A 115,343-nucleotide genomic window follows, 5' to 3' on the forward strand; every position below is an offset into this window, starting at 1 on the left:
AGAGGATAAAAACCTGGACAAATTTAAAATGATTGAACAGGGCGCCGTCATTACCAAAGGGGATCTGTTTAAGTATTTTGATAAATTGATAAATTAGTCTGTCATTCCTGTGCGGGCAGAAATTTATTTTCAATATAAACTGTTATTTTTGTCATTCCGCACACGATGCGGAATCTATTTTTATAATTTTTAAAGAGATACCTGCGTTCGCAGGTAATTGAATATGGCTCAAAAACCAGGCATACCAAAAGGTACAAGAGATTTTAACCCGGAACAGGTAGCAAAACGAAACTATATTTTTAACACCATTCGCGGTGCTTTTGAAACTTTCGGATTTCAGCCTATTGAAACCCCCAGTTTTGAAAACTCCGGTACTTTAATGGGGAAGTATGGTGAAGAAGGGGACCGCTTGATTTTTAAAATTCTGAATTCCGGGGATTATTTGACTAAAGCCAATAGCGAGGCTTATGAGGCTAAAGACTCTAATAAGTTAACAGGCAGTATCTCTGAAAAAGCGCTTAGGTATGATCTTACAGTGCCATTTGCACGTTATGTGGTGCAGCATAGAAATGATATTGAACTGCCATTTAAACGTTATCAGATACAACCGGTTTGGAGGGCAGACAGGCCTCAAAAAGGCCGTTTTAGAGAGTTTTACCAATGTGATGCCGATGTGGTAGGTAGTAAAAGCTTATGGCAGGAGGTAGAGTTTATTCAGTTGTATGACACCGTTTTTAGGGCTTTAAAACTGGAAGGTGTTACCATTAAGATCAATAATCGTAAAATACTATCAGGCATTGCCGAAGTTATTGGAGCAGGAGATAAACTGATTGATTTTACGGTGGCCCTTGATAAACTTGATAAAATAGGCGAGGAGAAGGTAAAAGAAGAGATGCTAGGCAAAGGGATTTCTCAGGAAGGCATAGATAAACTACAACCTTTATTTTCTTTGTCGGGTGATTTTGAGTCTCAAATCGAAAGCTTAAGCAATATTTTATCCAGCTCTGATTACGGGCAAAAAGGTATTGAAGAACTAACGTTTATTAACAATGCCATTTCCGAATTAGGTCTGACTACAGCAGCATTACAATTGGATGTCACTTTAGCCCGTGGTTTAAATTATTACACCGGTGCTATTTTTGAAGTATCCGCCCCAAAAGAAGTGAAGATCGGTTCTATTGGCGGCGGCGGACGCTATGATGACTTAACAGGTATCTTCGGGATGCCTAATGTTAGTGGTGTAGGTATTAGTTTTGGCCTGGACCGCATTTATCTGGTCTTAGAAGAATTGAATTTGTTCCCGGAGACGGTAAATAAAAATGTGGAGGTACTTTTCATCAACTTTGGAGAGAAAGAGGCCCTGTTCAGCTTAAAAGCTATTAAAACGTTGAGGCAAGAGGGTGTTAATGCCGAATTATATCCGGATCCTGCCAAAATGAAAAAACAAATGACCCATGCCAACAGGCGTAACATTCCGTTTGTGGTTCTAGTGGGTGAGGAAGAGATCAATTCAAATACCTATACCTTAAAGCATATGGTTTCCGGTGAGCAACAAAAAGTGCCTTTGGAAGTTCTGATTGCATCGGTAAAATAAAAAAAAGAGCCCTGAAATTCAGGACTCTTAAGTCATAGTAAAGATTTTGGTAGATTTGGGATCTACACGACTAATTCAACTAACTAAACAAACTAAACAAAATATAAACTAAACTATTTCTTTACTAAAACTTTCTTTGATATTTTGGAAAACTCGGTTTCTATATTTATGACATAATAGCCGGTTACAAACTGGTTGGCCTTGTATTTTATATAACTCTGTGTTGTATTGGTGTCAAACTTAAATAAGGACTGCCCCAATAAGTTCAGTACCTCAATGGACTTTATTGATATGGATTCCGGATTAAGAATTACAATACAGTCTATTTCATTTGAAAAATATACTTGCATGGGGGTCTTGTCTGCGTCATTTGTGCTAAGGCTTTGCCCGTTTGTAAACGTAACTTCAAACCTGTTCAGGTGCTCTCCGGGAACTAAGAGAATTTTATAACTACCGGCTTTAAGGTCATGATAAATGTTTAACTCTTTATCATGCAGGTAAATATTTGTCTCATCTGGAATGTTCTCCAAGGCATCAATTTTAATAGTGGTCATACCATTTTTATCTGTTTTGATCCCTAAAGGAAAGGTCTCGCCCTGTCCAAGATTGTTTGCGCCCTGTATGACATAATTCTTATTGTCAATTATCCAAAACATATCTTCCTTATTGCTGGTATCAAATAATAAGGCGTCATATCCAATATCAAACCCATTGGAAGCAAGCGGGTCCTCTGTGATCAATAATTGACGGAAATATTTTTTAGGTGAATCGAATGATAACCGTATTTTTTTCCTTAGGTCCTGGTCGGGATTTTGGACGGTTTTCTCTGAACGGGTTTCTTCCTTTTTACTGTTTTTTAAGAATACCGATGATGCGGAGCCTTCTTTAGCAAATATGCGCTGGCTGTTTTTAAATAGTATAGGACTGCCATTAGGGTTATCAGCTACAACAAAAAAGCCCTGGGCTACCGGTATATATCTTCCCGGAATTTTTGTGCCTGCGGCACCGTTGTTGTTTATTCTGGCATCATTTGCAAAAGCTTTGACACCACCACTAAGATTGTAAGTGGCATACCCACCAATATATTCTTTTAAGTTATGGCTGCCACCTCCGAAATGTTCCCAAAAATACAGGGTCCCACTAATTAAATTGGTTGCTGCCCTACCGTTAACGTTTAGTGCACTGCTTATATGGTCATATATAAACTCGTTGGCATCAATGGCTGATGGATAGGGGTTTCCTATCAGGTAGTCGTTTCCGGCACTAATGGTTAAACTAATATCACCGTTATTAGGTTTTCCTTCCAGTGTATAGTCTTGTTCCGATGAAATGGGTCCGGTTCCCGGGCCTTTCATGGTAAAGCCTTCACCTACCTGGAGGGTGCCGTTGCTTCTTACATGTTGCCATGAAGCATAGTTGTTACTTGGTAAATTGTTGAACTTCCAAACCCAGTAATCAGCTATGGTAAGAGGAGAACTTTTACCATTATATCCTGAACTTGAAAAGGTAACATTAGAAAATACATCGGTTATAGTATAGGCATTATTGTTTGTTGAATTATTGGATAATCCAACCGGAGAGGACCAATAATTATAGGTATAGGTATCAGCTGTTCCCTGTTGGTCTTTTTCCAGGGTACCCGCACTGGTTGGTTCCAGGGTACTGTCTTCTCCCTGAACCAGTTGTGATTCCCCTACCAGGTCAATTTTACCATCAAGATCCAGGTACCAACTTACATTAAGTTCCGAATCGTTTTGAATATCAAGATTGCTTCCGCTATCCATTAGTAACCCCACTGTTGTAATATCAGCGTTTGCCTGTAAATTACCTTTAATTTGAACAATCGCACAGTCCGGAGGGTCATTATGAATATCCCAGACACTGCCATGTTCCCAGTTGCTGGAACTGGTCCAACTACCGTTACAGGATGCCGTTGTTACATAGGGTAGTGGTGCGGTATATTCCTGAAAGGTTCTCATGTTATTCAGATGTCCGTTTACATTACTGCCTGAACTGTCCGGAGTATACCCGGTGTCTATGATCCCCATTTTATAATATAGTTCCAGGTCACTCCATAGTAAGCCCTCTATGTCTTTGGGGATCACAGTACCTCTTACGTTTCCTCCATTATTTTCAATTTCCTGGTTTATTTGCCGGTGCAGTTGGTTTAATGTTAGTGCTTTGTTGTAAACCCTTGTTTCATAAATAGACCCTTCAAAATAATTATTGTCTGACGCTGAATTTCTGCCTATTTCAAAATCATGGTCTGAATTCCATGCACTTGTATTGTTTAAGGTGGTTCCTATTAAATTTGAGTTTGAATAACTCCAGACATTATTCCCATTTAAATACAGATCCACCGTACCATTGACCCCATCATATTTTACTGCGGTATGATACCACCTATTTTCACTTAGTAGTGTATTAGATGAGGCAACAGTATTAACATCTCTATTAGTATCTGTTCTTAAAAAGGCTTTAAGGTATTTATTGGAATCTACATAAAGCCTAAAGTTTCTTTGCCCCATGATTTCACCACCATCAAAGCCATTATCCAGTTTAATCCAGGACATCATGGTAGCTTCGGATTTTCCTCCCAGAAAAGCAGCCCGGTCTATATAGTCATTAACACCATCAAAATCCAGGGTTTGGGGTATACAAAAGCTAAAGTTTCCAAGTCCCGAGCCGTGAATGGCATTGGAGCAAACGGAACAATTTTGCCATAAAAAGCTAACGCTGGTTATATAATCCGGGTCAAGAAAGTTAACCCCCACTATGGCGTCTGTTCCACTGGTTGAAGATTTATTAGCATCTACCACGCCTGTGGCGTTATTTACCGTATATGACGGATTTGCTGAACTTGTGAATGTGGGGTAAATGGTACTTCCGTCTGTGGTTTGTGCCGTTATGGTATACATGTCTCCATTGGGCGGACTGGCGTTTACATGAGATAAATCAAATGACAACGCATATATTGGAGAACTAAATGTTATGGTGCATGTGATACCCGTTGCTGAAAATCCGGTGGTATAAAGGTCTATGCTTTCTACTGAAGAGCCTGTGGCTGAGGTGCCGACTTTTGGAGTTTGACTGCCCCAAACACCTAAGGTACCTGTATCTCCGGTAAAGGTTACTGTAAAATCAATACCGGAATTGTCAACATTATTAAAGGTATTGGTTAAAGCACCTGCGGGTGTCCAATTGAATTCATTTGAAGCCGTTGGAGAGGAAGACCAATCTAATGTGAAGTTTTCTCCACAAGCCGGAGGCGCATGTAACTGGGCGACTGCGGCGTTATTTATAAAAATAACAAAAAGTATAAAGACGTAGCATTTATAAATGCATTTGGTGTTTCTTTTCATAAATAGGTTATTTATTTAGTTTGGGGCTAAATAGTTATTCTTAATTTATTTGCTACTAAGCTTTTTTTATACGTCTAATGTTTTTGTTTATCAATGATTATTAAACTTACAGGTTATGGTTATTAAAATTGAAACTTATTTTTACGCTATTTTAGTTGAGCTAGGGATAAACTAAAATTTCAGTTTTCATTATATGATAGGGTACTAAGTAACGCCATCCGGACCGTTAGTAGCCCATGCTTGGAAAACCAACGGGAGGAGTACCAATGGTGTCAAAGTATCTGGTGTTTCTCTCATGATTAATAGATTTGGGTTCATAGTTTTTTGATTATTATGATAATAGCGCTCCAAATATATAAAAAATATTACAATAATCGTTGAAATGTTTAAAAAAATCGACAAAATGCATATTTTTTGACAGAAGTTTCTATGTTTGAGGGTGTTTTATTAAGATTTTTTCGTGCATATTTTACCTTCAGATGCCGTTTTAATACTGGCTTCCGTAAAATAAAAAGGAGCCCTAAAACTTAGGGCTCCCATCATAGTAAAGATTTTTGGCAGATTTTTGTCTACACTAATTCAACTAACTAAACAAACTAAAACTAAACTATTTCTTTACTAGAACTTTCTTTGATATTTTAGAAAACTCGGTTTCTATATTTAATACATAATAGCCGGTTACAAACTGGTTGGCCTTATATTTTATATAATTTTGTGTTGTATCGGTGTCAAACTTGAATAAGGACTGTCCCAATAAGTTTAGTACTTCAATGGACCTTATGGATAAGGATTCCGGGTTAAGGATCACTATACTGTCTATTTTATTTGAAAAATATACTTGCATAGGTATATTTTTAACGTCGTTTGTATGCAGGGATTGGGAACTGGCGAAGGTAATCTCAAACCTGTTCAAATATTCACCTGCGATTAAGAAGATCTCATAATCACCTGATTTCAGGTCATGATACACTTCCAGTTCCTTATCGTGTAGATACACTTCCAAGTCTGCCGGTGCATTTTCCAATGCATCCATGGTAATACTGTTAATACCGTCATTTTTAGTATGGATCCCTATGGGTAATACTGTATTTTCGGTGATTTCATTAATACCCTGAACGGCGTATTTTTTATCGGATATCATCCAGTACATGTCATCCATTTGGGTGTCATTGTACAGGGCATCGTACCCCCAATCGTATCCTATTGTGGTATTTTCGTCAACAGTTGTCAACAGTTGCCTGCGGATGGTATTCACGGAGTAAAAACCAAGTCTCAACTTTAACCTGGTATCTCCGCCTTGATTGGTTGTCTTGGCTGTACTGGTTGCCTGCCCTTTTTTCCCCGATTTCATAAAAACGGAGTTTGAACCGTCTTCAGCCTGGAAAATACGCTGGCTGTTTTTAAATTTGATAGTGCCACCGGTTTCGGCGGTAACAAAGAATCCCTGGCCCACCGGAATGTATCGTCCCGGAGTTTTAGTTGGTGTTCCACCGGTTCCCACGTCAGGGTCGTTTGTACCCATAGAGGCCGCAGGTACACCGCCCGAAAGCGAATAGGTAGCATAGCCTCCCTGGTAGTCGCCTAAATTATGCGAACCGCCACCCCAGTGCTCCCAGAAATACAAAGTACCTGTAGTAGAGCCCGGGCCGGCAATAGTATTACCGTTATCAAGAATGAACTCATGGGCATCAATGGCCGATGGGTACGGATTTCCAACCAGGTAGTCGTTACCGGCATTAATGGTCAAATTGATATCACCGTTATTTGGTTTTCCCTCCAAAATATAGTTTTGTTCTGATGAAATAGGGCCGGTTCCAGGACCTTTCATAGTAAAGCCTTCACCTATCTGAAGGGTACCGCTACTTCTTACATGTTGCCATGACGAATAATCATCACTTGGTAAATTATTGAATTTCCAGATCCAGTAATCAGCTATGGTAAGGGGAGAACCACTGCCATTATATCCTGAACTTGAGAACGTCACATTAGTAAATACATTGGTTACGTTATAGGCATTATTGTTTGTTGAATTATTAGATAATCCAACCGGAGAGGACCAATAGTTATAGGTGAAGGTATCCGCAGTTCCCTGCTGATCTTTTTCCAAAGTACCGGCACTGGTTGCTTCTAAGGTACTTTCTCCACCCTGAACCAATTGTGATTCCCCTTCAAGGTCAATTTTACCATCAAGCTCTAAATACCAACTCACATTAAGTTCGGAATCATTCAGAATATCAAGATTACTTCCACTTTCTAATAAGATGCCTACGGTTTTATGGTTTGTATTAGTATCTAAATCCCCTCGTATTTGTACAATGGCACAATCAGAATGGGTATTATCAATATCCCAAACATCTCCATGCACCCAGTTACTGGAAGTAGCCCAACTGCCACTGCTAGATGCCGTTGTAACAAAAGGCAGTGGCGTGGTCTGCGATTCAATAATTTTAGTATTGTAAATTTTTGCTCCGGTACCAACATCAACAGTAGCTGTGGTCAGATCATCAATAATATCATCTTTATAGGTGTCAAGTCTATAGTAGCGTTCTAAATTTGACCAGTTTAAAGGGGTTGATACTTCGGTGGCTGCATTAAAGTCTGTGATATCCTTAGGAAGTATACTGCCTCTAACCACCCCGCTATTGTCTTCTATTTCCTGGTAGATGATCTTGTGAAGTTCATTTTGCGTAAGCGCCTTGTTAAACACCCTGACTTCATCAATATAACCATGGAAGTATTTACTGTTGGTGTCCGGTTCTCTTCCTATGGTAAAGCTTGACGTATCGGCATTAAAACCACCGGTACTTGGGCTTGAGCTTGCTTCAAGGTTTCCGTTAATATACAGGTGGAAACCACCGGATAAGCAATCACATTCAAAAGTAGCGGCTACATGGATCCATTGACCGGTTGTTAAAGGTGTGCTGTAACTCAGGGTATTTCCATCGGCATAGGCCGTAATAGTTTTATCTGCATTCAACTGAATGTAAAACACATCCTGGCCCAAAATGATCTGGACCCCTGTTGCCGACGGATCAATTTTGATCCAGCCCATTAATGATGCTTCATTCCAGGTGTTATCTATAACTGTAGCTTCATCGGCATAATCGTTTCTACCGTCAAAGTATAATTGAAGCTTCTGGTTTAGATCTCTGGGTGACCCGAAGATACCGTCATTGGTGTCAAATAAGTCAACAATACCATCATTTTCCGCATCATTGGTGTCGTCAATGACACCATCGGAATTACCATCTAAACCGGCATAAAGGGTATGTGAAATATCATAGGTAGAACCATCCGAAGTGACATCTAAATAATCCGGGGTTCCGTCATTATCGGTATCGGCCACGTAATATTCCCAACCGGTTCCTGTAGAGCCCTGGTTAGAATTTCCGTATGCCGTAGCCATGGTGCCACCTTCAAAGAAGTCGTACAGATCTAAAATACCATCGGAGTAATATTCTAAGGTTCCGTCTGAGTTAATATCGGTTTCCCTGACGGTGTCAGTATCGGTACCATCACCAACACCATCGCCGGTTATATCGCCGTCACCATTTTGATAGTTCGGATCACCTGAATTAGTAGCTCCGGATTCATCTACATCAAAGACAGCATCATTATCACTATCCAGATCAAGATAATTAGGAACACCGTCGCTATCGGTATCAGGCACCGTATTGCTTTCCGTAGAGTCATGCATACCATTTGAATTGGCATCCACCCAGGATCCAACACCTGTCAACATAGCTTTTCCTTCACTGTGGCTTCCTAAACCGGCTTCAACCACATCAGGAATACCATCGTTATCTGAATCTAAGTCAAAAACATCGGCCACACCATCACCATCGGTATCACATAAGGTTTGAGAAATAACTATATCATCAATTGCCAAATCATTACCGGCACCGCCCACTTCATTGTTAATGAAGTAAACGTAAAATTCACTAACATTAAATGTTAAACTAGCGGTAAACTGATGCCAGCTGCCGGCGGCATCGCCATTTATAGAAGGCGGTATATCACCCGTGGTTATTGATGCCAGTACATTGTTATTAACATCTCTGAACTCAACTAAAATATCCGGTCTAAGCCTGGTAGCTATACCCGGAGCTGTTGTTGTATCCAGGTTTAATACCCAAAAACTATAAGTAATAGGTACGTTTGGCAAGGCACCTATAATAGTTGCTGTATAGAACGTACCCGGGTCATAGGAGGCATTGAACATGGCCATTCTTCCGTTAGTATCACCGGATGTATGGTCTTCTCCGGTATACCAGTAGGCATCTGCCCAGGAGGCTACCTCGGCATTCGGGGTGTCGTCTGTTCCGTCACCATCGCCGGCTTTATAATAAACAGTGTATTCACCGTCATTTAAATCGTCTCTGTGTAAATCCGGACATTCCGTTGTTGAGGTTCCTGTTGTACCATCTTCATAGCAGTATGTTGTTTCCGCATCGTAGGTCGTGTTAATAGTAGTTCTGTTGCCTTCACCAAAGGTTTCGTTTAAGAATTTATAGTTGGTTGTACCTGCTATTGAGGAAGCCTGGCAGGCAGTTTCTTCATCCGAATCCGGAATACCATCGTTATCGTCATCTATATCCACATTATCAAGTACACCATCATTATCACTGTCAAAGAAGTTTTGCTCTGCGCGGGCATCAATATCAAATTGATACGATCCTTCATCAGAATCATCATTAGTAACCGTAACAGTACATGTTTTTGTTCCCAGTGTTAACGAGTTGAATTGAATGCTGAATGTAGTAGTTCCTGTGGAAGGCACTACGGGAGACGTGTAAAAAGGAGCCACAATAGTAAAATCCACGGCATTAGATAATGCAATGTTTGAGATATTTAAGTTGACCCCGCCTTTATTGTAAATGGTATAGGTTCTGGTTATTTGTGTTCCGGCATTTGCAGTACCAAAGCTTGTATGGTCTGATATAGCAGGTGTTGTGTCCCCGTTAACAATGGAAATAGCGTTCCCTCGAATATCAATTTCTGGGGCAGAGACCTGTACTAAAACATCATCAAAGTAACAATATTCATTATTATCTCCTGCTGTACTTGTAAATCTGAACCTTGAATTGGAGGCTAGTCCACTACTGACGGTTAAGTAGAATTCGTAGGATACATTATTTGATGCAAAGTCTGTTCCTAATGCATAGGTTTTTAAGGTAGACCACGAAGACCCGTTATAGTATTGAACAGAGAACCCTTCACCGGTATCCAGCCTAAACCCTATGAAGCAGAACGAAAAATCTACCGAGCTATAAGACGAGAGGTTTAAAGTAGGGGAGGTGGTTAAATTATTGGAGGTGTCATCGTCCTTTGAATAAACGGACTGTGTACTATTACAGGCGTAAACCGAATTTGTATTTAACCCGGAATCTGAACCACCGTCAGTCCAACCTTGAAGTCCGGATTCAAAATCATAAGAAGCAATAGTTTGCGAAGCCGCTGTAAATGACAAAGCCACACTAATGCATAGCGTAACCAACCAATTTTGGGGCAAAAACGTTTTCATAAGCAGGTTTATTTAGTTTGGGGACTAAATAGTTATATTTCAATAACTTATTGAAAAGTAGTATAACTCCAATAAAAAACTAAAAATACTCGATTAAATACGTTAAAGTGTTGGTAAACAACACTATATCTCTTAATTTGTTATTGGATCACTAATTTTCCTGTTGCTATTTCTTTATTATTATTTTTTAGTTTAACAAAATACAAGCCGTTTGACAGGTTTGTTGTTTTCAAATCATAGTTACTATTAATATTTTTTATATGTTGAACGGTTCTTCCATGGATGTCATAAACAAACAAATCTAGTGATGTATACGCTCTAAAATTGAAACTTATATGGGTACTGTTTCTGGTTGGGTTCGGTACCATTGAAAATTCGTTTTTATCATGGAAATCATTACTTAATGTCACACCGCTATATTGAATTTTCATGACAACCCCCTGGTTATCCATACCACTTCTTATATCAGTAATGGCATAGATGGTTACCCCATCGGGATCAAAAGCAATATCTCTGTATCTATCGTTTGATGAATGGAATTCTTCATAGGTAGTACTATCTAATCCATCACCTGCGACGTTTAATTTGGTTCTTAAAATCATTCCGGCTTTTAATGTCGGAATAAGCAAAGACTCTCCCCAGCCGGGAATTTTTCCACCTTCATAAATATCAATGCTAGCCGGAGCCACTGTAGGCCATGTTAACCAGCCACCTGTTGGCTCAGATGCAATCGTACTGTTATAGGTGCCTATGGGTGGCATAAAGTCCGAAATGGAAGCTCCTGAAGTTGATTCATCAATATAAGAACCCGGGCAACTGTTGGAATCATAGTCGTCACAGGTGCCTGTTCCGGTTCCGGGATAGCTGGACCAATTGCAGTAAGCATAGCCACTGTCATCATTGTAACCGGCAATTAAAGGCCAGCCGTAATTTTTGCCTGATTCAATAATATTTATTTCATCATCGGTTTTATCGCCGTGTTCAGACGAGTATAGTTTTCCGTTTGAACCAAATACTAAACCTTGGGCGTTTCTGTGCCCGTAGGAGTACACATGACTCTTAACACTGTTTAATGTTGGGTTATCTGTAGGAATGGTTCCGTCCAGGTTTAATCTTAAAGTTTTGCCTTTGTAATCTGAATAATCGGAATTACTTGTTGGTAAATATTGTGCTCTAATTTCATTGCAGGCGTTGCCACCTCTATTGGATCCGTGATCTCCAATGGTCCAGTATAATTTAAGGTCCGGCCCAATAACAATTTTACCTGAATTATGATCGTTACCGGCTTCGATATTATCAATTACCGTGTAGGCACTGGCACTATCTAAATTACCTGTTCCGGAATTATAGGAATACCGGGCAATTCTTAACTTACGGTCTAATCCCGAACCAGGATCATCGTCATACGTGTAAACTAAATACACATAATTATTGGTTAGGGTATTGATATCTGCATATAAGTCCGGGTGGATAGCCATTCCCATTAACCCGTCTTGCGTGACTGATTGATGCACCACACCGGAAAGGTCCAGCATAGTGGTTTTAGAACCTCCGGCGGTGCTTACTTTAACCACTTTTTTACCAACGCGTTCCGTGATCCAAAGTGATCCGTCCGGGCCGTAAAGAATGGTGTTTGGGTAATCTAAATGACTGTCTGAAGTAAGATTGGTAACAGTCCAGTCAGGACCATCTGTGACAGGTGTTTGAGCAACTATTGGTATATAAGCCAACAGAGCCATGGTTAGTAGTTGTCTTCTCATAACTATTAGATTTGGGGTTAATAGTTTGATTTTAATAGTATTAGCTTTTCAAATATATGAAAAATATTGTAATTATCGATAAAATGCATAAAAAATCCGATAAAAAGTATGTTTTTAACAAAAAAGCCCTGAAAAATTTCCAGAGCTTTTTAACAAAGGTTTCTAAGTGAGGGGGTTATTTTATTAAGACTTTTTTAGAGATCATCTTATCTTCGGATAGCATCTTGATAATATAAGTCCCGGTTTTAATATTTTTGGTTTTTACCTCTAAATAGTTTTCATCTGTATTGGCATCTATGTTGATAATAGATTGCCCCAATATATTATACAGGCTAATAGTTTCAATATGCCTTATAGTAGGGTTAAGGACGATGATACTTTCTTTTTCATTAGAAAAATATACTTGTAAGTTTTCATTGGTTATGTCTTCATTTTCCAATAAGGAAGAAGATGAGGCAAAAGTCAATTCAAATCTGGTTAGGTGTTCACCAGCAGTTATGAATGTTTCGTAATGGCTCTCTCTTAAGTTGTGATAAACACTCAATTCTTTGTCATGTAAAAGAATATCTAAATTATCAGCAATGTTTTCTAATCCGTCAATACTGAAAGTAGCAAGTCCATCTTTACTTATTTTGGCTCCAAGGGGCAATACTTGCGTATCATTAAAGTTATCTACCGCCTGAATAATAAGTTTGGAGTTTCCTAGTGTCCAGAACAGGTCTTCCTTGTTATCTTCAATTAAAGGCCCGTCAAAACCAAGGTCAAAATTATTGGAAGCACGTTCATCCACACCCACAAGTAATTGACGGTGATAGCCATCAGGGGTGTTAAACATGATCCTTATTTTTTGCCTGTCATCTACCGGATTACCTGTTTTGGTTGTTTGACCTTTTTCTTTAGATTTTCCTTTTAAGAAAACGGATCCTGTATTAGAGCCTGACACATTTTCTTTTTGGAAAACACGTTGGCTGTTTTTAAATAGAATACTGCCTCCAACAATAGGTTGTGTAATTCCCGGGTCGTTTGGATCACTTACTAAATCGGTATCTAAAATTGCCGAAACAAAGAACCCTTGTCCAACAGGAATATAGCGTTCCGGTAATTTGGTCCCGGAAGATCCGTCATTGTCAATTCTGGTATCATTGTTTACCGCTAAGGCACCTCCCATTAAAGTATATGTAGCATAGCCTCCCTGATAATCTGATAATTGATGGGAATCTACAGCATAGTGTTCCCAAAAGTATAATGCACCATTGATGATATTACCGGCCGGATTATTACCACCATCCGTAGTACCTAAATTATCCTGTAAAAAGGCATTGGCATCAAGTGCAGAAGGGTAAGGATTACCAACTAGGTAATCGTTACCTGCCGCAATAGTTAAACTAATATCACCATTATTTGGTTGGCCACTAAAAACATAATTCTGATCTGAGCCGGCGGTTCCGGGTCCTTTCATGGTAAATCCTTCGCCCGGTAAAATAGAGCCTGTACTTCGTACATGCTGCCATTGAGAATAATCATTAGAGGCATTATTGGCATATTTCCAGATCCAATAATCGGCATTTTCAACCGGTGATGTGTTGCCATCATATCCCGATGTTGTAAAGCCAACATTTGATATGATGCCAGCAGCCGTATAGCTGGAATTACTGGTTGGGGAAACCGGAGACGACCAATAGTTATATCTATAGGTATTGGTGGTTCCTTGTTGATCTCTTTCTAATGAACCTGAACTGGACGAATCAAAATCACTATCTGTGGTTTGAATTAATTGTGATTCCCCTTCCAGGTCAATGGTCCCGTCTAATTTTAAATAATGTGATACAGTTAATGAATACCCGGCATTAGTAGCGGTATTACCGTCAATTTGCAGATCACCGCTGTTCACTATTAAGCCTAATACGGTTCTGTTACCATTTCTGTCTGCCGGAATTAATGCTGTATTTGAGTTATCCATTGTTACATTATGACTAATTTCTACAATGTTATAATCAATAGTTTCTAAAGCGTCTAAGTATGAATCTACCCCGGGAAGGTATTGAACATCACCATTTACCCAGGTGGTTTCATTATCCCAATCGCCATTTTGAGTGGTTTGATAGGGCAGCGGAGCCGTTTGCGCATCCAGGTGGGAATAATTGATCATAGAAGCATCATTGCCACTGTTAGATTCGTCTTTAACACTGCCAAATACCATACGGCTCATGGGGTAATAAGCTATTAAATTGTTCCAGGGAACAGATACTATTTCGTTCTTTGTGGTGGCAGACGGCAATACTTTACCATCGGCATTTAAAGAGGCATTCTGTTCAATTTCCTGGTTCATGATATAACGGATCTGGTCACCGGTAAGTGCTACGTTCCAAACACGGACTTCATCCACGGAACCATCATGTTTTTGTTGTCTTTTGATATGGTGGGCGGCACCGATCATAAAGTGAGCATCCGACGGAACATTCATGGGATCCAGAGTATCGTCCTGATCTTCCAGATAACCATCAATATAAAGGCTGGTCATATTGGTAGAAGAATCAAAAGTGGCAGCAATATGGTGCCATTCATCTTCCGGTATGGTAGCCGAGGTCTGCATAATGTTATTTGAGGCGTCTGCTGGGTCACGCCATACCATTCTAAATTGATTACTTGAGTTGATCCTGAAGGCATAACCATGGGTATAGTTACCGTCATTATCCGGCCCCGGATCTATATCCCTGTTTTCGTTAAAATAATTACGTTTAGATACTACATCAAACTTTCCTACCCCTGTATTTCGTTTTACCCAGGCACTGATCGTATAATCCGTATTGGCCAGGTCATTGACGTCACCGGCAGACAGGTAGGTATCCAAAGTTCTGTCAAAACTAACGGCTCTGGACATTTCAGCAGTGATAGCTGTTGAACCAAAAGTGATGTACTTGGTGCCTTCAAAGTAGAAGTCCACTTCCAGGTCACTTCCAACATCTTCCATGGTTGCCGAAGTCACATTAGTAGTAAAGGCAGCATCATCGGCGATGATCATAATATATTCTTCGCTTCCGGGATTGGTAACGGATACCATAGATTCCGGAATAGAAAGTTTAATGGTAGGTATGGTGTCTGTCACCACCATTTTCCATATTCTTTGTATAGGTGTGGCGCTTACACTGGTAGTAACACTTGTACTTGAACTAAAATCTTTGGTAATGTCAGTACCTGCCGTTGATGTAGAACCATTGTTATGTCCCCAGATTAAGAACGATTTGTCTTCGAAATAATTCGTTGAATTACTTGAGTTGGTAGTTGCTATCTGTTTAATACCAACGGTGATATCATCTGTAGTGTTTACTGTTTTTGATTGTTTTTGTTCTAAATTGGACGCATCATCCTTACCAATACCGGTAACATTATAGTTATAACCTACATTAGCCGATTGATCCCAGATCACTGTGCCATCAGAGTCTACATAATCCTGGGAGGTTCCGTTGGCACCTAAAGTAATACCGTATTTTATAGCGAAATAGGATTCTACTTTGTCTCTTTCACCTGAAGTCAGCGCCTGGTTATAAACAACCATTTCGGCGATGCCTCCGTTCCATCTTGTTGATGATGTTGAAGGATCAGCACCAATACCGGCCGTTAAGGATCCCGATAAGTTATCAGCGTTAGCGGAAGCAGTTCCCTGCGATACCCCCTGAAGGAATAACTCCGAATTTCCACCTGTTACATGATCATAGTTCACTAAGAATGGCGTTCCGGAAGTAATAGTTCCCGAAACAGAACCGGAAGTTGCGGAACCATCATGATAACTACCCTGAATGGTAGTACCTGCGGTTTGTTCTAAATCAACAGAACCGTTAGCACCGTTATCAAGATTTAATAAACTTTTAGTCGAACTAAAAGTCCCTTCCGCTACGGTAAAAACGGTCATGGTAGTATTTGGAGCTGTAGTTGCAGTCATTTCATGATTTGTACCATCAAAATCAACTGTTGGGTTAAAGTTGATAGCTGCTTCAGTAAAAACAGGTTGATTAGCTCCTGTAGCCTGTGTAGCATTGTTAGAGTTTACAGATTGGTCCAACCAGTTTAATACGGCGTCTCCATTTTCTGCAGCATCAGCGGCGGCTTCTTCAACCCCTGTATTGGCCTTTAGCCATAGTTGAATTTCAGCAGTGAATCCACCAGGTCCCTGTGTTGTGGTTACAGGAGCAGATACAAAATCCACAATTTGAATTTCGTGAGAAACACCACTGGAATGTCCGCTTCTATGCGCCCAGTGTGCCACCTGAGTTAATGAGTTTAAATAGTAGTTTCTCCAACCTTGTCCGTAACCACTACCATTACCTGCCGTATACATGGATCCCACAACCATGGATTGTGTTAAATCCGATAATCCTGCAGACGTGATATCTACAGTAGATTCGTTATCAGCAAAACTGGTGTCTGAAAACCTGGTAACAGTCATGGTTGGGTTATTGATGACATGTATAAAGTGCCTGTTTTGGTTACTACCGGTATCCCTGCTGGCGTCAAATGACCAGTCTACAGTTTGCGTATCGGCACCTGGTTTCATTACCGGCCACTGGCTACGAATTTTTTCCTTGTTACCTCCTGAGGCAGCTGTTTGCGCTTTGGATTGCGTAAAGATCAAGGCATTGGTCCAGGAACTTACACCGGTGGCTGTACCTGTGGCGTCATAACCATCATAAAGTGTAATGGAACCTGTGGCAGCAGAAGAGGAGGCATCACCATGCAATACGGTCCAATTGGAACCTGTAAACTCTACTAAAGTAATATAAATGGTAACATTATTATCACTTGTACCTTTCCTGACCACTAAGTTAGTACTGGAGGATAAATGCGCCATACCGGTTGCCGAATCCGCACCATTATTGGTGTCATCGTTCATGATTCCCGTGATGAATGGCACTACTTTATTAGGGGATACTATACCGGCACCTGAGACGTCAATATCTACATAAGTGTATCCTAAACCTGTACCTCCTGTAGGTAAGCTCGCCGTATAACGGCCTCTAACGATAAACTCGTTAGCCCCACCGGGTGTACCAATGTATTCCCAGATGTTGGTCTGGAAGTTCATATTATTACTTATGGATCCGGATTCCCGGTAATAGGTAAGTGTACCTGTTCCGGTAAGTACACGGGCACCTGCCATATCATCACCTTCCAGGGCAGTATCATTAGAATCTGACCTACCAGCATGTGTTTTACGGTTATTTGATGGTAAAGCAATGGCGTTGTTTAGAGAGGAAACGGCAGTAAAACTGGTATTGGTGCCTCCGGAATTACCTATGTCATCCTGAATCTGTTGTATTTTAAAGTCCTGTGCCGTTAGGAGCGAACAGAAGCATATAAATACCCCTAATAGGATATATTTTAAAAGAGTAGAAACCTTATTCATGAGAGACTAAGTTTAGTTTGGGGACTAATTATTTTGGACACAAACCTATGATTTATATCCATGAAACGCAAAAAAAATCGTTGAAATACACGTTTCGTTAACATTTAATCTATGAATTTTAAGTTAATATACTGGTTGTTAATTAGTTATGTTTTTTGATGTTTTTTAGTGTTTTGTAGTGCTTTATATACCCGGTTGTAGTATTTTATATATAGTCTTGATTTATCTGGTTTTTAAGGGGTTATCACGTTATTAAGAATTGTTAATTTCTTTTTGGCGAAAAGTTTTGTCCGTGCTAATTTTTTTAATCAGAATCGCCTACTTTAGTTGAATAACCAATCCCTAAACTTTATGAAAACAATAAAACAATTGTGTTTATTGCTATTTGCTTTATGCATGAATGCTCTCTTCTCTCAATCCCCAAATGTTGTCATTATTATTGCCGATGATATGGGATGGTCCCAGGTAAGTACGGGACTGACCAACTTAAACAATCCCAGTGATTTTTATGAGACCCCAACTTTAGAAACATTAGCCAGTGAAGGTATAGCCTTTCCACATGCCTATGTTAACGGTGCTAATTGTGCCCCCACTCGGGCTGCTTTATTAAGTGGTCAGTATGCGTCCAGGCCCCATAATAATATTTGGGCCGTGGACAATTTGAACCGAGGCGGTAGCGGCACTTTACTGGTTGGCCCGTCACAAGGCTTACCATCGGGCATCGATGAATTGCCGGTTAGTGCGGTTACCATTGCAGAAACGATGAAAACAGCTGGCTATGCCACGGTACACCTTGGTAAATTCCACGTTGGTGAAAATGAAAGTACTAATAGTACTAACAATGCAGCTACAGACCAGGGATTTGATGTAAATTACGGAGGCGGAACCAAAGGAAATCCCGGGAACTATTTTGCTTCCAGTAGTGCACCTTATACATTTCATGCCAATATAGGCCCCGAATTAGATGTTTATGCCGATCCGTATACGGAAGCGGAATCTCAGATGTTGGCAGGTAACAGTTCATTGACCGGAACAAAAAAGCATGTTACGGATGCTATGGCCGATGCTGCCATAGATTGGATGGAAGCTAATAAGAACTCGCCGTTCTTTGTGCATTTTAGCAATTTTGCGATCCATGGCCCTTTCGATACCGGTAACGCAAGGCCGGACCTTGTTGCCAAGTATCAGGCGAAACCACCCAGTCAAATGGGGCACAATAGTGTGGGGCAGGCAGCCATTGCCGAAGGTATGGACCAAACCATCGGGCGCTTGGTAGATTACTTAAAAACTACGGATGATCCGAGAAATCCCGGATTTAAATTATCGCAGAATACATTAGTATATTTTATCTCTGATAATGGTGGTGCCAGAGGCACTGATGATAACGGCCCGTTAAAAGGTATGAAGGGTGAATTGCACGAAGGTGGTATCAGATCGGTTACTTTAGCCTGGTCGGAAGCCTCCTGGTTAGCGAATAAAGGAACAGTGAACCATACGCCCATTGTAGCCTTTGATCTATACCCAACACTTGCTGAAATGGCCGGTGCTTCACTTCCCGGCGGAGGTTATGCTATAGATGGGGCAAGCCAATGGCAAATGCTGACCAATGGAACAGCTATGACCAGAGAAGCTATCTATTGGCATTTCCCCGGATATTTAGTTGATAGCAATCGGGATCAAAGACCTCAGACCGTTATTAGAAAAGGCGATTATAAGCTGATTCATAGTTATGAAACGGCTTCGTATCAAATGTACAACCTGATCACTGATATGAGTGAAACCACCAATTTATTAGCCGGTAATCCGGATCAGGCTACCTTAATCATTGCTAATGATTTGAGTACGGATATGCAAAACCATTTAATTAGTATTAATGCGCCACTTCCAACCTATAGGAGTAATGGACAAACCGTTCCGTTGCCCTATATTATCAGTACGGAACCCGGAGGGGGTGGTGGTGGCTTATGCGAAGCGCCTGCAGGTTATGAAGCCTACTGGAATTTTGATACGACCAATGGTGCTAATGATGCTTCCGGGAATAATCATAACCCGAATCCAATTAACGGCACTTTATCTTTTGATTCGACTGATTTTGCCGAAGGCGATCAGTCAGCTGTATTCAGTGGTTCTGTAGATATTCAATATAGCTCCGGGTCATTTTTAACCAATGCCCTGACAACAAGAAGTTATACAGTTTGGCTAAAACCTACGGCGCTATCAGGATTACAGGTCATTATGGATGAAGGAGGAGGAAACCAGGGATTAGGGGTTCGTTTAAATGGTACTAATCTGGAAGCCATTGTTAGAAGTGGTACGACTAATTTAACACAAATAAGTACGCCTTATCCAACAGATGGTGCATGGCATCATGTGGCGTTTGTATATGATGGCGGAGCGACCAGTATGAAACTATATATAGACGGTGTTGAAGTGGCTTCTGATAACAGTGCGTTGAGCTCAGTTGCTACCCATACCGGCATTGGTGGAATCGGTGGTGTTATTGGAGGAAAAGATCCGTTTGGGGAAGCTTCCGATAGTTACTTTACGGGAAAAATGGATGGATACGCTGTTTATAATGGTGCTTTAACGCTTGCACAGGTGGAAGAAGCGGCCTGTTTAAGTTCAGTGGTTGCCGATGCCGGACCGGATGTGTCTATTTGTGAAGGGGATTCCACAACTTTGACAGCCAGTGGTGGCGATACTTATTTATGGAGTACCGGTGCTACCACGGCTAGTATTACCGTGAGTCCGGGGTCAACAACAACCTATACGGTTACCGCTTTTGTAGGTGGAAATTCCGATGATGATGATGTGATTGTAACGGTTAATCCATTGCCAACAGCAGATGCCGGTGCCGATGTAACTATATGTGATGGTGATACCACCATCTTAACAGCATCCGGAGGTGATACCTATTTGTGGAGTACCGGAGCTACTACGGCAAGTATCAATGTAAACCCATCGTCAACTACCACGTATACAGTAACAGTGACAACCAATGGCTGTAGTGCTAATGATGATGTTATTGTCACTGTAAATCCAGCCCCAACAGCTGATGCCGGTGCCGATGTCACCATTTGTGAAGGCGATACTACGACTTTGACAGCTTCGGGCGGTGATACCTATTTATGGAGTACAGGAGCCACCACAGCTAGTATTGATGTAAGTCCAACGTCAACAACAACTTATACGGTAACAGTGACAACCAATGGCTGTAGTGCTAATGACGATGTCATTGTAACGGTTAATCCGTTACCGGCGGCAGATGCTGGTGCCGACGTTTCTATATGCGAGGGTGATACCACCACCTTAACAGCATCCGGTGGTGACACCTATTTATGGAGTACAGGAGCCACCACAGCTAGTATTGATGTGAGTCCAACGTCCACGACAACTTATACGGTAACAGTGACAACCAATGGCTGTAGTTCCAATGATGATGTCATTGTAACCGTAAACGCCATACCGGTTGCCAATGCCGGAGCCGATGTGACCATATGCGAAGGAGACACCACCACATTGACCGCTTCAGGGGGTGATACTTATTTGTGGAGCACGGGAGCTACCACGGCGAGTATTGACGTTAGTCCAACGTTAACAACAACTTATACGGTAACAGTGACAACCAATGGCTGTAGTGCTAATGACGATGTTGAGGTAACCGTGAATGCTGCACCAACGGCTGATGCCGGACCGGATGTTGCTATTTGCGAAGGCGATACTACCACCTTAACAGCTTCAGGAGGAGGCACTTATTTATGGAGTACCGGAGCAACAACGGCCAGTATTAATGTAAGTCCAGGTGTAACAACTACTTATACCGTAACTGTAACTAACAATGGCTGTAGCTCCAACGATGACGTTATTGTAACAGTTAATTCGGCACCAACAGCCGACGCCGGACCGGATGTTACCATTTGCGATGGTGATACCACTACACTAACGGCCTCAGGAGGTGATACCTATTTATGGAGTACCGGTGCTACTACGGCAAGTATTGACGTTAGTCCAACGTCAACCACAGTGTATACGGTAACCGTTAGTTATAGTGGTTGTGGTGTTAGTGATAATGATTCCGTAACCGTAACCGTTAATCCAGTACCAACAGCGGATGCCGGGGCCGATGTGACTATATGTGAAGGTGATACAACCACTTTGACTGCTTTAGGAGGCGATACTTATCTATGGAATACCGGGGCAACAACAGCTAGTATTAATGTTAGTCCAACAGCAACAACAACCTATACCGTAACAGTTACAACAAATGGTTGTAGCTCTAACGATGATGTGATTGTAACGGTTAATCCGTTGCCTGCAGCAGATGCAGGAGCCGATGTTTCTATATGTGAGGGTGATACCACTACCTTAACAGCCTCCGGTGGTGATACCTATTTATGGAGTACCGGAGCCACTACGGCCAGTATTGATGTAACACCGGGATCAACAACAACCTATACGGTCACTGCAACCTCAAATGGCTGTAGTGCTAATGATAATGTCATTGTAACCGTAAACGCTATACCGGTTGCCAATGCCGGAGCCGATGTGACCATTTGTGAGGGAGACTCCACAACGTTAACAGCGTCTGGAGGTGATACGTATTTATGGAGCACGGGAGATACTACTGCCAGCATTTCGGTGAGTCCGGGATCAACAACCACCTATACCGTAACCGCCATATCCGATGGTTGCAGTTCAAACGATGATGTTGTAGTAACGGTAAATCCAACGCCGACAGCTGATGCCGGTTCCGATGTCACTATTACTGAAGGAGACTCTATCACCTTAACTGCTTCGGGAGGCGGGACTTATTTATGGAGTACCGGAGCTACTACGGCTAGTATCACAGTGAGTCCGGGTACTACCACTACGTATTCCGTAACCGTTACTCAAAACGGTTGTAGCGATGTGGATGATGTGATCGTAACAGTAGAGTCTTCAGGATGTATATATACTTTAATTAATTCTGAAGGCTTTGAATCCGGATGGGGCATTTGGAACGATGGTGGCTCGGATGCCAGAAGAAGTTCCAATGATGCTATATATGCTACAACAGGAACGTATTGTATCCGATTAAGGGATGATACCTCTACATCGGTTATGACTACGGATAATCTGGATTTAAGCATCTATGAAGAACTTACCGTAGATTTTGGTTATTATGCAAGAAGTATGGATAATAGCAGTGAAGATTTCTGGTTGCAAATTTCTACTAACGGTGGTAGCAGTTATACTACTGTTGAAGAATGGAACAGGGATGATGAGTTTGTAAATAATGCATTTTATACAGATCAGGTTGTTATCCCGGGGCCATTTACTTCAAATACCAGATTACGATTTAGATGTGACGCTTCAGGAAATCAGGATTGGGTGTATATTGATGATGTTGTAATTAACGGATGTACCTCTTCCGGTGCTGCCAAAGTAATTGAAGCTAAAGAGACAGCCAAAGATGATATAGCTGATATTGATGATGAATCGGATATTATTTCAGCCGTTTTATATCCTAATCCGTTTAATAATAAGTTTACTATTAAGATAGAATCGGCATATAATAAAGCTGACGTAAGTATATTAAATGTTATAGGCCAATCCGTTTACTTTAAATCGTTCTCAAACAAAGAAACTATTGAAATTTCTACAGAAGATTTCCAGGTAGGGCAATATATCGTTAGAATGGATATAGATGGCGAGACTATTTATAAGCGCGTTATCAAGGATTAGTTAAACTTTTTAGTTAACCGTAATTTAAAAAAGAAGAGCCTGTTGGGCTCTTCTTTTTTTATGATTACCGGATATTATGAAAGTTTTCTCTGGCGTTCAATAGATTAAAAGACATAAATAATCGATGAAATGCGTAAAAAATTGTGATAAAATATCAAATAATCGACGAAATGCTTTTTTTTTCGATGAAAGGATATATATTTGATAAAATTTATTGAAAACAATTTTATACTCTCTCATCCATGAAACAAGTAACTACTTATTTTGTACTCCTGTTATTGTTTTTAAGTCCCAAGTTACATGCACAAGATCCCAATATTATTCTCATTATAGCAGATGATATGGGTTGGTCTCAAATAAGCACCGGGCTTACTAACCTTAATAACCAAAGTGATTTTTATGAAACGCCGGTTTTAGCTACGTTAGCCAGTGAAGGTATTGCCTTTCCGCATGGCTATGTTAACGGTGCCAATTGTGCCCCTACAAGAGCGGCCTTATTAAGTGGCCAGTATGCAGCGAGGCCTCATAACAATGTATTTAATGTTTATGACCTAAACAGAGGAAATACCAGTTCCAATTCTACACTAATCGGACCGGATATGGGAATTGCCTCTAATGGCAATGTTGATGAAATACCGGCTTCGGCAGTCACTATTGCAGAAACTTTGGGAACCGATGGTTATGCCACGGCCCATTTTGGAAAATTTCACGTAGGTGAAAACAGCTGGCAAACAGCCGTCTCAAATAATAATGCTTACCAACAGGGATTCGATTATAATTTTGGGGGAGGCACCAAAGGGACTCCGGGAGCTTATCATGCATCCGGTAGTGCGCCTTATGAGTTTCACAGTAATATAGGCCCGGAACTAGATACGTATGCCGCACCTTATACCGCAGCGGAATCTGCAGCGTTAGCAGTTGGTGGTTACGATATAGAAGGCGAGAAAAAGAATGTGAACGATGCTATGGTAGATGCCGCTATTGATTTTATGGATTATGCTAACAATTACGTCGATCCCTCACCGGATCTTTACAGTTCGGCAAAACCATTCTTTTTACATTTTAGCAATTTTGCCATTCATAGTCCAACAGGGCAAACACATGCAAGACCCGATCTATATGATAAATACAATACGAAACACTCAACCAGTCCCAGCTCCATGGGACATACAAACATTGGGTTAGCGGCTATTTTGGAAAATATGGATCAGGCCATTGGTCGTATTATAGATTATTTAAAAGTAACTGATGATCCAAGAAATCCAGGTAAAAAACTGTCTGAGAATACTTTAGTGTATTTTATTTCCGATAATGGAGGTGCCGTAAACACACAAGAAAATGGTCCGTTAAGAGGAATGAAAGGTGAGTACTATGAAGGCGGTATCAGATCCGTAACCATTGCGTGGTCGGAAGCCCCCTGGTTAGCCAATAAAGGAACTGTAGACAATACACCTGTAATAGGTTTTGATGTATATCCAACCTTTGCTGAAATGGCGGGAGCCAGTTTACCGGGAGGCGGATATAATATTGATGGCACCAGTTTATGGGGGTTATTAAATACCGGTACGGCACCAAGCAGAGATGCCTTGTTTTGGCATTTTCCGGGGTATTTAATTGATTCCAAAAGAGACCAAAGACCCGTTACAGTTATTAGAAAAGGGAACTATAAGTTACATCATTTTTACGAAGACGGTGATTATGAATTGTATGATATTATCAATGATATAAGCGAGACAACCAATTTATTGCCAAGTACAGACCAGGCGGTAATCGATATTGCCAATGATATGATTGATGATATGATAGTGCATTTAACTGATACATCGGCACCACTGCCAACCTACAGAAGCGGCGGGGGTACTGTACCTATGCCGGCTCATGTGTCTGTTTCAACCTCTAACTCTATGGCCGGTTGTCAGGCTGCAAGCGGATATGATGCCTACTGGGATTTTGACACGGCCAGTGATGCCAATGACGCTTCAGGAAATAATAATGACCCAAACCCCATGACAGGTGTTTTAACTTATGATAACTCCGATTATAAAGAAGGTGATCAATCGGCGGTTTTTGATGGTTCAACAGAAATTCAATACAGTAATGGCACATTTTTAAATGATGCCACTACAGCCAGAACTTTTACGGCATGGATCAAACCTACGGCATTAAGCGGGACACAGGAAATTTTTGAAGAAGGAGGTTCAGGTAACGGATTAGCATTGCGATTAAATGGCTCTAATTTAGAAGCCAGAATAACCAATAATACCGACCCGGATGTTACAGTAAGCGCCAGTTATCCTTCGGATGGTTTATGGCATCATATAGCGCTTGTATTTGATGGAAACAATACCACTATGGCACTATACATTGATGGTGTAGTGGCTAACTCAACAAGCAGTGCATTCAGTCTTTTAGACAGTCACAGTAGTCCCGGAGGGATCGGTGGAGTTATCACAGGAGATGCCTTTGGCAGTGGTGGTAGTGATAGTAATTTTACCGGTAAAATGGATGCTGTAGCAGTGTATAATACCGTATTGTCCACCAGTCAAATTAGAGATGCTGCCTGTTTGGTAATTTCTAATTCAACAGATGGATGTCAGGCGGATGCCGGTTATGAAGCCTATTGGGATTTTGATACGGCAAGCGGCACAGATGATGCTTCGGCAAATGGACATGATCCAACAGCCACACCATCCGGTGCCATTACGTTTGATACCGTAGATTTTAAAGAGGGTGATCAATCCGTTGTCTTTGATGGTACGGCAGCTATTCAATACGCCACCAATAATGCTTCGCCGGATTCATTCTTAAATAGTTCTACAGCAGCCAGAACCGTAGTAGCCTGGATTAAGCCAACCGGTTTATCCGGTATTCAGGATATTTATGATGAGGGCGGACAAAATGTTGGAATCGCTATCAGATTAAATGGTTCAAATTTAGAGTCAATTGTCAGAGAATCTTCTTCCTTAGCTACCACGTTGACCCATGCGTTTCCAAACGACGGGGATTGGCACCATATAGCCTTAGTGTTCAATGGCGCCAGTACAAGCCATAAACTGTATATAGATGGTGACGAAGTTGCCAGTTCCGGCAGTGCGGCTTCATCTATTGGAGATCACTTTAGTTATGGAGGTATTGGTGGTAAGTTAAGTGGGAACGATAGTTTTAAAAACTCTTCGGACGCTTATTTTACAGGAAAGATGGATGCAGTAGCAGTGTATAACGCTGCTTTGACCGGAACCGATATTGATAACGCCAGTTCAACATATTATTTGGATGCCGATGGCGATAATTACGCTATATCAAAAGTGGTAAGTTGTTCCAGCCCCGGAGCTGGATACACTACAACTGTGTTGCCATTGACTGACTGTAACGATTCTGATGACGATGAATACCCTGGTCAGACCTGGTATTTAGATTCAGACGGCGATGGTTATAGTGAAGGCACCTCCCAAGTGTCCTGTACCCGACCAATCGATTATTATCTAGCTTCAGAACTTACGGCGACCAGCGGGGATTGTGATGACGGGAAAGCGGGGGTCAACTCAGGAGCTACTGAAATTCCCGGAAACGGTATTGATGATGATTGTAATGCTACCACACTTGACGGTACATTAGGTACAGATGAAACTTCAGAGCTTACAAAAGTATCTATTTATCCAAATCCCTTTAAGGATAACCTGGTGATAAACCTGAATACGCATAATTCAAAAGTATCAGTTGAGTTATATGATGTGCTTGGTAAAAATATTTTTATTAAAACCTACTCTAATGTCAGCAAACTTAGAGTTCCTGCTCAAAATTTAAATAGCGGATTATATTTAATAAAAATAATTTTAGATAATAAAACAATTACAAGAAGGTTAATAAAGGACTAATTATTAGCCATGAAAAAGTAAAAGCCCTGGAATTTTCAGGGCTTTTTTTTGTTTAAAAAGACAAATTGTTTTGCTATTAATCTACATGAGCGGCGGTGTCACCACCTATATCATTCTCAGTATAACCTTCTAAAGTAATTTTATAGGCATGAGCATAATCAGACGGATAAGATTTAGGCGCTTTTATGATCAACCCTTTTTCGTTTCTTTCCCATGCAATGGTTTCATTACTTCCTAATAACTCTATGTTCTCAATTTTAGAATTTAGAACACCTATTTGCGTAGTGAATGATTTTATAACGGTTTCCGATTTCGGCTTATCCAGGACTATGGCATAAATGATTTTATCAGATTTTTTGGTAAACCTAATATCTTTATTGGTATATGCTATTTTTATTTTTTCAATTTTGTGCCCGCCTTCCGGTAAGCGTGTCGGTCCTTCACCAAAAATAGTATAAGGCCTGGTTCCGTAAATGGCTTCCCCGTTTACTTCCAGCCATTGTCCCATGTCTGTTAAAAGATTGACCATAACATCCGGAATGGTCCCATCAGGATTAGGCGGAACATTTAATAACATCAATCCGTTTTTTGATACAATATCAACTAAGATGTCAACTAACTCATTAGGCGTTTTAAATTTAGCTCCGGGACGGTAAAACCATGCGCCGGGCGATGTATCCGTTAACCAGGTGTTTTCCTTAGGTTGGTTGGGTCTGCCTCTTTCATAATCTTTGATGGCAGCATCTTCATTGAATGTACTTTCCTTATAACAAACAGCAACATCTTTGCCCCATTCCAGACCTTTGTTGTAGTAATAAGCTAAAAACTTAGTTCTACACGCCTCGGTCATATTTTCTAACCACCAGTCAAACCAGATTAAATCAGGCTGATAAATATCAATAAACTCTTTTAGTTTAGCCCACCAATCGTTATAAAAATCTTCATCTGGTGTGTCTGAATCAACAGAATGCGGATTGGTATAAAGATCGTAATCTTTAGGATCTATGCCCCCATGAGCATGTGATGGTGCAAAGTATTTCCAGGTAAAAGCATGGTGAAAGGACCCCATGAATTTCATGCCCCTGGCTTCAATTTCTTTTTTAAGTTCTGCCGATGGGTCTATACCACCATAGTTCATGGAGTTCCAACGGGTAGCTTTGGAATTCCACATAGCAAAATTATCATGGTGTATGGCCACAGGGCCTGCAAATTTGGCGCCTGACTTTGCAAACAATTCCGCCCAGGCCTTGGCATTAAAACCAGATGGATTGAATTCCTCTATAATATGTTTATAACCATATTTTTTAGGATGACCGTATTTCTTTTTATGATGTACATAATTGCTGGTTGGTTGTCCGTTTTTTGTTTTTACTATTTTACCGTCCTCGTACATTTTCATTCCGTGCCATCCTGCATAACGCGTATTTGGGTCTCCATCAACAAAAGCATTTGATACCGGTCCCCAATGGGCGTAAATACCAAATTTGGCATCTTTGAACCAGTCTGGAGCAGCGTTCACGGAGTTAACAGATTCCCAAGTTTCCATATAAGGTTCTTTTTTTGCGTTCTGAGCAAAAGAAGTAAATACTAAGCTTGATACTAGAACAATGGTCAAGAAGTGTATTTTGTTTTTTAAATGCATATGATTTATTTTTAGTAGTCTTTAAATTTCTCTCACGGTATTTCAAAAATCATCAAGAATGAATTATACCACATCTCTGCATGCAAATTTATGCCTTAAAAAAACGAAGGAATGGGACATATGGTTCAGATTAGGCGAATAATGAATCAGATTAAGTTACATATGGTTTTTTTGACTCAAATATGCTTTTAATAAAGTGATTTGATGAGGATTTTCATTTATATTTGATATAGAACCAAACTAAAAATGATACACGGCAAATGTTTTTGTAATTTATTTTTATTCGCATTTTTATGTGTGGCAGTTCACTTTTGTTATGCTCAGACCAATTTTAATTTTGAGCGTATTACGACGAGTGAAGGCTTGTCGCAAAACGATATTAACTGTATTTATCAGGATGACGAGGGGTTTATGTGGTTTGGTACTTTTGATGGTTTAAACAAATATGATGGTTATAAGTTTATTAATTATGTTCCAAACCCTAATAATCCTGAAAGTATTAGTAGTAATATAGTTTTTACAATTACCGGAGACAAGAAAGGAAATTTGTGGGTTGGAACTACCGGTGGCGGGCTTAACAGATATAATAAAGTAACAGACAAGTTTACTAGATTTAATCACGATCCTAACGATGGTTCTTCTATTGATAGTGACTTTATTCGGGGCGTTTTTGTTGACAATCTAGATAGACTCTGGGTTTCCACAGATAAAGGCTTAAATATGTGGACTAATAGTAGCACAGGTAAACCAACTTTTAAGCACTATCCTGCACCAGATGGAATGCCTTTAAAAAATATATACCAAGATTCTAAAGGAACTATCTGGACAGTAGGCTCCAACAAATTGTATCAGGTAAAAGAAACTAAAAACGGAAGTTTTAGGTTGCGCCGTGTCCTTTATAATAATGATGTACACAATTCTGGCATATCATATATTGGTGAAGACAATAAAGGAAATCTTCTAATAGGGACGTCTAATGGGCTATATGAAAAAAGCTTAAAGTATAAAAAGCGGAACGCCAAGCGTATATCTGGAACTCCGACCAAAAGATTGGTAATCGATGATGAGGGGCAATATTGGATTGGAGGAAACAATGGTTTGTTCCAATTTATTTACAATGAAAAAAATAGGACTTTAGTAAAGACAAATCATTTTACTTACAACCCCGTAGATCCTAATAGTATAAGTAAGGATGTTGTTAAGGCGCTTTATAAAGATAAAACGGGAATCATTTGGATTGGGTCTAACGGCGGGGGAGTGAATAAGGTGAACCCTAAGAAGAAACAGTTTCTTCATATTAAAAACACATTGAATCCGAATAGTTTAAGCTACGACAAAATCAGGTCTTTTTTTGAAGACAGTTATGGCAATTTATGGGTAGGTACAGAAGGTGGTGGCTTAAATGTTTTACTTCATTCCGAAAGCAATGACTTTAATAAATTTAAAAAATTTGAATCTGTTAATAAGGTTTTCGCCTTAGAGGAAATTAAGCATAAGAATAGAAAAAAACTTGTAATTGGAGATGGAAGCCGAAGAGGGTTGTTTATGCTGGATATTGAAAAAGCTCTTAAAAATATTGATACACCTGTTGAAAGACTTATGGAAACATCCAACAGCGTATTTTCCATTTTACATGATACGGATGGTAATTTGTGGATTGGAACTTATGGAGGAGGGATTTACAGATTAATTGCAAATGAGTCTGGAGATTTTGATATCACTATTTTTAAGCATGATGAGCAAAATCCTAATAGTGTTTCAGGTGATATTATCAGGGAAATATATCAGGACAGTAAAGGAAATATTTGGTTTGGTACAGGAGATGGGTTATCCAGGCTTGATTATGGAGAACTGCTGGAAGATGACCCCATGTTTGATGTTTTTAAAACGGTTCCGGAGGATGAAACGTCCATTAGTCATAATTATATCATGCCAATTTATGAGCATTCATCAGGAGATATCTATATTGGTACTTTTGGAGGAGGGCTTAATAAATTCGTGCCATCAAGAAATGGAATGGATGAGAAATTTGTTAGGTACATTCAAAAGGATGGGCTTCCTAATAATGTTGTTAAATCTATTTTAGAAGACCATTTGGGGAATATTTGGGTGTCAACAAACAAAGGACTATCTAAGTTTGACCCAGAAAGTGAAACTTTTAAGAATTATGATGTTAATGACGGGCTTCAGGATAATGAATTTCAGGAGCTGGCCGGGCTGAAAAGAAGAAATGGAGAACTATTATTTGGTGGAATAAACGGGTTTAATGTATTTACGCCAAGTGAAATAAATGATAACATTTTACCATCGGAAACGGTAATCTCAAGCTTTTCAATTTTTAATGAAAAGGTAGAAGTAGGTGAGGCCTATGGGAAAACTGTGTTACTGGATAGTGCTATCAGCTATACTAAAAATATCGACTTAAAACACCATCAAAATAGTTTTACAATTGAGTTTACAGGCTTGCATTACGAAGCTCCGTTAAAAAACAAATTCTCCTACATACTGGAAGGTTATGATAAAGACTGGATGCTGTCTACATCTAATAGCCGGTTTGCCAATTATACCAATATATCACCCGGAAATTATACCTTTAAAGTAAAATCGTCCAATAGTGATGGTATTTGGGATGCCACACCAAGTGAGCTTAATCTGTATATAGCACCACCTTTCTGGAAAACGAACGTTGCTTACTTTTTGTATACCCTGTTAGCTATCGGATTACTTTTGGCTTTCAGAAAGTACACTATTATTGGTACTACCAGGAAGCACCAATTGGAGTTAGAACATCTTGAAAAGGAGCAAAAAGAGGAGTTGCAACGTGTTAAACTGGAGTTTTTTACCAATATATCCCATGAGTTTAGGACGCCATTAACCCTGATTAAAGGGCCATTAGATTATTTGATGGGGGCCAAAAGCACGCAGGATAATGAAGAGGTCCGGGAGCAATGCCAGATCATGTTAAAGAATACCAATTATCTACTTAGGTTGGTAAATCAGTTATTGGATTTTAGAAAGATCAACCAGGGTAAAATGCGATTGGTTATTCGTCATACCAATATTGTTAATTTTATTAAAGATATAGGGGAACCGTTCCAGTTTATTGCGCACAAGCAGGATATTGATTTTAGTATCAAATCACCGCATCAGAGTATTAAAGCCTGGTTTGATCATGATGCTTTAGAAAAAGTTATTAAAAACTTACTATCCAATGCGTTTAAGTTTACGCCCCGAGGTGGCGAAGTAGAAATACATATTACTAAAGAGACCAAGCCAAACGTTGAGGTTTCAGATTATGTGGTTATTAAAGTTAAAAATACGGGCCGCGGTATTGATCAGGATGAAATTGAAAGCATTTTTAACAGGTTTTACACCAAAAAGGATAAACACAAGAATAGCAATTTTCAAAGTGGTGCAGGTATCGGACTTGCCTTTACCAAGAACCTTATAAATTTCCATAGAGGAACCATTGAAGTTGAAAGTGAACCCAATGAGTCAACTACTTTTATTGTAAATCTTCCACAGAAGAAGACTGCTTATGAAGCTATTCCGGAAATAAGCATTAAGGAAAAGACCGAAAGTGATTTCCATGTTAGAAGTTCAGAACAGGAATCCTATGCCATTCATTTAAACGATGAATTGGAAGATTCTGAAATATCAAATTCACGTTCAAAACTGCCTGTTTTATTGGTGGTTGACGATAATAAAGATATTAGAAACTTTATAAGAAAAGCACTTGGAGAATCATATAGAATTGTTGAAGCTAGTAATGGTGCGGAAGGATTAGAGTTGGCAAATGAAATTATTCCCAACATTGTTTTAACAGATGTTATTATGCCCGTTATGGATGGCATTGAGTTGTGTAATGAGTTAAAAAACAAAAATGAGACCAGTCATATCCCGGTCATTATGCTCACCGCTAAATCGTCTAGTGAAAGCGAAATTGAAGGTTTAAAAATAGGAGCCGACGGTTACATTAAAAAACCATTTGACATTAATATTCTTAAACTAAAGCTTAGCAATATTTTAAAGTATCGAGAAGGGCTTAAGAAAAAATTCAATAGAGAAATAACGCTTCAACCGGAAGAGGTGACTGTAACATCATTGGATGAAAAATTTTTAAAACGCGCCATTGAAATTGTTGAAAAACATATGATGAATACAGATTTCAATGTGGAGTTATTGGTCAAAGAAATGGGACTGAGCAGAAGCAACCTATATGTTAAGTTTAAAGAATTAACAGGGTTATCTTCAAGTGCGTTTATAAGAAATATTCGTCTTAAAAGAGCGGTTCAGCTTTTAGAGCAAAGCAACTTTTCTGTAAAAGAAATTATGTATATGACCGGTTTTAATACATCGTCCTATTTTTCACAATGTTTTAAAAAACAATTCGGTATGCTTCCAAGAGATTATGTGAAAAAAATTAAAGCTGAAAAAGCAAAATCCATAGAATCTGCAGAATAATTCCGCAGTAGTTTAATACTGTTTTATTATCACACAAAACCATTTGTTTGTTTTTTAAACCCAAAAGTTACATTTCTTCCAGGGTTAAAAATTGGCAAACCCATATCTGACAAAGTTAAAATCATATCTAAAGTTTATAAAGGCAATTTAGTTCAACCTTTGTTACCCTAACATTTAACGAACTAAATAATGAATTTAAAATTATTCAATTATTGCAAATCTAAACTGGCAATATCATTTCTGATCTGTGCTTTAAGTCTTGGTTTTGCAAATGCACAGAACATTAACATTAGCGGGAATGTGGTTGCTGAAGGCCTACCACTTCCTGGTGTAAGTATTCTAGTAAAAGGCACTAATCAGGGTGCTGTAACGGATTTTGACGGAAACTTTACAATTAATGCTGCTTCCAATGCGGTATTGGTGTTTAGTTATTTGGGTTATGAAACTCAGGAAGTTTCTGTAAACGGGCGTACAAGTGTCAATGTAACGCTCCAAACAGATTTATCTACTTTAGACGAAGTTGTAGTAGTTGGTTATGGGGTACAAAAGAAAAAAGTACTTACAGGGTCTGTAGGTCAGGTTAAAGCAGAAGTGCTAGAAAAAGTTACAACTGCTGATCTTGGTACTGCATTACAGGGGCAAATAGCAGGAGTTAATGTGTCCGCTAGTTCTGGTGAGCCAGGGGCGGCCTCAAATATTTTGATACGTGGTTTTAGTTCGCTACAAGATGGTCAGAACTCGCCGCTTTATGTAGTAGATGGGATTCCTTTTGATGATGACCCTCAATTAAGTATTAGTGAAATAGAAACTATTGATGTTTTAAAAGATGCGGCTTCAACAGCAATATATGGAGTACGTGGAGCTTCCGGGGTAATTCTTATTACAACAAAACAAGGTAAGGTTGGACAAATGAGCATCCGTGTAAACTCAGAATACGGTTTTCAGGATATATTATCAGATTTTGATCTTATGAGTCCGGAAGAATATTCATACTTTCATTTAAATGAAGCCTCTATTAGATCTAATAAAGTAGAAGGAGGCGTAGAAATAGATATTCATAGAAACCCTACTAACTTTACAAATAATAGTAGTTTAAAGAATGTATTGTTAAACGATTTGGCGCCTATCCAAAACCATTCTATTAATGTTTCAGGAGGTAATGAAGGGTTAACATATAATTTTAACGCCAATTATTTTGGTCAAGAAGGTATACTTTTCAATTCTGGCTTAGACAGGTTTAACATTCGTTCTAATGTTCAGTTTACAAAAGGTAAGTGGAAAGTTATTACTGGTTTAGCACTTAGAAGAGATCAAAGAAAGGTTGGCGTTAATCAAATAATGAATAGAATACTTGGGTTCCGTCCATTTAACCCAGAGGTAAACCTTGATACAAATTCTTTAACCAATGCTTCGGCAATTGATGTAGATGACCCAGACAATGATTGGAAACTAGGTGAAGCACGAAGAATTGCAAATACAGCACGTACTTTGAAAACCGAAGATAAAAGAAATCTAAACAATCATACTGCAAACATTCAGGTTGAGTTTGATGCTACTAAAAATTTAAAGTTAACAGGAAGGTTTGGTGCAACGTATGCAGATGAAAAACGTGTAAGAAAGGTGCCCAGGTTTGATGTTTTTAACAATGAAGGAAGGTTAATATCAAATCCAGATAATATCACATCACAACGTATTACAGATCTTGTATCATCTAAATTAACTTCAGAACAGTTTCTTACGTTCAATAAACAATTTGGAAAACATAACCTTACGTTGTTGGCTGGATTCTCTTATGAAAAATCTACTAGAGAGCAATATCAACTGGAGGTAAGAAACAACTTAAACCCTGCAGTTACGGTTTTAGATAACTATGAACTTATGTGGGAAATAGAATCTGGTGGTAACGATTTTGTTAGAACTTTAATTGGAAAATACGCAAGAGCTCAATATGATTTTGATGGTAAATATCTATTCACCGGTATTATAAGACGTGATGGTTCATCACAATTTAGTAAAGAGAATAGATGGGGAATCTTTCCTTCGGTATCTGCAGGGTGGAATATTTCTGATGAGCCATTTTGGGAGCCTCTCAAGAATACCATAAACCAAATGAAGATGAGAATTAGTTATGGTTCTAACGGTAATGACAGATTTGATGCTTATAGTAATCAAACTGTTGTAGAAACAGGAATTGATTATGTTTTTGGAAGTAGTACGGTTTCACCTGATATTATAGGTGCTCAAGGAGACCAAACTGCCTTAGGAACAACCCAGTTAAGATATGCTAATGCAACCTTAGGATGGGAAACAAATGTAGAGCAAAACCTTGGGTTTGATTTAGGTTTCTTTAAAAATAAATTAACCGTTACTACAGAATATTATAAAAGTGAAAAAAGAGATTTATTATATGAAGTAGTTAATCCGCCATCAACAGGAGTTTCTGGTAACCAGTTTAGAAGTACCGTTTTTAATGTTGGTAATATGGAGAACACAGGTGTAGAATATACTGCAAATTATAGACACAGAGGTAAAAAAGGCCTTAGATGGAACATAGGTGCAACTTACACCAGTAATAATAATAGAGTTACCCAAACCAGTTTAAACAATCCTATTATATATTTAGAAAATAGTTATATTTCTGATGCCGGTACTCGAGAATTAGTAAGTGTAATTACTGAAGGTTATGAAGCAGCTGCTTTCTTTTTAAGAGAAACAGACGGTGTAATTAAGACAGAAGAAGAACTTACAGCATATAGAGAGATAGACCCAAGTGCTCAATTAGGTGAATTTAGATATGTAGACCAAAATGGAGATGGTGCAATTGATGATAACGATCGTGTTTATTCAGGTAGTGGTACTCCAGATTGGGAAGCAGGTTTAAATTTTTCAGCTAATTACAAGGGATTTGATTTTACAATGCAATGGTATGGAGCTTTTGGGGCAGAGATTATGAATGGGTCAAAGGCATATTCTTATCAGGTAGGAACTCACAAGGATTTATTCTACACTTGGAGTAAAAATAATCCAACATCAGATTTACCATGGTGGAATGGTGCTAACTCTAGATCATATAGAGGTGCTTCAGCCTATTTCTTAGAAGATGGTGATTTTATTAGATTAAGGAATGTTTCTTTAGGATATTCTTTACCTAAAGATTTTCTTGAAAGCCTTGGCTTTAGCAAATTTAGAATTTATGTACAGGCGCAGAACCCACTTACAATAACAGACTACTCAGGTTTTGACCCAGAAGTAGGAGGTAACGGTTTAAGTACTCGTGGTATTGATAGAGGTACATACCCTTTATCATCACAGTATAAGGTTGGACTCCAGCTTCAGTTTTAATTTAAATAGAAATGAAGATGGAAAAAAATAAAAGAACTAAAAAAATAAACTTTAAAATGAAAAAGACATTATTAATCAGAATAGTTCCTTTAGTGCTGTTAGCTATTAGTTTTCAATCATGTTTTGATGAATTGGATCAGGTTAACCCCAATGCACTTACAAATGAAAGTTTTTGGACCAGTACTAATGACTTAAATGCGGGTTTAAATGCAGTGTATGCGGCACTAAGAGATGAAAACGTTTCGGGTGTTTTATTTGAATCTACTAGAACAGATTTAGCAGTGCCTAGATCACAACGATCTAATGATCTTGGAAACCCTATTTATGATCAAACCTTTGATTTAACCACAGATCAAGTTCAAGATAAGTGGGATGCTTGTTACAGAGGTGTTTTTAGAGCTAATCAAGTACTTGATGCTTATGAGATTTTAAAAACTAGCTTTGACTCCAATAGAGCAGAGGAAGAAGGCATCAGGATAGCTGCACAGGCAAGAGCTTTAAGAGGCTATTTTTATTATGTATTGCATAGCACGTATAACAATGGTAGCATACCATTATTTGAAACTGTACCAAAAGAATTTAGCGAATTTCAAAGATCCTTTTCCTCTTCTGAAGATGTAAAAGCACTTTATAGAGCTGATTTACAATTTGGGATGGAAAATTTGCCAATAAATTATAATGATTGGATACAAGAAGGTAGCGCTGGTGATTTAGGTAGAGTTACAGCTGGTGCTTGTGAAGCATTAATGGCTAAAAGTTACATGAACGATAATGATTTTGCTAACGGTGAAATATATTTAAAGAATGTAATTGATAATTACGGTTATAATTTGGTTGATGACTTAGAAAAATGCTTTACTGGTATTGAAGAGTTTAACAATGAATCTATATTTGAAATTAACTATTCTATAATAGCCAATCCATTAGGATTAGATGAGCAAGATTTATCACAGCCTATTTCAGAAAGGTTAAATAATGCCAATCCAATGCAACCATCAACTTGGTTTACTTTAATGTTCAAGGCGGAAAAGCCAGATCCGGCAGATCCTGCTAATAGGGTAACTAGAAATACATATGATTCAAACGGAATAGTTAACGGTTCTATAGAAACTACCAGATTGTTTAGTGCTCGTATGGGTAATTCAATATCTACAGTAGAAGATCCAGATTCTCCTATGTATGGAGTTACAGCGGCAGAATATGGTAATCACCCAAATGCAGGGCCTCATGCCAAAAACAACCCTAATTTTTGGAAAAAGTTTACTTCATGGAACGTACCAAATGGAGGGGCAGGAGAAGATGAATCGCAACAATTTGACAGAAGATCTGGTGTTAATATACCAGTAATAAGGTTGGCAGAAATTTATTTATTATATGCTGAATGTATGATTGAAAAAGGAGATTTGTCCGAGGCGTTAAAATATATAAATAGGATTAGAAAACGCTCCCATTTATATTTGCTTGGAGATGAAAGTGGTGGTGAGTTTGCGGGAGATACCTCTACTTATTTGAATGATATTGATTTAGACCCAAGTAACGGAGAAGAACCAGTGACCCTAACAAATTTAATGGATCATTTACGTTTGGTTGAAAAACCAATGGAATTAGTTTTAGAGGCCGAAAGAACTATAGATTTAAGACGTTGGGGGATTTGGAAAGAGCGTTTGGAATATATAGCTTCATTTGAATATGATACGTATGCTTTTAGAGGAGACCAGATAGGTGAGCATAGACATCGTTTTAGATGTTATATCGTGCCTGCTGGAACGCCTTTAGAAGATATTCCGGTGAGAGTGCAAGGAAACCCAAGGAGAAATGAACCGTTGGTAAGAGATCACTTTTTAGGTTCACAGAACTTTAATGAGGAATTACATTCTTATTTCCCTGTACCGCAAGATGAGATTAACGCCAACTTCAATTGGAATAATTAGGAGTAATTCAACCTCCAAGATTTTAATATAAATAATACTTAAATTATGAAAAATATAAAGAACTTATTTCAAACATGCTTTCTTTTGCTTGCCATAGCAACTGTTACTATTGCATGCCAAGACGACGAGTATGATCCACCTGGGTTTTTCGTGGATCTTAATCTAACCGTGAGCACTGGGTCTACGCCTATAAGAATTGGTGAGGTCAATAGGTTTACCTCTTTTTCCGATATATCGGCCGGGGCGGATTATTCAGAATGGATTATCCCTAGTACCGCATTTTTCCTGCAAGGACCAATTCCTAACAATCTTGAAAATTATGATGATTATATTATCAACCCAGGCGAAACCGTTTCATCAGATAAAACAGTACATGTTTTATTTACTAAAGGTGATTCTTTTACGCCTATTAAGTATCGCGGAATTTTCCCGGATTCTACATCACATACCTTAAATGTTTGGAATCCTGAAACAGGTGAAGGAGAAGTAGACACTATAAAAACGGAACGGGTTAATGGTAAATGGGTAGCAGAATTTACGTTTATATATGACGTTTATGATACCGTAGTAGCAAAACCGGAGGTGCGGTTTTTAGATGAAACCATTTTGGATTATGAAAATACGCCAGCGCTTACGCTATCGTTTGGAGACAAACTTATTGTTGAAGATTTAAGTGCATTTATTCTTGATAATAATGCAAGACCGGAGTATACAAGATTTAGAGTGCATACTACAGAAGAGGATGAAGATAATCAAACTAATATGTATAGCGAAACTTTTCAAAGAGATGGTGATTTTGAACGAAGAATAATCGACACCATTACTTTTGATGAGGTTGGTGAATTTAGAATAGAACATACGGCCCGTAGAGAGCGCGGGGAACGTGTAGGCCAAAGTGAAGATATTTTGGATATCCCTACACTTATCACAGTAATACCTTTGGATGAAGATTTAGAATTAGATACGTCTATTTCGGTTGAAGAAAGGGATGATGATCGTATATTTATTCCAATAACCTCACGTTTAGCGGAAATTGAAGGCGATGTAACCGGTAATTTTGACGTCCAGGTAGATGGTGCTTCAATTCCTGTATCAACCGTGGGTATTGGGGCTCGTAATGGAGGTGATGCAGGGTTTATTATACTTACTTTAGAGACCCCTTTGGTTCCTGCAGATGCAGCTAAAACAGTTACAGTATCCTATGATGGTAATGGAGATTTAATGTCTAGGGATTTACGTCCGCTACAAGCTTTTTCTAATGCTGATATTCAAGTATATGTACCAATTCCTGTGGCTTTAGATGGTACTTTAATAACGACTATTGATGGCAAAATAACAATTCCGTTTGACCAGCCACTAAGTTCGGAGTCCATTGCTAATTCATTAGACCCAACAGCTGGATTCATAATAGGATTAAATGGAGGTAGTGGAACTGTTTCTTCTGTTGCTATTAGTGCAACTGATGATAAAGTATTAGAATTAGAATTAGTGGAAGGTGTGTATGATGATGATGTGATTACGGTTGCTTACACAGGGCCTGGGGATATTAGATCTGTAGGGGACGGAGAAATTAATGATTTTACAGCTCAGCCTGTAGAAATTGGTTTCTTTAATATTCTTGCTGATGCTGTTAGTGGTTTTGATAATCCTATAAATACCGATTGGAGGTCCAATTCAAAAACTGGAGGTGAAATGGAAATAGTGCCTACACCAACACCATTGAATCCATCGTCTGTTACCTCTACTGGTAATGCTTTACGCATGGCCTCAGCCAATGGAGCCAATGAAAGACCAAGAGCTTTAACAGTAGTAACTGTACCTTTTGAGGATGGCGTTGCTTATAAATTCAGATATAAAAGATACCTGGTAGCTGCTAATACAACCGTTGTAGCCGGACAGGGAGATTTGTTTAGAGTAAGTTTCAATACAACAGTAAATAATTGGGATGATGCAGGTACTGTTTTTGATACATGGCAAGAATTTGAAGCCATCATAACGCCTGGCCCTGAAGGCATATTAGACTTTAGAACGGTTCAAGGGTCGCCGCATGAGGTTTATTATGATGATTTGATGATAGACAAGTATGAAACAAGACCATAAGGTGTTTGTATAATTTTTGTAAATAAACATTAAACCCTTGAGCATTGGCGCAAGGGTTTTTTTAAAGTATCTTTCGGCATCAATTAAACACACAATTATTACACATGAAAATCTTTTCTAAACTATTATTATTTTCTTTTGTTTGTCTATCATTTCACAGCTGCAAAACTCAAAAACAAGATGTAGATCCACCAAATATTGTATGGATAACTTCAGAAGACAATTCAAAGCATTATATAAAACTATTTGATGAAAATGGCGTGGCAACACCCAATATAGAATCACTTGCCGATCAAGGGGTGGTTTTCAATCACGCATTTTCAAATGCTCCCGTATGTAGTGTAGCACGTTCTACACTTATTACGGGAAGTTATACGCCAAGAATTGGGGCGCAATTTCACAGGAAAATCCAACAAGTGCCTATGCCCAAAGGATTGGAAATGTATCCGGCATATTTAAGACAGGCAGGGTATTACACTACAAATAACTCAAAGGAAGACTATAATTTAGTGAAGAGCGATAGTGTTTGGGATGACTCTTCAAAAAAAGCTACCTACAAGAATAGGAAAGAAGGTCAGCCATTCTTCCATGTTGTTAATCTGGGGGATTCGCACGAAAGTCGCCTTCATTTTTCCGAAGAAAAAATGAACAACACCCCAACTAACACTGATGTAAATACTGTTTTCGTTCAACCAAATCACCCAAATACAGATTTGTTTAAGTACACCAATGCTTTCTACAGAGATAGAATGGTGCATATTGATAAACAATTGGGAGCTATTGTTAAGGAATTGGAAGAAGATGGGCTTTTGGAATCCACAATCATATTCTATTTTGGTGATCATGGAGGCGTGTTGCCAGGTAGTAAGGGGTATATTTATGAAACAGGTTTGCACGTGCCCTTGGTTGTTAGAGTCCCTGAGAAATATAAGCATTTGGTAAATGCTGAAATCGGTGGTAGAGAAGATACCTTTGTAAGTTTTAAAGATTTTGGTCCAACAGTTTTAAACCTGGCCGGAGTAAAAGTTCCCGGAACTATGGATGGAAAACCGTTTATGGGTGAAAATGTAACGGCAGAATATTTAAGTAGCTGTGATGAAACCTACAGTTATGCAGATCGATTTGATGAGAAATATGACATGCTCAGAGCAGTTAGAAAAGGGAACTATAAATATATGCGTAGTTATCAACCATTCAATTTTGATGGTTTAATGAATAACTATCGCTATAAGCAGTTGGCTTATAAAGAGTGGGCTGAGTTGTACGAGGCCGGTAAGCTTAATGATGTGCAGGCTGCATTTTTCAAAAGGAGACCAGTTGAATTGCTTTTTGATGTTGAAGCCGACCCATATGAAACAAAAAACCTGGCGAATAATGCCAATTATAAAAGTACCTTGTTGGAGTTGAGAGGAAAATTAAATGATTGGGTATTGGGGATGCCAGATTTGTCATTTTATCCGGAGCATTACTTGATTGAAAATGCTTTTGATAACCCAGTAGTGTTTGGACAAAAGCATAAAAAGGATATTGAACGTTATATTGAAATTTCCAATTTAGCTTTATTGGATTATAATGAGGCTAAAGACGGTATCGAAACAAGTTTAAAATCTAGCGACCCATGGGATCGTTATTGGGGATTGGTTACATGTAGTATTTTTGGCGAAGCAGCCAAAGAGTTCGTTCCAACCATTATTGAAATTTCCAATAATGATTCAGAATTAATCAATAAAGTAAGAGCGGCCGAATATTTAGGTTTAATTAAACATACGGAGCCAGCGGCGGTCATGACTCAGGCATTATATGATTCAAAACAAGCTGCAGAAGCATTACTTATTATTAATTCCATTGTTTTTATGGATCAGGGAGAACACAAATATCAGTTTAACATTGATGTTGATAAGATCGACAAAGACATTCTGAAGGTTAAGGAATTAGACCGTAAAATGGATTACATTAAAAATGTCATTAACTCCAAAAACTAAAAAAGAAAACCTGCAAATTAGATTTGCAGGTTTTTTTAATCATATCAAATAATTATTTAAACATTTGGCGTATTCTTTCCTGTTCAAAATATTTAGTTTTGTTCAAGTACATTGGAGTACAGAATAAATTAAACTAACAAAAACAAGTTCATGAATTATTTTAAAAGTGTTTTATTGATGGTGTTGGCAATAACATTATCAAGTTGCGCAAATAAAAAAGAAAATCCATCTAGCGAAGCATTTAAAAAACCAAATGTCATTATTGTAATTACTGATGATCAGGGATACGGTGATATAGGGGCGCATGGTAATAAAGTCATTAAAACCCCTAATATAGACGCTTTGCACAATGAAAGTTACAGGTTTACGGACTTTCATGTAGGGCCAACATGTGCGCCGACACGTTCAGGATTGATGACCGGTAGATATGCTAATGAAGTAGGTGTATGGCATACCGTTGGAGGCTGGTCTTTATTGAGAGAGCAAGAAAAAACAATGGCGGATATGTTTACTGAGGCAGGTTATGCAACCGGCGGTTTTGGTAAATGGCACCTAGGAGATAATTATCCTTTTAGACCCGAAGATCGGGGATTTCAGGAAACTGTTATGCATGGAGGCGGTGGTGTAGATCAAACACCGGATTATTGGGGGAATACTTATTTTGATGATACCTATTTCCATAACGGAAAACCTCAAAAATATGAAGGTTATTGCACTGATGTGTTCTTTAGGGAAGCCACTAGATTTATCGGGGAAAATAAGGACAAACCATTCTTTTGCTATATTGCTACTAATGCCCCTCACGGGCCATATCATGTACCTTTAAATTACTATAATATTTACAAGGATCTAGGGGATGATGTTCTAAAGGAAAACCAAAAACGCTTTTACGGCATGATAACCAATGTAGATGATAATTTAGGAAAGTTGAGGTCTACCTTAAAAGAATTGAACATTGCGGATAATACTATTTTAATTTTCATGACAGATAATGGCACAACAGGCTATTATAACAAGAAGGGCGTTGAAACTGGTTTTAATGCTGGTATGAGAGGGACCAAGGGCAGCGAATATGAAGGCGGGCATAGAGTGCCGTTTTTTATTTATTGGAAGGATGGTAATATATCTAAAGGAACCGATATTAACGAGTTATCGGCAAATTTAGATGTTATGCCAACTTTAGCGGAATTATGTAGAATAGACCTTCCAAAAGACCATTTAGATTTGGCTGGACAAAGTTTAGTACCGTTTATTGAAGATCCGAGCAAGACAGATAATCGGATGTTGATTACGGATTCCCAAAGAATTCAGGTCCCTGAAAAATGGAGAAAATCTTCCGTAATGCAAAACAAATGGCGTTTGGTCAATGGTAAAGAGTTATATAACATTGAAACCGATAAAAGTCAAAAGCATGATATTGCTGCCGAGCACCCTGAAAAGGTTGAGGAAATGAAAGCTTTCTACGAGAACTGGTGGAAAAGGGTGTCTGTTCAGTTTGATGAAGAGATTTATTTCAAAATAGGAACTGCAGAAGAAAACCCTATAACCTTAACCTGTCATGATGTACATGCCGATAATGGAAACCAACCATGGAATCAGAGGTACATAAGAAGTGGGGCCAAAGGTAAAGGCTATTGGAGCATAGATATTAAGGAGGAGGGCGATTATGAGGTGTCTTTAAGAAGGTATCCTATAGAAGCAGATGTATTAATTAATGGTACCGTTCCTCCAATTACCAAGGAAGAGAAGCCCGGTTTACAAAATGATTATGTTGAAGGGGTGAACCTTAATTATACGAAAGCCTCGATAAAAATTGGGGATAACGTTTCAGAATCTGTAGCAGTTTCAAATGATGACAAATCCGCAAATTTCAATGTGCATTTAACCAAAGGAAAAACCCAAATGAATGCTAGTTTCTTTAATGCCAAAGGTGAAGAAAATATAGCTTATTACGTTTATATTAAAAAGAAATAGACTTAGGTTTTTTACTTATAAATTTACTAAAGGTATTCGTGAGAATGCCTTTTTTTATTGGGGATATGCAATAAAAACCCATTTGTTACATTTTTCCTTCACTTTCTTACTTTTTGGCATTTAGGCATAATTTAATTTAGCATCAACAAACTAAACTGATGACTAATGACTAAGAATATTACGAATTTTAGGAGTGCTTTTTGGGGACTCTTTCTTTTCCCAATAATGGGGTTCTCTCAAGTGTTTAGTAGTGGTTTTGAAAATACTTTAGCCACAGAATGGGATGCTGCTACAAGTGGGACCGGCCTGGATGCTTTTGAGATTACAACTGCTGCCAAAAGAACAGGTAGCTATGGTTTTCATATAAAGTTTAGTGCCAGTGGCCAAAAAGGTAATTTATGGACCTTCAAGAATATTAATTGGGAGTTAGGTAAAACTTACAGGGTGTCCTATTATTTCAAAATTATTTCGCCGGATAACGGTAATGATTCCCATATAAAAACCTTTGAAAGCAATGGCACCAAGTTTGGGTCTCATTTATATGGTGATAATGTTATAAATGATGCCACTACAACTTCAGATTGGATAAAGTTTGAAGACGTCATTACTCCCGAAATGAATGATACAGGAGGATACGTTTTGTTCACTTTTAGGCCATCAGCCTCCGGAGGTGGAGAGTATTACTTCGATGATTTTTTAATTGAGGAGATTGTTCCGCCATCTGGGTTCTTTGTTGATATAAAAACAAAAGATATTGTATCGGAGCCCTCTATAGAATGGGTGCAATTTGGTCCGGGGATGAGTGGGAATAATAAAATATTCTATCCACATCCCACAGATTCCGATGTCCATTATATAAGTCCAAATATGGGGAATTCATATCGGTCTACAGATGGAGGTTTTACTTATGAAACCCTTATGGACCCGGATGGTAGATCTTACAAGTCTGGTCATAGAGGTCCGGTAGCTTTTTATTCGCTTGATTTTTCAAGGCAAGATGCCAGTTTTGGTTTGTCTACAGGAAGTGTTAAGGGAGGCCTTTATACAACTTCAGATAAAGGAAAAACATGGTCGCTTGTAGAATCAGCTCAGGGAGTAGTGGGCGACAACTATTTATCAGTGGTTTCGGTAGACCCTAAAAATGACAACATTTGGTTTTTGGGAGTAGGTAGAATGCGGCATTATGGAAAATTGTCTTACCCGCAATCAAACCCTAAAGGCAGTTTTGTTGACCCCGATGCTAATGGCAGACTTTGGAAAAGTACGAACAAAGGACAAACGTGGACGCTTTCAAATTCAGGGATAAATTCCAATGCAGAGTTTAGCCATATTTTGGTTGATCCTGTAGATAGTTCCATTGTATATGCAGGAACAAATTATGGCTTTTATAAAAGTACAGATGGAGGCGTCACCTGGGCTTTAAAATCCAATGGGATAGACCATGACATGATTCTCTCAATGGATATGCATCATGATCAGGTGACTGATCAGGTCACGCTTTTCGCCTTAAGTAATATTATATGGAAAGCTGCTGCCAGTGGAAACTCTGTAGAACATGACCAGGGTGGTGTTTTTAAAAGTACCGATAAAGGAGAAACCTGGACTAACCTTAATGGTAATTTGCATATTGATTTAAGCGAATTTAATGATGACAACGATGTTAAGAAAAGTTATTATCAAACCGTCGCCCATTATTTTGGCTTGGGAAGTTGGACGGATGCACAAACGGCATACCCGGTCTTGCCTACTAGTATAACCACCAGATTTAATACAATTACCGTTGATCCCAATGATGTCAATAACTTATACCTGGTTAATGAATACTCCAATGCCTCAGATAATAATTTTAAGCCAGGGCAAATTTGGAGAACTAAAAATGGTGGCGCTGATTGGTATGTAACTTTTAGGAACGGTAAAAACTGGAATAATGGTAAATATGATTCTTATTGGGTAACACAGCGAAATAACCCTATGGGATCCAATGTTACTTTTAAATATAAAAGTGATTGGTTGAATAGAGATGGTTATGAGCGCAAGGGTTGCAATTACGCCAAGTTTAGTGCAGATGGTTCCGTATTGTATACGCAATTAGCAAAAATTGGTTTTGTGTCTTATGATAAAGGGGACACATGGGTAGATATTGATGATGAAGCAGCCGATGAACCTGGCTCTGCATTAGATGGTTGGGTAGGTGCAGGAAACAGTAATGTGCCCGGTCATGGGTTATATCAATCGCCTTTATGGCCTGGAAAGGTGTTTTGTCCGTCAGGAGAAAATAGTTTATGGATTACCAATGATGAAGGTGAAACGGTGAGGTCTGGAGCTCAAGGAGCTTCAGTAATGCATTTGGTTTTCAACAATAGTGGTATTAGACAAGAGCATTCCGTTAGTTCGGTGGTGGTACACCCAACTGATAAAGATACCTGGTACGCCACTTTTTTTAGACAGGCCGGTAGAGGGGAATTTTATAAAAGCACCGATGCTGGTGCTAACTGGACTTCTATAGGAACGCCAATTCCGCAACCTTGGGATCCGGCACCTGCCGGAAGTGGCGATCAGGCTGTCCATCAGGTAGGTTTAATGATCGATAAAAATAACCCAGATAATATATATTTCTGTGTACCCAAATCTTCTAAAGATATAGAGTGGGTAGGGGATAGTTGTCAAAGTTGGGGTGTTCATAAATCCTCGGATGGTGGTGTGACTTGGTCTGAAATAAACTCTGGTTTGCCAAGTTCATTAGATGTCGCCAGGATAGCTTTTGACCCTAACGATACTAATACACTTTACGCAGCCGTCATTGATAATGGGGGCGGTTTATACAAATCTACTAATGGCGGAACTTCATGGAGTGAGGTGGCATCCACGACTTCAATTTCAGGATCTTCTGGAATCAATGATATTCATTTTGATGTTGACGGTAAAGCCTATATAACAGCTGGTTTTAAAAATGTAGGAGCTGATGACGGAGGGCTATGGGTAAGTGATGATAACATGTCAACTTGGACCAAAATTTTTGATTACCCTTGGACAAATAGAGTAGAAGTATCTAAACTTGATACAAGAACTATTATGGTGTCAACATTACCCAATAATAATGTCGACAACAGAAACGGAGGTACCTATTTATCTAAGGACTCTGGTCAAACATGGGTGAAATTCAATAAAGGTAACGGGCAATCTGATAGAGTGAATGATATTGCTATAGATTATACCGTACCCGGAAAATATTATACCTCCGTACGCGGTAGTGGTTGGTATATGGCTGTAGATCCTAATCCTAATAGTTTAAATGTTGAAGATAAAATCAAGAATGATAATATTTTGGTTTACCCCAACCCAACTTTTGGAGCATTACAGGTTAAGGGCTTGTTGGGAAACTTGGAGTTAATGGTGTACTCCATTGAGGGTAAATTGTTGATTCGTCAAAAGAGACATGGGGACCAACCGTTCGACCTTTCTTCCTTAAACCATGGACTTTATGTTTATGAAGTAACTGATGGGACCATAATAAAAACAGGTAAAATTATAAAAGATTAGGCATGAAGTGTAATAAAATTATATGTTGGGCCTTTTTGTTACTGGTAATCAGCGGATATGGTCAAGGCAAAAAGGTTCAACCTATCGAAGTAAAAAAAGGAAAGTTGTTATTTTCAGATGATTTTGAAACGGGAACCTTAGAAAGGCATTGGGAAGTAAGAGAACGATTCAAAAATGGTGCATACGCAGTTGAAAATGGCCACCTCAAAGGGAAACAGCTAAAGGGCGTAAATCATGGTTCCGTGATGCGTGTGAAATTCGATTATTCTGATATCATTGTTGAATTTGACGTAAAATTCAATGGTGGCGAACGTTTTAACATCGTAATGGATGATAGCACCAATACAACTTCATATTGGGGGCATATTCAGCGGGTTTCTTTTTCTAAAAATGGATTCAGAATTAAAGATGATAAAACGGGCGGGATGGATTTGAAAATTCGTGAGGAAATAAAAAATAATCCAAAGCGAGCGGAAGAATTAAAGCCATTCTTGGATTCTAAATCAGTCAATACCAAATTCAATTTTAAAGAGGGGCAATGGTATCATGTAAAGATTATTAAAAAGGGAGCTATTCTGCAATGTCAAGTCGGAGATGTGATTGGGCGCTTAAAATCGGAAGGCATTGCCCATCCCGTTCTAAATAAGTTTGGACCAACAGTGGTTGGAGACCATTTTTTGTTTGACAATTTTAAAATGTGGCAAATTAAATGATCGAAACCACTATTCTTAAAAAAGCTTTTAGGACACCTAAAATGTAAATACTTATGAAACAGGGAAAATTAAAAATATGTTCTATTGGTCTAATTCTTTTTGGGGTCTTGTTTGTTGGATGTAAATCTGATAAAAAAGTACCCGTTGAAAAAACAGAACCCATTGATAAAATAATTGGAGATTGGGCGTCTTTCTTACCTAGCGGACATTCCATTTGGATGACTTTCTATAAAAAAGATGGCGAGCTCACAGGAGAAATGTGGAATGTGGGCATGAGACGAAACATTGAAGGTCCGACGATTAAAAATGATACTTTATTTTTCAAAAGACAAATGAAAGTGGGAAAACCCAATTATATCGGAGGGCCTCCAACCGGAGACAAAATACTTGTCGATCATAAAGCATATGTTAAGGCAGATAGGCTTCACCTCATTATGAATATCCCTCAAGATCAAGGCAAAACTAAAGTGGCTGAATTTATAGCAAAACCACTGCCTCAGTTACCTATAAAACCAGATTTAAGTAAGGTGACATTTGGTGACCCTATAGTGCTTTTCAACGGAAAAGATTTAGAGGGCTGGAAATTGACTAATGAAAATCAAAAGAACGGTTGGAGTGCAAAGCATGGTGAATTGGTCAATGATACCCCTAAACGAAGTTTCGACCCCTTTTCAAATTATGGTAATTTAAGAACGATACAAGAGTTTAATGATTTTAATCTGCAGATAGAATTTAATGTGCCCAAAGGCGGGAACAGTGGTATTTATCTTCAAGGAAGGTATGAAGCTCAAGTTGTTGACAGAGATAGCAAAATGCAAGGCAAAATAGGAGTAGGTTCCATTTTTTCTCGTATAAAGCCTTCGGAGAATGTAGGTTTAGAGGGTGGGAATTGGCAGAAATATGATATCACATTAGTAAACAGGCATATTACTATTGTTTTAAACGGACAGAAAGTGATCGATAATGAACCGCTAATTGGGCCTACCCAAGGTGCTTTAAATGCTGATGTTACCAAGCCCGGGCCCATTTATTTGCAAGGTGATCATACCTTGGTGAAGTACCGCAATATTATTTTAAAACCAATACAATACACAGATATATAATCTATTAAAAAATGACAAACCTTATAAAACCACTAATTTTATTTATTGTAATTGCGCTGGCTGGATGTGCAAATTCAAGTGATGCAAATCTGTTTAAAAACACAAAAGAAAATTTTGACTTCGGATGGAAATTTTATGCAGGAGCAGTTGAAGGAGCAGAAGCTCTAACCTTTGATGATTCAAAATGGCGCGATGTGGACTTACCACATGATTGGAGTATTGAAGGCGAATTTAGTAAAGACAACCCGTCTTTTTCAAGAGGTGCTTGGTTACCTGCTGGTAAGGTAGTTTATCGAAAAACGTTCATGGTTGATGCCAATAAAAAAGATAAGCGTTTCGTAATCTATTTTGACGGTGCCTATAGAAATTCTGAAGTGTTTATCAACGGACATAGTTTGGGGAAACGCCCACTGGGTTATATCGCTTTTCACTACGATATGACTGACTACATAAATTTTGGTGAAGAAAATGTTATCACGGTGACTTTAGATAATTCTGAGCAGCCCGGGTCGCGCTGGTATACCGGCACAGGTATTTATCGCCATGTTAAACTAATAACAACAGAAAAGATTTTTGTGCCGGTTTGGGGGAATTATATCGTAGCTGATAACTATTCGGACGAATCGGCAGATATCAAAATTGAGACCACTGTTAAAAACGATTTTTCTCAACCAAAAGAAATTACCGTTAAGCAATTTGCAATTGATGCCAATGGAAATGTTGTGGCGGAAACGAGTACTTCTAAATCATTAAAAGCCAATTCGGAGGCAAAAATAAATACAATTGTAGTCATTAAAAACCCTAAAATTTGGAGTCAAGAAAAACCCAATCTTTATACAATAAAGACAGAGTTGATTTCTGAAAACAAAGTGGTTTATGAGGAAACAAACACCACAGGAATTAGAACTCTAGAGTACAGTGCTGCTGAAGGTTTTAAATTAAACGGAAAACCAACTAAGTTAAAGGGTGTTTGCTTGCACCATGCGGGAGGCCCTTTAGGTGCAGCTATTTACGAACGTACCGTAGAGCGTCAGTTGGAAAAACTTCGCGAAATGGGTTGTAATGCCGTGAGAACGGCTCATAATCCTTTTTCAGAAGAGTTTATGGATGTATGTGATCGTATGGGGTTTTTAGTAATGAACGAATGTTTTGATGAATGGGAAATCGCTAAAAACCCAACCACTGTTCAAGATGGGAAAAAAAAGCGCATTCCTGTAAAGTTTTATGCGCATAAGTTCAAGGAATGGGCAGATAGGGATTTAAGAGACTTTCTTTTAAAAGACCGTAATCACCCATCGGTCATCATGTGGAGTATTGGTAATGAAATTAAGGAAATGAGGGTGCCAGATGGTATTCCTATAGCCAACCGATTGGCAGCTATAGTACATGAGTTAGACTACCGTCCGGTAACAAATGGTGTTAATGGGTATAATCCAAAAAAAATGGATGCCGGGCCTTTGCAAGAAGCTATAAGAACCAGCGATGTATTGGGGTATAACTATATATTGGAAAAACGTTTGAATCATGAACAAAACCTAAACCCTGATAAAATGTCGGTGTTTACAGAACACCAATCGGCACAGAGCTTTTATCCAAGAGGTACTTATTTATTTGGAGACGCTAAAAAAGCTTGGTGGGATAAGTTCGGTTATAAGATTGATGAAGCTTATGATTGGGTTGAAGATAGAGATATTAGGGGGATTCCAGGTATGGAGGCTTGGAATTTAGCAAAGCAGGATGCTAATGTGAGCGGCATCTTTATATGGACAGGTTGGGATTATTTAGGAGAGACCATTCCATTTGGTTGGCCTGCACGTTCATCTTCTTTCGCACCAATTGACTTGGCAGGTTTTCCTAAAGATGGTTACTATTTCTATCAAAGCCAGTGGGCAGATAAACCTATGGTGCATATTTTTCCACATTGGAATTTAAAAGGGATGGAAGGCAAAAAAGTAACAGTTTATGGGTTTACCAATGGCGATGCCGTTGAGTTATTCCAAGACGGAAAGTCATTAGGGAAACGCAAAAATGATATTAACAGTGTAGAATATCAAAGTTGGGATGTTGTTTACCAACCCGGAGAATTAAAAGCGGTTTCTTATTTAAATGGAAAGCCTCATTCAGAAAAAATTGTAAAAACAGCTGGAGTTCCTGCAAAAATTAAAGTGGAAAGCCGTTGTTCTGAAATGAAAGCGAATGCCCAAGATGTTATTTATGTAGAATGTACAATTGTTGATAAAGATGGTATTGAGGTGCCTACAGCCAATAATAAATTGGAATTTGTAATTGATGGTCCAGCAGTTGTTGCCGGTGTTGGAAATGGTAATAATATGGGGTTGGAGAAGTTTCAATCCAATAGCATTTCGGCTTTTAATGGCAAAGCATTGGCGATTATAAAATCGACCAAAGAAACAGGGGAAATAAAAATTAATGTGACTTCCGATGGAGTAGAAGGAAACACAATTGTTCTAAAATCCTTTTAGTAAAAGATTACATTTTGTTTAAAAAACTGAGAATAATTTATAAGTAAATAATTTTAAAAATGAAAAACTCAATATCTAGAAGGCATTTTATACAAACTTCAGCCACAGCGGCAGCTGGGGTAGCTATTTTGCCGCATTTAATAAGCGCATCTCCCAATAACGTTGTTAATGTTGCAGTTGTGGGTGTTAGCGGAAGGGGTATGAACAACTGGACCCAAATGTTGGGAATACGAGTAGACAACAGACGTATTAAAGCAGGATTGGAACCAGAAGGCGAGAGAGAACCCTATCCTCATGTTAGAATCGTAGCCATGTGTGATGTTGATGACAAAGTTGCAGCCAAAGCTCATAATATGATGCCTAAGGCTAAAAGGTTCAAAGACTTCAGGGTCATGCTAGATAAAATGCATAAGGAAATTGATGCAGTCATTGTATCTACGCCAGACCATACACATTTTGCCGCTACCATGGCTGCTATGGAGATGGGGAAGCATGTTTATGTTGAAAAACCTTTGGCACATAATATTTGGCAACTTAGAACACTTAAAAAAGCAGCTGAATATTATGGCGTTGTAACACAAATGGGTAACCAAGGGCATGCCTCTAATGGTATTAGAAGTGTAAAGGAATGGTATAATTTAGGTTTAGTAGGCGATGTTAAAGAAGTACATGCTTGGTTCAATGGCCCTAAGTTTAGTGAGAAAGGCTATTTTCACAAACCAACTAACTATCCGCCTATAGAAGAACCAGTTCGTGATACATTGGCCTGGGATTTATGGTTAGGGCCAGCAAAAGATCGCGCTTATAGCCACTATTATTTACCTAGATTTTGGCGTTCTTACTTTGAATTGGGTACAGGAATGTTGGGAGACTGGGGTTGTCATACCCTGGATGCACCGTTTTGGACATTAGATCTGGGAATGCCAACATCAATTGAACCTGTACATTCTAAATTAAGCCCAAGACCCACTGACTTTCTTCCAGACCAATCTGTTTTAAAATATGAATTTCCTAAAAGAGGAGACAAATCTGCCGTAACGTTGTATTGGTATGAAGGGGGCAAAAGACCAAAGAACAAACCAGAATGGCATTTTGAAAAAATGCCTAAAAGCGGTATGATCATGGTAGGGGACAAACAATCTGTTTACACAAGTGGAAAACCATACGATCCTAAAATTTTAATGCCGGAAGCTGAATGGCAGTCTTTCAAAAATAAAGGTTGGAAAGAGAGTATAAGACGTATACCCAGAGAAAGTCCTCATGATGAGTTTATGGATGCCATTAGAGGAAAAGGTCCTAAACCAGGATCTAGTTTTGAGTATGGTGCCGATTTAACAGAGGTTGCTTTACTTGGTGCTATGGCGCAACGTTTTAATACTAAAATTGAATACGATGCGGAAAACATGAAAATAACCAATCAACCTGCACTGAATGATTACATTAAAGAAGCCTCTAGAGAAGGTTGGGCCTATGGTGAAAACCTTTGGAAATAGTTATAATACGTTATTAAAAACCTAAATTAAATATGAATTCAAATAAATATGTATTGAGAATCCTGTTAGTGTTCTCATTTATAACAGCATCAGTATGGGCACAAAAAACGGATTTTTACAAATCTCAGGGCTATACTTCTTTATTTAACGGTAAAGATTTATCTAACTGGGTAATACCGGAAGAAAATAATAATAGTTGGTCTGTGTTTCAAGGTACTATTGATTGTGCTTTAACCTATAGTGATAAGCAAAAGGCAAAAAGACACTTAACTACAAAGAAAAAATATAAAGACTTTGCACTACATATAGAGTGGCGTTTTAAAGGATATGGTGGCTCGTTTTACAAAATGCCTATAATTTTACCTAACGGTGATTATGTTCTTGATGAGCATGGAGAAAAGGTGGTTAGAATGAAGCCAAATGCAGATTCAGGAATATTGCTTAAGGGTGTTGGACAAGTAAACCTTTGGTGTTGGGATGTTGGTTCGGGAGAATTATGGCATGTTAGAAACAACAAAAAATTACCTTCAGAAGTACGAGCAGGAGCGGTGCCAACATCTAATCAGGATAACCCTGTTGGATCATGGAATGCTATGGATGTTTATGTTAAAGGAAATAGAATCACTGTTGTGAATAATGGTATTATTGTAATAGATAATGCGTTATATCCTGGTTTGGATGTAGAAGGGGAAATAGCCTTACAACACCATGGAAAGAGAAGTAAAGATGGTAAGCTAGGGCCTACGGCAAGTTTGGTTCAATTTAAAAATATTTGGATTAAGGAGCTTTAGACTAAATTGACCTGACATAGTAAACGCTTGGTACTGTTATATTTATCATTCAATACCAAGCGTTTGTTTTATCTTGTTAACCAAAAGGGGCAAATAGATTTAACCGCTGCATCCTTCAGGATACTTAGCTAATATATAAATAGCGAAAAATGGCAGGATTTTATTTCCTTTGGTTTTAGCGTGGCCACTTGTGGTTTTTCTTCAATGGCCAAAGGCGATTCTTGCCCGTCATGGTGTCCGATCATAGGTTCAATAGCAAGTATTGGCTTATCGTTAGGAGCCCAAAGGTTTAGATTGTTGAAATTACCAATATTGATTTCAATAAATGGTTTTTTCCCTTTTTCTGCGATACCTACAACAGTGGTTTTAGGAAAATCGAGCAATAATATACCGCCTTGTTTAGGCATCCGCTGATCATCAATGTCTAAGGCGGTGTCATTTTTTAGAAATGAAAGAGCCGATGTTTGTTTTAAAGCCTTTACAATGGGGTGACGCTTTATCGTTACGGGTTTTGAAAATGTAAATTGATAATCTTCCCGTGTTTTGTTGTCTCCCAAAGACAGGGCAAAAATAGGGTGCCCGCCCAAATCATAATACATGAAATCGTTACTTAAATTCTCAATTATAAACTCATGTATGAGCTCGTTTTCTTCTAGTTTATAAACTATCGTTAAACTAAAATCAAAAGGGTAGTTTTTTTTAGTTTTTGCCGAAGATTGAAACGTACAGGATGCACTGGAGGGACTCGTTTTTTTTACTTCAATTTGGCTTCTCATTAACAATCCCATCGTAGGCATTGTGTAGTGCTGCCCCTTATATGTGTACGCATTATCTTTATATCGAACGGCAACAGGAAACATCAAAGGCGCTTTGTTTTTCCATATCTTTTTATCGTTATGTATGTATTGTTTTCCAGTCTTTTTTGATGTAACGCTTTGTATTTCTCCACCACGAGAACTGATTTCTACTTTGATAAATTCATTTTCAATTGAAGTAATTTGTTGTGCTCTGACGGATATCGAGAAAACAGCTATTATTGAACAAAGAGTTACGTTTCTGAATGATTTTAATATCATAAGTTTAATGTTTTTAATCGAAAAGAATTCCCCGATGCTTGCGGCGGGGTTTCCGCTGAAATTGTCATTCCCGTGAAAACGGGAATCTAAATAACAGAATTTCGGTTTTTGGCTCTGAGGCCAAAAATGAAGCCAGCGAAACACCCCTGTGGCTTGCCCTGGGGATAGTTGGTTTCAAGAAATTCTTTTATTGTTTTTCTGAAAATTATTCGCCAAAACGCTCATAGAGGTTTAGCTGCATCCTTCCCGGGTAGTCTACAATAATTTTGGTTTTACCGGGCCTTTTAACAACCTCTTTTTTATTCATTTTTAATTGACGTACGTAAGGCATGAGATTTCGACCATCTTCACCTAACCAGTCAACAATATTTAGGACCATTAGAATGGCATAAGAATTTTGGTTAATTAAATCCTTAAGGCATGCCATGCCCTTTTCCTTTTCACCAGTACGGATGAGAAGCCAGGCTGCCATGGCTCGAATTTCATGGGATTCATCATTTAGGGCTTTTAATCCCGCTGCTTTGTTGTTTAAAAGAAAAGAACCAACTATGCCCCAATAACGCATTCCAAGATTTTTACTGTCTAGCATTTTGAATAACTCGTCTTGGTTGTTCTGGTTTTGTTCCAGAGCCAAGTTGGATGCATCCAACAGTACCGGTACATTGTAAAGTTTTGGGTTACGTGCCATCTCATACATGGTGGTGTTGTTTTCTTTTGCCATACGTACACACTCTGTTTCCGGAATAAGGCCGACATCGTAAATCGCTTCCTGTTTCTGGCGCATACGTTGGCGCATTTTATTAAGAACCTTACTATATTTAGGGTTCGTTGCCAGGTTATTGACATTATCAGGGTCATTATACATGTCATAAAGTTCTTCGCTGGCTCCTCTTGGAGCGAAAAATTTAGCCTGAATGTCGTTCGCAGTACCATCGGCTATGGCTTTTTCCCAAACCTTGGCGGCTTCCATGTTCCACATATAATCCAAATGCTGCATCCATGGTGTGTATGGCATGTAACTTCGAATGTACAGGTAACGTTTGTCTGAAACGGCTCGGGCATTATCGATGCGCTCGTCAGCGCGTCCGCGGAAAGCAAAGTGATATTCTTGTTCAGGCTCTGTTTGCGGGCCAAGGAATATTTTTCCTTGCATGTAATCAGGTACTGTTGCCCCTGTAATACTCAACCAGGTTTTTGGCATGTCTACGAAGCTTACCAAACGGTTTATTTGTGTCCCCGGTTTGTCTGCAGGCCACAAGTGTTTATATTTTTCAGGTATGCGGATGATTAGTGGACAGTGAAGTGTGTTCTGAAATAAGTAGCGTTTACTTCGTGGTAACACACCACCGTGGTCAGAGTTATAAATAATAATGGTATTCTCATACAATCCAGTTTCTTTAAGGTTTTTAATGACTTTGCCAAAATCACTGTCCATGATTTCCATGGCATCATGGTAGAGCGCATAGTTTTCACGCATACCCGGAACATCAGGATGATATTCCGCCAGTTTTACCTTTTTAGGATCATGTTTGGTGTTACTAACATCACCAAAGGCGTTGCTTTCATGCGATTTTTTTAAGTTAAACACCTGAAAAAATGGCTGTTGCTGTTTTAGATCGTTCCAATTAGGTGGCACTTTTCTGCTACTTTGGTCCCAACATTCACCGTCTTTACGGCTACCGATATTATAATCAGTTTTGTAAAAATTACCAGTATAATATCCCCTTTCTTTCAAGAAGTCCGGGTAATATTTGATTTTATCATGAGGAATATCGTAAGAACAACGCATTGGGTGTGTTCCCATAGATACAGCATTTACCCCGGTTATCCAGGTACTGCGTGACGGTGCACAAACGGGGCCAGAGGCATAAGCATGCATGTATTGAAACCCCTCTGTTGCGAATTTGTCTATGTTAGGGGTTGTAGCATTCCCATTGCCATAGCAGCCCAACCAACTAGCACTGTTGTCTTCGCAAGTTAGCCAGAGTATATTTGGACGCTCTACAGATGCTCCGGATTGCGCTTTTGAAGTTGGTGTCAAGAAAATGAATCCCAATGCAAACAGGCAATTGAGTACAGTTTTTTTAATGTTCATTGTTATTTTGGTTTTCATAATTATATTTTATGAACTATTCTTGGTTAAATTTTTTAAGTTTCTTTTTGTATTCTGGGCGTTTGCTCCATGCTTTAAAATAGGGCAGGTATTCTGGGGATTTTGTCCATAATATACGCCCAATATCTGGTTGGGAAAGCCCTCCGGCATAATCGTTGCCTTTCACACTGCTTTCAACGGAACTATGCCATTCTGAGAAAGCTTTTATCATGTTATGAGCTATTTCAGTTTCCCTATCGATTAAGTTGTCAGATTCATCAGGATCTGTCTTTAAATGGTATAATTCGTAGCTGCTTTTGTCAATATCTTTTATGACTAGTTTGTAATGGTTATCTATCCAAGCGCCTTCCGCTCTCATTCTAAACGGAATGGGTTTTGTTCTTGATTTTATATCTTTTTGAAACAATGGCTTTAAGCTGGTTCCGTCAATAGGGTGAACCATGCTGGAATTGGGCAGCCCTATAATATCTGCTACAGTTGGAAATATATCCATGGTAACAGCTGGAAAATCAGTGATTTGTCCTTTTTTTATCATTGCAGGCCATTCTATAATTGCTGGTACCCGAAGCCCACCTTCATACATTTCGCCTTTATAGCCTTTTAGCCCATTTACGGTTTCAGGGCCAAAAGCTTTTAAGCCACCATTATCACTATTAAACCAAACCAAAGTATTGTGCCCTATTCCCATGTTACGGAGGCCCTTACGGAGTGAGCCAACACTTTCATCCATGGCAACCAGCTCACCATAATGCTCTTGATGTGTTGCTTTTAAATCTTCAAACCCTTTTTTAGCCCTTTCTTCCGCTTTCCATGGCCCATGCGGACTTCCATACCAAATAACCACAAACAAAGGTTGGTCGTTATTCTTTTCACGTTCCATAAACTGCAGTGCTTCATTAACTATTATAGCAGACGATTCGCCTTGTATTTCTTCAAAATTTCCGTTTCTGCTCATTATTGGGTTTATGTCGAAGTAGTTCGAGGTTGACAGCCAGTAATCGAACCCAAATGCGCCCGGGCTACACTTGTCACTTTTAAAAATAGGAACACCGGGACCCTGTAATCCGTTCAAGTGCCATTTTCCAAAATGAGCTGTTTTGTAACCAGCATTTTTAAGGGCTTGAGCAATCGTTTTTTCCTGCCTTCTTAAGGCATAACCATGTGTATAGACGGCTGATCTATCATTAGAGCGCCCAGTTAACACACTTGCCCTTGTTGGAGAACATACTGGGGCCCCGGCATAGAACCGATTAAATTGCAAACCATTATTTGCCATGTCATTCAGGTTTGGTGTTTTAAGGATAGGGTGGTCGTAATATCCGGTTTGGCCCCATCCTTGGTCGTCGGCCATGATAAGAATGATATTGGGCTTCGACTCGCTCAGGCTATCTGGTTTTTCATTCTGTGCAGATATGTGGCCTGAAATAGCAGCAAGAACAAAAAGCATGAGGGTTTGTAGTATGTTATGATAATGATTCAAAACTTTTATTTATTAATTAGTTTTTATCAATAGCCTTGTAAAACCCTGCTCCGTAAGTAGAGCACCAGTAAATACCGGGATTGTGGTAATCAATTTGAATATCGACTATACGGTCTGACTGAATATTACCGGCGTTAATTTTTGCCCAGGTTTTACCCTTATCCAGGGAACGATAAATACCAGGATTCAGAATGCCTGGAGCGGCATGAGATGGAATGGTAAGTAACAAAACCTTAGGGTCGTATTTCGCCACCCGAATGTGGTTGGTAAAGCTATACGGAAATACCTGTTTCCATTTTTTTCCTTTACCATAGGACCAAACCCCGCCAGCATTAGCTTTACCTCCCCAAGTGCCTCCGGAGATATACAATTCATTATCTGTTGAAAAATATAAATCGTTTACACTTATCATGCCTTTAGGAATTGAAATGGCTTGCCATTCGTTCGCTCCGTCTTCTAATTTATAAACCCCACCTGGGGCATTTTTCGAGCCTGATACCGCCGCATAAACCACGCCTTTGTTGTTTGGGTCCAGTTCTAATTTTTGTACGTTTCCTTTTGCGGGAAGCCCCTTGTTTATTATCTGAAAGTTTACACCACCGTCGGTAGAGCGATAGACACCATAGGCTTTGAATTTCCCAACTCTACCACCACCGCCACCACTGGTAACTCGTTTTTTGGCAATCACGCAGTAAAAGCGATTTGGGTAATCCGGGTCAATGCGCAAATGGTTCTGCGGAATGCTCATACTTACGGGGTTTCCAAATGCTTTAGGATTGAATAAGGAACCATGGGGTTCCCAAGTTTCACCGGCATTTGTCGATTTCATTAGCTTACCGAAAAAGGCTTGGCGGAAATGCAGTGAATAAAGGGTATTAGTGTCTCTAGGGTGGATGGCCATGGTGCCTACAGAACATTCTGCAGGTTTCTCTTTGTTTGGGATACTCAATTTGTAAACTGCCTGAGCTCCTGGACGGACTAAATCACCGTCATTAGTTGTTTTCCAAATACTGTTTTCACCAGAACACAGGTAAAAATGGTTTTTCAATCGCATATCCTGTACTAGCTCTGCTCCGGGTAGGTTACTATCACCGGCGCCCACCCAATGATGTGAACCAAGTACTGTTTCTTTTTCGTCGTTTTCCAACCAGCTATCGCCATTGTTGTTGGATACACAAACTACTTTGGCCACCTGACACATAATGGTGGTACCATCACTATTGAACTCGACAACAGCCCCTGCTTTGCGATCATATAAATCGCGTTTTTCCCATTCACCTTGACTAACCCAATTAACGTTGTGAGATGTTTCATTGCCACGAGCTTGCCAAAGCACTTTGTCTTTGCCTTCCCAATTTTTGCCATTACGCAGAGTTACGTACCAGTCTTTTCCACCGTTGTCGGTTCGCCATAACATACCGCCCTGAAATGTAAATTGCGATTTGTAGTTGTTTATTACCAAAACATGGTCCGGGTTTTTAGGGTTGACTCGAATCAAGCTAACCGAATGCATCATTTTTTCGGGTAGTTCAGGGTAAAGTTTTGTAACTTCCTTATCGGTTTTCCCAAACCACTTGCTCAAGGCTATTTTGTAATACGATTTTTTGATAGGAGCACTTTTAAGTACCGCCTTTTCCAATGGCATATTGTGGTTTATGTTTGTCCAACGCTCACCCTCGTCGGTACTTTTGTAAATACCGCCATTATAGGTCATCGATTTTCCGTTAGGAATATATTTAACCAAATCAATGGCATATAATGTTACCTTTTTCGTTTTGGTATCGAAATGCATATCCATGGAACGGATGATGTTATTATCAAAACCAACCTCTTTTTTTAACTGCCATGTTTTACCGGCATTGGTGCTTTTATAAAAACCGTAAGTTGTTGGCGTAAAAAGCACATTAGGTTTGCCGGGGTGTACAAAAATGCGGGTAATCTGAGCTAAAGGCGCTATGCCTTTAGGTGTAATATCTTTCCAAGTTTGTCCCTTGTCTGTACTTTTCCATATTCTGGATTTGTGGCCATAATCTACCTTACCATCACTGCCTTTTCCAACTACGGTTTTACTTCCAAATACACCATGCGGGTTTTTATAAGTATGGAAAAAGTGATTAAAGTCACGAATGTTTCCGGAACCGGCATACCAAATATTATCATCCGTAGGGTCTACCTCAATAGTGTTTATGTGAATGCCCTTAAATTGTGAGCTTATGGCATCGTTCTTTTCCCATGTAAGCCCTTTATTAGTTGTGGTATAGATATGTGAAGCACCTTCCATGGTACAGATACCAAAATTTTCATCTTGATGAGAAAACTCTGGAGAATAAATCTCTACGGGGCCTCTTTCCCATGACCTATATCCAGGTCCGTCCGGGTCCATGACTCCTGTATAGGTTTCTCCACGGTTTGTGGAGCGGTACGAGTTCCCCATATTAGGACCATGAAATACGGTGTTGGGGTCGGTGGGGTGCCAATAGATGTGATAGTTGTTACCGGCACTTCCGGGACCAAATTGTGTCCATTGAACCGAAGGGTCCGAAACAATTTTCTTTTTATCAATTTTAGAAAAATCGATTGGGCTTTGGGCATTAAGGCTAAAACCTGATACCATCAGGATTAATAGGGAAAGAATGAGTTTATTTTGCATAGTTTTTTTTATTAATCTTTAGTTTCCGTCTTTAGGGTCTAAGTTTTTCACATCAGCGTGTCTAATATCTATTGGGCGCAGAAAAGGGTTACGGGCGGCAGGCATTTCATTACGAAAGTTGATATACGCTCCAAAGATTTCATCCATAACTTCTGGGTTCTGTTTCATAACGTTGGTGGTTTCACCAATATCGTTTTCTAAATCGAATAAATAATGTTTATTGTCTTCTATAAGCAATTTCCATTTCTCCATTCGGGCAGCCCCCATGCGGTTAGCGTACCAAAACAGGGCCTTATGTGGGTCTTCTTTATAATCTCCACGCATCCAGGGAAGTAGGTTCACGCCATCTAAATTTGTGTATTCCGGGGTTTTTACATCAGCCGCTGCGCAAAGTGTTGGGTACAGGTCTAATGTAGAAACAGGGTTGTCAATTACTTTACCATATTGCAATTGACCAGGCCATGATATAATATATGGAATGCGGATGCCGCCTTCCCACATAGTGCCTTTGTAACCGTTTAAAGGCTTGCATTGCCCAAGTAGATGATAGGGTGTTTTTTTAGGCCACCATGAAGGTATGTTTAGATGAACCGGATTGGCAGGACCGTTATCACTTACCAAAGCAATGATGGTGTTTTCACGTAGTTTTTCTTTTTCAAGAACCTCAATGATTCTACCTATATTTTCATCAATGGAAATGGCCATGGCTGCGTATAATTGCATCACCTCAGACTTTAAATGACTGACCATTTTTTTATGCGATTTTTTTGCATGAAACGGAGAGTGTACGGCATTAAAAGCCAAGTATAAGAAGAACGGCTTGTCCTTGTTTTTCTGAATGAATTCTACACTTTGACGGCCACAGCGGTCTGTTAAATATTCATCGCCTTCGCGTTCTGGTCCCCACATCATCATCTGGAAGCCTCCTTTTGGTTTGCGTACCCCATCAACACCTTTATAGCTCCCATCTGCCTCGGGGAAATAATTTGCTCCTGCCGAGGTTAGAGAAAACTCATAATCGAAAGACGTTTCAGGGTATCCTTCCAAATTGTATTTACCTACAATAGCAGTGACGTATCCTGCATCTGAAAACGCCTGATTAATATGTTTGTGTGCTTTTGGTACAATGGTTTCTCTTTCGCGATGTTGCAGCTTATAAGTATCATGATTCCACTGAATTCCGAAGCGCTGTTGATAGCTGCCGGTTAGCAAACCATGACGACTTGGGGAACATACTGGGGCAGAAACATAGCCGTTGGTGAATTTGATGCCTTCATTTGCAAGTTGGTCAATATTTTCAGTTTTAAAAGCAGTACCTCCGTAACAGGATGGGTCGGTATAACCCATATCATCAATATTGATAATGATTACGTTCGGCCGTTTTAAAACGTTTGATTGCTTGCTTTGAGCATTTACTACTGTTGCCGTCCCTATAAGCAACCACAATAATGTGCTTATAAAAGAATGGAATTGTTGGAGTTTTATCTGTTTAAAAATTAATGCTGGTTTCATTGCTTATTCTTTTACTTTCTCTTTAACCCTTCTACTAATGCTTTACTGGGTTTTGGTTCTGATAATGGGTATGGTTTTCTAAAAACGGTTTCTTGGTCATCTTGTGTTTCCATCCAGTCATTTAGTTTTTGCTTTAATCTTTCAATTTCAGCTTTATAGTTTGAATCGTTGATAAGATTATTTTGTTCATTGGGGTCTGTATTGAGGTCATAGAACTCCTCGGCAGGGCGTTGGTAATATTTAGAAACAATTTGTGCCGCTCGCTTATCATGTTTGGCAACTTCATCCCATGAATCCCAATAGGCTCCTGCGCCATCGTTTCTTAGTATGTCTGAATGGTTGGTGTGATAGTAATCGGGCAGTAAGTTTTTGATGTATTTATATTGCGGGGTTCGCACACTTCTAATGGGATAGATATTAAAATAGCCGTCACCACTATGGGTAGTAAAGATTTCTTTTCTAAAAGCATCCGTTTCACCGGTCAGCACATTTGCAAACGATTTTCCATCTAAGGCATTTGGTGTTTGAGAACCGGTAATATCGAGTAGGGTAGGAAGGATGTCAATCCAACTCACCATAGCCTTGGTGCGTTTTCCTTCCGGAATTTTTCCTTTCCATTTTACCACCAAAGGCGTCCTTATGCCATCATCGTATAAATTCCATTTTCCGAAAGGCCATTGTGCGCCGTGGTCGCTTGACATTAAGGTGATGGTGTTTTCTCCCAAAATGGTTTCCAAAAACTTAAGGTTTTTACCCATAGTTTGATCAAAGCCCGTTACATCAGAATAATATCTGCCCCTATGTTCCCGTGTTTCTTTTGTGTCGATTAAATAATCTGGTAAGTCTACTTTGTTTGGGGCGTATATGTTTTCTTTGGTCCATGATACGTGTGGCCTTCGGTCTCCTATCATCACGCAAATAGGACCGTCTACTTTAGTATCATTGAAAAACGCCTTAACAACTTTATCTAGGTTAGCAGATTTAATATGGAAATGTTCCCAGCCATGTGGGTTATCCTTTTTACCATGGGCAATCTTCCCAAAAGAATAAATTTTATAACCGTTTTTTTGGAGTTGTTTTGTTAGAATTTCTACGTTTGGTCCTGGATAGGTATGATTGGCCTCAGCTCCGTTTCGAGCAGGCATTAAACCGGTTAGCAAAGCGGCACGACTAGGAGCACAAGCAGGCGATGCTATAAAGGCATTTTCAAAAACCATCCCCTCATTGGCTAATTTTTGCAGGTTAGGGGTTTTCACCACTATGGCACCGTTAAAAGAAACGTCTTTCCAGCCTAGGTCGTCGGCTAAGTATATTATGATGTTAGGTTGTTCGTTTGTTTTTTTTCGTTTTGCAAATTTTGGTTTGGTACTTGTTAATGCCTTGATAAGGTCAATTTCCTTTTGGCTATAAGGAGTACCATCCTTTCTGAAAACATCGTGAAACCATTGGGCTGGTTCAGAGGTGTACGTTTTCTTCCACGAATCCCATGGGTAAATGGTTTGGGATTTACCACTAAACAATCCCCAATTGTAGGCTGCGACATTGTTTTTATGGAAAATGGGTAAAATAGCTTCAAAAGTAGAACCAACCGAACGTGCCATATATTCGGTACACATTATGGGGCGGTTGTATTTTTGCAATCCCTTGACCATACGTTTCGTTTCTTCCGGCCCTTGATAACTATGGAATGAAATAACATCTGAATTTTCAAGGCTGAATTTTTCGATGGCATCGGGGGCTTTCAACCATGTTGGTTTGCCCCAAACACCGACGGTTAACGGTTGGGACGGATTTATTTCACGAGCCCATTCAAACGACTTTTGAAGTAGTTCGAAAGATCGTTTTAATTTCTCCTCTCTGGGTAAGTCTGGCGCTTTACTGCCGCCTCCAAAATTACCGGCGTTAGCATTGTCGGGTTCATTGAACATATCCCATATTAAAATGCGCGCATCATTTTTATATCGAGATAAGACAGATTGTACGTAATCTTTTAATTCATTTTGTTTATTGGAATCAGAAAGGATTTCTCGCCCTGGTGATTGTACCCAACCTGAGTTATGAGTATGTGGCGTAGGTTCTGGTTGTTTCCCCATTTTTGGATAAGGGTTCCAAACGCCATCAAAAAACACCAGCATTGGTTTAATACCATATTTTTCCGAGATTTCTAGAAATTTGTCAACCCTAGAGAAAAAGCCCTCCTTATCCTGTTTCCATGCCAAATCATGTAAAAACACACGCATGGTATTCATACCTATTTCGGAAGTATGTTGGAGTTCGAAATCAATTCGCTCCTGGTCAAACGTATCTTCCTGCCACATTTCCAACTGATTGATGGCCGATGCGGGCACATAATTCCCTCCGGCTAGAAAAGAATATTGGTCATACCATGCATTTGCTCTTTCCGCAGTCCATCGTTCCTTAGAGTTTTGGTTCTTGCCACAGTTAACTAATAGTAGGGCCAATAGAATTATTATAAATATGTTACGTGTCATCCTTTTATAATTGTTAATGCTATTTAGCTGGTTTGGGGTTCATATGGTTTTTGAAAGTAATGCGCAATGGGTAGGCATAGTTGTAAGAAGGCTTTTTGGGCATTTTAATTTCCAAACCGTTCTTAGTTTGTTTGAACTTTAGTTTGTTCCCGGTACCCAAAAGTTTAATGGCCTTGATGTTTTTTGCATCAATATCAGCTAAAGACTTTATGGTTATTATTTCTCCCGGCCATTCTAAAACAGTAGCATAAAGAATATTATTTTCCTTATTTCTGGTAAAACGGATGTCTTCTTTTGTAGCAATGTATAATTGGTTGTTGTTTTCATTTCTTTCCTCCCATTTGCTTCCAATTTCACCAAAGACTTTATAGGGCCTTGTTTTATAAACGGCTTCTCCACAAACTTTCAACCAATCTCCTAACTCGTACATCATTTGTTTTTGTTCTTCTGGGAAAGTACCATCGGCTTTTGGAGCGAATGATAACATTAAAACACCTCTTTTACTTATGATGTCCATTAATTGGTCAACAATCATATTGGTTGGTTTAATAGGTGTTCCAGCTACAAATCCCCAGTTGTGGTCATCATAAACGCAATCGTCGGTTTGCCAAACCATATCTGCTATGGTTTTCATACCGCCTCTTTCAAAATCCTTTACGGCAGTGCCAGCTTTAAAAGCGTTGCTTTTGTAATTAAGAACAACACCGGGATTCCCAAAAGTACCTTGTCCTGTTTCCACTGCATGGTTATAATAGAAAGCCCCAAATGCTTGTTTTCTAGAATCCCATATAGACGGGTTGAACCCCCAATCGAAATAGTACAGATCTGGGCTGTACATTCCAGCTAATTCTTTGGTTCTTTCTAACCATCTATCCATATCGCGCTTGCTGGGTCTAATAAAATTTTCATTTCGTTTGGTTTTTTTTACCCAAGAAGCTTTAGTGTCTTTTGCGGTATATCTTACGGTATCGGCGCTTTTTTGAATGATAGGGTTGCCATATAAATCTTCATTTTCTTTATTTATAGCATCGTATCTATTAATATGATTCCAGGAAAAGAAATCATAGTTCCAAGCGGTATGGTTGGAAACCCCAAATTTTAAGCCTTTTTTTCGAACAGCTTCTGCAATTTCACCAACCAAGTCTTTTTTTGGGCCCATATTAACCGAATTCCATTTTGATAATTTGGTGTCCCACATACAAAATGAGTCATGGTGAGCTCCCATCATGGTAAAAAACTTGGCGCCTCCTCTGACGCATAGTTCTGCCCATTCATTGGCATTAAAGTTTTCGGCTTTGAACATCGGAATGAAATCCTTATATCCAAATTCATCTGGACTGCCATAGGTTTTATTATGGTACAGATGCGTTGCCAACCCCTTACTGTTGTTAGAGCTTTGGCCTAGTTGAGAATACATCCATCGGCCATACCATTCTGCTGCATGATTACCTTTAAAAGCTGGAACAGAGTATACGCCCCAATGTACCCAAAACCCTAACTTGGCATCTTCATACCATTCTGGGGCCGTGTAGTTTTGTAAAGACTCCCAATTTGCCTCATACTTTTGGGCATTTATTGTTAGTGATAACAGGATTACGCTTATGGTTAATAACTTTTTTCTCATGAGGTGGATGCCGGTATTTCGCTTATTGTTTTTGCTTCCTTTTATTTTCCGTTTTTTTTAGCTGCTGAAGCCTTCCTTTTTCATCTAATTTATTTTTATTGGTTTCTAAGGCTTTCCAACTGTCTACTGGTTTAAAAGAGGGGTCATTATAATCGGCTCCCGAATGACTTTTTTGAATACTGTTAAAAATAGACAGTAATTCATTTTGCATTTCAATTACTTTTTTGGAGTGTTGCGAGGCAATATTATTTTTCTCTTCATAGTCATTAGACAAATCGTATAATTCTTTATGAGGAAATACTAGTTTGTAATTGTCTTTAATTAATGAAGAAATACCACCAAAATAACGAAATGGAATAGATTTAGAGCGTTGTTTTTTATGGCCAATTATAATGGGTAGAATGTTTTCACCATCAATAGGACGGTTGTCCGGCATATCATAACCTACAATATTTTGAATGGTAGGGAAATAATCCAAAGTAGATAGAATAACATCAGACGTAGTTTCCGATTTTATTTTTCCTGGCCATACGGCAAAGGCAGGTACTCTAACACCGCCATCATATAAGCTACGCTTTCTTCCTCTTAAACCTTTGGTGGTTCCAGCGGTTCTACCTTTTGCACTACCTCCTTCTGGACCATTGTCTGAACAAAAAAATATTAAAGTGTTATCTAATGCTCCTGTTTTTTCTAATAAGGAAACAATGCGCCCTACTTGTTCATCCAATTCGGTGATGCATCCATAAAAGTGGGCGGCTTCTCCGTAGCCCTCATACATTTTTAGATATTCAGGGCCGGCTTCAACTTTTGCATGAGGTGCATGAAACCAAACTACAGATAAAAAGGGTTTGTTATCGTTGATGGCTTTTTCCATAAATGGAATAGCTCTGTCCATAACTACGCGCGAGACCCCTCCTAATAAGCTTGGTGAATTCGGGTCTAGGGCAACACCATTTTCGTAAAATGGATTGTTTTTTGCTTGTTTCCCTAAACTAGGATTCCAAGTGCTAATAGCAGATTCCGTTACAAAACTAGCATCGTAATTGCGTAACCAAGGTGGTGCAAAGTTGTCTGCAGGCTTTCTAGATTTTCCTTTTGCAGAAGTTGTTTTATTTAGGGTTCCTAAATGCCATTTTCCAAAATGACCTGTGGTGTAACCTTTTTCTTTTAAAACCTTGGCAAGTGTGATTTCTTGGGCTGGTAGATGGCCTTTGTTTGCGCTGTAGATACCATATCTATCATGGTGCCTTCCCGTAAGTACCGTTCCTCTTGTTGGTGAACAAACGGAATTACCGGAGTAAAAGTGATTTAAAATCATACCTCTTTTTGCCAGGGCATCTAAATTTGGGGTTTTAATAATGGTATTACCGTTAAAACCGGTATCTCCATAACCCAAATCATCTGCCATCATTAAAATGATATTAGGTGTGCTTACTTTATTTTGTGTATTTCCAAAAATTGTTGAAAACAGACAAACAAGAAATGGTGCAATGAATTTTAATTTATGAAATAGCATGGTCATGGTGTTTTTATTTCGTTTTTTGTGTTAGATGTTCTTATATAATGTGTTTGAGAAAACGTCTTTTAAGGTGAAATTTAATTTGATAATTGTTTGATAATTAAATGATTAATTTGATTGTGGAATTTTGAATTATAAAATTATTGTTTTTGATTATATAAACTGAGGCGGCTGAACACTAAGTAGGTAAGAAATGAGTTGGATTTAATGAGAAATGAGTTTTAAATTAAAGTGAAAGGGTTATTGAGCGAAAAAACTTTCAAAAATTTTATCTTTCTGTTTTAGGCATTGGGTAGTAATTTGAGCGTGTTCCAAATGAACTTTTATGATATAGTCAAAAGTTGCAAACCAAATTATCTTTTGGCCAAATATTGCCAGTTTAAGAGGAAATTAGTAAACCTTTGAATATTCTAATGCATAAAAAAATAATCCATCAAAATTTATATGCCCCTTGTTTCATTCGCATAATACAGCTTTATAAAACTCATATGTGATAATATTCATTCGGTTTGATACCTCTTACTACTTAGGTCAGGATTAATTTTACACTGAACAAAAAATACATTTTTTAACATGAATAAATTAAGTGTAAAATGTTTGACTATTGGCATTATTATTATGGTGCAATTTTTTACCCTGGGCATATCTGCTCAGGATAAGCCAAATGTGATTATAATTTTAGCGGACGATTTGGGTTATGCTACAACTGGAGCCTTTACCAATAAATCAAGTAAAGTAGATACACCAAATATAAACCGTATTGCAGAGGAAGGTGCGAAGTTTACAGATGGCTATGTTACAGCTTCGGTTTGCGGGCCATCAAGAGCAGGTTTGCTAACGGGGAGATACCAACAACGTTTTGGTATTTATGCTAATTATGATACCCAAAGAGGCCCGGGCGTTCCCGCATCAGAGAAAGTCATTGGTACTTATTTTAAAGAAGCTGGTTATGCCACAGCGGCCATTGGTAAATGGCATGTTGGTGTTAAGCAAAAAGGGCAGCACCCAATAGATAGAGGTTTTGACAAGTACTATGGATTTAATAGTGCACAAACCGATTACTTTAACTCCTCCATTCTTTTTGATGGAAAAACAAAAGTTAAAAAGCATAAATACTTAACATTTCAATTTACGGAAGAAGCCGTTGGTTTTATAGAAAAGCATAAACAGAAACCATTCTTCATGTATTTAGCTTATAATGCGGTTCACGGACCAAATCAAGCACCAGAAAGCTATATAAACAAATACATTAAAAAAGGAATCCCTAAGAGAATGGCAACGCAAATGGCTATGATAGATGCCTTAGATGAAGGTGTTGGGAAAGTATTGGATGCACTTAAGGCTAATGGTTTGGAAGAGAATACACTTATATATTTCTTAAGTGATAATGGCGGTTTGCCATCTTGGTGGAAAGGAAGTAATGACCCTTGGAAAGGTTTTAAAAGAGAGCAATGGGAGGGAGGGAACCACGTGCAGTTTTTAATGAAATGGCCAAAAGTGATTCCAGCTGGTCAAGTACGTAATGAAACCGTTTTTTCACTTGATATCCTAACCACAAGTTTGGCAGCAGCTAATATTGATTTACCCAAAAACATTGCATTGGACGGTAAAAATATCTTATCCGTATTCAAGAGTAAAAAGACTAAAGAAATTCACGAATCCATCTTTTGGGCAGGCTCTCATGTGGAAAGGTCTGGAGGCGCTCATAAAAACGCAAAAAAATTACCTTACCCTAAAGACAACGCCCCGCCGGCTTGGGCAGTAAGAAGCGGCGAATGGAAACTTGTTCAGATGATGGAATTTGGTGCGTCTAAACTTTATAATATAAGAAAAGACCCTGCTGAGTCTACAGATGTCTACGTATCAAATAAAAAAGTAGTTAAAAAACTAACCCAAAGCTTTGCAAACTGGTTTAAAGATATGTCTAAACCGGTGGCCTGGGATGACCAGTATTACGAGCAGTTAAAGAGTATAAAATAATAGCAATAAAGACATGTTAAGTAAATTAATAAAAATGAATTTTTCGAAAATAGCAGTTGTATTATTATTAGTAACGGCCAGTGCGCATTCACAAAAAATTTTTTTCAAGAAGCTTAAAACTGAAGATGTGAAATCAGACCCAGGTATGGTTTGGCAACAATTCGGCCCCGGAATGAGCGGGAATAACAAATCGGCGTTCTGGCACCCAAACGACCCTAAAGCTTTATATATTTCTCCCAATATGGGTAATTCATATGCTTCATTTGATGGCGGTCATACCTATCAAACCGTTCTAGATGAAGATGCCAGCAATGTGAAAACAGGGTTAAGAGGACCTAATGAGTTTGGGGATATGGATTTTTCCAGACAGTCTGATTATTTTGGATTTTCTACAGATTTAAAATTAAAAGGACTCTATGTTACAGGAAATAAGGGTAAGACATGGGTGCCTCATAAGGTATCGGCAAAAACCTTTGGAAAAGCTTATTTGGCCTCTGTGGCCGTTGATCCTAAAGATGACAATGTTTGGTATGTAGGTGCAGGTCGTATGGGCTATATCGGTAAAATTCTATTTTCAAAGGAAAAACCGCATGGCACCTATACAGATGATGGCAGTCAGCAAAAAATTTGGAAAAGTACAGACAAGGGACAAACTTGGTTGCTCATTAAAAAAGGATTGCATCTGAAAGCCGAAGTTCAAAAAATAATTGTAGACCCTGTTAATTCAGAAGTACTTTATGTTTCCACGAACTACGGATTTTATAAAAGTACTAATGGCGGGAAATCCTGGAATCAAAAAACGAAAGGTTTAGATACCGATGTGATTCGATATTTAACCATCCATCATGATAAAAATACTGGCAAGAGAACCTTGTTTTTAATAGGCAGCGTGGAATGGGAAGCTGATGGGAAAACAATGAAGGACTCAGTAGGAGGTGTGTTTAAAAGTACAGATGAGGGGGAAAGCTGGCAAAAAATCAATGGTGATTTAGCTCTAGATTTAACCCAGTTTTCAAAAGATAAAAACATTAAAAAAGGCTATTACAACAATTTGGCCTATTATTTAGGGGTTAAGAGTAAGGAGGCTGTTGAAAAGTTTCCAGAATTGCCCAAAAGTATTACACAGCGTTTTACCCAAATTTCTGTAGATCCTAATGATGTGAATAACTTATATCTCATCAATATGTACTCGAATGCCTCAAGAAACAACTTTGCCCCAGGGTCAATGTGGCGTAGTAAAGACGGAGGTAAACATTGGTATATTACCTTTAGAAATGGTAAGCGTTGGAACAAAGGAAAGGATATAGCATATTGGAAAAGCAGAAATAACCCTATTGGCACCAACGTATCATACTTGCATCTAAATCATTGGGAGAATAGAGACGATTACGACCGTAAAGCCTGTAATTTTGCCAAGTTTAATGCAGACGGAACCATTTTGCACGCACAGGTTGCCAAAATATCACTAATGTCTTATGATAAAGGAGAAACCTGGATTGATATAGATGACGTACAAACCAATCCTAATGAAGAGAGTTACATTGGGGCTGGAAACAGTAATATGCCCGGACATGGGTTTTATCAAGACTCAAGATTTCCTGGAAAAGTATATTGTATGGCTGGTGAAAATACGTTGTGGGTTACTAATGATGAAACGAGTTCTAAAAGACCCGATGGCCAATCGGCAACATTCCATAACTTAATAGGAGCAGAGGCCTCGCTAAGTGCCTATGCCATTCATCCCAAAGATGTGAATAAACATTATGCCATGTTTTTCAGGCAACATGAAAGAGGGAGTTTAATGCGTTCAACAGACGGCGGTAAACACTGGGAACGCCATGGTACGGCTATTCCAAAATGGGAAATAAAGGCTTATAGCGGCGACCAACCAGTGCATCAATTAAACTTGATTTTTGATGACGGGAATCCGGAAATCATGTATTTCAACGTGCCAAAATCAGGACGGAGTATGGAGTATGTTGGCAATAGTGAAGTAGGCTTTGGGGTCCATAAGTCTATCGACGGAGGTGCCACTTGGAAACAAACCAATACGGGCTTGCCAGATAATCCAGATGTTTCTACGGTTAGAAAAGATCCCAATAATCCAAACGTTTTGTATGCCACGGTTCAAGGTAGAAAGGGCGGATTATTTAAATCTGAAAATAAAGGTGAATCATGGAAGAAGGTGAGTGGTACGATCAAAATTGCGGCTAATACAGGAATTAATGATATTCATTTTGCCAAGGATGGAAATATTTATATCACAGCTGGTTTTAAAACTGAAGATATGGACAATGGCGGATTATGGATGAGTGAAGATAATATGAAAACTTGGAAACGCATTTTTGATTATCCGTGGGTGAATCGCGTGGAAGTAGCTAAATATGATACAAATGTGATCCTAATTTCAACTTTACCAAACAATGCAGTAAAAGGAAGAAATGCCGGGACGTATTTGTCAAAAGACGGTGGAAAAAATTGGATTAAAATAAATAAAGGAAACGGGCAATCTGATAGGATTAATGATATTGCTATTGATTATACGGTTCCAGGTAAATATTATGTCTCTACCTACGGAAGTGGATTTTATGTAACCAAAGAATAATTGAAAAAATTACAGCGAAATGAAATCTATAAACATGAGAAATAGCATTATACTTTTGGGGTTTTATTTAAGTCTAACTTGTGCTTTACACGCTCAAGACCGTCCCAATATTATCTTTTTGTTATCCGATGATCAAACAAGTATCGCTACTGGTTGTTATGGGAATGACCAAGTGGTAACCCCCAATATGGACAATTTAGCTGAAGATGGTGTCATGTTTAAAAACCATTACAATACCACGGCTATTTGTATGGCCAGCAGGGCCACAATAATGACAGGGATGTATGAATACAAAACGGGCTGTAATTTTTTACACGGACCTTTACATCCAGAAAAATTTAAAAAATCGTATCCCGTTATTTTGAGAGAAGCAGGTTATTATACTGGGTTTGCAGGTAAATTTGGCTTTGCGGTAACCGAAGGAAATGACTGGACTGAAAAAAGTATGGATGTTATTCCCAAAGATGCTTTTGATGTTTGGGGAGGAGGCCCGGGACAAACAAACTACAGTACGGCTAAAAACGAATCCATTGCCCATTATGCCGAAAAATATCCTCATAGCACTCGGGCTTATGGTGCTTGGGCGAATGATTTTATAAAGTCCGCAAAGCAATCAGGGAAACCATTTTGTATGTCCATCAGCTTTAAGGCACCGCATTTACCATTTACGCCGGATGCCTATTTTGACTATGTATACAAAGGGAAAACATATAAAAAGCCCTTGAATTATGGAATGGAAAACGCAGCACATTTATCGCCTCAATCAAAGGCAGGGCGTCAATATAATGAATACACGTTTTGGCGTGATTCCGAAGAAAGTTATCAAGATGCCATTAAAAAATACAATCAGTTAATTCATGGGGTAGACTATGCTTTAGGGATGATTAGAAAGTCTCTTAAAGAGCAAGGAGTAAGTGATAATACCATCATCATTTTTACGAGTGATAATGGTTATAGTTGTGGTGCTCATAATTTTGGAGGCAAAGTGTTTCCATACGAAGAGGCCTCAAAATCACCTCTAATTGTCTACGATCCCAGGGAGCCCCAAAATAGGCGTGGTAAGGTTGTTGAAAGTATTACGGGAAATATTGATATAGCACCAACCATTTTGGAATACGCCGGTATTAAGCCGTTGAAAAATATGGATGGGGAAAAATTACAATGCATCATTAAAAAACCTCAAAAGTATAGTAAGCGCATATTAACCTTAACTAATATGTGGGGCAATGATGAGATTCAGGAAATGTCTGTAGTAACCAAAGACTGGAAATACATTTATTGGCAATATTCAGATGATAGAATGCAACCCACTGAAGAGTTGTTTAATATTGGTAATGATAGAATTGAGATGAATAATTTAGCTAAGCTATCAACTTACGAAGGTCAGTTAAATAAGATGCGAAAGCTTTATGACAAGGAATATAACTACATGGTCAAGCATATGATGCTAGGGAATGACTATCCAAAGTATAAAGTGTTATTTGATAGAAATGCCGTCTTAGCTGACAAGAAAGCATTCTTAATAGGAACCTATAAAGAAATGAAGGCCAAAAAGAAGAAAAAATAAACTCGGGGGAAATTCTCTATTATTAAAACTACTTATATCGTTTAGAAAATACTCGAGATGGTTTTATTCCCTCGGCTTGTTGCTCCCTTTTTCTAAGAAAAACTCATTTATGATGTAATGCCTAACATATGTGGATAGTTTCTACCTGATAACCTAATACTTTTGGAAAAGAACGAAAACGAAGCTATAAAAAAGTTGAATGACTAACTGAAAATATATAATAGAAATTCTGAATTATGAAAAAACTATTGGTCTTAGTCTTGTTAAGCGTTGGTTGCGCCAGTGCCACTAAAGAAAAAGTTTTTAATATCAAAGATTATGGTGCTAAAGTAGATGGCAAAACAATAAATACTGAAGCCATTCAGGAAGCCATTGATGCCTGTAGTAAAGCGGGTGGAGGTACCGTACTTATTAGTGAGGGCTCGTATTTGTCAGGTACTATTTTATTAAAAGATAACGTCGACTTAAAGATTGAAGAGGGTGCTACGCTTTTAGCCAGTCTCAACCCTAATGATTTTCCACCTGTAGAACCATTTATTGATGCTACCGGACAGTTTAGAGGGCAATGCCTTGTAGGTGTTATTGACGCGAAAAATGTGTCAATCACAGGTAAAGGGACCATAGATGGTCAAGGAAAAATGTTTGCTCCCAAAGTCCTTAAAGAACGAATCAAAAAATTAGGGATTAAGCTTAAAGAGCCAGATTTAAGTGGTTTATTAACCGATACTAACCAATACGTTAGCAAAACAGTTAAAACAAATAACAGGCCTTTCTTAGTTCGTGTGGTCCGATCAAAAAATATAAAATTGACCGATATTAATCTCAGACAACCTGCGGCTTGGACCTTGCACTTCTTTCAAACGCACCATTTTGAAGTTGACGGTATTAGTATTTATAGTCATGCGAATAAAAACAATGATGCCATTGATATTGATTCAAGTACCCATGGCGTTATTAAAAACTGTACACTAGATTCTGGAGATGATGCCATTTGCTTTAAGTCTACCAGCCCAGAACCAACCACCAATGTTGAGGTGTACGATTGTAAACTAAGTAGCCATTGGGGAGCCATTAAGTTTGGAACGGAGTCTATGGGAGATTTTAGGGATATTGTTGTTAGAGACTGCTTTATCCATGACACCAAAGGAGGCGGCATTAAGGTACTGAGTGCGGATGGTGCTAAGGTAGAAAATATCCTTATTGAGGATATCAAGATGGAAAATGTTGAAATGCCAATCTTTATTAGACTTTGTGAAAGGCGCTTGGTCTATAGAAATGCCAAAAGAAAGCCAACGGGCAGTATTAATAATGTCACCATTAGAAATATTGAAGCTAAAGTTAGTGATAGGGATTCATTGAGGATGCCAGTGAGTACCGGATTTTATTTTTCAGGAACCCCAGACCACTTATTGGGGAAAATCAATATTGAAAATGTAAAAGTGGATTTACCAGGTGGCGCTACTTCAGAAGATGCTAAAAGAGTGGTTCCCGAAAATATTACCGAATATCCTGAGTTCACCAAATTAGGGCCTACTCCAGCTTACGGATTATTTGCAAGACATATTAAAAATCTAAGCATTAAAGATGTTTCTTTCTCATTACGTGATGAAGACGCGAGAGAAGAAATCGTTGAAATAAACACCAATAAATAATTAAAAAAACAACATGCGAAGCATCAAACAACTTATACAAATCACATTATTATGCTGCTCCATACTTTGTGTGGCCCAAAAAAATGAAAGCCCCAATATCATTATTATAATTTCAGATGATCAGGGCTGGGGAGATGTTGGTTTTAATGGAGGTACAGATATTCCAACAACCAACTTGGATCAATTAGCCAAAGAGGGCGTTGTTTTCAGTCAGGGTTACGCCTCCCATCCATACTGTAGTCCTAGTAGAGCAGGCTTGTTATCTGGTAGATATCAGCAAAGATTCGGGCATGAAAACAATCCTGAAAATATCCATCAAGGAGAAGATACCGTTATTGGCTTGCCAACGAGTGAGTTGATGATTTCAGAACTGTTACAACAAAACAACTATCAAACCTGCGCCATTGGAAAATGGCATTTAGGGAACGCCAGTAAATACTTGCCAATAAATAGAGGTTTTGATGATTGGTATGGCTTTAGTGGCGGCGGTCTGAATTATTGGGGAAAAACCAAGGCGGATAAGAAAGAATTAGGAGTAAAAAGAAATGGAAAATTAGTGCCAGAGAGTGAACTCACTTACCTAACTGATGACTTTAGTAAGGAGGCTGTAAAATACATTGATGAATACACAAAAAACGATAAGCCATTTTTTATGTACTTAGCTTATAATGCACCTCATGCGCCTATTCAGGCGACCAAAGAATATACAAATATGGTAAGCCATATTGAATACGGAGATAGAGCGGCTTATGCTGCTATGGTTGTTGGAATGGATGTGGGGATAGGTAAAGTAATTAATAAATTAAAAGAAACGGGGGCATATGAAAATACCTTAATTTTCTTTTACAGTGATAACGGTGGGCATTCCCATGGTGCCAGTAGTGCGCCATATAGGGGACATAAAGGTATGCTGTTTGAAGGAGGTATTAGAGAGCCTTTCTTAATCTCGTGGCCCAAAAAAATCAAGGGGAATCGAGTTTACGAAAAACCTATTATAGCCTTGGATATTTTCCCAACTATTCTATCGGCGGCAAATATTAAAAAACCTAAAACCAAAGAAATCGACGGTGTAGATTTAATGCCAATTTTAGAAAACAATGATAAAACACTTCAAGAAAGAACCTTGTACTGGCGTTACTCTAATGGTGAAGGTTACGCCGTTAGAGACAAAAACTACAAATTCATACGATCCTATTACAAAAAAGCTTCTTTCCTGTTTGATATGGATAAGGATGAGTTAGAACAACACAACATCTTGGATCAACATCCTGAAATTGCAAAAAGACTTCAGGAAAAGTACGAGCAATGGTCTAGAGATAATATAACGCCTTTATGGCCAGACGAGCACTTAGCTAATTGCGATAGGGAAGAAGGAAAACGTCAAGCCTTTATAGATAAGGCTATTTCCGGAGACAAAAACAAATAACAGAGCTAGAAACTCCCAATTATCAAATTTAAAATAGTAATTACGATTACGTTCCACCTGTTTAAAAATGACATTATTTCCAAAAACATAAAAACAAATGATTCACATTATGAGAAGACACTATGTACTGATTATTTTTCTATGCCTTTTAGCCTTTCAAGGTATTAATGCCCAAGACAAAGCTGGTAGGTTGAGCGAGTCGAAGCCCAATATAATAGTTATTCTAGCAGACGATTTAGGATACAAAGATGTAGGGTTTACAGGTTCTAAAGAAATATTCACGCCTAACCTAGACAAACTAGCTAATAACGGCGTGATTTTTAAGAACGGCTATGTTACCCATCCATTTTGCGGGCCTTCAAGAGCAGGATTGGTCACAGGTAGATACCAGGCAAGATTTGGATTGGAAATCAATTTGACCAATTCGCCTTTCGATATGTATAATGGTTTGCCTAAAACAGAACAAACCTTTGCAAAACGTTTGCAAAAATCTGGATATAAAACAGGGATTATTGGCAAGTGGCATTTGGGAGGCTCATATGGGTTCCACCCAAATAGAAGAGGATTCGACTATTTCTATGGCTTTGTTTCGGGTGGGCATAATTACTTTCCAGAACTCACCGAAAAGTACAGGCCCTTAATTGGTAAAAAAGGAGATCCGCTTTATGCAGCCAATGAAGGCACCAAGCAACCTTTAACGAGAAATGATAAACTTGCAGAGTTTGACGAATACCTAACAACAGCCTTAAGTAAAGATGCCGCTAGGTTTATAAAGGGAAGTAAGGATCAACCATTTTGTTTGTATTTAGCGTACAATGCACCTCATAAGCCTTTAGAGGCACCTGAAGATGTTATAGCCAAATACAAACACATCAAGGATCCAAATCGTAGAACTTATGCAGCTATGATTGACGTTATGGATCAAGGTATTGGTACTGTTGTGGATGCCTTGAAAAAAACAGGCAAACTTGAAAACACCCTTATTTTCTTTTTATCTGATAATGGGGGACATAGACCAGATAAGAAAGGATACACCTTTGCCGATAATGGGCCTTTTAAAGAAGGCAAAGGTAGTATGCATGAAGGTGGTAGCCATGTGCCGTTTATTTTACATTGGCCAGGAGGTAACCTAAAAACAGGGGAATTTGATGGCTTGGTATCGGCTTTGGATATTGCGGCTACGGCCGTGGCTTTAGGTAAAGGTGATACTTCTGGAAAACCTTTAGATGGTAAAAACTTAATCCCTTACTTAACAGGGGAAAAGTCAGGTTCACCACATGATGCTTTATTCTGGAGAATAGAAACCAACAAAGCTTTTGCCGTACGAACAGAACAAGCCAAGTTTTTATTGGAAAACTGGGGGAAAGACCCAAACCCTAAATTATACGATATGGAGAAAGATCCGTACGAGTCTACAGATTTATCTAATAAAGCAAAAAAAACAAGAGCTGAGCTAGCAAAATTATGGAATGATTGGAATAAGGGTAATAAAGCAAACATCTTCTTGCAAGCTGGAAAGTATCAAAAAACCAGATTGGAGCTGTATAAAAAACTTTATGAGGATTTGGTAAAAGAAGCTGAAAAGAAAAAAACACTCATTGTTGAGTAAAATATCGGTGACTTAATAAAGGGATAAAAATGAATACATCACTATTAAAGCTTTCAATGTTGCTTGCGCTTACAAGCTTGGTAGCCGTGGCTCAAAGCAAACAAACCAATATTTTGGTCATTTTAACAGATGACTTGGGCTACTCCACAACTAGTGCTTTTGCAAATCAAAAGAACGTAAGAATAGAGACGCCCAATATTGACCGAATTGCCAATGAAGGGGCAAAATTCACCAACGGATATGTCACCGCTAACGTATGTGGACCTTCAAGGTCTGGCTTATTAACGGGTAAGTACCAACAAAGATTTGGAGTGTATGCCAACCTTGATACCCAAAAAGGTCCTGGGGTTCCTGGTTCAGAAAAAGTAATGCATACCTATTTTAAGGAAGCAGGATATAGAACTGCGGCTATAGGAAAATGGCATATTGGAACAAAACAAAAAGGACAACATCCATTAGATCGAGGCATAGATACCTATTATGGTTTTAATAGCGCTCAAACCGATTATTTTAATTCCCCTATACTATTTAATGGCAAGGAGAAAGTTAAAAAACACGATTACCTAACATTTCAATTTACAGAAGAGGCCATTAAATTCATAGAACAAGATAAAAAGACACCCTTCTTTATGTATTTAGCATACAACGCCGTACACAGCCCTATGCAAGCACCTAAAGCCTATATTGAAAAATATTCAAAACAAGGATTCCCTGGTAGTGAAGCTAAACAAATGGCCATGGTCGAGGCTTTGGATGAAAGTATTGGAAAGCTATTGAATACACTTGAAAAAAACAATTTAGATAAAAACACATTAATCTTCTTTATGAGTGATAATGGTGGTTTGCCCGGATGGTGGATTGGTAATAATGCCCCCTGGAAAGGATTTAAAAGAGAACAATGGGAAGGTGGATACCACGTACAATTTATGATGAAATGGCCCGGAAAAATTCCTGCTGGTCAAGTACGTTCAGAAATGGTGTTTTCTTTAGATGTACTGACCACCAGTTTAGCAGCTGCCAATATTGAAAAACCTAAAAACACTGCGCTCGATGGTAAAAATATTCTACCCGTATTCAAGAGTAAAAAGAAAAAAGAAATCCATGAGTGTCTATTCTGGGCAGGTACCCATGTCGCAAGAAAAGCAGGTGGTAAGGAGAACATTAAAAAATTGCCATATAAAAAATCAGATGCCCCAGCAGCTTGGTCCGTTAGAACGGGAAAATGGAAATTGGTTCAAATGATGGAATATGGAAATGCCAAACTTTATGATTTAGATAAAGACCCTGCCGAAAACAATGATGTTTATAAGGACAATCCAAAAATTGTGAAACAATTATCTAAAGAATTCGCTAATTGGTTTAAAGATTTGGCAGAACCTTTTGAATGGAATAAAAAATATTATAACGAATTAAAGCAAATACAATAATTGATAGACACCCTTTATTTATGAAACTTTTAAAGATTGTGAGGGTGTTTTTAGTAATGAAGTCAATCTTGTAAAAATATATTCTTTACAAAACCTATTTGTGATATTTTTAAATTCTTTTGTGGCGTTTCTTCTTAGGTATAATAAGGAAATTTGCTTTACTCAAGTAAATTTTTAGATATGAAGATGAAAACCTGTTTCTCCGCTTTACTTTTAGTCCTTTTTACTTTAGGACTTATAAGTGCGCAAAACCCCTCTAACGCAAAACCAAACATTATAGTTGTATTGGCAGATGATGTAGGTGTTGGTGACATTTCAAAATATAGAAGATTACACAATCCTAAAATCATTATTGAAACACCAAATATTGATAAGTTAGCCGAAAACGGCATGATGTTTACCAATGCCCATGCGCCGGCGGCTTTATGTGCTACGTCCAGGTATTCCATCATGACCGGGAATTATAATTATCGTAGTCCGTTACCATGGGGCGTTTGGGGTGGCTATTCCAAAGGTGTTTTTACTGAAGAGACGCTAACCCTGGGCAGATTGATGAAAAATGCCAATTACAATACCGCTTTTATTGGAAAATGGCATTTAGGAACAGGTTTTAGGGATAAAAGAAACCCTGAAGAAATCTACAACCCAAAATCAGATAAAGATAAATTCAGTATTAATGTGGATATTACAAAAATTGTAAGTGATGGCCCTATGCAAAATGGTTTTGATTATAGTTTTAATTTACCATCAGGAATTCAAAATGTACCTTATGCAGCTTACGAAAATGATGAATGGTACCCTTTAAATAAACATTCTTTGATAGGAATTATAGATAAGGAGTACGCTAACAGACATGGTTTTACCTTTGATAAGAAAGAAGGTTACGGAGATTCCATGTGGCAGCCTAGCGAAATAGGACCACTTATAGCCAATAAAGCTGTGAAATTTATTAAGGATAACTCCAATAAGGATAAGCCGTTCTTTATGTATTACTGTTCTCAGGCAGTTCATGGTCCGCATGCTGCACCAGAAGAAATTGACGGAATAAAGATAAAAGGAACCACACCATCAAAACATCTAGATATGGTTAAGGAGTTGGATGTTCAAATAAAAATGTTAGTAGATGAATTAAAGCGACAAGGTGTTTATGAAAATACCGTATTCATCTTTACTTCTGATAACGGCGGACTCCATATAGACGGAGATACTTGGAATGCCAGACACGAGTCCAGTGACATTTATAGAGGATGTAAAAATGATCCTTATGAGGGCGGGAGCAGAGTGCCATTCATCGTGTCCTGGCCTATTAAAATTAAAGGGCAAACTAAATCCGATGTACCGGTATTGGGAACTGATATCTTGGCAACCATTGCGGCCATTTCGGAAACCAAAATTGAAAAAGGCCAGGCTTTAGATTCCTATAATTTATTGCCTTTCCTTAGTCAAAGTAAAAGAACCAAATCACGTGCTCACATCATGCTACAAGGAGGTTCTCATAAAGAAGTGATGATTATTAAAGACGGTTGGAAATTAATCATTCAGGTAGATAAAAAAGATAAAACCAATAAAACACGAACGCCTATAGCTTTGTTCAATTTAAATAAAAACATTTGGGAACATGAGGAATTCAATTATATCAATAATCCAAAATATATAAAAAAAGTAAAGAGTCTTCTTGAATTATACAGTGATACAAGGGATAGTGGCGTGTTCACTGGAGCTCATTTTTAAGTAAAAAAGCCTATTTAACCTATTTGTTATAGTTTTTGAATCTTTTGTCACATTCCAATTAAAGAGAATTCAACAATTTTGTTTAAGTCAACTTAAACAGTACACATGAAATCATTAAAATTGCTTTTAAAATTGTTTGCTTTCCTATTTGTTATAGGGAACCTAACGGCTCAGGAAAACTACAAACCAACCTGGGAATCTTTAAAAAAACACAGAGCCGTACCCCAGTGGTTCGCTAACGCCAAACTGGGTGTGTACTTTCATTGGGGGGTGTACTCGGTACCGGCTACAGATGGCGAATGGTATCCTCGTTGGATGTATGTTCCGGACCGTGACCCTAACCTTTGGGGAGGCAAAGTATATAAAAAGCACCGCGAGCATTACGGGGAAGACTTCCATTATCATGATTTTATTCCTATGTGGAAAGCCCCTAAGTTTGATGCCAAAGAATGGGTAGATATGTTTGAAGGGATGGGGGCTAAATTCATTGGGTCTATTGCAGAACATCACGATGGTTTTTCCCTCTGGAATAGTGAGGTGAATGAATGGAATTCAGTAGGTATGGGACCGGGAATTGATGTAGTAAAAGCCATTGGGGACGAAACCCAAAAAAGAGGCCTGAAGTTTATGGCGACCTTTCACCACGGGTTTCATAACATGTTCTATCCTAAACCTAATCAATCCTACTTACGTCCGGTAACCATAAATAAATACAATTACGTATACGAAAATTGTGAAGTGCCTCAAGACGAAAAATACAGGAACCTGTATTGTAACATGGATTATGCCGAAGCTCAGGATTTATGGCTAGGAAAGCTTAATGAGGTGATCGATGCCCATTGTCCGGATTATATCTGGATGGATTTCGGACAACGATTTATAACGGAAGATTATAGAAAGCAGTTCTTAGTAAACTATTTTAATAAGGCTAAAGCCGAAAACAAAGAAGTAGTTGTGAATACTAAGGGGGATTTCTTTCCAACGGAATTGGCGGTAGTGAATGTAGAACGTGCCACTATGGAAGACATCACTTCAGAAGTTTGGATTACCGATTTCATTTTGGGAAGCAGCTGGTGTTACAATAAAGAAAAAAGAACCGCTATAGATCCTGCCCAGGCTATTAGAATGTTAGCTGAGGTGGTTAGTAAAAATGGTGTGATGCTATTGTCTGCCGGCCCTATGGCAGATGGCACTATACCCGAAGAACAAGTAAAAGCCATGGAGGGTATTGGGGCCTGGATGAAACTGTATGGAGAATCCATTTATGATACCAAACCGTTTGTAACCTTTGGTGAAGGTATCACCGTTTTAAAACGAGATGAGGCCGATGCCTGGAATGAATATGGAGCCATTAAAAAAGGATTGAACCAGTTAAATGCTTCAGATATCAGGTACACTCGAAAAGGAGATGTGGTATACGCCATTCAACTCGGGTGGAATGAAAAAGAACCGGAAAGAACCTTGGGAGTTTTTGCCAATAAAGCCAAAGATTTAAAAATTAAATCTGTTTCAGTGTTAGGAAGTAAAGAGAAAATCAAATGGAAAAAAACTAAAGAAGGCTTACTTTTAAGACAGCCAAAACAAAAACCTGCGGAAGCTGACAAAGCTTTAGTTTATAAAATTGTGACAAAATAGTATTGTCACCCTGAACTTGTTTCAGGGTCTCACTAAAAAAATAGATGCTGAAACGAGTTCAGCATGACAGGTATTAACGAATTTCAAATAATAAATGAGAACCAAACTATTTCCACTTTTATTGATCCTATTAAGTTTAACTGCATATGCGCAGGAAAAGCCTAATATCATCTGGATCTTTACCGATGACCATTCCTACCAAACCATCGGCGCTTATGGAGGCCGGTTACAAGACCTGAATCCGACCCCAAACTTAGATAAGCTGGCCTCAGAAGGTATGATTTTCAATAAATGCTATGTTGAAAATTCTATTTGTGCCCCCAGTAGAGCTGCCTTATTAACCGGGAAGATGAGTCATATGAACGGCAAGTTCACCAATACCAAAAAGCATCCGTTTGACCATGACCAGCAGCAATTCCAAAAGATCCTTAGGAAGAATGGGTACCAAACCGCTATGATTGGTAAAATCCATTTAGATGGCAATATGCAAGGCTTTGATTATTGGGAAGTGTTATTGGGGCAAGGCTCGTATGTGGATCCGGTATTGCTGTCCGATAACGGAAAAAACCAGTATAAAGGCTATACCACAGATATTATAACAGATAAATCTTTGGATTGGTTAGAGAATAAAAGGGATAAAAGCAAACCATTTATGATGATGTTACATCACAAAGCACCTCATAGGGCGTGGGTGCCAAGTAGAGAACACATGAACTTGTATGAAGATATTGAGATTCCGGAGCCAGATAATTTATTCGATAATTACGATACCCGGACTACAGCGGCACATGGTCAAACCATGAGTATCTTAAGGGATATGAATCTGCATCGTGATTTAAAGATGACCGAACCGGAAAATGAATTTTGGGTCAAAAGAGGTATAGATGACAGGTTTGATGCCAGGCGTGAAAAATATAAAGACCTGGATTTAAAAGATGATGAACTACTTAAATTGAAGTACCAGATTTACATGAAAGATTATTTGAGATGTATATGGAGTGTTGACCAAAATATTGGCCGTGTAATGGCTTATTTAAAAGAAACAGGTTTAGATAAAAACACAATTGTTATGTACTCCTCAGATCAAGGGTTTTATATGGGTGAGCATGGTTGGTTTGACAAGCGTTTTATGTATGAAGAATCCTTTAGAACGCCTTTAATTGTGAAGTGGCCGGGACAAACCAAACCGGGAAGTGTCAATTCGGATTTGGTTCAGAATATCGATTTTGCCGAAACCTTTTTGGATATAGCCGGAGCGCCCATCCCGGATGATATGCAAGGGAAAAGTTTAGTGCCCATTTTAAAGGGCAAAACGCCTAAGGACTGGAGAGAGAGCCTTTACTATCACTATTATGAGTACCCCGGAGCACATTCGGTACGGCGTCATGAAGGTATCGCCAATAAGCGTTATAAACTGATCAGGTTCTATGGTACAGATGTGAAAGGTGAAGAAGAATGGGAGTTTTATGATTTGAAGAAAGATCCATCGGAAATGAATAATCTATACCTTCAACTTAAGGATAGCGGTAAAATTTCAGAAATGAAAAAGGAATTGTTACGGTTGAAAAAACACTATAAAGTCATATAAGAACAAGTCCTTGTCACACTGAGCGCAGTCGAAGTGTTTTCAGCATCCTATAAACAGAAAGTAGAGACTCTGAAACGAGTTCAGAGTGACAAATTTTTAATATTTAAAAGGGATAAACAATAAATTAAATCAACTAATAAAATGAATAAACTATTAAGTTTACTGGTTGTTGTAGCATGGGGCTTAAGTAGTCTAAATGCACAAAATCAAAATTTCAATGAGTCGTGGAAGTTCTATAATGATAAAGCAGAAGGCGCGGAAAAAGTGTCCTTTGACGATTCAAAATGGCGCAATCTAGATTTACCACACGATTGGGCTATAGAAGGTCCCTTTGATGTAAAATACAATGCCCGGGCGGGTGGACTGCCATTTCACGGCACCGGTTGGTACAGAAAGCATTTTAAAATGAATGCCGAAGCCAAAGGAAAAGTGGTGCGTTTGGAGTTTGAAGGGGCCATGTACAATGCCCATGTTTGGATCAATGGCGAATTTGTTGGAAAACGCCCGTATGGATACATCGGATTTGAATTTGATGTTAGTAAATATCTAAAATATGACGGGTCAGATAATGTTGTGGCCGTAAGATTGACGCCGGAAGATTTATCCTCCAGATGGTATCCAGGGGCGGGTATCTATCGTTCCGTATGGCTGAAAATTGATAACCCAATACACGTTGGGCAATGGGGCACCTTTATAACGACGCCAACAGTTACAAAGGAAATCGGGGTGATTCAAAACGAAACCACGGTGGTAAATAAAAGTGGTAAAGCCGAAACTGTTACCGTGAAGCAAGCATATTATAATTCAGAAAACATACTGATTGCTTCAGAAAGTGAAGAACTAACTATAAAAGCAAAGGGTTCTGCAATTTCAGCACTATACACTAAAATAAAAAAGCCCTTGATCTGGGATATGGAGACACCACATTTATATCATGCGGTGACCACTATTTCAAAAGGAGACGAGGTACTTGATACCTATAAAACCCGTTTCGGAATGCGAACCATTGCTTATACCAAAGATGGGTTCTTTTTAAACAACAAACCGGTCCGTTTTAATGGCGTTTGTTTACATCATGATAATGGGGCTTTAGGGGCTGCGGTTTACAGAAGAGCCGATGAACGCAAACTTCAAATTATGAAAAGTATGGGGGTCAATGCCATCCGTACCAGTCATAATCCGCCGTCCAGGGAGTTTTTAGAATTATGCGATGAATTGGGACTTTTGGTTCAGGATGAAGCCTTCGACGTTTGGAAAATGGAAAAAGTGCCCAATGGCTATAACAAGTTTTTTGAAGAATGGGGTGAACGCGATATCAAGGATATGGTACTAAGGGATAGAAATCACCCATCCATAGTTATGTGGAGTATTGGTAATGAGATCATTGAACAAAAAGATAAAAAGAATGGCTGGCGAACCGCAAAAGTCCTTAATGATTATGTCAAGGAATTGGATAGGACCAGGCCAACCTCGGCAGGTTTCAATAACTATTCGGGGCCTTACGATAATAATATGGCGCAACAAGTGGATATTGCCGGTGTAAACTATAAACCAACCAAATACAGCGAGATTAGAGGAAATTACCCGGAGTTGCCGTTATATGGATCGGAAACGTCTAGCTGTACCAGTAGTAGAGGGGTTTATCATTTGCCTATTGAAAAGTATAAAACCCATGAGTCCAAACATGTGACCAGCTACGATTTAATAGGACCACCATGGGCCTATCCTCCGGATGTGGAGTTTCATTTTCAGGAGCTAAACCCACATAGTATGGGTGAGTTTATCTGGACAGGTTTTGATTATTTAGGAGAACCAACACCCTATGGAGGAAAGGATAACTCCACTAATGGGTATTGGAATGCCGATTGGCCGTCACACAGCTCTTATTTTGGTGCGGTGGATTTATGTGGTTTCCCGAAAGATCGATTCTTCCTGTATCAAAGTCAGTGGACGACGGAGCCTATGATTCACCTGTTGCCACACTGGAACTGGAAAGGTATGGAAGGACAAACCATTCCGGTGTACTGTTACACCAACTGTGATAGTGCCGAACTTTTCGTGAATGGAAAGTCTATGGGTAGAAAGGTGAAAGGGAAAGACTTAACAGAACTTAAGGTTAACTTTTTAAGATACGAACCAAAAACCTTTCAATCTAAATACAGATTGTCCTGGGAGGTACCCTATGAAGCAGGAAACATCAAAGTGGTAGGTTACAAAAACGGCAAACAAATTCTGGAAAAACAAATCAACACTGCCGGAAAACCGGCTAAAATAAGCTTATCAGTTGACCGAAAGGACATCAATGCTGATGGTGTGGATTTAGCCTATGTAACCGTTAGAATTGAAGATAAAAACGGAAACCTTTGTCCGAATGCCGAAAATCTTGTGCATTTTTCAGTTAAAGGCACCGGTGAGTTATTAGCTGTTGATAATGGCAATCAAACCAGTGTAGAGTCTTTTCAGGCTAGTCACAGAAAAGCCTTTAGTGGTATGTGTTTAGCCATTGTAAAAGCAGATGCCATTTCCGGAAAGATTACGCTGTATGCAAAATCTAAAGGATTGAAATCGTCTAAAATTGAAATGGTTTCAAAGTAAATTTTAACGTCTCTGCGAGGGAAACATGACCGTGGCAGTCTGTTTAATGAACTGCATGAGATTGCTTCGTTCCTCGCAATGACACTTTAACTCAAATTGAAACATGTCATTCTGAGCCCTTCGACTACGCTCAGGACAGGCTCAAGCGAAGAATCTCGATAATAATTTAAGCCAATAATTAACCTTATCGGCTTTTTTATAAAATAGAACTTTCCCTAACCGAAGACTGCCTAATATTAAACTCCCCGTTCATTACTATGGTTTCAATAGGAGCATTTTCATCTTCAATGCGTTCTATAAGCAACTCGCCGGCTTTTTTAGCCATCTTAAAAGTAGGTTGTTTAACACTGCTCAATTGAGGGGTTACCAATTCGGCCATACGGGTTTCGGTAAAACCAACAAAAGCAACATCTTCAGGGACCTTATAACCATTGTCTTTTAACTTTCTAATAGCACCCAGCGCCACCATATCGTTCACACAGAAAAAGGCATCGGGAACATCATGATGATAGATGAGGTCTTCAATAACTTCCATACCCTCTTTAGCCAGTAAACCGGTTTCAATGATTTTATAATTTTCTTTTGGAATGTGATGTTTATTCATAGCCTTTTTAAAGCCTTGAATACGTTCATAAGACACCGATAGATCCTTATATCCGGATAAGTGATAGATTTTCTTGTAACCTTGCCTTATCAAGTGTTCCGTAGCAAAAAAACTCCACTTCATATTATTAAAAACCACTTTTGAAACAGGAACGGATTCTTCAATCCGATTTAAAAAGACAATGGGGTAGCCTTCCTTAATTCTATCCTGGTAGTATTTCATATTCCGATTTCCCGTAGTTGGAGCTACAATTAAACCGTCAACCATATTATTGATAAGTGTCTGAGCATTGATAAGTTCCTGTTCTTCGTTTTCATCCGATTGCATGACCAGTACCTGATACCCTTTTGAGATTAAAAACTCCTGTAATGCTATCACAATCTCAGAATAATACTCGTTTATAAATTCAGGAACAACCACACCAATATTCAAAGAACGCTTTTGACTCAATTTTTTCGCGATAGGATTGGGAATATAACCCATGTCTTCGGCTGTTTTTAGAATAAGCTCTTTGGTCTCTTTTTTAATGTCGTATTTATCATTAAAGGCCCTGGAAACTGTAGAAATTGATACGTTCAATTTTTTGGCAATATCTTTTATGGTGTAGTGCTTCATAAGACAAATGTAGTCATTTCGGAAACGTTTTCGGTATTTTTTGTTGTTTTCGGTATCGTTTCCGAGGATATATTTCGCGTTTCCGATTAATCATATATTATCAAGCAGTATCTTTAAAAGAATTTCAACCTTTTCCTGATGAACAATATTGATATCATAGTCATTTTAGTATTCACCGCCCTGGTTTTTGTATGCGGAATGAGTTTCTCTAAAGCAGGTAAAAACATGAAGTCGTTTTTTGCAGCCGGAGGCGCTTTACCCTGGTGGATGAGTGGTCTGTCTTTATTCATGAGTTTCTTTTCTGCCGGTACTTTTGTAGTATGGGGTTCCATAGCATATTCCAGTGGCTGGGTAGCGGTGAGTATTCAATGGACCATGTGTATTGCAGGGGTTATTATAGGATTTTTTATTGCGCCCAAATGGCAAAAAACCAAAGCTTTGACAGCTGCGGAGTTTATCTCAGACAGATTGGGCATATCCACCCAAAAGATCTACACATATCTGTTTTTGTTTATTTCTATATTTACTACAGGCGCCTTTTTATATCCGGTGGCCAAAATAGTTGAAGTATCTACAGGGATCCCTATTTCAACCAGTATTATTGTTTTGGGGATCCTTATATTGATTTATACCGCGGTGGGCGGACTTTGGGCCGTAATTGTTACCGATGTGCTACAGTTTATTGTACTGACAGCTGCAGTTTTAATCGTACTGCCTTTATCGTTCGATAAAATAGGCGGTATTGACAATTTCATTGCGAATGCTCCGGAACATTTCTTTGAGTTTACCAATTCAGAATACACCGGAGTATTTATGGTGGCTTTTGGTCTGTATAATTTGTTTTTTATTGCAGGGAATTGGGCTTATGTACAACGTTATACCAGTGTGGCTACACCCAAAGATGCTAAAAAAGTAGGATGGTTATTCGGTGCACTATATACTATTAGTCCTCTTGTTTGGATGTTGCCGCCCATGATCTATAAAGTTTTAAATCCGGATTTAGGAAATCTGGCTGATGAAGGTGCTTACCTTTTAATGTGTAAAGAAGTATTACCGGTAGGTATGTTAGGATTAATGTTGGGAGGCATGGTATTCGCTACATCCAGTTCTGTGAACACCACACTGAATATATCGGCGGGTGTGTTGGCAAATGATATTTACAAGAATATGTTTCCAAAAACTACCAACCAGGGTTTGGTTAGAGTAGGGCGTATAGCCACAGTTTCCTTGGGTATTCTCACAATTATAATTGCTTTGATGGTGCCATATTTTGGTGGTATTGTGGAGGTAGTTATGAGTGTGGCAGCCTTAACCGGAGGTGCCATGTTTTTACCGCCTTTGTGGGCCTTGTTCTCGAAACATCAAACCGGAAAGTCTGTGCTTTCAGTAACTATTATTTCGCTCGTTATTAATGCATTTTTTAAATTTTTAGCTCCGGATTTAATAGGAGTTACACTAGGTCGTGCCATGGAAATGGTAGTGGGCATGGGGATTCCTATTGTCTTGTTGGCTATTCTTGAACTTTACTTTATACAATCTAAGAGTAGAACCACTCAATATGACAATTATATGGAATTGCTGGAATCTAAAAAAGAGACAAGCAATATAGAAGAAGATGCCAGTAGCAATAAAAAGGGAATAAGAGTTATTGGTCTTGGAGTAGCATCAACAGGAGTACTAATTATTATATTATCATTTATGGCAGAATCGGCTAAAACACTTGTTTGGGGTATGGGGACTGCTATTCTGGTTTTAGGATTATATATTATAAGAAAGTCTAAAAAATAAAAACAGTTTTGTTTTAATGATAAAAGAATCATTTCATAAAGAAAAAAGAACTAGTAAAACCGTAACACTGGGATGTGATTTAAGTATTACCGGTGGTGGTACGGCTGGCGTTTGTGCTGCTATTACAGCAGCCAGAAAAGGTATTAAAGTGGTATTGATCCAGGACCGCCCCGTTTTAGGAGGGAATGCCTCCTCAGAAGTCAGGTTGTGGATTTTAGGAGCCACTTCCCACATGGGGAATAATAACCGATGGTCACGCGAAGGCGGTGTCATGGATGAGATTCTGGTAGAGAATCTGTATAGAAACCCGGAAGGGAACGCCGTTATTTTTGATACTGTTTTATTGGAAAAGGTACTAAACGAAGACAATATCACCTTGCTTTTAAATACCAGTGTTTACGACGTTACTAAATCAAGCGATACACAGATTGAATCCGTAAAGGCCTTTAATTCGCAAAATTCAACAGAATATATTGTAAAAGCACCCTTATTCTGTGATGCTTCCGGTGATGGTATTGTAGCCTTTAAGGCGGGCGCATCCTTTAGAATGGGGGCAGAACCCAAGGAAGAGTTTGGGGAGTTGTTTGCGCCTGATAAATCTTATGGAGAACTTTTGGGGCACTCCATGTATTTCTACAGTAAAAATACCGATAAGCCGGTCAAGTTTAAGGCACCGGAGTTTGCTTTAAAGGATATAAAACAAATACCGCGTTATAAGGCCATCGGAAAAGATGACAAAGGGTGTCGGTTTTGGTGGTTTGAGTATGGCGGGCGGCATGATACCATTCATGATACGGAACATATTAAATACGAGCTATGGAAAGTGATTTATGGCGTTTGGGATTACATTAAAAATTCAGGAGAATTTGATGATGTAGATAATATGACTTTAGAATGGGTAGGGACTATCCCGGGAAAACGTGAAAGTCGCCGATTTGAAGGTTTATATATGATGAAGCAGCAAGATGTGATTGAGCAACAAGCGTTTGATGATGCCATAGCGCATGGTGGATGGGCTATAGATTTACATCCGGCCGATGGTGTTTACAGCAAACTGTCGGCCTGTACCCAATGGCATTCCAAAGGGGTGTATCAGATTCCGTACCGTTCGTTTGTAAGTAAGGATATTGAGAACTTGTTTTTAGCCGGTAGAATTATAAGTGCCACACATGTGGCATTTGGTTCAACACGTGTGATGGGCACCACAGGACTATGTGCCCAGGCGGTTGGTATGGCCGCAGCTTTATGTACTGACAAAAACTTAAAGCCTACAGATATATTGAGCAATGGCACTATTGAAGAACTCCAGAACGAGTTGAATATTGTTGGGCAAAGCATTCCGAACATCCCCATAAAACCTGCTTCTAATCTAATCAATCAGGCTGCGGTTGAAGCTTCTTCAACTTTAGAGGTTTCGGAAATTCCTTTTGACGGTGATTGGTTTAGACTGAACATTTCGGCAGCACAATTATTGCCTTTAAATGCAGATGAAAACTATCGGTTTAAAGTGTTGATAAATGCAGATGAAGCCACTACTTTGGAAGTGCAATTGCGAACCTCGGAAAAATCAAAAAACTACGCACCGGAGGTTATTTTAGAAACGCAATCGTTTCAATTAGGAAAGGGTGAACAATATATGTCAATTGACTTTTCGATTGGTGTGCCGACAAATCAATATGGTTTTGTGACGTTTTTAGCGAACGATAAGGTAAGTTTAAAAACAAGCAATAAGCGTTATACAGGAGTACTTTCGGTGTTTAATGGTGTAAATAAAGCAGTATCTAATAATGGCAAACAAGTACCGCCACCAAATATTGGGGTGGACGAGTTTGAATTTTGGACGCCACATAGAAGGCCTGACGGTCAAAATATAGCTATGGAAATTTCACCGGCTATAAAATCTTTTAATAGTGATAATATTGGTAATGGTTATGTTCGCCCCTGGGGAGCAGTGAATGCCTGGGTAGCCGATTTAAATGATGAAAACCCAACCCTAAAAATAGAATGGGATAAGGCCAAGACTATTTCAGAGATTAAACTGTTCCTAGACCCGGATTATGACCACCCAATGGAATCTACTTTAATGGGACATCCCGAGGAAGTCGTGCCATTCTGTGTGCGTAATTATGTGATAAGAGATCTAAGTGGTAAGGTACTTCATCAAGTTGAAGGCAATTATCAAACCATTAATAGTTTTAAGCCAAGTGAACCTTTGAATTTAAAAGGGTTTACCGTTGAATTAGGACATCCTTCAAAAGATGTTCCGGCGGCTATATTTGAAATAGTATGCAAGTAAAATGTAAAATATCATTTTTAGTGGTAACTCTTTTTTCTTTTATGGCATTAGTGTCATGTAAAGAAAAAAACAAAGAGCAAGTCATAGAAGCACACAAAGAACTAAATCTTGGAGCCATGGTACAACCGGTTTCCGAGAAGCACAAATTTATTAGTGAAGACTATCATATATGGGGAGCTTCAGTGGTAAAAGGTGATGATGGAAAATACCATATGTATTATTCCAGATGGGAATATGAATTGGGACATATGGGTTGGGTAACAGATTCTGAGATTGCCTATGCGGTGGCAGATAAAGCTGAAGGCCCTTATAAACATGTAAATGTGGCATTGCCTGCTCGTGGGGAACAATTCTGGGACGGTACAACCACACATAACCCTAACATCATTAGAAAAAACGGAAGGTATTACCTGTATTACATGGGCTGCACATCTTCTGTTAAAGCTGTGCAGCCTACTTCAATGAAACATAAGGACTGGTGGATTTATAGAAATAATCAAAGGATTGGAGTGGCATGGTCAGATAATCCTGAAGGGCCGTGGAATAGACTTGATGAGCCAGTCATCACTGTAGATGAAGACCCGAATGCTCCGGACGCACTTGTGGTTACTAATCCGGCTGTAAATGTGGGACCTGATGGAAAAATGTTCGCAGTATACAAAGTGGTAGCTAAAACCGAAGATTGGAAACCTGTAGATATGGAGAGTGATGACACCTGGGTGGTATCAAAGGGGGGGAATGTACGATATATGGCTGCATCTGCTGATAGTCCGCTAGGACCATTCACTAAGTACAAAGAGACCATTTTCGAATTAAAAGGAGAGGAAGAAACACATATGATCGCCGAAGACCCCTATGTATGGAGTCAGGATGGGAAATACTATGCTTTAGTGACTGATATAAAAGGTTCGTTTACAGGTGATTATGGGGCTATTGCTTTGATGGAATCAGATAATGGACATGATTGGGTGCAATCAAAACATCCGATGGTGGTTCCTGGAAAAATTCTGAAAGAAGATGGTACCAGAACGGAGTATAAAATTGAGCGTCCTCAATTATTGGTAGAAGATGGCAAACCCACTTTCTTATTTGGTGCATTAGGTATAACAGTAGACGGAGTTCACAGAGGGCATGCATGCAACCTTAGAATTCCACTTAAACAAAATTAATATGAGACACGTTTTTTTAGTTTTAATAGTATTATTACTTGTAAGTTGTAATTCTGAAGAGGAGCTTATAACAAATGATGCACTTTCATTAAATGGCCATTGGAAATTCCACACCATTTATGGTGAAGGCTCAAATTATTTAAATATTAAAGAAACTGAAAGTGATATTGTTATTGATAATAATGATAACAATGTTAAAACCCAGGGTAAATGGAGCAGCAAAAAAACGGCAGCTCGCTTTTCAAAATTATACGGGGAAGATTATTTGCAGCACAATTTTACCCTAACAGAACTGAAGGGTGGTAATAAAACCGATAGCTCGTATGTTAGGTTCTATCCCAATTTTAAGAATTCCGGTTATTATGAGGTATTTACAATATTCCCATTTGCATCGCACCTTACCACTCAATACAACGTCAAGCACGCAGAAGGTATTACCACCAAGTATGTAAGCCAAAGAACTTATTGTAATGAGTGGATAAGTTTGGGTATTTACAATTTTAACAGTGAAGATGAAAATTACGTAGAGCTTACGGCCATTGTAAGCGGAGCCGTTGCGGCCGATGCTGTTATGTTCAGGGAAATCTCCGAAGAGAAATATTTAACCGCCAAAGAAGAACCAAAACAGGTATTTAAGACTGATTTTGATGATTCTGACTGGTATGACTTAAAGGTACCCGGGCATTGGGGCATGATCAACGATTTTTCAAATTATACGGGAAAAGGTTGGTACAGAAAAACTATTGATACTCCCGAAGGTTGGACTAAAGCTTCAGGTAACCGGTATTATTTAAAATTTGGTGGGGTGTATCACCTTTCAAAAGTTTACCTCAATGGAAAATTCATTGGGAAAAACAGGGGCGGATTTACACCTTTTGAGTTCGATGTAACTGGAGCCTTAAATTTTAATGGAAAAAATGTCATTGCGGTTCAGGCCGATAATAGTGCTATTGTGGGAGCTACCTGGAATTGGGGCGGCATTATAAGAGATGTAACGTTAACAAAAAACAAAGATGTTAGGATAGATTATCAATACATGCATGCGGAACCGGATTTGGAAAAAGGAACGGCTCAGTTAAAATTAAAAGTGAGGATTGAAAATAATGCTCCGGAAAAAAGAACAGTTAATGTTAATTCTAAGATAGTTGATACGGACGAAATAGCTGGCCTTAGCGGAACCATGGAAATTGATGCAAACTCGGTTAAGGACATACATTTGGAAACTACGTTATCAGCCGAAAATGTTAAGCTCTGGCATTTTGATCACCCCAACCTTTATAAGCTCGAAACTTCAGTATCTGATTCTAATGGTCAAGTTGATGCCAGGCAGGATAACTTCGGGATTAGAAAAATTGAATTGACAGATTCTCAAATGCTATTGAATGGCGAACCGGTACGACTGGCAGGTTTCAACAGGGTAAGTGAGAGCAGATTTTGGGGCTCTTCTGAGCCTGTTGCCATTTTAGAAAAGGACGTAGATCTTATGAAAGAAGCAGGCGCCAATTTTATGAGAATCATGCATGGCACGCAAAATGAAAAACTGATGGAACTGTGTGATAAAAAGGGAATTCTATTGTTTGAAGAAGTTAATGTAAGGGATTTAGATAATGACGAGTTCAGGGCCAATTATTATCCGCTTTCAAAACTTGAAAAAGAAACAGGAATTAAAGTAAACCCCGAAGATGAAGAGATTTTAATGTTGGATGAACCTTATATAAAAGTAACCGAAAAACATAATCTGAAAATTTCTGAAAAGAACTATTTCCTATCCAAATATTGGCTTAAGGGTATGATTGAACGGGACATTAATCACCCGAGTATTATTGGCTGGAGTGTGGGGAATGAACTAAACAATCATATGGCCTATGGTAAAGCCGCCATGGCATATGTAAAGAACGAAATCGATCCTTACAGGTTAGTTACCTGTGTGAGTAATTCAGGCCAGAAAGAACAGTACACGCCTGAAACAGACCCTAATACCTATGTAGACCTGATCATGCATAATATGTATCGCTGGCAGGGGAAACCTCAGGAAATTTTAAATGCCTTAAGAACCAAATGGCCCGATAAACCGGTCTTTATTTCGGAATATGGATTTGATCCTTTCCCATCAACAGAAATAGATGGTGATAAAGAAATATTTTCCGAATGGATGAACCATTACAGGCATAAAAATGAGTTTGTGATCGGGACTTCCATGTGGACCTTCAATGACTACCGAAGTGGTTATGCGGCTACCACAGCCGAAGAAAACAGAGTCTGGGGTATCATCACGTCATGGAGGCACAAAAGGCGCTTATTTGACCGTATTAAAAAAGAGCATGCCCCTATAGAGAATCTTGAAATATTAAATGTTGATTTTAAAAAGAAATCGGCGGACATTCTAATACCTATTAAAAGCAGAAGTGACTATCCAAGTCATACCATGACAGGGTATCAGTTGAAGTATCAATTTACAGATACGGCCGGCGCCATAGTTTTAAATAAGGCTATGGATTTACCGGCTTTAAGACCAGAGGACAACTATTGGAAAGGTTCCATCACCTGGGACGATTTACCGGATAATGTTTTAGATTTAAAGGTTAGTCTGGTAACACCAACAAACCATTCGAGATTTGACCAAACCCTTTCATTTCAAAAAGCCATAACGCCGGAAATAAACGAAGTAATTCCAGGAAAAAATGCTGTTAGAATACTATTTGATAAAGTGCCTAATGCTACTGAATATTTTGTGACTTATAAAAATGATACAGGACAAGAGACTAAATCATATAGAACCATAACCAACGCCATTAATGTTGACAGCCTGGGTAATGGCAAAGCGTACGGCTTCAAACTTTATGCGGTAAATGATAAAGGGATCAGCAACCCTTCCGAAGAAGTGAAAGCCACAACTAACCAAAAGGCATTACCGCCAGTTATCTGGGATGCCTTTATCACTGATAATAAACTGGTTATTGGCTATTCCAGTGATTTTGATGATGGCGATTATACGATTAAATATGGAACTTCCAGAGATAATTTAGATAAAGAATTCGTCTCAAATGTAAGAGGTATGGTATCTATTGATTTAAATGGAGAGCAAATGGTTTATTGCAAATTGAAGCGAAAAACAGAAACAGGAGACAGTGGGTGGTCCAATAGTGTAGAAGCAAAATAACAGTTACTAATAAAGCCTTATTTATGGTAAAAAAAATAATATACCTAATAGTAGTAACCTGTTTTATTTTTTCTTGTGGTAAGGGAAAAAATGAGACTATGGAACCTGTAAAGGACGATAATTATAAATTAGAGTTCGATAAAGTAGCCTTAAAATCTAAGTTTGAGAGTGATTCCATAACCATATGGGGTGCTTCAATAATAAAAGGGCAGGATAGCTTGTACCATATGTTTTATTCAAGATGGAAAAAAGACCTTGGATGGGCATGGGTTACGCATTCCGAAATTGCTCATGCGACATCTAAATCTCCGTTTGGCCCATTTATTCATAAAGATGTAACTCTTGGAGTCAGAGGTGCTGAATTTTGGGATGGACTTTGCACTCATAACCCAACAGTACATAAATTCGATGGTAAGTATTACCTGTACTATATGGGTAACACAGGAGATGGTGTCAACCCGTGTGTACCTGGAAAGATCAAATACAATTGGACACACAGAAACAATCAACGAATTGGTGTTGCAGTGGCTGATGATCCTAATGGTCCTTGGAAACGTTTCGACACACCATTAATTGATGCGAGTTCTGATGAAAATGCCTTGGATGCTCTGTTGGCTAATAATCCTTCCATCACAAAACGTCCGGATGGAGGGTATTTAATGGTGTATAAAGCAGTTGGGAAAAAAATCAAGAAAATTTCAGGAGGGCCGGTAGTACATTGTGTAGCTACATCAGATAGTCCAACGGGACCTTTTAAGAAATATGATAAACCCGTATTTACGGCTAAAGGACATGATTTTCCCGCAGAGGACCCTTTTATTTGGTATGAAAAAGGCAAGTATAGAGCCATTGTAAAAGATATGCATGGTGCTTTTACTGATGCAGGTCAAGCTTTGGTATTATTTGAATCTGAAGATGGATTTGATTGGAACTTATCTAAAAACGGTTTAGTCTCTAAACTGGAAATAAATTGGGAAGACGGGACTACGCAGAAGGTAGACCATTTAGAAAGGCCCCAGTTATATATAGAAAATGGAAAACCAATAGCACTTTTATGTGCTTCGGATGTTAAAGATGAAAAAGGTGTATTGCATGCTTTTAATGTTCAAATACCTATTAAAAATTAATATAAATATGTTAAAAATAAAACAGCTTATAGGCTTAGTGGTCATTGCACTTGTTATTGGTGCCTGTGGAAAAAAAGAAAACAAACAGGACCCAAAAAAGAAAGCGGTTATTGATTATAAAATTGAGTTTGAGAAGGTCGCTCCCCAATCGGTATTTGTTAATGATACCATGAGTATTTGGGGTGGCTCTTTGGTAAAAGGGGAAGATAATCTGTACCATATGTTTTATTCCATTTGGCCCAAAAAAATTGGCTGGGAGTGGGTGAATTACTCCATAATTGCCCATGCAACATCAGAGTCACCATTCGGTCCTTTTAAGTATAAAGACGATGCGCTTCCGGACAGAGGTCCTGAATTTTGGGATGGTTCAACCACACATAATCCAACGGTTCATAAATTCAATGGTAAGTACTACCTATATTATATGGGCAATACAGGTGATAAAAAAATAGTAAGTGCCCCCGGTAAACAAAAGATAAATTGGGTGCATAGAAACAACCAGCGTATTGGTGTGGCGGTTGCTGATAGTCCAAACGGCCCGTGGAAACGTTTTGATAAACCTGTTCTGAATATCACTGAAAATGATTCACTGGCACATGATGCTTTAATGACCTCCAATCCATCCGTTTGTCAAATGGCAGATGGAAAGATCTTGATGGTATATAAAGCTGTAGGGAAAAAGTTTCCTTTGCCACAAGGCGGGCCCGTGGTGCACATGGTGGCCATTGCAGACTCTCCAACAGGGCCCTTTAAAAAGTATCCGGATCCCGTTTTTACATTTGAAGGGGAGCGTTTTCCCGCTGAAGACCCTTATATCTGGTACCAGGAAGGGAAATACCGTGCTATTGTGAAACGCATTAAGCACGAGGGTAAAAAACGTGTATTTTCTTTGGTGCATTATGATTCTGAGGACGGCATCAATTGGAACCAGGCCAAACATTTTGAAATATCAGATAAAACAGTAACCTGGGAAGATGGTTCAACCACTAAATTTAATCATTTGGAACGTCCGCAGGTTTTTATTGAAAACGGAGAACCGGTGGCACTTTTATGTGCTGCGGATACTATTGATGCGAATAATGTACGGCATTCGTATAATATTCAAATTCCATTAAAAATTACAAAACACAAAAACTAATAACAATGAGGAGCGTAGCGTGCTTTCTATTACTTTTTATAACTATTTGTTCCTGTGGGGATAAATCAAAAGATCATATTTCAAATGAATTGTCACTTAATGGAGTTTGGCAACTTTTGGTCAATAATGATATAGGGTTGGAGAATATTTTCTATGAAGATTATAGTAAGTGGGACACCATAAAAGTGCCGGGTAATTGGGATACCAGAGAACGCTATTCGGAATATGTTGGAAAGGGCTATTATCAAAAAGGATTTGAATTACCTAAAACCTGGAAAGGAAAACAAATCAGATTAAAATTCGATGCAGTTTATGAAACTGCAAAGGTTTGGCTGAACGGGAGCTTATTAGGGGAGCATGTTGGAGGCTACACGCCATTTGAGTTCAACATCACCGATAAAGTAGATTTTAAAAATGAAAACTCAGTCATAGTAATGGCTGATAATACCTATAAACGAGGCGCCTGGTGGGCCTGGGGCGGTATTAGTAGAAACGTCTCGCTTATAGCCAATGAAGATGTTAGGATGGTCTATCAGCACATTACATCAGAACCCGATTTTGATAATAACAAAGTAAGTTTCACTATTAAATATAAGCTCGAAAATAATGGCGAAAGACCGGCCTTAACTCAAATTTATTCTGAGATAGAAGGGGTTCATAAAGATTCTGTCGCTATTGCTATTGAAAAAGGATCAACCGCTGTTTCTTATTTAAAATTTGAAAAGAACTTATCCGATGTTAATCTATGGCATTTTGATTCACCGAATCTTTATGAGTTGAATAGTTCTATTATCGTTAATGATAAAGAGGTCGATTCCGCTTCTGATAAATTCGGCATCAGAAAGTTTGAAGTTAAAGGAGAGCAATTCTACTTAAATAATGAAGCTGTTAGGATGAATGGTGTTAACCGAGTGCATGACCACCCGGATTATGGGAATACAGAACCGAACCATTTAGTGAAGGAGGATATGTTCGATATTAAATACAATCTGGGCTGTAATTTCTCCAGGTTAATGCATGCACCATTGCCTAAAAATTTATTAAAATTATGCGATAGTATCGGATTTTTAGTAGTTGAAGAAATACCTGTTTGGGGCGATGATGACCCTCAGGCATTTCCCAATAACCCTCGAACCAAGCAATGGCTGAAAGAGATGATAGAACGCGATTATAATCATCCCTCGGTGGTGGCCTGGAGTGTAGGGAACGAGTTAAGGGATACTATTAACCCATGGCCCAAAAAAGCCATGACCCCTGAGCAATACGGGTACGTTAATTCTATGTTAGACTATACAGAGGAGCTGGACCCAGCAAGGTTGAAAACATACGTCACTATAACGTCATACAGAGAAGGAGTTATTGGAAGCGAACCTTATGAAAAAGTCGATTTTATTTCTATGAATTCTTATGGTCCGGCAGTAGAACTGACAAAGAAAACACATGATAAGTTTCCCGGGAAACCCATTTTCATTTCAGAAATTGGTAAAGGTCAAATAGGTCCTGCTCCTGGTGCTAAGTTAAGTGATGAGTTAGTCGGTTATATGAAAGAGCTTAAAAACCTTCCGTATGTCACAGGCGTTTCCATTTGGAGTTATAATGATTACCGAAGTAACTACAAAGGCACCCCGGAATCAGGATTTAGAGAATGGGGTGTGGTTGATGAACGTCGAAATAAAAAGGAGGCTTATAATCAGTTAAAAGAAATTTACAAAGCATGGCAAGATTAAAAGGCATACATATTGTTTACGCTTTAATTTTTCTGATATCAGGCACAATCACCGCCCAATTACCAGAAGTAGTTAAGGAGCATTATAAATTGGTTTGGGAAGATCAATTTGATTATCCCGATAAAAAACTTGATAAACAATGGGCGTCTCAAAACGGACCAAGTGGACATATACTTTGTAGTCGCTGGAGAGAAAATGTTGTTGTTAAAAATGGCCTGCTATACCTTGTAAACAAAAAGGAAAAACGTGCCGGTCAGGAGTGGACCTCAGGAAGCATCTGGACTAAAAAGAGATTCAAATACGGTTATTTTGAATGTCGTTATAAGTACGCTGGTGCTGAGGCTACCAATAATTCTTTTTGGTTAATGACTAAAGGAGGCGGGCAACCAGAAGAAGGAAAACGCTTTGAGATTGATATTAACGAAGGTCATTATCCAAATGAAGTCAATACCAATATTCACAATTGGTCTGATATCACTATAACAAAAGATGGGAAAAGAAAGCATCCTTCTAGTCATAAAGGGTTTGCTTATGGAGCCAAAAGTGGTTATTCTATTCAGTTAGAAATTCCGGTGAACACTAAAAAGATTCGATTCCAATCAAATAATAATGGGCGCTTTCATTTAGGAGAGTTCAGGGTATATGGTTTAAATGACGGAAATTACCCCGATGTGCTTTCTAAAACTGCTGATAGAGATATTCCAAATCTGAAAAATTTAGCAGCTTTTAAAGATGTAACAATAACGTCTAGTGGTTCGTATAAAAATAATAATTCGGAAAAAAACCTGATTGATGGTAATCCGAAATCCCGATGGAATACACAAGATGAAGGGAATAAATGGTTGAAGTTTGAGTGGAAAGATGACATTACCATTGGTTGTATTCAATTTTTAAACGGTTGGCAATCTGCAAATGGTGACTGGCATGATTTAATTAAAGATTATAAAATTCAATATTTAGATGATGGTGAATGGAAGGATATTTCCGTTTTAAACGTAACTGATAGTTATGATTTTGCAAACAAGTTTCATACGTATGGTTTATTATGGAACGAAAAGGAGATTGTATTTTACTTTGACGGCGAAGAAATCAGAAGAGAAAAAAATGAGTTTTGTTTCAGTGAAACGCCAATTTGGTTGAGTTTAGCCATTATAAAATGGGCAGGTCCCGTAAAAGATAATATTGATGGGACCAGTATGCAAGTAGATTATGTTAAATATTACCAGAAAAAATAAATAGATAATCAGGATGAAAAAATTACTGTTACCATTGCTTTTAATTGGTTTGGTTAGTTGCCAAAAGCAATCAAAAGAAGAAACTATAAAAAATAGCAACCAGGGAGCATTTCCTTATACCATAACGGATAGCACTAAAAATCGAAAATTGAGTGCTGCTATGGATAGAAGTTTTAATCATTACAGCGCTATCCATCCACGTAATAACGAATTGTATTCTCAGTTTAAATATACAGCGTTAAAGGGATTTGATTACAATGATCACGATGGCACTATTTCAAGAAGAGACCCATCGAAAGTGATTTTTGAAAACGGAAAATACTACGTTTGGTACACAAAAAGAGATACGCCGGTAATTCCTGTGGGAGCAAGAAATGCCGATAAAAGTAATGATACTATTCCATCTACAGATTGGGATTTAGCAGAAATTTGGTATGCTACCAGTGAAGATGGCTTTACCTGGGAAGAACAAGGCGTGGCAGTTCCAAGGCCTCCAAAACCTGAAGTAGGCTGGCGGGCCGTAACCACAACAGATATTTTAAAATGGAAAGGGAAGTACTATCTCTATTATCAAGGCTTTATGGAAGCCAGTGGAAAGCGAGGAGACTATTGTCCCGTAACCGCATCCTGGGCAGATTCCCCTGACGGTCCATGGACACCGGCCGGAAAGATTGTCATTGAAAACGGACCTGAAGGTTCCTGGGATCAATATGCTATTCACGATCCTTATCCTTTAGTGCATGATGGTAAAATTTATATTTACTATAAGTCAGCTTTCAATAGGCCAAACCCAGTTTGGGTTGGTGGTGGGCTTGTTATAGGAGATGATCCTTTAGGGCCTTTTGAAAAGCACCCTTTAAATCCTTTAACCAGCTCCGGTCATGAAGTGAGTTTATTTCCGTTTAAAGAGGGCGTGGCCGCTATCACTGTCAAAGACGGCACAGAACATTTTACCATTCAATATGCTAAAGATTGGGTGAATTTTGAAATTGCTTCGGTTTGTGAATTAGTACCAATTGCTCCCGGACCTTATGTACCGGATGCTTTTACAGATACTAAAGATGGCCGTGGTATTACCTGGGGCATGTCCCATTTTGTAAATGCCGGGAAATATGGCGTGAATCCGCACTCCATCCTCGTACGTTTCGATTGTGATTTGAGTTTGGATGTGGATGACCCGGATATGAAACACACCGGTATCCGTCACGATTTGGATGTCTATTATAAACAAGGCCTTAACAAAAAGCAACGTAAGCGCATTGCAGAGCAGAATAAAAAATTAAAGGAGTCAGGTAGCTAATTCTATAAAATAGTTGTCACCCTGAACTGGTTTCAGGGTCTCAAAGATAATATTGTTCATGCGGAAACATGTTTCAATTTCAGTCCGAAACCATTCAAATAGTGAAATGATAAATGAAACGATACTAATAATTAATAAAATCATGAAGTTTAAAACATTCATCTGTGTTAGTCTGGCACTAGGTTTCGTATGGTCATGTAAACAGGCTGAACCCAAAGAACAAAAAGAAATAATTGCTAACCAGGTGTTTCCCCATAAAATGCCAGAGGAAAAACCCAATTTTCCAATAAGCTCAGCTGCTGAAAGGATGTTTGACTATCCAGCACCAAGAGTACAGGATAATGAATTGTTTTCGCAATTCAAATACACGCGTTTAGAAGGATTGGATTATAATGGCGGTGATGGCACCATTACCCGTCGGGATCCGTCCCGTCCTGTTTTTGTCAATGGCAAATACTATATGTGGTATACCAAAAGGCATACTAAGGTGCCACCAATTGGTTGGAACCGGGCGGACGAAGCCACAGATGAAATCCCATCAACCGATTGGGATTTATGTGACCTCTGGTATGCCACCAGTGAAGACGGCTTTACATGGGAAGAACAAGGTGTAGCAGTTGCCAGGCCAGGAAAGCCTGCTTTAGGCTGGCGATCTGTGGCAACCCCCGATATTCTGGTTTGGAAAGGAAAGTACTATCTCTATTTCCAAGCCTTTAATGAACCTAGTGGAACCCGTGGGGATTGGTGCCCTATATCCATGGCTTACGCCGATTCACCCGATGGCCCATGGACCCATGTTGGAAAAATAGTGGTGCCGTTCGGGAAAAAAGGGGAATGGGATCAGGATCAAACCCAGGATCCCCATCCTATAGTTTATAATGGAAAAATCTATCTGTATTATAAAGCTGCCTATAACAAATGGCCGGATGTTAGGGATAAATACGCCGTTGCTCATGGTTTAGCCATTGCCGAAGATCCCTTTGGCCCCTTTGAAAAACATCCTTTAAATCCGGTATTGAACTCAGGGCACGAGACTACCTATTTTCCATTTAAGGAGGGTATTGCTGCCCTGGCTATTAAAGATGGCAATGAAGCACAAACCATGCAATATGCCGAAGATGGCGTGAATTTTAAAATTGCTTCCACAGTAGAGTTAACGCCAACGGCCTGCGGTTTTTACACCCCCGATGCCTTTACAGGAACAAAAGACGGAAGAGGGGTTACCTGGGGTGTTTGCCATTTTATAAATGCCGCGAATTCGAAAGATAAAAAGCATTCTATAATAGCACGTGTAGATTGTGATTTAAGTCTAGATGTACACGAACCATGGCTGAAAAGTACCGGGGTTTGGCACCGACCGGAAGTTTATTTTAAACAAGGACTGGGGAACTTAAAAGCGAAACGCAAAGGATTACCTGAATAAATAAATATGAAAAACATCTCAATATTTAAAGCTATCAGGACTTTTGGTACTGTCATTTCATATGACAACTTCATGTTCAGAAGAAAAGGAGCAAACGGTATCAAAAAAACTATATGCAAAATATGCACTGGATTATTTCCAACGGCTATTTCGGTCATAAAAATGGATCGGATAAAGACTCATGGTTTGATGTGGACTATTTTCATTATTACCCTTTGAACAACTAAAAAACTAAACTTAAATAGAGATGAAATTTAAATTAATTACATGTTTTGTGTTCCTGATGGTCGGATTGAACTATTCACGAGCACAGGAAGATTTTAATTTTGCCGAACTACTCCCAGAAAAGTTCGATAAAGCAAATATTATTGAAGAAGCAGATTATAATGTCTGGGGAACCAACATTCTAAAAGGAAGGGATGGGAAATACCATGCTATTTATTCGCGTTGGCCAAAATCCAGAGGCCATCACGGTTGGGTAACACATTCTGAAATTGCCCACGCCGTATCTGAAAATCTAACGGGACCTTATAAATTTAAAAATGTGGTGTTGCCAGCTAGAGGAAATGAATTTTGGGATGGGGAATGCACCCATAATCCACACGTACTTGAGCAGGATGGAAAGTATTATTTATACCATATGGGTAACCGAGGAAGTGGTTATTGGGATACTACTCCAGATGACCAAATGCCTTCTATAAAAAACGATTTTGAATGGTGGGTGAATAGGAATAACCAACGTGTAGGTGTTGCGGTAACTGATGACCTGAATGGCGAATGGCAACGATTTGATAAACCTTTAATTGATGTTAAAGAAGGGCAATTAATGACTTCTACACCAACCATCACGCGTAGAAACGATGGGAGATATCTTTTAGCTTACAAATATGTTACAAAAGATGAGAATCCTCCGGCTAATAAAATGCTTCGAAAAGGAAATGAGACCATACAAAAAGGGAAAAGAGTAATTCATGTCACTGCTACCTCACGGTCGCCTTTGGGACCATTTGAGGATACCAATATTCCTTTTATAACACATCCAACCGCGTCTTTCGCTATTGATGACCACGTTGAATGGGTTTTCAATGGGAATTACTATTGTTTGGCCAAAGATTCCCGTGGTGCATGGAGCGATTATCCGGAAGGATCTACAATGTTGTTTGAAGGTGATGATATGGGCTTTGATTGGAAACCTGCCAAGAACTTTTTGGTCATAAAAGCAGGTAAAATTGAATGGACCGATGGTACCGTTACAAAAACACAACGGACTGCCGATATGCCAAAATTCTATATGGAAGACGGCATTCCAAAAGCACTGATTATAGCTATACTTCCGAAAGACAGTGAAGATTCGTATGCTTTGGTAATTCCATTAAAAACGCCAAAACCCGGAACAAAAGCCTTTCCATATCAGGTCACTGAGTACTCAGATGATTATAAGTTGAGTGCGGCCTTAGACCGAAGTTTTAATCAGTACCCATCACATGTCAATGCAGAGAACGAATTATATAGTCAGTTTAAGTATACCAAATTAACCGGATTGGATTATAATGATGGGGATGCCACGGTTACAAGACGTGATCCTTCCAAGGTTTTATTTGAAAATGGTAAATACTACGTTTGGTACACCAAGCGTGAAACGCCTATTCCGCCCGTAGGGACCTTTTCTAAAGATTATAAAGTCATGGAAACCGAAGGCGATAAGATCATTTGGAATGACACCATTCCAACAACCGATTGGGATTTGGGAGAAGTATGGTATGCCACAAGTAACGATGGCTTTCATTGGGAAGAACAAGGGGTAGCCGTAACAAGACCGGAATATCCAACACCGGGTTGGCGGGCTGTAGCTACTCCCGATATCCTAAAGTTTAAAGGTAAATACTATTTATACTATCAGGCCTTTACGGAACCCAGTGGTGTAAGAGGTGATTATTGTCCGGTAGGGGTAGCTTATGCCGATAATATTAACGGACCCTGGACTCATGTGAATGACGTGGTCATTCCAACAGGAGCCAAAGGGGAGTGGGATCAGTTTGCCATACAAGCGCCGACGCCTTTGGTGCATGACGGTAAAATTTATGTGTATTATAAAGCAGCCTTTAACAGACCGGGAACGGTTTGGAGTGGTATTGGGTTGGCCATTGCTGATGATCCCTTAGGCCCGTTTAAAAAACATGAGCTAAATCCGGTACAAAATTCGGGGCATGAGATTTGTTTCTTTCCGTGGAAGGAAGGCGTAGCCTCTTTGACCATTCGTGATGGCTCTGAGCATTTCACCATCCAATATGCCAAAGATTGGGTGAATTTCGATGTCATGGCCATTACAGAGTTTATGCCAACAGGGCCTAACGCCTATATTCCCGATGCCTTTTCAGATAATAATAACGGACGCGGTATCACCTGGGGTATTGGACATTTTATAAATTTCAAAGGGAAAAACAGTAAGAGGTGGCATTCAGAACTGTATCGCTTTGATTGCGATCTTAGCTTAGATGTGCACGATCCTGAAATGAAGTACCACAATTATCGCTTAGATCCCCAGTTCTATTTTAATTTAGGGTTAAGTGATAAACAAAAGCAACGCATTAAGGCTCAAAACGAAAAACTTCAAAACAATGAATAGCATAATGAAATGTTTTTTATTCAGTTTATCAATGATTTTTTTATTTGGCTGTAAAGAAGTCAAAGAAGAAAAACCTGCAGAACCGTTAAACATTCTTTGGATCAATGCTGACGATTTGGGAAGGGAATTAGCATGTTATGGCAACCCTGATATAAAAACACCGCATATTGATAAGTTAGCCCAACAAGGGACCTTATACGCCAATGCCTATGCCAATGCGCCCATATGTTCATCCAGTAGGTCTTCGCAAATTACAGGAATGTATCCTACAACAATTAATTGTTTAGATCACAGGACCATTAATATGACCGAACTGCCGGATGGGATTAAACCCATAACGGAATACTTTAAGGAAGCGGGCTATTTTATTTCTAATGGAAGTGGTAGGGACTACCTAAAAAAAGGTGGTAAACGGGACTATAACTTTATACCGGACATTAAATACCCGGCCAAGGATTGGAGCGAACGCGCCGAAGGACAACCGTTCTTTGCCCAGGTACAGATTAAATATCCGCACAGGGTTTTCGAAGGACATGAGCAAAACCCGATTAATCCTGAAACGGTTACACTGCCGGGATGCTACCCGGATCATCCTTTATTAAAAGCCGATTGGGCCTTATATTTAGAATCCGTTCAAAAATGTGACGACATAGTGGGCTGGGTGATGAAACGCTTAGAAGATGAAGGTTTAGCCAATAATACCGCTGTTTTCTTTTTTGGAGACCATGGGCGTCCGCATTTAAGGGATAAGCAGTTCTTGTATGAAGGTGGACTTCAAATTCCTTTGATCGTTAGATATCCTAAGCATGTGGAAACCGGCAAAATTGATAAACGTTTGGTGAGTTTAGTGGATGTGGCAGCTACGAGTTTAAAACTGGCTGGTGTAGAATCAAAACATAACCTGCATGGCAAGGTATTTATTGGTGAGGAACAGGAAAACAGGGATTATGTTTTCGGATTCCGCCAACGAGCAGGGGATGCGCCAGACGCCATAAGGAGTATCACCGATGGCCGTTATAAATTGATCTGGAATCAGGAACCCGAAAGGCCCTGGATGCAATTATCAAGCTATAAACGCAGTGAATATCCTGCTTTTACGGTTTATAGAGTACTCCATAAAAATGGTGAATTGGCGGCACCATACAACCAATTTATGGCCGATAGCAGACCGGAGTTTGAGTTCTTCGATTTAGAGGAAGATCCAAACGAATTCAATAATCTGGCTAACAATGAGGACTATCAAGAACACTTTAACAGATTGAAATCAGTCCTTCAAACGAATTTAAAGGCTTATGATAAAAACAGAATTCCTGAGTCTGAAGCAACCATTCAAAAAGGAAAAGATGGATCGCAAAACTACTTTAAAAAGAAGATGAAAAAACTCGGATTGCCAGAAGCACCTTCGGATGAAGAACTGCTGGAATACTGGAATAAGACGTTATTGGGTAAAATAAAATAGAACTAAAAAGGCACCACCATATTCAGTTTTAAAGACGTATTTGTCCTGTCTTGTCCTTTGACTTCGAATACGGCCGTAAAGTAGTCATTATCTTTTAGGTAGGTCTCATTAAATTTTCTAATACTATCTTGATTTGTAAAGTATTCAACCGTGGCACTTACGCCAATATCATGCTGCGAAAAAAACACAAAATGTTCGGCATGATCTACCGGATATTTAGATACCACAGCATATTCGTTGGTAACATCACCTGAATTTAAGTTAAAAATAGTATCCTTTTGAGTTGGGTGATCCAGTAATTTTAAATTAGTATCCGATATTTCAAAGTAAGGGTTTGCTTCATTAAAAAAATAAAGGAACTGATTATTATTTTTACTGGGGCCGGCGTACACAGCGAAGCCCTCTTTTATTTCGGAAGTTGATGTTTGCGTTGAGAATCTAACCGAAAAGTTTTTATTATAATCCTGAAAAAACGCCTGGAATTTTTGAGTAGATAAGGCAGCCATTCTGGTGGAGTAGGAGTAATTAGCTGGTTTTATGCTATCTCTTAAATTGGGGTTGCTGTCAATAAAATTGTAGAATTCATCACTACTGTTAATTGAAAAATCACGGGTCCAGCCATTATTTTTGGTAATGGTTTTTCCTGTCATACCAAAATGATCACCTATGTAGAGATTTGTTGGTGTGTTCTTTAAGAGAAATGATTTCCATAGGTCCGGTTTGGGTTTTGGAATACTCATCTTAACAATGATCAATAGAGAAGCAAATAACAGGGTATAAGGAAGCACTGTAGTCCACTTGAGTTTTTTAAGAACGGTATGGCCTTGTTCATTCTTATAAAAACTTACCTGATATTGACCTTTGTTTATGGTTAATCGCCATAGATCACCCTTCCCTTCCGTTTCATAAAACCGGGCAATTTTCTTTCTTAGGTTATGAACGTTGACCCGTACTCTTGGATTGCTTCTGTCGCCGGCATTTTCACTTTTAAAAAAGTCGATATCAATAACACTTTCTTTTAGATGGGTGCCTTTTTTTGTCGCTTCATACAAATACTTCAATAAGGCGATACTTGTGGGGGCATTTTTAAAAGTATCACTATCGATAATCTTTTGAGTAATTTTATCTTTCTGATATTCAGCTAATTTCATCTAGGTCACGTCCGTTGTTAAAAATCAGCTTTAACCGTTATAGCTACCGTTAAAGCTGCGTTAAAGTTATAAAAACAACGCCGTATAATTAAATTTGAAGGAGCGTTTTTTAAATCATATATAATAGTGTATGATGGCACTAATTTCGAATCCTTTAACTAAAAATTTAAGTATGAAGACTTTAAGGTTAGTTCTAATAACACTTGTTGTACTCTCACATCAAATAAGTCAAGCTCAAAAAGAAACCGAAAGAATATACCTGTCCGGAACCGATAAGGATCATTTGGTGGCATGGGATTTCTTCTGTTCAGATGGGAGGAATAGTGGCAAATGGACTAAAATAGGTGTGCCTTCATGTTGGGAGCAGCAAGGCTTTGGTACTTATGATTATGGCTATAGTTCGGGGAAATTAGAGGGTATGTCATCCGAACACGGATTGTACAAGTATCAGTTTGAGGTACCCAAAGACTGGAAAGACAGGGATGTTAAAATTGTATTTGAAGGTGTCATGACCGATGCTGTTGTTAAGATTAATGGGAAAAAGGTTGGAGAAAAACATCAGGGTTCCTTTTATGAATTTAAATTTTCTATTTCGAAACTTTTAAAGTATGGACAAAATAACCTGTTAGAAGTTAAGGTAGACAAAATGTCCTCCAATGCATCCATCAATCAGGCAGAGCGGGCAGCAGACTTTTGGGTTTTTGGAGGGATTTATCGTCCCGTGTACTTAAGTGTGACTCCTAAAGATAATATAGATAGAGTGGCTATTGATGCCAAAGCAGATGGGCAAATTATCGCTGATGTATTTATAGATTCCAGGAAAGCCGATGATGTGCAACTTGACCTTTTTGACTTGGCAGATAACAAAATACAAGCCATTAAAGCTGATGTAACTAAAGAAAATGATAAATGGCGCATAAAAGGTAAAGCAGCTAATGTTAAGGCCTGGAATCCCGAGTTTCCAAATCTGTACAAACTTCAAATTTCATTATTGAGCAAAAACAAAGAGGTGCTACATCAGATTGAAGAACATATCGGTTTTAGAACGGTTGAAGTTTTAGAAGGTGATGGGATTTACGTTAATGGTGAGCGTATCAAGTTTAAGGGGGTAAACAGGCATGCCTTTCATCCGGCATCCGGAAGAACCACTTCAAAAAAGATCAGTATAGAACATGTGCAGCTCATGAAAGATATGAATATGAATGCCGTTCGTATGTCGCATTACCCGCCGGATATACACTTTTTGGATGTATGTGACTCCCTCGGACTTTTTGTGCTTGATGAGATCTGTACCTGGCATAATCCTATGCTGGATACTGAAGTAGCCACTAAAATTGTTAAGGAAACAGTAGTACGAGATGTCAACCACCCGTCCATTTTGATGTGGGGTAATGGCAATGAACAAGGATGGAACCCTGAGGTGGATGACGATTTCGGAAAATGGGATATTCAAAAACGAGAGGTGATCCATCCGTGGAGTATTTATAATAAGACGAATACCATTCATTATAGTCATTATCATTCCTTGATCAATGATGCCTATTCAAAGGAGAAGATCTTATTTCCTACGGAATTTTTACATGGTTTATACGATGGCGGTCACGGCGCAGGATTGGAGGACTATTGGTTAAGAATGTGGAATTTACCCTTAAGTGCTGGCGGTTTCCTTTGGGATTTTGCCGATGAGGGTGTTGAAAGAACCGACAGGAATAATGAAATCGATTTACAGGGTAATAAGGCCAACGATGGTATTGTGGGGCCGTATTTGGAAAAAGAAGCCAGTTACTTTACTATCAAAGAAGTATGGTCGCCAATATATATAGAAGATAGGTTTATTAAGGATGATTTCAACGGTATTTTCAGATTAGAAAACCGGTACCATTATACCAATTTGAATCAATGTGCCATGACCGCTAAGTGGATAAAGTTTGAAGGGCCGGAAGGCGATAAAAAACATGTAATACTTTCTGAAGACAAAGTGGAGTTACCAAATCTGTCTCCAGGAGGAAAAGGAAAGTTCCATGTTGAAAAACCATCAAATTGGAGATCGGCCGATGCTTTGCATCTTACTGCTGTTGATGTCTATGGAAAAGAGATTTTCACTTGGTCTTATCCTGTTTCCACTCCTGGTAAGGTGAGTGAGCCTTTAGTAGTATATGCAGGTGGTGGCGCTATTAAAACAGAAACAACAGACCAAAAAATTAAGGTGGAAGCAAATGATATGATCTATGTATTCTCAAAGGAAACCGGTGTGCTTTTAGAGGTGAAGAAGGGCCATCAGGTCATTCCGCTTAAAGATGGGCCTGTCATTCTAAAACAGAAAGCAAAAATTGAGAACATTACCGTAACCGCTCTGGAAGATAAAGTTGAAATACTGACCGTTTTTGAAAAAACAGATAGGTCCCCAGGGTGGTCAACCATTAAAGAATATGCTTCAGATATATTTAAATGGACTGTTCATCCTAATGGCTTGTTGGATTTGAGGGTGGAATTTAAAGGGTATAGAAACTTGAAAGGTTATAGGGGGATTACCTTTTCATTCCCTGAAGAAGAAGTTGCAGGCATGAAATGGTTGGGAGACGGGCCTTACCGTGTTTGGAGAAATAGAATGAAAGGCACACGTTTTCAGGTTTGGGAAAACGATTATAACAATACGGTAACCGGGGAAGCAGGAGAAGACCAATTTGTGTACCCGGAATTTAAAGGCTTCTTTTCAAGTGTATACTGGTCTAAGGTGAAAGGAAATCACAATAACGGATTCACCGTGTATTGCAGAACGCCGCATACTTATTTAAGAATGTTGACGCCTCAGGAACCTAAGGTAAATAAAAAAGGAAAAACACATCCTACATTTCCTGAAGGAGACATTTCTTTTGTAATGAATGTTCCCGGGATTGGAACTAAATTTCAGTTCCCTGAAAGCATGGGGCCACAAGGAAACCCGGAACACTATTTTGGAAATGACGATGCCCCCATCGTACTGGACTTAACTTTTGAGTTTTGACAATATCCCCTTGAGGATTATCGAAACGGAAATATATTTTCGTTGAAGATACCGAGCGTAGCTCAATAGGGGTGTTTTGACACTATTGACAATACAACTAAACTATTATGAGACAATTTTTTTCATTCTTATTACTGATAACTTCTTTTTTTAGTTCGGTTTTAATATATGCCCAAAGTAAAACCGAAATTAAATACCTTTCGGGAACCGATAAGGACCATACCGTGGCATGGAACTTCTTTTGTTCCGATGGTATGCAAAGTGGCAAATGGGCTAAAATTGGCGTGCCTTCCTGCTGGGAATTACAAGGCTTTGGGAACTACAATTACGGTCGTGATTATAAGGCGAATAAACCATCTCATGATGAACACGGGCTTTATAAACACAAGTTCAGGATTCCGGCCGACTGGAAAGGCAAACAAATAAAAATTGTCTTTGAAGG

At 38.8% G+C, this 115,343-nt stretch carries 56 protein-coding genes (2 of these 56 cut by a window edge); 41 read left to right on the forward strand and 15 right to left on the reverse strand.

Features of this window, described 5'->3' with window-relative positions; translation table 11 throughout:
- A protein-coding gene (locus Q0983_RS16420; RefSeq protein ID WP_299555818.1) for a DUF6495 family protein crosses the window boundary here: on the forward strand, positions 1-97 show its final stretch. Its footprint begins 371 nt before the window's first position; only the last 97 of its 468 coding nucleotides appear in the window; the start codon falls outside the window, past its left edge; the stop codon is at positions 95-97.
- A gap of 126 nt (positions 98-223) precedes the next feature.
- A complete protein-coding gene (gene hisS, locus Q0983_RS16425; RefSeq protein ID WP_299555820.1) occupies positions 224-1,594 on the forward strand; it encodes a histidine--tRNA ligase in 1,371 nt (456 codons plus the stop codon).
- Between the two features lie 113 nt (positions 1,595-1,707).
- On the opposite strand, the gene Q0983_RS16430 is transcribed toward hisS, so the two are convergent.
- The 4 genes from Q0983_RS16430 to Q0983_RS16445 all read right to left on the reverse strand — a co-directional run bounded on the left by Q0983_RS16430 (position 1,708) and on the right by Q0983_RS16445 (position 17,641).
- Complete coding sequence (locus tag Q0983_RS16430; protein WP_299555822.1) at positions 1,708-4,956, reverse strand: LamG-like jellyroll fold domain-containing protein; 3,249 nt, start codon at positions 4,954-4,956, stop codon at positions 1,708-1,710.
- A 607-nt stretch (positions 4,957-5,563) separates the two neighbouring features.
- On the reverse strand, positions 5,564-10,480 hold the full coding sequence (locus Q0983_RS16435; protein WP_299555824.1) for a LamG-like jellyroll fold domain-containing protein: 4,917 nt from the start codon (positions 10,478-10,480) through the stop codon (positions 5,564-5,566).
- 140 nt (positions 10,481-10,620) lie between these two features.
- Positions 10,621-12,240 carry a PQQ-dependent sugar dehydrogenase gene (locus Q0983_RS16440; RefSeq protein ID WP_299555825.1) on the reverse strand — a complete coding sequence of 540 codons (1,620 nt, stop codon included), beginning with the start codon at positions 12,238-12,240 and terminating at the stop codon, positions 10,621-10,623.
- A 175-nt stretch (positions 12,241-12,415) separates the two neighbouring features.
- The gene (locus Q0983_RS16445; RefSeq protein ID WP_299555827.1) at positions 12,416-17,641 is read right to left on the reverse strand and encodes a LamG-like jellyroll fold domain-containing protein; all 5,226 of its coding nucleotides are present in this window, start codon (positions 17,639-17,641) and stop codon (positions 12,416-12,418) included.
- Between the two features lie 351 nt (positions 17,642-17,992).
- Here Q0983_RS16445 and Q0983_RS16450 point away from each other — a divergent pair, with 351 nt between their 5' ends.
- Both Q0983_RS16450 and Q0983_RS16455 read left to right on the forward strand, forming a co-directional pair.
- Positions 17,993-23,365, forward strand: a complete 5,373-nt coding sequence (locus tag Q0983_RS16450; RefSeq protein WP_299555829.1) for a sulfatase-like hydrolase/transferase — start codon at positions 17,993-17,995, stop codon at positions 23,363-23,365.
- Between the two features lie 242 nt (positions 23,366-23,607).
- Positions 23,608-27,240 carry a LamG-like jellyroll fold domain-containing protein gene (locus Q0983_RS16455; RefSeq protein ID WP_299555831.1) on the forward strand — a complete coding sequence of 1,211 codons (3,633 nt, stop codon included), beginning with the start codon at positions 23,608-23,610 and terminating at the stop codon, positions 27,238-27,240.
- A gap of 76 nt (positions 27,241-27,316) precedes the next feature.
- Here the strand turns inward: Q0983_RS16455 and Q0983_RS16460 are convergent, their stop codons facing one another.
- Complete coding sequence (locus Q0983_RS16460) at positions 27,317-28,882, reverse strand: alpha-L-fucosidase (RefSeq protein ID WP_299555834.1); 1,566 nt, start codon at positions 28,880-28,882, stop codon at positions 27,317-27,319.
- Positions 28,883-29,128: 246 nt separating this feature from the next.
- On the opposite strand from Q0983_RS16460, the gene Q0983_RS16465 reads away from it, so the two are divergent.
- The 12 genes from Q0983_RS16465 (at position 29,129) to Q0983_RS16520 (ending at position 54,798) form a co-directional block, all read left to right on the forward strand.
- Entirely contained in the window at positions 29,129-33,346 is a 4,218-nt protein-coding gene (locus tag Q0983_RS16465) for a two-component regulator propeller domain-containing protein (RefSeq protein WP_299555835.1), read from the forward strand.
- A 189-nt stretch (positions 33,347-33,535) separates the two neighbouring features.
- Positions 33,536-36,688 (forward strand): TonB-dependent receptor, encoded by a 3,153-nt coding sequence (locus tag Q0983_RS16470; RefSeq protein ID WP_299555836.1) that lies wholly within the window; start codon positions 33,536-33,538, stop codon positions 36,686-36,688.
- A 56-nt stretch (positions 36,689-36,744) separates the two neighbouring features.
- The gene (locus tag Q0983_RS16475) at positions 36,745-38,619 is read left to right on the forward strand and encodes a RagB/SusD family nutrient uptake outer membrane protein (protein ID WP_299555838.1); all 1,875 of its coding nucleotides are present in this window, start codon (positions 36,745-36,747) and stop codon (positions 38,617-38,619) included.
- A 45-nt stretch (positions 38,620-38,664) separates the two neighbouring features.
- Positions 38,665-40,719: a SwmB domain-containing protein gene (locus tag Q0983_RS16480; protein WP_299555840.1), complete on the forward strand. Its 2,055-nt coding sequence runs from the start codon at positions 38,665-38,667 to the stop codon at positions 40,717-40,719.
- A gap of 104 nt (positions 40,720-40,823) precedes the next feature.
- On the forward strand, positions 40,824-42,701 hold the full coding sequence (locus Q0983_RS16485) for a sulfatase (RefSeq protein WP_299555842.1): 1,878 nt from the start codon (positions 40,824-40,826) through the stop codon (positions 42,699-42,701).
- Between the two features lie 150 nt (positions 42,702-42,851).
- Positions 42,852-44,675 (forward strand): arylsulfatase, encoded by a 1,824-nt coding sequence (locus tag Q0983_RS16490; RefSeq protein ID WP_299555844.1) that lies wholly within the window; start codon positions 42,852-42,854, stop codon positions 44,673-44,675.
- 165 nt (positions 44,676-44,840) lie between these two features.
- Positions 44,841-48,215, forward strand: a complete 3,375-nt coding sequence (locus Q0983_RS16495; RefSeq protein WP_299555846.1) for a T9SS type A sorting domain-containing protein — start codon at positions 44,841-44,843, stop codon at positions 48,213-48,215.
- A 2-nt stretch (positions 48,216-48,217) separates the two neighbouring features.
- Entirely contained in the window at positions 48,218-48,928 is a 711-nt protein-coding gene (locus Q0983_RS16500) for a hypothetical protein (protein ID WP_299555848.1), read from the forward strand.
- A 53-nt stretch (positions 48,929-48,981) separates the two neighbouring features.
- The gene (locus Q0983_RS16505) at positions 48,982-50,031 is read left to right on the forward strand and encodes a DUF1080 domain-containing protein (RefSeq protein WP_299555850.1); all 1,050 of its coding nucleotides are present in this window, start codon (positions 48,982-48,984) and stop codon (positions 50,029-50,031) included.
- Between the two features lie 11 nt (positions 50,032-50,042).
- On the forward strand, positions 50,043-52,514 hold the full coding sequence (locus tag Q0983_RS16510; protein ID WP_299555852.1) for a glycoside hydrolase family 2 TIM barrel-domain containing protein: 2,472 nt from the start codon (positions 50,043-50,045) through the stop codon (positions 52,512-52,514).
- A 59-nt stretch (positions 52,515-52,573) separates the two neighbouring features.
- The gene (locus Q0983_RS16515; RefSeq protein WP_299555854.1) at positions 52,574-54,007 is read left to right on the forward strand and encodes a Gfo/Idh/MocA family oxidoreductase; all 1,434 of its coding nucleotides are present in this window, start codon (positions 52,574-52,576) and stop codon (positions 54,005-54,007) included.
- A 32-nt stretch (positions 54,008-54,039) separates the two neighbouring features.
- Complete coding sequence (locus tag Q0983_RS16520; protein ID WP_299555856.1) at positions 54,040-54,798, forward strand: DUF1080 domain-containing protein; 759 nt, start codon at positions 54,040-54,042, stop codon at positions 54,796-54,798.
- A gap of 128 nt (positions 54,799-54,926) precedes the next feature.
- Here Q0983_RS16520 and Q0983_RS16525 read toward each other — a convergent pair whose 3' ends face one another.
- From Q0983_RS16525 to Q0983_RS16560, 8 genes are all read right to left on the reverse strand, one after another.
- Positions 54,927-55,874, reverse strand: coding sequence for a hypothetical protein (locus Q0983_RS16525; protein WP_299555858.1), 948 nt, complete (start codon positions 55,872-55,874; stop codon positions 54,927-54,929).
- 205 nt (positions 55,875-56,079) lie between these two features.
- On the reverse strand, positions 56,080-57,969 hold the full coding sequence (locus Q0983_RS16530; RefSeq protein WP_299555860.1) for a sulfatase: 1,890 nt from the start codon (positions 57,967-57,969) through the stop codon (positions 56,080-56,082).
- Positions 57,970-58,003: 34 nt separating this feature from the next.
- Positions 58,004-59,434 carry a sulfatase-like hydrolase/transferase gene (locus tag Q0983_RS16535; protein WP_299555862.1) on the reverse strand — a complete coding sequence of 477 codons (1,431 nt, stop codon included), beginning with the start codon at positions 59,432-59,434 and terminating at the stop codon, positions 58,004-58,006.
- A gap of 49 nt (positions 59,435-59,483) precedes the next feature.
- Positions 59,484-62,117: a hypothetical protein gene (locus Q0983_RS16540; protein ID WP_299555864.1), complete on the reverse strand. Its 2,634-nt coding sequence runs from the start codon at positions 62,115-62,117 to the stop codon at positions 59,484-59,486.
- An 18-nt stretch (positions 62,118-62,135) separates the two neighbouring features.
- Entirely contained in the window at positions 62,136-63,629 is a 1,494-nt protein-coding gene (locus tag Q0983_RS16545; RefSeq protein ID WP_299555866.1) for a sulfatase-like hydrolase/transferase, read from the reverse strand.
- A gap of 11 nt (positions 63,630-63,640) precedes the next feature.
- On the reverse strand, positions 63,641-66,121 hold the full coding sequence (locus tag Q0983_RS16550) for a sulfatase-like hydrolase/transferase (RefSeq protein ID WP_299555868.1): 2,481 nt from the start codon (positions 66,119-66,121) through the stop codon (positions 63,641-63,643).
- A 19-nt stretch (positions 66,122-66,140) separates the two neighbouring features.
- Entirely contained in the window at positions 66,141-67,745 is a 1,605-nt protein-coding gene (locus Q0983_RS16555) for an alpha-L-fucosidase (protein ID WP_299555870.1), read from the reverse strand.
- Positions 67,746-67,767: 22 nt separating this feature from the next.
- A complete protein-coding gene (locus tag Q0983_RS16560; protein ID WP_299555872.1) occupies positions 67,768-69,261 on the reverse strand; it encodes a sulfatase-like hydrolase/transferase in 1,494 nt (497 codons plus the stop codon).
- A gap of 576 nt (positions 69,262-69,837) precedes the next feature.
- Here Q0983_RS16560 and Q0983_RS16565 point away from each other — a divergent pair.
- The 11 genes from Q0983_RS16565 (at position 69,838) to Q0983_RS16615 (ending at position 89,079) form a co-directional block, all read left to right on the forward strand.
- Positions 69,838-71,244, forward strand: a complete 1,407-nt coding sequence (locus Q0983_RS16565; protein WP_299555874.1) for a sulfatase-like hydrolase/transferase — start codon at positions 69,838-69,840, stop codon at positions 71,242-71,244.
- Positions 71,245-71,278: 34 nt separating this feature from the next.
- Complete coding sequence (locus Q0983_RS16570; RefSeq protein ID WP_299555876.1) at positions 71,279-73,849, forward strand: hypothetical protein; 2,571 nt, start codon at positions 71,279-71,281, stop codon at positions 73,847-73,849.
- Between the two features lie 19 nt (positions 73,850-73,868).
- Complete coding sequence (locus tag Q0983_RS16575; protein ID WP_299555878.1) at positions 73,869-75,416, forward strand: sulfatase; 1,548 nt, start codon at positions 73,869-73,871, stop codon at positions 75,414-75,416.
- Positions 75,417-75,652: 236 nt separating this feature from the next.
- On the forward strand, positions 75,653-77,068 hold the full coding sequence (locus Q0983_RS16580) for a glycoside hydrolase family 28 protein (RefSeq protein WP_299555880.1): 1,416 nt from the start codon (positions 75,653-75,655) through the stop codon (positions 77,066-77,068).
- A gap of 13 nt (positions 77,069-77,081) precedes the next feature.
- Positions 77,082-78,494, forward strand: coding sequence for a sulfatase (locus Q0983_RS16585; RefSeq protein ID WP_299555882.1), 1,413 nt, complete (start codon positions 77,082-77,084; stop codon positions 78,492-78,494).
- Between the two features lie 109 nt (positions 78,495-78,603).
- Positions 78,604-80,103 carry a sulfatase-like hydrolase/transferase gene (locus Q0983_RS16590; protein WP_299555883.1) on the forward strand — a complete coding sequence of 500 codons (1,500 nt, stop codon included), beginning with the start codon at positions 78,604-78,606 and terminating at the stop codon, positions 80,101-80,103.
- Between the two features lie 29 nt (positions 80,104-80,132).
- Positions 80,133-81,530 (forward strand): sulfatase-like hydrolase/transferase, encoded by a 1,398-nt coding sequence (locus tag Q0983_RS16595; RefSeq protein WP_299555885.1) that lies wholly within the window; start codon positions 80,133-80,135, stop codon positions 81,528-81,530.
- 186 nt (positions 81,531-81,716) lie between these two features.
- Positions 81,717-83,261: an arylsulfatase gene (locus Q0983_RS16600; RefSeq protein WP_299555887.1), complete on the forward strand. Its 1,545-nt coding sequence runs from the start codon at positions 81,717-81,719 to the stop codon at positions 83,259-83,261.
- A gap of 105 nt (positions 83,262-83,366) precedes the next feature.
- Positions 83,367-84,896: an alpha-L-fucosidase gene (locus Q0983_RS16605; RefSeq protein ID WP_299555890.1), complete on the forward strand. Its 1,530-nt coding sequence runs from the start codon at positions 83,367-83,369 to the stop codon at positions 84,894-84,896.
- Positions 84,897-84,990: 94 nt separating this feature from the next.
- Positions 84,991-86,484: a sulfatase gene (locus Q0983_RS16610; protein WP_299555892.1), complete on the forward strand. Its 1,494-nt coding sequence runs from the start codon at positions 84,991-84,993 to the stop codon at positions 86,482-86,484.
- Positions 86,485-86,625: 141 nt separating this feature from the next.
- Positions 86,626-89,079: a glycoside hydrolase family 2 TIM barrel-domain containing protein gene (locus Q0983_RS16615; protein WP_299555894.1), complete on the forward strand. Its 2,454-nt coding sequence runs from the start codon at positions 86,626-86,628 to the stop codon at positions 89,077-89,079.
- Between the two features lie 196 nt (positions 89,080-89,275).
- Here the strand turns inward: Q0983_RS16615 and Q0983_RS16620 are convergent, their stop codons facing one another.
- Complete coding sequence (locus Q0983_RS16620; protein ID WP_299555896.1) at positions 89,276-90,298, reverse strand: LacI family DNA-binding transcriptional regulator; 1,023 nt, start codon at positions 90,296-90,298, stop codon at positions 89,276-89,278.
- Positions 90,299-90,436: 138 nt separating this feature from the next.
- On the opposite strand from Q0983_RS16620, the gene Q0983_RS16625 reads away from it, so the two are divergent.
- The 12 genes from Q0983_RS16625 (at position 90,437) to Q0983_RS16680 (ending at position 110,746) form a co-directional block, all read left to right on the forward strand.
- Complete coding sequence (locus Q0983_RS16625; RefSeq protein ID WP_299555898.1) at positions 90,437-92,086, forward strand: sodium:solute symporter family protein; 1,650 nt, start codon at positions 90,437-90,439, stop codon at positions 92,084-92,086.
- A 16-nt stretch (positions 92,087-92,102) separates the two neighbouring features.
- Positions 92,103-94,382, forward strand: coding sequence for an FAD-dependent oxidoreductase (locus tag Q0983_RS16630; RefSeq protein WP_299555901.1), 2,280 nt, complete (start codon positions 92,103-92,105; stop codon positions 94,380-94,382).
- Between the two features lie 20 nt (positions 94,383-94,402).
- Complete coding sequence (locus tag Q0983_RS16635; RefSeq protein WP_299555903.1) at positions 94,403-95,551, forward strand: glycoside hydrolase family protein; 1,149 nt, start codon at positions 94,403-94,405, stop codon at positions 95,549-95,551.
- 1 nt (position 95,552) lies between these two features.
- Complete coding sequence (locus tag Q0983_RS16640) at positions 95,553-98,711, forward strand: glycoside hydrolase family 2 TIM barrel-domain containing protein (RefSeq protein ID WP_299555905.1); 3,159 nt, start codon at positions 95,553-95,555, stop codon at positions 98,709-98,711.
- Between the two features lie 98 nt (positions 98,712-98,809).
- Positions 98,810-99,838 carry a glycoside hydrolase family protein gene (locus tag Q0983_RS16645; protein WP_299555907.1) on the forward strand — a complete coding sequence of 343 codons (1,029 nt, stop codon included), beginning with the start codon at positions 98,810-98,812 and terminating at the stop codon, positions 99,836-99,838.
- Positions 99,839-99,845: 7 nt separating this feature from the next.
- Positions 99,846-100,976: a glycoside hydrolase family protein gene (locus Q0983_RS16650; protein WP_299555909.1), complete on the forward strand. Its 1,131-nt coding sequence runs from the start codon at positions 99,846-99,848 to the stop codon at positions 100,974-100,976.
- Between the two features lie 5 nt (positions 100,977-100,981).
- Positions 100,982-102,703 (forward strand): glycoside hydrolase family 2 TIM barrel-domain containing protein, encoded by a 1,722-nt coding sequence (locus Q0983_RS16655; RefSeq protein WP_299555911.1) that lies wholly within the window; start codon positions 100,982-100,984, stop codon positions 102,701-102,703.
- Complete coding sequence (locus Q0983_RS16660) at positions 102,691-103,938, forward strand: family 16 glycosylhydrolase (RefSeq protein ID WP_299555913.1); 1,248 nt, start codon at positions 102,691-102,693, stop codon at positions 103,936-103,938. The genes Q0983_RS16655 and Q0983_RS16660 overlap by 13 nt, the downstream gene beginning before the upstream one ends.
- A gap of 13 nt (positions 103,939-103,951) precedes the next feature.
- Positions 103,952-105,238, forward strand: a complete 1,287-nt coding sequence (locus Q0983_RS16665; RefSeq protein ID WP_299555915.1) for a glycoside hydrolase — start codon at positions 103,952-103,954, stop codon at positions 105,236-105,238.
- Positions 105,239-105,380: 142 nt separating this feature from the next.
- The gene (locus tag Q0983_RS16670) at positions 105,381-106,661 is read left to right on the forward strand and encodes a family 43 glycosylhydrolase (protein WP_299555917.1); all 1,281 of its coding nucleotides are present in this window, start codon (positions 105,381-105,383) and stop codon (positions 106,659-106,661) included.
- A 247-nt stretch (positions 106,662-106,908) separates the two neighbouring features.
- The gene (locus tag Q0983_RS16675; RefSeq protein ID WP_299555919.1) at positions 106,909-109,287 is read left to right on the forward strand and encodes a family 43 glycosylhydrolase; all 2,379 of its coding nucleotides are present in this window, start codon (positions 106,909-106,911) and stop codon (positions 109,285-109,287) included.
- A gap of 31 nt (positions 109,288-109,318) precedes the next feature.
- Positions 109,319-110,746 carry a sulfatase gene (locus Q0983_RS16680; RefSeq protein ID WP_299555921.1) on the forward strand — a complete coding sequence of 476 codons (1,428 nt, stop codon included), beginning with the start codon at positions 109,319-109,321 and terminating at the stop codon, positions 110,744-110,746.
- A 2-nt stretch (positions 110,747-110,748) separates the two neighbouring features.
- Here Q0983_RS16680 and Q0983_RS16685 read toward each other — a convergent pair whose 3' ends face one another.
- Positions 110,749-111,897, reverse strand: coding sequence for a hypothetical protein (locus Q0983_RS16685; protein ID WP_299555923.1), 1,149 nt, complete (start codon positions 111,895-111,897; stop codon positions 110,749-110,751).
- A gap of 172 nt (positions 111,898-112,069) precedes the next feature.
- Between Q0983_RS16685 and Q0983_RS16690 the strand changes: the two genes are divergently transcribed.
- Entirely contained in the window at positions 112,070-114,901 is a 2,832-nt protein-coding gene (locus Q0983_RS16690) for a glycoside hydrolase family 2 TIM barrel-domain containing protein (RefSeq protein ID WP_299555925.1), read from the forward strand.
- Between the two features lie 107 nt (positions 114,902-115,008).
- Positions 115,009-115,343: the 5' end (the start) of a glycoside hydrolase family 2 TIM barrel-domain containing protein gene (locus Q0983_RS16695; protein ID WP_299555927.1), read on the forward strand. 2,491 nt of this gene lie beyond the right edge of the window; the window shows 335 of its 2,826 coding nt (coding positions 1-335); the start codon lies at positions 115,009-115,011; its stop codon lies beyond the right edge, outside the window.

It is taken from the genome of Seonamhaeicola sp., from assembly GCF_028281565.1.
Lineage (GTDB): Bacteria > Bacteroidota > Bacteroidia > Flavobacteriales > Flavobacteriaceae > Seonamhaeicola.

Excerpts from the sequence above, each read along its gene's own strand:
- Q0983_RS16540 (WP_299555864.1), bottom strand. The coding sequence starts at position 62,117 with ATGCAAAATAAACTCATTCTTTCCCTATTAATCCTGATGGTATCAGGT.
- Q0983_RS16625 (WP_299555898.1), top strand. The coding sequence starts at position 90,437 with ATGAACAATATTGATATCATAGTCATTTTAGTATTCACCGCCCTGGTT.
- Q0983_RS16595 (WP_299555885.1), top strand. The coding sequence starts at position 80,133 with ATGAATACATCACTATTAAAGCTTTCAATGTTGCTTGCGCTTACAAGC.
- Q0983_RS16465 (WP_299555835.1), top strand. The coding sequence starts at position 29,129 with ATGATACACGGCAAATGTTTTTGTAATTTATTTTTATTCGCATTTTTA.
- Q0983_RS16600 (WP_299555887.1), top strand. The coding sequence starts at position 81,717 with ATGAAAACCTGTTTCTCCGCTTTACTTTTAGTCCTTTTTACTTTAGGA.
- Q0983_RS16615 (WP_299555894.1), top strand. The coding sequence starts at position 86,626 with ATGAATAAACTATTAAGTTTACTGGTTGTTGTAGCATGGGGCTTAAGT.
- Q0983_RS16485 (WP_299555842.1), top strand. The coding sequence starts at position 40,824 with ATGAAAATCTTTTCTAAACTATTATTATTTTCTTTTGTTTGTCTATCA.
- Q0983_RS16520 (WP_299555856.1), top strand. The coding sequence starts at position 54,040 with ATGAATTCAAATAAATATGTATTGAGAATCCTGTTAGTGTTCTCATTT.
- Q0983_RS16510 (WP_299555852.1), top strand. The coding sequence starts at position 50,043 with ATGACAAACCTTATAAAACCACTAATTTTATTTATTGTAATTGCGCTG.
- Q0983_RS16605 (WP_299555890.1), top strand. The coding sequence starts at position 83,367 with ATGAAATCATTAAAATTGCTTTTAAAATTGTTTGCTTTCCTATTTGTT.
- Q0983_RS16685 (WP_299555923.1), bottom strand. The coding sequence starts at position 111,897 with ATGAAATTAGCTGAATATCAGAAAGATAAAATTACTCAAAAGATTATC.
- Q0983_RS16565 (WP_299555874.1), top strand. The coding sequence starts at position 69,838 with ATGAATAAATTAAGTGTAAAATGTTTGACTATTGGCATTATTATTATG.
- Q0983_RS16455 (WP_299555831.1), top strand. The coding sequence starts at position 23,608 with ATGAAACAAGTAACTACTTATTTTGTACTCCTGTTATTGTTTTTAAGT.
- Q0983_RS16555 (WP_299555870.1), bottom strand. The coding sequence starts at position 67,745 with ATGAGAAAAAAGTTATTAACCATAAGCGTAATCCTGTTATCACTAACA.
- Q0983_RS16470 (WP_299555836.1), top strand. The coding sequence starts at position 33,536 with ATGAATTTAAAATTATTCAATTATTGCAAATCTAAACTGGCAATATCA.
- Q0983_RS16650 (WP_299555909.1), top strand. The coding sequence starts at position 99,846 with ATGTTAAAAATAAAACAGCTTATAGGCTTAGTGGTCATTGCACTTGTT.
- Q0983_RS16550 (WP_299555868.1), bottom strand. The coding sequence starts at position 66,121 with ATGACACGTAACATATTTATAATAATTCTATTGGCCCTACTATTAGTT.
- Q0983_RS16460 (WP_299555834.1), bottom strand. The coding sequence starts at position 28,882 with ATGCATTTAAAAAACAAAATACACTTCTTGACCATTGTTCTAGTATCA.
- Q0983_RS16690 (WP_299555925.1), top strand. The coding sequence starts at position 112,070 with ATGAAGACTTTAAGGTTAGTTCTAATAACACTTGTTGTACTCTCACAT.
- Q0983_RS16525 (WP_299555858.1), bottom strand. The coding sequence starts at position 55,874 with ATGATATTAAAATCATTCAGAAACGTAACTCTTTGTTCAATAATAGCT.
- Q0983_RS16480 (WP_299555840.1), top strand. The coding sequence starts at position 38,665 with ATGAAAAATATAAAGAACTTATTTCAAACATGCTTTCTTTTGCTTGCC.
- Q0983_RS16430 (WP_299555822.1), bottom strand. The coding sequence starts at position 4,956 with ATGAAAAGAAACACCAAATGCATTTATAAATGCTACGTCTTTATACTT.
- Q0983_RS16505 (WP_299555850.1), top strand. The coding sequence starts at position 48,982 with ATGAAACAGGGAAAATTAAAAATATGTTCTATTGGTCTAATTCTTTTT.
- Q0983_RS16535 (WP_299555862.1), bottom strand. The coding sequence starts at position 59,434 with ATGCTTTTTGTTCTTGCTGCTATTTCAGGCCACATATCTGCACAGAAT.
- Q0983_RS16450 (WP_299555829.1), top strand. The coding sequence starts at position 17,993 with ATGAAAACAATAAAACAATTGTGTTTATTGCTATTTGCTTTATGCATG.
- Q0983_RS16680 (WP_299555921.1), top strand. The coding sequence starts at position 109,319 with ATGATTTTTTTATTTGGCTGTAAAGAAGTCAAAGAAGAAAAACCTGCA.
- Q0983_RS16620 (WP_299555896.1), bottom strand. The coding sequence starts at position 90,298 with ATGAAGCACTACACCATAAAAGATATTGCCAAAAAATTGAACGTATCA.
- Q0983_RS16580 (WP_299555880.1), top strand. The coding sequence starts at position 75,653 with ATGAAAAAACTATTGGTCTTAGTCTTGTTAAGCGTTGGTTGCGCCAGT.
- Q0983_RS16440 (WP_299555825.1), bottom strand. The coding sequence starts at position 12,240 with ATGAGAAGACAACTACTAACCATGGCTCTGTTGGCTTATATACCAATA.
- Q0983_RS16545 (WP_299555866.1), bottom strand. The coding sequence starts at position 63,629 with ATGAAACCAGCATTAATTTTTAAACAGATAAAACTCCAACAATTCCAT.
- Q0983_RS16570 (WP_299555876.1), top strand. The coding sequence starts at position 71,279 with ATGAATTTTTCGAAAATAGCAGTTGTATTATTATTAGTAACGGCCAGT.
- Q0983_RS16515 (WP_299555854.1), top strand. The coding sequence starts at position 52,574 with ATGAAAAACTCAATATCTAGAAGGCATTTTATACAAACTTCAGCCACA.
- Q0983_RS16590 (WP_299555883.1), top strand. The coding sequence starts at position 78,604 with ATGAGAAGACACTATGTACTGATTATTTTTCTATGCCTTTTAGCCTTT.
- hisS (WP_299555820.1), top strand. The coding sequence starts at position 224 with ATGGCTCAAAAACCAGGCATACCAAAAGGTACAAGAGATTTTAACCCG.
- Q0983_RS16645 (WP_299555907.1), top strand. The coding sequence starts at position 98,810 with ATGGAACCTGTAAAGGACGATAATTATAAATTAGAGTTCGATAAAGTA.
- Q0983_RS16610 (WP_299555892.1), top strand. The coding sequence starts at position 84,991 with ATGAGAACCAAACTATTTCCACTTTTATTGATCCTATTAAGTTTAACT.
- Q0983_RS16445 (WP_299555827.1), bottom strand. The coding sequence starts at position 17,641 with ATGAATAAGGTTTCTACTCTTTTAAAATATATCCTATTAGGGGTATTT.
- Q0983_RS16665 (WP_299555915.1), top strand. The coding sequence starts at position 103,952 with ATGAAAAAATTACTGTTACCATTGCTTTTAATTGGTTTGGTTAGTTGC.
- Q0983_RS16560 (WP_299555872.1), bottom strand. The coding sequence starts at position 69,261 with ATGCTATTTCATAAATTAAAATTCATTGCACCATTTCTTGTTTGTCTG.
- Q0983_RS16495 (WP_299555846.1), top strand. The coding sequence starts at position 44,841 with ATGACTAAGAATATTACGAATTTTAGGAGTGCTTTTTGGGGACTCTTT.
- Q0983_RS16500 (WP_299555848.1), top strand. The coding sequence starts at position 48,218 with ATGAAGTGTAATAAAATTATATGTTGGGCCTTTTTGTTACTGGTAATC.
- Q0983_RS16630 (WP_299555901.1), top strand. The coding sequence starts at position 92,103 with ATGATAAAAGAATCATTTCATAAAGAAAAAAGAACTAGTAAAACCGTA.
- Q0983_RS16585 (WP_299555882.1), top strand. The coding sequence starts at position 77,082 with ATGCGAAGCATCAAACAACTTATACAAATCACATTATTATGCTGCTCC.
- Q0983_RS16660 (WP_299555913.1), top strand. The coding sequence starts at position 102,691 with ATGGCAAGATTAAAAGGCATACATATTGTTTACGCTTTAATTTTTCTG.
- Q0983_RS16670 (WP_299555917.1), top strand. The coding sequence starts at position 105,381 with ATGAAGTTTAAAACATTCATCTGTGTTAGTCTGGCACTAGGTTTCGTA.
- Q0983_RS16435 (WP_299555824.1), bottom strand. The coding sequence starts at position 10,480 with ATGAAAACGTTTTTGCCCCAAAATTGGTTGGTTACGCTATGCATTAGT.
- Q0983_RS16675 (WP_299555919.1), top strand. The coding sequence starts at position 106,909 with ATGAAATTTAAATTAATTACATGTTTTGTGTTCCTGATGGTCGGATTG.
- Q0983_RS16530 (WP_299555860.1), bottom strand. The coding sequence starts at position 57,969 with ATGAACATTAAAAAAACTGTACTCAATTGCCTGTTTGCATTGGGATTC.
- Q0983_RS16640 (WP_299555905.1), top strand. The coding sequence starts at position 95,553 with ATGAGACACGTTTTTTTAGTTTTAATAGTATTATTACTTGTAAGTTGT.
- Q0983_RS16655 (WP_299555911.1), top strand. The coding sequence starts at position 100,982 with ATGAGGAGCGTAGCGTGCTTTCTATTACTTTTTATAACTATTTGTTCC.
- Q0983_RS16490 (WP_299555844.1), top strand. The coding sequence starts at position 42,852 with ATGAATTATTTTAAAAGTGTTTTATTGATGGTGTTGGCAATAACATTA.
- Q0983_RS16475 (WP_299555838.1), top strand. The coding sequence starts at position 36,745 with ATGAAAAAGACATTATTAATCAGAATAGTTCCTTTAGTGCTGTTAGCT.
- Q0983_RS16575 (WP_299555878.1), top strand. The coding sequence starts at position 73,869 with ATGAAATCTATAAACATGAGAAATAGCATTATACTTTTGGGGTTTTAT.